Below are 115,343 nucleotides of genomic sequence, written 5' to 3'. Positions count from 1 at the left end.
CAGCTGCAATACCATTTCCACATGGAATATTTGCATTATTCAAAGCTAATTCTGCGCTTTGTAATGCAACAAATGTTCCTGTCCCTGCTTTTAATGCACAGCCTTTTTTAGCTCCATCACATGTTAAACCAAAAAGTGTGGATAAAACGTTATTTATTGCATTTTTTATTTGTTTTACATTGCCACCTTTTAAATATACAATTCCAGCAGAAACCCCTGCAGAAGCTATTGAACCTGCTCCACATATTGGCGTTAAAACTCCTGTGTAAGACTTTATATAAATTGTAATTAACATGCTTAACAAAATAGCTTTTTTTACTTTATCCATATTATATTTTTTACCTATTTTCACTATTGGCAATGTGCATGATAACCCCTGATTTCCACTTCCGGCAACAGTCATAACAGGAAGTAATTCTCCACTCATTCTTGCATCAACAGCTGCCTGAACTATATTTACAGGTTCAAAATCCAGAATATTACCGAAGTTCCCTGGTGTTTTTAATCCCTTTTCCGCTATTTCTGTATTTATCCTTATAGCTTTTTCAACTAATTCTATAACCTCTTTTTCTGGATTTTCTATATATTCTATTAAATTATCAATACTATACTTTTTTATACTTTCCAATAACGTTCCACTTTTTTCAAAAGGTTTATCAACAATAGGATCACCGTTTTCTTCAATATGAACAATATTATCATGCGTCCCTTCAATTATCACATTAATTTTATTTTTTCCTTTTAATATGCAATTCACCTTTAATCCCGTATATTTTTTATCAACATCTACCTTTATTTTTCCTAAAATTTTATGAGATTTATCTATACATTCTTGATCTACATATTTCAAAACCTCTAATCCTAGTTTGGCTTCACCACACGTAAAAGATAATGCTGCAGCGATTTCAAGCCCTATGAATGGTGTTCCAGGAATATTAACCTCTAATCCATTTTTATATGTATTTTTATCAAGAATTACTTTTATACTTTCGAGATCACCCTTTAAATATTTTTTCCCTATCGCAACTGCAAGAGCAACTGCAATTGGTTCAGTACATCCATAAGCTGGTTTTACCTGATCAAAAATAATGTCTTTCAACATTTTCATTCCCCCTATATATTTTATATAATAATTATGTTATTGTTTGTGATTCAACATTTGATATATCTATGATAGGTGCAAGTCCCACCATAATAAATCCCATTATCTTTAAAACATTAAAAGGTTCATGAAAAAAGATTGCAGATAATATAGAAGCAAAAACCAGTTCTAAAGGCATTAGTAAAGATAATGTATGAGATTGTAATCTTTTTAACGCAATAAAATTTAAGGTTAAAGGAATAAATGTTGCCAAAACAGCAAGTATAAATCCTGTTAGTAGAAATTCATTGTTCAAAGAATATATTTCATTATTTCTCATAACAAAAGCAAAATAATATATAAAAGCCCCTGTAAATGTATAAAATGCATTTTCAAATGGATTTGACTTTTCTTTTTTTATATTCTCACTAACGGAAACTATAAACAACGCATTTACAAATGAACTAAATAATATTATTGATGTACCAAATAATATACTTTGATTTTGAACAAGTTCTTTTTCTCCAAGATTTGCTATAACAACACCTACAAATGAAATAGCAACCGCAGAAGCGTTTACTATATTCAGTTTTCTTTTTGTAGTTTTTGTCTGTAATATAGAAACAAAAATTGGGTTTGTAAAATAAATTACAGTGGCATATGCTGGATTTAAATATTGTAATCCTATAAAAAAAGCATAAGCAGCTATTCCATAGTTTACAATACCAAGTATCGAAAACAATATAAATTTTTTAAATGAAATTTATATCCTGCAAAAACAAAAATCATACCCGATATTATAAAAGAAAAAAGAAATCTCAAAAACAATATTTGAGATACTGTTGCTCCTATATTAAACGAATATTTTCCCAATACTGATGTTACAGAAGAAGAAAATGCAGATAAAACTGCCAATAAATAATGCAATTTAATCACTCCAAAAAATTTTTATATTCAGTTTATTATATAATTTTTTTGTTATCTTTTCAATACATAACTATATAAAAAAGGGTGGAATCCCACCCTTAAATATTAATAAAATTCAAAATTATTTTCTCAGCAAATTCTTCAGCGGATAATGATTTCTGTTTTTTATTTGCTAAATCTTGAGTTAAATATCCCTCTTGTATAGTTTTTTCTAATGCTTTTTGTATTAATTCCGCCACCGTTCTGTATCCCATATATTCAAATAACAAAACTCCTGATAATATTAAAGACGTAGGATTGGCCATTTTTGGTTCTTTTATTCCTGGTGCCGTTCCATGCGTAGGCTCAAATAAGGCTATTTCATCACCAATATTCGCACCTGGGACAATACCTATTCCTCCAACTTGAGCCGCTGCTGCATCAGATAAATAATCACCATTTAAATTCGGAGTAACCAATATATCAAAATTAGCTGGATTTAATAACAATTGTTGAAACATATTATCCGCAATAATATCATTCACTTTAATATTATATTTTTCTAAATCATATTCTTTAGCAACTTCATAACACCAATTTCTAAAATTTCCTTCTGTATATTTCATAATATTACCTTTGTGAACTATAGTGATTTTTTTTCTCTTATTCTCAATTGCATATTCTATAGCTTTCTTCATTAATCTTTTTGTTTTAAATTCACTAATTGGTTTTATTCCTATTGATGACTTTTTTAAATTAACTCCAAATTTTTCATTAAGTATTTTTATTAATTCATTTGACTCTTTTGAATTTTCTTCCCACTCAATTCCAGCATATACATCCTCTGTATTTTCCCTAAATATTACAATATTAACATCTTCCGGACTTTTAACAGGGGCATTAATACCTTTCATATATTTTACGGGTCTTATGCATGCATATAAATCAAGTTTTTGCCTCATCGCTACATTTAAACTCCTATATCCACTTCCAACTGGTGTTTCTAAAGGACCTTTTATTCCAATTTTATATTTTTTTAAGAGTTCTAATGTTTCTTCGGGTAATAATTTTCCATATTCTTTTAATGCTTTTTTCCCTGCAAGTATCTCTTTCCATTTTATCTTTTTGTCTTCATTATAAATATGCCTAAAAGCAGCATCCCATACCTTCATTGCTGGTTTCATTATATACGGCCCAATTCCATCGCCTTCTATATACAATATTGTTTTTTCTTCCATAAATTCACCACCCTGATTATAATAATACAATATTATCTGCATGAATAAATTCTTCATAATCGTAGTCTTCTATTTTTAATATATCTTCACTTTTTTTCCCTATAATTTCTTTACTTTCTAAATAAGAATAATTAGAAATCCCTTTTCCTATTAAATTATTTTTAAAATATATATTCACCGCATCTCCCTTTAAAAATTTGCCTTCTATTTTTTCTATACCTACAGGTAATAAACTCTTTCTTTGTAATATTGCATCTTTAGCTCCTTTATTTACGTATATTCTTCCTTTGCTATGGGATAAGTATGCTATCCATGCTTTTTTATTTTTCATTCTTTTATCTGGCAAAAATATGGTTCCAGGATTCTCTCCATTTATAAACTTCTCAATGTTATTTAAATTTTTTCCATTACAAATACATGTTTTTACACCAGAATTTGCTGCTAATTTTCCCGCCTCGATCTTTGAATTGATCCCACCAGTTCCTAAAGAGCTCTTTTTTATTTTTAATATTTCTTCTTTTTCGGTATATTTTTTTATTATATTTCCATTTTTGTCGTATACTCCATCAACTGAAGTCAAAATTATTAATCCATCTGCTCCCCATCCAATTGCAAAATATGCGGACAGCATATCATTATCTCCAAATTTTATTTCTTCTACGGAAATAGTATCGTTTTCGTTTATTATTGGTATTATATTTAATTGGTTCAATCCTATTAATGTATTTTTTAAATTTAAAAATCTGTATCTATTAGAAAAATCATCTCTTGTTAATAATATCTGAGCTATTTTTTTATTATAAAAATCAAATGCCTGTTCATATATTTTCATTAACTGAACCTGTCCAACAGCACACAAAGCCTGTTTTTGAGCTAAACTTTTTATAGGATTTAAATTTAAATATTTCAATCCTGCAGCATTTGCTCCAGAAGATACTATAACTACTCTTTTATTTGATTCTATTAATTTTGATATTATTAAACTTAATTTAATTATAAAGGCTTTATTTATTTCTTTTTCCTTTACAAGAAGATTACTTCCTATTTTTATAACTATTTTTTCCATTTTAATCCCTCACGTTATAGTTTCCAAATATTAGATATTTATATGTAGTTAATTCTTTTAAACCAACAGGTCCTCTGGCATGCATTTTTTGAGTGCTTATACCCATTTCTGCTCCCATACCAAATTCTCCGCCATCTGTAAACCTTGTCGAAGCATTTATATAGACTGCAGCAGAGTCAATTTCATTTACAAATCGCATAGCATTAAAATAATTTTCTGTTAGTATAGATTCAGAATGACCTGTAGAGTATTTTTTTATATGATTTATGGCCTCATCAAGGTTCTCCACAACTTTTATTGATAGTATTAAATCAAGATATTCAGTAGCCCAATCTTCTTCAGTAGCTTTATTAACGTTTATAATATCTAATGTTTTTTCACAGCCTCTTATTTCAACATTTTTTTCTTCCAACCGAGTCTTTAATTCTGGTAATATTTTTTTAGCGATATCTTTATGAATTAATACTGTTTCAACTGTATTACATGTACCAGGTCTTTGTGTTTTAGCATTATCAATTATATTAATAGACTTTTTAATATCTGCAGATTCATCTACAAATATATGACATATACCAACACCTGTTTCTAAAACAGGAACAGTGGAATTTTTTACAACAAAATCAATTAATCCTTTTCCACCTCTTGGGATGATTAAATCAATATAATCATTTAGTTTAAGCATTTCATTAACTAATTCACGGTTTGCATCCTCAATTATTTCAATAGAAGTTTCAGGAATATTTGAATTTTTCAATCCTTCTTTTATAGCTTTTACTATAGCTTTATTTGAATTAATTGCATCAGAACCACCTCTTAATAATACGGTATTTCCTGATTTTAAGGCTAATATTGTAGCTTCTAATGTAACATTAGGCCTTGATTCATATATTATTCCAATTACACCAATAGGAACTCTCATTTTACTTATTCTCAATCCATCATCTCTTAAAAACGAATCAAAAATTTCGCCAACAGGGTCTTTAAGATTAACAATGGTTTTGCATGCTTCAATCATACCTTTTATCCTTTTTTCATTCAAAGCTAACCTATCAATTAGAGATTTTTTTATACCCTTCTTTTCTGCTATTTCAACGTCTTTTTTGTTTTCTGTTAGTATATAATCTTTATTTTTTTCTATAGATTTTGCTATTTCCATAATAGCAGTATTTTTTTCTTTAGATGATATGGTTTTCAAGACATCCGAAGCAATTCTTAATTTTTTTGCTTTTTTATGTAATTCAGACATTTTATCACCCTTTCTATAATTTTTTACTTTTCAAATATGATTCATAAATTGATTTCATAATAGCACCTTTAACCCCTTTTTGTTCTAATTCATATAATCCTTTTATTGTGACTCCCCTGGCGAAGATACACGATATTTTAGTTCAGAAAGGTCTATTTCTTCCTTCTCTAAAAATTTTATGGATCCCTCAAAAGTTTTTAAAACAATATCTTTAGCAGTTTCAGCATGTAATCCGATATTTATAGCGCCCTCAATAAAGCTTTCTAAAATAAAGGCAACAAATGCAGGACCACTACTATTTAAAATAGTAAAAGCATCAAATTTTTCTTCATCTAATTCTAAAATTTTCCCAAGAGGTTTCATCAAATCTATAACTGATTTCTTGAAATTTTTTTCAATAGTTTTGTTAAAAGATATTGCAGTAACTCCTTTCCCAATTTTTGAAATCACTGTAGGCATTATTCGAATAACATTATTTTTATGTGTTTTTTCTATGATTTCTTTTAATTCTTTTCCTGCAGCAGTGCTTATTAAATAATTTTCTTTTTCTTCAAGTTCTGATAATTCTTCAAAAACTTCATCAATATGCTGTGGCTTTACTGCGATAAATATATATTTTGAATTTTCATATACATCTTTTATTGATTTACATATTTTAATACTTTCTATTTTTTCATATTTTTTTAATTTTGATCTGGTTCTATTTATTATATTGAAAGTATAATTTTCATTATATAATGTTTCTAAAAGCATACTTCCTATATTTCCTACTCCTATAATTCCAATTTCCATATTTTCACACTCCATATCCATTATGCTTTTTTACAAATTCATCTATACCACCAATTTTTATAATGTCATTTATAAATTTCGGAAAAGGAATGAATGTATATTTTTTATTTTTAGTAATATTTTTAATAATTCCCTTTTCTGTATTTACTTCCAAAACATCACCTTCATCGATTTCATCAACTTCTTTTAATTCTATTACAGGTAACCCTATATTAATAGAATTTCTATAAAAAATTCGAGCAAATGACTTTGCTATTATACAGGAAATTCCAGCAACTTTTATTATTCGTGGCGCATGTTCTCTTGACGAACCAAGTCCAAAATTATTCCCTCCAACTATAATATCTCCGTTTTTTACCTTTTTTGCAAAATCTTCTCTGGCATCTTCTAAAACATGTTTTGCTAATTCCGGAAGATTGGAACGCAAATGAAAGTATCTGCCAGGAGCTATATGATCTGTTGAAATATTGTCACCAAATTTCCATACATTTCCCTTTAATATCATTTTAATACCTCCCTTGGATCCGTAATATAGCCAGTTAAAGCACTTGCTGCAGCAACAGCTGGTGAAGATAAATAAATTTCAGAATTAGGATTACCAGCTCGACCATGAAAATTTCTATTTTGAGTTGATAGTACTCTTTCTCCATCAGCAGGTACTCCAGCATGAACTCCTACACATGGGCCACATCCTGGTGGCAAAATTGTAGCTCCAGATTCAATAAATATATTTATTAATCCTTCTTTTAAAGCTTCTAAATAAACTTTTTTTGAAGCAGGAGCAATTATTAATCTTATATCATCAGCCTTTTTTTTGCCTTTTAATATTTTTGCGACAATTCTTAGGTCTTCTATTCTCCCATTTGTACATGTTCCGATATAAATCTGATCAATTTTTGTTCCAACAGCATCTTTTATATTTCTGTTATTATCAACTGTGTGGGGAATGCAACCTGAGGTTCTATTTTTGAAAGATCAATTTCAATTATTTTTTCATATTTTGCATCTTCATCTGCTTTTATTTCCTTATAGTCCTTTTCTCTCCCTGGGATTTTAAGTATTCTCTGGTAATTTCATCAGTAGGAAATAATCCAACTTTAGCTCCAGCTTCCACAGCCATATTTGATATTGTTAAACGCGATTCCATAGAAAGTTTATTTACACCATCTCCACTGAATTCTAATGCTTTATATGTTGCACCATCTGCGCCAATCAAACCTATAAGATATAAAATAATGTCTTTTGCATAAACACCAAAAGATAATTCTCCTTTTAATATTATTTTAAAAGTTTCTGGAACTTTTAACCATACTTTTCCTAATCCATATGCAAGTGCAATATCTGTTGAACCCATTCCAGTGGCAAAGGCGCCTAAAGCTCCTGCTGTACAGGAATGAGAATCTGCACCTACTATAACATCTCCAGGTTTTGCATATTTTTCAGCAACAATTTGATGCGAAATTCCCTCTCCAATATCATAAATTTCTGCAGAAGTTTTTTTACAAAAATTTCTAAGTTTTTTTTGAGTATTGGATAATTCCTTTCGAGGACTTGGCGAAGCATGGTCTATAAAAACTAAGGATTTTTGTTTTACATCGTTAAATTTTAAATAATTGAATTGATCTACTGTCAAAGGACCAGTTCCATCCTGTACAAAAGCTAAATCGATATCAGATACTATAATTTCTCCTGGAATTACATCTTTTTTAGCATGAGCGCTTAAAATTTTTTCTGCTATTGTCTTTCCCATTTTATTCAGCTCCTTTCACATCTTTATATTTTAAATTTTTCGGGCCATTATAAATAGCTTTAGGTCTGAATATTCTATTATTTTTACAATATTCCATTGCATGGGCAGTCCAACCCACAATTCTAGCCATAGCAAAAATCGGTGTAAAAAAATCTTTTGGAATACCGAAATAGTTATACAAAATACCAGAATAAAAATCTACGTTCGGATAAATTTTTTTCTCTTTGAATTTATTTAATACAATTTCTTCAACTTTCAAAGCAATTTCAAAATATTTAATTTTTTTATTTATAAAAATATCCTTTATCCAATTTTTTAAGATTTTTGCTCTTGGATCATATGTTTTATATATTCTATGACCAAATCCCATAATTTTCTCTTTTCTATTTATTAGATCATTTATATAAAATTCAACATTTTCTAAATTACCAATTTCTTCAAGCATATCCAAAACTTTTTCATTCGCACCACCATGCAAAGGTCCTTTTAAAGTACCAATAGCCGTGGTAATAATAGAATATATGTCCGATAGAGTTGATGCTGTAACAGTTGAAGCAAAAGTTGATGCATTCATCCCTTGTTCTGCATGTAAAATCAATGCTTTGTCAAATAAAGATGAATGCTCAGGAACACTTCCAAACATCATATATAAAAAGTTTTCTGAGTGTTTTAAAGATTCTCTTGGATGAATTAAGGGCAAATTGTTTTTTATTCTATACCAATATGCAATTATAGTTGGTATTTTAGCTGTTAAATTAATTGCATTTTCAAAAGTTGATTTATCTTTCTTTTCAAACATTCCTAATAACGAAACAACACTTCTTAAAACTTCCATCGGATGTGAAGTTTTAGGAAAAGAATTCATCATTTTTACAATTTCCTCTGGTAACTCTCTTTTTTTTGCCAACATTGTAGTTATGAAATCGAGTTCGTTTTCGTTTGGGAGAGATCCAAACCATATCAAATAAGAAGTTTCTTCAAAGGTTGAATTTTCGATTAAATCCTCTATTTTAAATCCTCTATATACCAATTCACCCTTTTCACCATCCACATAAGAAATTGAACTAATCGCTACAGCTACACCTTCTAATCCATGCTTAACATCAAATTCAATATCCATCGTTTCACCTCCTCAAAAATAAAAAAGGCCACACTTTTTAAGTGTGGCCTTTGATTACCTTAAGATAAAGTATAACTATATACCGAACTTAAGGTGCTATAAGGCCACACCTTGGGTTCGGGTTGATTATTTAATGTATTTGTGAAATTAATATATAAATTGTTTAATTTTACCATACCAATGTCCTCCTATCATAGGAATCATAGAAGTATTTTTAAGAAATTCTAACACATAAATTATAATTTGTCAAGAGTTTTTTTACAATAATCTGTTTGTTACTTTGTTGTAATTTTATATTACCATTTATAATCAATCATCCATTTTTGTTTCAATTGTTCAAATGTTCCATCTGTCTTTAAATATTCAATAACTGTATTTAACCATAAAAGTAAGTCAATATCTTCTTTTTTTACTGCTATTCCAAGATTTTCTTTTGTTAAAAGAGAACTATCCATTTTTATTAAAGGATATTTTTTTACAAGATTACCATAGTATAAATCATCAAAAATCATAGCATCCGCTTTTTTAGTAATTAATTGATAAGCTGCAGCATCAACTGTTTCAAAAGTTAAAATTTTAGCTTTTGGGAAAAATTTTCTTGCTGCTATTTCACCTGTTGATCCTAACTGAACTGCTATTTTTACTTTTTCTCCCATTTCACTAACTTTTTTTATGCTTAATCCATCAGGATATTTTTTTGAATTATACATTAATGCTTGACCGGTTTGATAATAAGGTATAGTAAAATTCACTTTTAAAGCTCTTTCAGGTGTTATAGTCATAGCTGCTAATATAATATCAAATTTATTTGTCATTAATGCAGGTATAATACCATCCCAATTAGTAATAACAAATTTAACTTTCACGCCTAACAATTCAGCTAAAATTTTAGCGAATTCAATATCGTGTCCTATTCTTTTACCGTTTTCATTAATACCGTAAAAAGGGGCGTAGGCAGGGTCTTGTCCAATTAATAAAACACCACGTTTTTGAATTTCCTCAATTTTACCACCAAAAATTACAACGGAAAAAATAACAATACTTAATACAACCAATAACTTTTTCATAATATCTACCTCCTAAATAAAATTTATTTTGTAATAAAAAAAGACCACACCAGATTATGGTGCGGCCTCTGAGTTCCCTCGAGCATGAGAACTCAAGGTGTTAGCATGAGGCCACACCTTAAATGATGATGATTTAATATTAAATTAGAAATATTAATGTTTAAACTAAATTTTGTCATAGCTATCACTCCATATTAAATTTTATTATTAAGCAATTTCATATTTTAATTCTGTTTTAAAGAAAGTATCAGGATCCATATTTTCCAAAATCTTTCCATTTTTCATAAATATAATTCTATCTCCAGCTTTTTTAGCAAAATCAACCTCATGAGTAACTACTAACATCGTTTTTCCCATTTTTGATAATTCCACCATAGTTTCTTTTACTTCATATACTAAACTTGGATCAAGAGCTGATGTAGGTTCATCAAATAATATTATTTCTGGATCCATAGCCAATGCTCTTGCTATACCTGCTCTTTGCTGTTGCCCACCAGATAATTGCGAAGGGAAATTGTATGCCTTATCTTGTAAATGGACTTTCTCTAAAACATCAAGAGCAATTTTATAAGCTTCTTCTTTTTTTATTTTTTTAGTTCTAATTAATCCTAAAGATATGTTATCAATTATTTTCAAATGTGGAAAAAGATTATGTTGTTGGAAAACAAATCCTATTTTTTGAACCAATGTTTTTCTAGTATAGTCAAGTATATTTTTTTCTTCTAAAATAATAAGCCCTTTTTGATAGTTTTCTAACCCAGCAATACATCGTAACAAAGTTGATTTTCCAGATCCGGAAGGTCCCATTATTACCAATACTTCACCTTTTGTTACACTTAGATTTACACCTTTTAAGACTTCTAAATTCCCAAAACTTTTTTCTAAATTCTTTATTTCGATCATACTATTGCAAACCTCCTTTCAAAGAATTTACCTAATAATTGCAACAACGCAGTTATTGTAAAATAGAAAACAGCTACCGTTATATATGATTCAAATGAGGCAAAAGAAGAAGTAGCTATTTGTCTTCCTACCATTGTTAATTCTTGTAAAGCAATAACGGATGCAAGAGAGCTGTCCTTAACCAAACTAATGAATTGACCCGTTAATGCAGGTAAAGTTGTTCTAAAAGCTTGAGGCAATAATATATCAATATATAAATAAAACGTACTTAGTCCTATTGTTTTCGCTGCATCAACCTGTCCTTTTGGTACAGCTTCTATACCACCTCTAATAATCTCAGAAACATATGCTCCTTCGAACAAAGACAACGATATTATCGCACCAACCATTGCACTAATTTCTATCATTGATCCTATACCATAATATACTATTAATATAATTACTAATAATGGAATATTCCTAAAAATAGTTGTATATGTGTTAGCCAATTCTTTTAGAATCTGGTATTTGGAGGTTTTCATGACTCCAAATACCATTCCAATAACTAAAGCAAAAAAAATTGAAAAAACAGATATTTTCAAGGTCATATAAAAACCTTCTAAATATAAATTCATATATTTAAAAGGGACTTTCTGCCAATTAAATGGATAAGTTTTTGACATTTCAAAATAAAAGATAAATAGTATGAGTATTAATAAAGCATAAGCTATGAATTTTTGTAGATAATTTTTATTCAATTTATTCACCCCAATCGTAGTCTACCATCCATTTTTGTTTTAATTCATCTAAAGTTCCATCAGTTTTTTTACATTCTATAAAAGTATTTAGCCATAATAATAAATCAATATTTTCTTTTTTTACTGCTATACCTAACTTTTCTTTATTTAACAATTTGCCAATAGTTTTTATTGAACTATATTTTTTAGAAATTGAACCATAATATAATTCATCAAAAATCAGAACATCGGCTTTTTTAGTTATTATTTGATAAGCAGCTGCATCAACAGTTTCAAAGGTTAATATTTGAGATTCTGGGAAAAATTTTCTTGCCGCAAATTCTCCTGTTGTTCCTAATTGAACAGCTATTTTTGCTTTTTTACCCATTTTTTGAGTTCATCTTCTGTTATTCCATTAGGATATTTTTGTGTATTATAAAAAATCGTTTGACCTGTTTCATAATATGATGTTGTAAAATTAACTTTTAATGCCCTTTCAGGCGTTATTGTCATACCAGCTAATACAAAATCAAATTTATCTGCTAATAGTGCTGGAATAATACCATCCCAATTTGTAATAACAAACTTGACTTTAACTCCAAGTACTTCCGCCATCATTTTTGCCAAATCAATTTCATATCCAATTCTTTCTCCCTTTGTATTCACACCATAAAATGGTGCATAAGCAGGATCTTGACCAACCAATAAAACACCGCGTTTCTGAATTTCCTCAATTTTTCCACCAAAAATTGCAATAGAAAAAATAACCATACTCAATACAACCAATAACTTTTTCATAATATCTACCTCCTTGAAATAATTTCTTTAATAATAAAAAAGGCCACACCAGATTATGGTGTGGCCTCTGATTTCCCTTGAGTATGACAACTCAAGGTGTCAGCCTGAGGCCACACCTTGAGTGATGTCTTAATATTATATTTGAATTAATATTATTAATATTATTTGAATAATTTTTATTCATAATATCTCCTCCTAAAATTTTCTTTATTATAACATAATTTTTCTTTTGAGTCAATAGGGCTAAATTTATTAATTTATATGTAATTAAATTGTAATTTTGCTTTTGCTGCGAAAAAATGTTATAATTACAATACAGAAAAAATTACAGGAGGGGATACAATGATTTCTAAAACCATGGAAAATGCATTAAACAAACAAATAAATGAAGAATTGTTTTCTGCTTATTTATATTTATCAATGGCTGCCTATTTTGAAGAAATTGGTTTAAAAGGCTTTTCAAATTGGATGAGAGTTCAATATGAAGAAGAAACATTTCATGCAATGAAAATCTATGACTATTTATTATCAAGAGGAGGAAAAGTTGTTCTTCAAGCTATTAAAGAACCTCAAAAGAATTGGGAATCACCATTAGATGTATTTAAAGCTACACTTAAACATGAACAACATATAACAAAATGCATAAATGATTTAATCGATATTGCAGAAAAGGAACACGATAGAGCTACATTTAATTTCTTGCAATGGTATATTGATGAACAAGTTGAAGAAGAAGCTAATGATGAAGAAATTATACGCAAACTAGAATTAATAAAAGATAATCCAAATGCTTTATTTATGTTAGATAGAGAATTGGCATCGAGAGTATTTAATAAGCCAACATTAAAGTAGTTAGTAAAAAAGCTAAGCCTTAAATGGCTTAGCTTTTTATTGTGTATATTTTTCTAAATATGGAGGAATTCCATTATTGGAAATTATATTTGAATAAATTTTACCGCTGGATCTAATATGGAATTTTATATTTTCATAGTCATATTCATATAATCCATATTTAGCAGAAAAGCCATTTTCCCATTCAAACAGATCGAATATAGTTTTATGATGAAAACCAAAAATTTTAACATGCTTTCTTAATGCATCATATATATTTGTTAATACTTTTATTAAAATGTCGATCTATATATATCATTTTCATCTGCAATGCCTGTAGATAATATTAATATAGGCTTATCATATACTTTTAGTTTTAATAAATTTCTTAGTATTTCGTCAGGATCAATGTTTTTACCTATATCATCCTTTTGAATAGGTTTTCCTTTATTAAAGTTATTATCTCCATCATAACTAATAGAAAGAAAATCAATATATTTCAATATATTATTTTTCCTATATTCTATTTCTTCATATGCTATATTTTTTGCTAGTGAAATTTTTGAATATTTGTTTTCTTTTTTTATCATTAAATAAATTTGCTTATGCAAATTATAAACATTATTTATAAAAATTTCTTTTTTCTCAATATTCCTACTATAAAAAGGAAAGCTTTTTTCTTCCAATGTTTTTTTTATAACTTTACCTGGTTCAAAAAACGTTATATAATAATCCACAATGTTACCTATATATTTTAACAATAATTCAATATATTCCAAAAAAACTTAAAATTTTCTTCTTTACTAAAACCACCTTTTTCTTCAAACCATATTGGTAATGTATAATAATTTAAAATCAATATGGGTTCTATACCTTCCTTTTTTAAATTAAGAATAAAATTTTTATAACTTTCCAACTTTTTATAATTAACAAATCCCATTTCTGGAATTATTTTGGACCATTCCAATGAAAAAGACAAAGAATTATAGCCTATTTCTTTTGAAAGTTTAAATATTTCATTAAATAAATTTTTATTAATATTATTCAAAATATTCAAACCAGTGCCATCTTTTATATGACCTTTTTCCTGCCAAATATCCCAATTGGTTTTATTATTCATTTTTTCAATTTGATAAGAAGAAAATGTACTTCCCCACATAAAACCTTTTGGAAAAGAAATATTTTTTTCCATCTATATCCCCATTTATTCATTTGTTATACCAAAAGCTTTCAGAATAACTCTCTTATTTCTCTGACCATCAAATTCAGCATAAAATATTTCTTGCCATGGACCTAAATCCAAATCACCATCCGTTATTGGCACCATTATTTGATGATGCATAATAAGATTTTTTAAATGTGCATGTCCATTTATTTCACCTGTTCTATGATGTTTATATGGATAATTTTGTGGAGCTAGCTTTTCTAACCATTCTTTTATATCTTCTATTAGTCCTGATTCATAGTCATTAATATATACAGCCGCTGTTAAATGCATAGCTGAAACCATTACATAACCATCAATAATTCTAGATTCTTTAACAAACTCTCTTATCTTTTCAGTGATATGGATTATTTCAATAGATTTTTCAGTATTAAACCATAAATACTTCGTAACACTTTTTACTTTATTCCCAATAACTTCCTTATCTAACGACATTTTCTCCCCCTAAAATTTAGGTTTTTCTCTCATCGTTTTTATACTAATTTTTTCAAAAAATCTTAAAATTTTTGTAAAAAATCTTTCTTTATTTGATAAGGGTTTTACTTTTATTGTATAAAACCCAATTCTATTTCCTGCAATTATATCAGTAAAAAGTTGATCCCTATTAACGCTATATGAGTTGGTTCAATTCCTAATTCTTTAATTCTCTTTCTTATTCTAAATGCAAAAGGTTTTAATGAATATCCCATTACTTTAACATTATATTTTGCTAATTGCTTTTTTATTCCATCAAATCTATATTCTTTACCGTTTGAGGCAATCATAATCTTGAAATCTTTTGATATTTTTTCAAATAAATTCATTATTTCTTCAGGTAATTCTTTAGAACGCCATGTTGTTAAAGTATTATCAAAATCAAATATCAATAATTGATAATGTTTATTTTTTAGCTTTTTATAGTCTATATCAAAAACAGAATCAGCAAATTCATTTGGAACAGCCAAATCCATTACTCTAAACAACCACCCTAAAGTATAAAAAAAAACAAAATAAATTAACTTAGAAATAAAAGCAGTAAATTTTTTATATGCTGAATCAATTTCATATGTATAAGGATTAACCAATATTGTATATAACCCATTCTTATTACCAACCAAAATATCAGTAAAAAATAAATCTCCAATCAATACTGTTTTACCTGGTTGAGAATCCAAATCTTCTAATACTTTTTTTAATTTTTTAGAAAAGGGTTTTTTCATTCGCCAATAAATTTTTACTTTTCCAAAGGTTTTTTCTTCAACATTTTTTATTCTTTTTTTAGGCCCATTAGAAACAACTGCTAATTTAAATCCTAAATTATGTAATTCATTAAAAAGAAACAGAGTTTTTTCATCTATCTGTTGTTTCCATGGCGCTAAAGTAAAATCATAATCGAATAGAATTGTAGTAAAACCTAACTTTTTAAGTTTTGTATAATCAACATCAAAAATTGTTGAATGATGTTCATAAGGTATAGGTATATATTTATAAAAATTCTTTTTAGACTTTTCCGTCGTTGGGTTCAACCCTTACAACCTCCAAATCTGTCATTTCTTTTAATGAATTTATTAATTTCAATGATTCGTTTAATGTATCTTTAGGGCATATTATCTTCATTAAATTATTTTCAATGACATTTCTTACATTCATTAAATTATCAACTGATTCCAATAAATACGTGACGAGATGAATATCTTCTCTTTTTACCTTTACATATACATCATACTCTAACACTTCTTGCTGCATTAAATCACCCTTTCACAAATTCTTTTTATATATCAAAACATATTTTACATTAGATTTCTTAAAAGTTTTTTACAAAAGTTCTGCAGCTTTAGTAGCTAATTCTGACCTTTCACCTTTTAATAAATAAATATGAGCAGCTAAATCAGAATCTTTAAATTTCGAAGAAACATAGGTTAAACCATTTGAAGAAAAACCTAAATATGGATTATCTATTTGAAAAGGGTCTCCTGTCAATATTATCTTAGTATTTTCTCCTACTCTTGTTATTATAGTTTTTATTTCATGAGGAGTCAAATTTTGTGCCTCATCTATTATCATATATTGTTCTGGTATTGATCTTCCTCTAATGTATGACAATACTTCTATTTCCAATATATCTTTTTTTCAAGGTATTCATTTGGTTTTTACCTTTTCCTGAAATAAAAATTCAAGATTGTCATAAATTGGTTGTAACCATGGCTTCATTTTTTCAGCAATAGAACCAGGAAGAAACCCTATATCTTTTCCAACCGGAACCACAGGTTTAGATACCAATAACTTCTTATATTTTTTTTCATCAAGAACTTTATACAAGCCAATTGCAAGAGCCAATAATGTTTTTCCTGTACCAGCACTTCCACAAGTGTAACAAGAGGAATTTCATCATTAAGCAAAGCATCAAAAGCAAATATTTGTTCTCTATTTCTTGGATTAATACCAAAAACTTCTGTAAAATATGATACATTTAATTTAACCAATGATTTTTCTTTTTTGAATATCTATAATAATTACCCTCATTTAAATCAAAATAAGTATTTGGAGATGGTTCCTCCTCAAAATCTAACAAATTATAATTTATCTTATCTTTTTCTATTAGCTTCTTATCTACTTTCATGTCTATAAATCCCGGAAAATAATTTTCATATTCTACTCTGTCGGTTAAATAATCCTGCGCTATAATTCCTACTGCCTCTGCTTTTATTCTTAAATTCAAATCTTTTGTAACCAAAAATGTAGGAATATTGCTTTCTTTTTTTAATTCTATTGCATATAATAAAATCCAATCATCCATTTTTCTCCCCAAATATTGCGGAATATGAATACCATTTTTTTCCAGCGTTGATATTTTCAAAATACCTCCATTTTCTAATTTTATTCCTTCTCTCAAACTTCCCTGTTTTCTTAAATTATCTAAAATCCTATTTACTTCACGAGCTGCAGCACCTGTTCTTTCACCTCTTGTTTTTAAATTATCTATTTCTTCAAGTACAGGAAATGGAATAATTACATTGTTATCCTGAAAATTAAACATAGCTTTTGGATCATGAATTAATACATTAGTATCAAGAACAAAATTTTTTACCATACTATCCCCTCCATTTTTTTATAAAATCACCCAAATTTTTTAGTCCAAATTTTTTTATAAATATTAAAAACAATTTAGCCGTCATTAAAGCATCTTCATAAGCTCTATGTGATCTCCCTACATAAATATTAAATTTTTTGGAAAGAGATTCTAGCGAATATGGACCTCTATCTAAAAGAACTTTTGCTATTTCCAGAGTATCTATATAATAATTTTCTACAGGTAATGTTCCACTTTCTTTAGCAGCAACATCTAAAAATAACATATCCATTTTTGCATTGTGAGAAACAAGTATTGTATTCGCAATATATTCCTTAAACTTTGGAAAAATTTCATTCATTGTAGGTGCATTTTCTATATCTTTATTGTTTAATTTATGAAACTGAGAACCTTCAACTGGAATCCTTATTTTTGGATTAATTAATGTATGAAATTCAAACTTTCTTTTTATTTTTCCATTGAATATGGGAATTGCAGCAATCTCAATAATTCTATCTCCAAAATCTGGTTTTAAACCTGTTGTTTCTAAATCAAAAGATACAAACACCTGTGTTTCAAGATTATGCATTATTAATACCTCCTATAATAAGTATAGCATAATTTTTTTTAACTTGCAATTTCAGTTTCAAAAAGTTATTAATTTGAATAACATTAGGTTAAATATTTCAAAATATAATTTTTTTTGGTATAATATATCGGTAAAAAATCCGCTCTTATAAAAGGGCCAAAATCGTCCGAGGAGGTGTGGTAATGAAAAGGATTTATGAAGTAATGTTTATCGTTTCTCCAGAGTTATCTGAAGAAGCTAGAAACAACGAAGTAGAAAAGGTAAAAAGTTGGGTTGAAGAAAAAGTTGAAGGAGAAATCCAACACTGGGAAAGATGGGGCATGAGAAAATTAGCCTACAGAACCCATCAAGGTTATACCGAAGGTGATTACACATGGGTATTTTTAAAGCAGAACCTGATAAAGTAAACGAGTTAGATGGACTTTTTAGAATTAACAGTCAAAATACTTTCAGATGGCAAGTATTTAGAAGAGAAGATTTAGAAAAAGCTGAAAAAAACAAAGAAAAAAAAGCCGCTGAAAATCAAGAAGTTGTTGTTGAAGAACCTGTAAATTCTGAAGAATGATAGGGATGAAACTATGAGTTATTCATTTAATAGAGTTATTTTAGTGGGAAGACTTACCCGCGACCCCGAGGTTAGAATGACTACTTCAGGGATAAAGTAGCTAATTTTACGTTAGCTGTAGACAGACCAAACTGGAATAATGATTATAATGGTCAAAAAACTGATTTTATTAGAATTGTTGTGTTTGGTAAAAAAGCCGAATTTGCTGAGAATTATTTGAAAAAAGGTGTTTTAATTCTCGTAGAAGGTGCTTTAAGAATAAATAGTTGGAGAGATCAAAATAATAACTATAAAGAAAGAGCAGAAGTTTCTGCATCAAGTATTCAGTTTATGGAATCAAAAGCAAGTAGAGATGCTTATATAACTGATAATTTTGAAAACAACTCTCAAATTGAAGTTGTTGAACCGAATATCGATGAAGTATCAGATGATTTAGACGATTTTTCTAATGATGATTTTCCGCAATTTTTCCCAATTGATGATGATGCGGAAGATGATACTCCACCAAATTTTTAGGAGGTGAATATTATGGCATTTAACAGAAGACCAAGAAGAGTTAAAAAATGTAAATTATGTTCAATGAAAGTTGAATATATTGATTATAAAAATACAGATTTATTAAAGGATTTCATTAATGAAAAAGGTAAAATTATTCCAAAAAGATTAAACGGTAATTGCTCCAAACATCAAAGAATGGTTAAAACAGCTATTAAAAGAGCTAGACAGATGGCTTTATTACCTTTCATAAACGATTAATCAAAAGGAGGCTTTGCCTCCTTTTTTTATATATCGATGTTTTAAAATTTATACGTTAAATTTTTAAAGTAATTATGGTATACTTAGTATATAAAATAAAAGTATTTTATGGAGGTTGAAAATATGAAAGTTATGTTATTGAAAGATGTTGCTAAAGTTGGTAAAAAAGGAGAAATTGTTAAAGTTTCTGATGGATACGGAAGAAATTATTTAATACCAAGAGGATTAGCTATTGAAGCTAAAGAAGGAGAAATCAAACATGTAAAAAAATTCAGGAAGTAAAAAATGAAGTTAAACAAAAAAGGAAAGAAAAAAATGAAAAACTTTTAAAAAAATTACAGGAAAGAATTTATAAAATAAAGATCAAATCTGGTGCAAATGGTAAATTATTTGGTTCTATCACAGCAAATGATATTGCTAAATTAATAAAAGAATCCACAAATATAGATTTTGATAAAAGATGGTTTGCAGAAAAAGTTAGTATTAAAGAAATTGGTTTATATACTTTAAAAGTCAAATTACCTGAAGGAGTCAAAGGAGAAATTAAGTTAAAAGTTGAACCTTTAGAATAATGGATGGTGAATATTTTGGAATTTATAATTCGTTCAAAAGCATTATATACAACATGGATATATTATAAACCAGATAGATTATTATTTGATATAGGGGAAGGAATTAGCGCATCTCTGGGAAATAAGATTTATAGTATAGAAAAAATTTTTATTTCACATTCTCACGTTGATCATATTGCTGGATTATGGGGATTTATTAATACTCGAAATAACGCGATGGGAGTCGTGAAAAAAATTTAGAAATATATTATCCTAAAGGCTCAAAAAATATAGAAGAGTATTTGAACTTCATTAAAGGTATGAATAAATATTTAAGATTCAAACTAATTACCCGTGGAATTGAACACGAAGATATTGTTCCATTAAAAAACAACAGATTTTTAAAAGCATTTAAAACACGCCATACTCCTGGTGAAAAATCATTGGGATTTCAAATTCTTGAAAAAAGAAAGAAATTAAAAAATATATATAGTGATTTATCTGGAGAAGAAATCAAAAACCTTATTTCAGAAATAGGCAAAGAAAATGTAATTGAAGAATATATAAAAAAAATCATTACTATCAGTGGTGATTCTTTACCAGTATCTCCTGATATTATAGAAGATTCTGATACTTTAATTCATGAATGCACTTTTATAAAAGAATCTGACAGAAAATTAAGAAATCACACTTCTTTAAATGAAATAAAAAAATTATTAAAGTCTGTACATCCTAAAAGAGTTATTTTATATCATATTTCCAGTAGATACAATAGATTAATCAACAAAGTTAAAAGGGAATTGAATGAAAATTTTAGCGATATAGATTTTCACATTGTCCATCCTGAAGAGATTTCTATTATTTAGATAAATGAGAGGGGGATATTATGCTGGAATGGCAATTTTGGATAATATTGGGGATTATCTTTATAATTCTCGAAATTATTACACCAACTTTTTTCTTTTTTGGTTTGGATTAAGTGCATTTATAACTTCAATTTTAGGAATATTCATCACTAATAAAATTATTACATCTATTGTTTTTATTATTTTATCTACTATTTTCTGGCTATTTTCAAGAAAAATTGTAAAAAAATGGTTAAAACCTGTTCAAAACAAAAATTTTCATCTTGATGAATTAATCGGAAAAGTTGGTATTGCTCTTACAGATTTTGATAAAGAAAATCCCGGAATAGTAAAAGTATTTAGTGAAGAATGGAGAGCATATTCAGAAAATGAAAAAATAAAAAAAGGGACAAAGTTGTTATTTTAAAAAGAACTTCGAATACTTTAATTGTAAAAAAACAACTTTAAGGAGGGGATATTATGTATTTATTGGGTATTATAACGCTATTTATACTTATTTTAGCTGCTACAAGTTTAAAAATTATTAGACCTTATGAAAAAGGATTAATCGAAAGATTGGGAAAATTTCATAGAGAAGCGCAACCGGGATTGCAATTTATTGTTCCTTTTTTGGATAGAATGATAAAAGTCGATATGAGAGAGCGTGTAATTGATGTTCCACCACAGGAAGTTATCACCAAAGATAATGTTATTGTTACTGTAGATGCTGTAATTTATTATGAAGTAACAGAAGCTTTTAGAGTTATATATAATGTAAGTAATTTTGAAGTTGCTGCTATAAAATTAGCTCAAACTAATTTAAGGAACGTTATTGGTGAATTGGAATTAGATCAGACTTTAACCTCAAGAGAAATGATAAATACCAGATTAAGAGAAGTATTAGATGAAGCTACTGATAAATGGGGAGTTAAAGTTACAAGAGTTGAAATTAAAAAAATTGATCCTCCAAATGATATTATGGAAGCTATGAGTAAACAAATGAAAGCTGAAAGAATGAAAAGAGCGGCTATTTTAGAAGCTGAAGGATACAAACAGGCAGCTATATTAAGAGCAGAAGGTGATAAAAGATCTGCAATTTTAAAAGCAGAAGGTCAAGCAGAATCCGTTAAAAGAGTTGCTGAAGCACAAAATATAAATATGAAGTTGAAGCAGAGGGACAGGCACACGCTATTATAAATGTATTTAATGCTATTCATGAAGGAAAACCTACTACAGATCTTTTAAGAGTAAAATACTTAGAAGCCTTAAAAGAAATGGCAAATGGGAAAGCCTCAAAACTGTTTATACCTTATGATGTTATCGGTGTTCTTGGTTCGGTAGCTACTTTATTTGAAGCAAATTCTGTGAAAAAAGATATGATGAGTGAAGAAAAAGGGAAGGAGAAATAAATCAATGTTCTATTTTTGGTATCTTATTTTTGAATGCTTTATAGCTTCTTTTCTGGCATTTTTTATTGCACAATATTATATAATTACAAATAAAAGATTTCCATATATTTTTGAATTAATGAATATCTATAATTTTATAACTATAATTTTAATAATAAAAATGTTCAGTGCTGACTATGTAAAGATTACTAATTTCCTATTATTTATCTCTTTAATATTATTTTATGTACGATCCTATCTAACTGCTAAGGATAAATTTGATAGCAGATTCAGATCCATGATTCTTTCATTTGGTTACACAAGAGAATCTTATTTTTATAAATTCTTAATGAAAAGGATTTTAGTTAGAGGTTTAGAAGGTTTTTCATTTTCAATTGCATTAATCTTACTTGTAAATAAAATTCCATTCTGGATTAGTTTAAAAAATAATTTAAATGAATTTTTTTATATTATCTTATTCTTAATTGGTGCTGGAATAGTAAAATCCACAAATTTCGGGAAAATATCAAGAGTATAAATATAAGCGACCTTAATTCTGGGTCGCTTATATTTTTTCTCTTTGAACCTTATACCACTTTTTTTCTTTTCTATTTAAATCAAAAAATGCATTTAACAGCACTATATACTCGAAAACTATCATTAATGGAGTCGTTATGAAGATATTAATTATAAGCTTATATAATTTACCTGTCTTTACTGTTGTTAACAATGCTGAACCAATACTTAATCCCCATACGATACTAAAAAAGTTTTTTAGCAAAAAGAACCCAACACGTAAATTTTTAAATAAAATAATAACTGAAATAATTGGAAAGGTCATCAGGATAAGAAGCAATAAATTAATAAAAAAAATATCAAAATTTTTATATTTCAATGCTTTCACTAATTCCTCAATTCCCCCGGTATACCATCTTTTATGCTGATAAAAAAGATCTTTAAAATTAGAAACATATTGTATTTTTGTTTTAGGCGAAACAATAAATATTTGATTAATTTTTTTTAGATTTAATTTTATAGCCATGTGTACATCATCTACTAATGTCGCATTATCTAATGGCAAAACAACTTTTAATATATTTTTTCTAATAAATACTCCGTTACCCATAAAAACTGCTTTTGAAAAAATATTAGAATATAAAATATTTCTACTAAATTCAAAGTATATTTCTTGATAATCAAAAATTATTTTTTCTTTATAATTGTATGCTTCAAAATCTATGTAGATTATGTTTATATTTGAGTTATAAAAATATTTGATATGTTCTTCTAAAAAATCTTCATCTATCAATGTATCAGCATCTAAAAATAGCACTATATCTCCTGTAATATGTTCAAATGCTTCGTTAATAGATTGAGATTTTCCTTTTTCACCTTTCTTTTTCACGATTTTAATATTAGTATATATATTTTTTAATTCTTTTAATATGTCATATGTTCTATCAGTTGAATTATCATCAATAATTATTATTTCAAAATTTTTATAACTATTTTTCTCTATACTCTCTATACTTTTCTTAATAACATTCTCTTCGTTATAAACAGGTATAATAATCGAAATTTTTAAATTTGACTTAGAAATTTTTTTTATATCTTTTTTACTTATAAAAGTTCTATAAAGGTTGAGATATTTCCCCAACAATTGAAATATCATTGAAAATACAATAGAAAAAAGTAAAATATACATTATCTCTCTCCTTATAAAAAATGGTGGGTGCTGCAGGGATCGAACCTGCGACCTCTTCCGCGTCAAGGAAGCGCTCTCCCACTGAGCTAAGCACCCACTACCTGCAATATTTTATCATAAATTCTATTTTTTGTCAATATTTAAAAGACTCTTATAAACATTAAGTATTTTGTTTACTGAAACCTCTATAGAATAATTTTCTTTCACAAAATCAATTGCATTTTTTGATAACTTTTCATATAACTTTTTATCCCTCAAAACTTTTATAATTTCATGTGCAAAATCATCTTCATTTAATTCTTCTAGCATAATTCCACCAGCATTTTCATGATTCAATAAATCATACACTCCCATTTTTCCCAACGCTACTACTGGAGTACCCGCAGCCATTGCTTCCAATACCACTAATCCCTGAGTTTCCGTATAAGATGCAAAAATAAATAAATCCGCTTGTTTATATGCATCTAAAACTTTATTCCTTGGTTGCCCACCTGTAAATATAACTTTATCATGTAGATTCATTTCAACAACTAACTCTTCCAATTTATTTCTTTCTACACCATCTCCAACAATAATTAATTTAATATTTTTCTCATCATATGAAACTTTATGAAAAACTTTTATTAAGAAATCGATATTTTTTTCAGGTCCAAGTCTTCCCACAAATAACAAAATTTTTTCTTCTGGAAGAATATCATATTCTTCTTTTATATTCCATTCTATTTTTTGTTAAATTTCTCAGTATCAATACCTGTAGGTATAACCACTACATGCTCGTCTGGAACACCATAACTTACTAAAAGCTCTTTTATATTTTGTGTTGGAGAAATCACTTTATCCAGTTTCAAACACCAATTTTTTATTATTCTTTGTGTTTGTTTTAACGTCGGCCTTATAATTAAAGGTAAGTAATTTCTATAATATTCATACATTGTATGATGAGTCCCAACATGCTTAATTTTCAATAATTTAGACATAAATTCAGCAAATATCCCATAGAAAATGGATCTTGAGAATGAATTATATCAAGACCTAAATCTCTTATTTTAAAAATATCCGTTGAAATCGGTAACGCTATCCTTTGTTCTTTTTCAAATAAAAATTTAATTGCTGGAAATTCAAAAACATTTTTCTCATTTCTCTTGTAATCTTTAGAATATTTAGGTACAAATAAATATACATTATGCCCTAATTTTTCCATTTCTTCTTTATATAACTTAACTGCTGTAGAAACCCCATTTTTTGAGGAAAATATACGTCAGAAAATATTCCTATATTCAATACAATCTCTCCTTTTCAATAATTATTATTCTATACTTTTAAAAAAGTTTTTACGACAAATCTAAGCATCACACCAAAAAAATTTGCATATAATATGTTGCAAACCTCCACCCAATGACAGATAAAAAACACCATTTTGAATTTTAAGTATCGCTGAAAATATAAGTTGATAAGAAGCCTCTATTGTTCCACTTGCTCCTGGAGTTGGTATATAATAAACCACCATGTTTAATAACATCATTACTCCAAAAACTATAAGGAAATTATCAAAAGTATTATCTAAATTAGCATATCTTGTAAACAAGAAAAAAAGCGAAAAAGCCTGTAAAGACAAAACTACAAGATTTAATAATATATCTAAAATCATTATATGAAATTTTTCATTCCAGAGAAAGGTTATACTTTCTTTCAAATTTTTGGACCATTCCAGATATTTGTTTTTTAATTTTTGAATTCTTTTAAATTTAAAAAAATCTAAAATTTTTATTACTATATCAGAATTTATAAAAACTAATAATATTAAAATTGTTATTGTCGAAGATACTATTAGTCCCATATTTATTAAAGCAGATTCTATTGTTGTTCCATATAGTGAGTGTATAACTTTTTTATAAGAAAAAAAAGCTATGATTAAATTAAGCATCATCGCTGTAATGAAACGTGAAACAACTATATTTGTAGAATGTTCTGTACTTAACCCATGTTTATTTAAATGATAAATTTGATAAGGTTGTCCTCCTGCTGCAAAAGGAGTAATTGAAGAAAAAAATAAACCCATAACATTATTATAAAATAAATTAAAAAATCGTATTTTTTTACCAAATTGTTTAATAATGATTAAATATCTTAGAGAATCAACTATATATCCCATAAAATATATAAAAAACACACTAATAATATCATAAACGTTAATTTTCTTTATTTCTCTTAAAAAACTGGTCTTGTAAAATTTTTCTATAAATAAAATAACAAGCAATCCTATAACAATTGAAGAAATAAGCCCTATTATATTATTATATTTCTTTTTCATAAATCTCACCATATATATTTTTTAATTTAATTCCAATATTTTTTAAATCTCTTTCTTCGGCTATTTTTCTGCCATTTTCTACCATTTTTTTTACATCGACTTTATTATTTATAATCAGATCAATATTTTTTATAAATCTTCTATTGTCTGAGATTTTAAACAATTTTCTTTATGAGATAACCAGTTTTTATAGACTGGTATATTTCTTATTATTAAAGGTGTTTTTGATGACAATGCTTCTAATACAACAATCCCTTCATTTTCTTCATAACTTGGAAACAAAAAAATATTTGCTTCACAAAATGCTGAAATTAGCATTTCATCAGATACAAAACCTGGAAATTTTAAATTTGATAATTTATGATTTAATATTTTTTTTATTTTTTCGGAATGATGTTTAATTTTGCACCTAACCAAACAAAGTCATATTGTGGCAATCTTTTTGCTAAATTATAAAAATCTATAATTCCTTTCCTTTCAAATGGTAATCCAACAGATAATATTAATGGTTTAGTTATATTAAAAGTTTGTCTAAACAATTTTTTTATATTTTTATCACAATTAAATTTATTTGTATCAACACCATTTGAAACCACTTTTATTTCATTATTAATCCCATAAGACAGTACTACATTTTTTGTATATTCGGAAGGTGAAATCAACATATCTGCTTTAGAATACATTCTAATTAATCTTCTTTTTATAAAAGGTGCTAAATGATTACTTAAAAGGAAACTGTTTTTAAAATCTTCATATGTTGTGTGAGTGTGAACTATAACCTTTTTGCCTTTTTTCTTTGAACTAATTAATATTTTCTCGCTTAAAACACCTATTGTATTAATATGTGCTATATCATAATAATCACCTGGATTTAAAGTATAATCAACACCAGCTAATTCCAACGCCCTCATTTGATGTTCTAATGCTTTTCCCACACCAGATTTTTTAAATAAGCTTTTCCCTTCAGAAAATAGTAATACTTTCATTTTTACCTCCTACATAAATTTTAATGTCCCATCTGCTCTTAATGTCGCTATATTTGATTTAAATAAGTAATCTATTAATTCACTATCTTTTTTATCATTCATTCTAAATAATTCTTTTATTTCCTCTATCTTCAATTGTGATTGATTCAAAATATTTTTACCATATTTTTTTATCATAAAGTTTAATTTTTCCTCAAAAGATAATGGCGAATGCCAGTATCGCTCAAAATCAAGTCTTTTTATCAAATTTTTTACAATTTTCAGCCCAAATGTCGGATTGCTAATTACTAACTCATCTAAATTACTTTTTTCTATTTTTATCACTTGCAAAGGTGTAGACGTAAAAACAGTCGCTGTTCTTCGGATTTCTTTAAAGCAAGCTATTTCTCCAACCACTTCTTCATTTGATAAAATAGCAAGTAATCTTTCACCAGATTCGTCGAATTGCGAAACTCTTACATTTCCGGTCAATATCATAAAAGCCCAATCTCCTTCTTCGCCTTCATAAAATAAAACAGTATTTGATGGTATTAAATATCCACTCTTTAAATAAGTCACAAGAGGTTTGGATAATGGAGTATTTGTTATAACACTTTCAAAAACCATGAATGAAAGGAGTTCTTTAACAAATGGATACTTTTCTTTTAATGTCTTTTCAAGATAATATTTTTTATCTGGAGAAATTAAAATCATACATAAGTACTTCCAAATTTCTATTTCAGCCTGAAAGTATATATCAAAATTGGTGTATTGAATTTTTTTAAATTCATTCAATGATTCCTTTATTTTTCCTTTATTAAATAACCATCTGGCTTTGGTATAAAGTCTAAAATGCTCATCTTCAATATGATAAAAAAGTTTTCTTCTACTTATTTTTAAATATTTTTTAGACAATTCCTCTTTTGTAAGATTTTTATCTTTTATATTTTCTTTATTATTTTTATCTTTTTTCAGCGAACCGTATATTTTCTTATTTAAAGCTATTATTTTAAGGATATATTTCTTTATCAAATGAATAATCAAATTGGAATTTGAGAGTAAAAATTTTTCTGCCAATTCATTTTCAATTAAAACAATCCTACTATTTTCTATAATTCTTATTGATTCAAAAGATTTAGTATTAGGAACTATCATTTCAGCACCAAATATTCCTTTACTTTCAATTGATGAATAATTGCAGAAATTAGAGAAAGTTTCTACTTTTCCCTCTTTTAGTAATATTAATTCTTTAATATATTCTCCCTCATTTACTAATATTCTATCAGGTGCATATAAAATTTCTCTCACAAAAATCACTTCCATTTACATATAGTCATTTAAAATAAAGCGTTCCATCTGGTCGCAACGTTGCTATTTTATTTTCAACGAGTTCTGCAAAAAAATCATTTATATCTTCTTTAATACAGAATAAATTCAAAAATTGTTTTGGAGTTAACCGTAAGCGATTTAATCTTTCAATAGAATATTTTTCATTAACAGAGAAGCTTTTGAAATCAAATCATGCTGATTTAACAAATTTTTTGAAAATCTACTCTATATATAAGTGCTTTCAATATATTTTTACCCAACAAATAGCTTTCTTCAATTAAATTTTCAAAATTTTCGGAATCAATTAAAATCATTTGTAATGGTGTTTTAGTAAAAACAGTTGCTGTCCTTTTTATGCTCTGCAAAACTGCAATTTCACCTACAATTTCTCCTTCTGTTAATATATTTAACAGAATTTCTGTATTATTTTCAATAAATCGTGAAACATAAATATTACCACTTAAAATTAAAAAAGACCAATCTCCTTCTTCACCTTCATAAAATAAAACAGTATTACCTGGAATCAAATATCCTTTTTTAAAGTATGTTATATATGTTTTTTCTAATTCATTTTCCTTTAAAATATTTTTTAGTATTTTAAAGGAAAATAAGGATTCTAAAAAATCATATTTGTATTTAATCTTTTCAAATAACTCATTAGCCTTTTTTTTATCTAAAAAAAACATACAATATATTTTCCATATATCAATTTCTGCTTTAAAAAAAGAATCTTTTATCTCATTCAAATCTATTTTATTAAGGATATCTAACGCATCTTCTATTTCTTTTTCCAATATTTTTTCCCTTGCAAAAATATAATTTTGAATAAACTTATCTTTAAAATAATTCCAATTATATCTATATATTTTTTTAAAAATTTTCTTTGTTTCCTGAGCTGTATATATTTTTTCTTCATGTGAGCGTAAAAATTTTGATGAAATTTTTTTATTCATATTAATAAGCATATTTATCCTTTTCTCAATAGCTAATTTTAATAGTTCTTTATTTTGAGCCAAATATTCATTTGCTTCATTTAAATCATCTATAATTAAAATTTCACTATTTCTTACATTTTTTAAAGATTCATTTGTCCTTATACCAAACAAAAATTCTTCTGAAAATATTCCTTTATTAATATATATTTTTCTATAATTACAAAAATGCGATTGACATAATAAATCGCCCTTTTTTAACACTATAAGTCCTATTGAATATTCATTTTCATCTTGAATACTTTTTTCTTCAGAAAATTTTAATTTCTCCATAAAATTCACACCCTATTAAATTATACTCTATTAATTTAACAAAATCAATATAAAAAAAGCGGGATGGTTCCCGCCTAATCGCTTATTAATTTGATGAAAAATTTTCTTTGTCTTGGTCCATCAAACTCACAAAAATATATTCCTTGCCATGTTCCCAATAATATATCATTATCTTTTATTATTACAGTTAAAGAAGGTCCAACCAATGTTGATTTAATATGTGAATCAGAATTTCCTTCAAGATGAGTAAAATAAGATTCTGATGGAATTAATTTATTTAAAAATTCCTTCATATCTCTTTTTACAGATGGATCTGCATTTTCGTTTATTGTAATGCCTGCCGTGGTATGTGGTACAAAAATTATGGCAATTCCATTTTTTATTTTACTTTCTTTTATAAAATTTCTTATAACATGGGTAATATCAATAAATTCATTTCTATGTGATGTCGAAATAAAAAATTCTTTCAACATATTCTTCACCTCATCTAAAAAAAATATTAGTCACTATAGTATAACCATTTTCATCTTTGCTGATATGAACCTTTACGTTTTTCCCATCTATTTTGGCTTTTTTTCTTACATATTCTCTGATTACTTTTGAAACTTCATTTGCATTAATATTAAAATTATATCTATCTACAACAGCAACATTGCTTTCTTCTTTCATGGAAAGATTTGATATGTTTTCTCTTCTATTACCAACAAGACTTTGCATCCTTTTTAATGCAACATCTCTACTAGCTTTCTTTTTACCAAAATTAAACCAACCCATTCATATCACCTGCCACCAAACATCTTTTGCAGGAATCCCATAAAACCTTTTCTTGAATCGTCCTTTAAAAGTGCAAAATCGTTTTCTATTGGATTTTCCTTTCCAGCAATCCTTTGTGCAATATTCATAAATATATTTGAAATTCTCGAATTATCTTCCAATGTTACTGGAACACCTTTATTAGTTGCAATAATTATTTCTTCACTATCTGGAACAACTCCTAACAACTCAACAGCCAACCCTGTTCTAATATCTTCAGGAGAAAGCATTTCGTTTTTATTTATCATATGAAGTTTCACTCTATTAACTATCAAGGAAATATTATCTTCATTAAACTTTTCATTCTCTAATAATCCTATAACTCTATCTGCATCACTTATAGCAGTCAATTCAGGTGTCGTTACAACAATAGCATGTTGTGCTGCTACAACTGCATTTTTAAAGCCCCTTTCAATACCGGCCGGAGAATCCACAATAACATAATCAAAATGTTTTGATAATTCATTTACTATCATTTTCATATCTTCAGGTGATATCATATCCTTATTTGCAATCTGAGATGATGCTAATAAATTTAATTTTTTAATCTGTTTATGTTTAACAACCGCTTCTATTGGTGATTTACCACCTTTTACAACATCTAAAATAGTATAAACAATCCTATTTTCAAGTCCTAAAACTAAATCCAGATTTTTTAATCCTATATCTGCATCAATTAAACATACATCATATCCCATTAAAGCCAGAGAAGCACCTATATTAGCGGAAACGGTTGTTTTTCCTACTCCCCCTTCCCCGAAGTAACAACAATAACTTTACTTTTTTTCATAATGCCCCTCCAAAACTTATATTTAAATTTCATTACATATTATACAACATTTTTTTAAAATATCAAAACTTATAATTCATACTTCACGGAATGCAGTATCTTCGCAAAGCGAAAGCTTTATTGAAACAAAAAAGGCCAACCGTTAAAGTTGGCCTTTAAAGTTATTCTTCAACTGAAATAGCTTGTGTTGGACAGGAATCTGCAGCGTCTTGTGCACAAGGTAAATCTGTTTCAGCTACTAATGTTTCAGCTTTACCTTCGTCATTAATTTTAAATACATCTGGACATAAATTTTCACATACTCCACATCCGATACATGCATCTTGATCAACGAATACTTTCACCCTAAACACCTCCATTTATTAAAATAACTATATGTATTATAACTCAAAAAGTCTCAAAGAATATTAAAAGAATTTAACAAATTACATATTTTTTACTATATCTACAATTTTATCCACTAATTCTAAACCTACTCTTCTTTGTGCTTCTTTAGTAGTTGCACCAATATGAGGTGTAGCTACAACCATAGGATGTTTTAGTAATTTCAATTGTAATTCTGAAGTTGGCGGTTCTTCTTCAAAAACATCTAACCCTGCACCCAATACTTTTCCATTTTCTAAATATTTTAATAATGCTTTTTCATCAATTACTCCACCACGAGCTGCATTTATAATAATTACATTATCTTTCATCATTTCAAACTCATTTTCAGAAATCAAATGTTTTGTTTTTTCATTTAAAGGAACATGTAAAGTAATAATATCTGAATTTTTAATTAGTTCTTCAAATGAAACTTGTTTTACATTATGTTCTTTTTGAACTTCTTCAGGAATTTCAAAAACATCGAATACTAGTACTTCCATATCAAATCCTGTCACTAATTTTCTAACCAATTTACCGATATGTCCAAATCCTACAATTCCTAAAGTTTTTCCACTTAATTCATAACCTTTTAATTTTTTCTTTTCCCACTTACCTTCCCTAAGAGTAACTGTTCCTGTAACAAGATGTCTGTATATAGATAATATATATCCAACAACAAGTTCAGCAACAGATAATGAATTTGCTCCAGGAGTGTTTATAACTTTTATATTGTGCTCTTTAGCAGCATCCAGGTCTACATTGTCTAATCCCATTCCTGCACGTGCAATCAATTTTAATTTTTTTCCACTTTCAATAATTTCCTTAGTAGCTTTTGTAGCACTTCTAATTATTAAAACATCAAAATCCTTAACCTTTTCTTTTAAAATATCTTTATCAAAGTGTTCTATTGTAATTTTAGCATCTGGTAAAGCTTTTTTCAATTTTTCTGTAGCTTCTTCAGCTAATGGATCATTAATATGTATCCACATATTAAACACCTTCTTTCATAAATACTTCTTGTGCTGCTTTTACGCCTGAACCTAATTCTACATCATAACCAAATTTCTTTAAAGCCATTTCTAAAGCACTAATACCAACTATAACATCGTATTTAGACATATAACCTAAATGAGCAATTCTTATTATTTTTCCTTTTAAGTGTGCTTGACCGCCAGCAAAGGTAACTCCTTCTTCATCTCTTAAATATTTTAAGATTTTTCCACCATCAACTCCTTCTGGAACTTTTACAGAGGTTAAAACATTTCCGGGCCTTTTTGCGAATAATTCTAATCCCATAGCCTGAACAGCTGCTCTTGTTGCATCTGCCATAATTCTATGTCTTTCCCAGACATTTTCAATTCCTTCTTCTTCAATCATTTGAACAGATTTAGCTAATTGATATACTAAATTTACTGGTGGTGTATAAGGAGAATCCGGGTATTTTTTCTTATATGCTTTTAAATCAAAATAATAATGATGGTTTTTATTTTCATCTATAACTTTCCATGCTTTTTCACTAACGCTAATTAATGCAATTCCAGGAGGCATCATAAATCCTTTTTGAACACCAGTAACAACAATATCTAAATTCCATTCATCCATTTTTAATGGTTGTGCTAACATACCACTGATAGCGTCTACAGCAATAATAGCATTTGTTTCTTTTACTATATCCGCAATTTCTTTTATTGGATGAATTGTACCAGTTGATGTTTCACTTAATGTTGTGAATACAGCTTTTGTATCTGGATTTTTTTCTAATAATTCTTTAATTGTTTCTGGTTTTACATACTCTCCCCATTCCAAATCAACTACAATAGGGTCAATTCCATAAGCTTTACAAATTTCCATCCATCTTTCCCCAAATTTTCCGGCAACAACCACAATAGCTTTATCTCCAGGATTTAACGTATTTGCAACTGCTGTCTCCATTGCACCAGTACCTGATGAAGATAGAATAAAAACGGGATTTTTTGTTTGGAAAATATATTGTGCCCCATCTAAAGCAATTTTTTGAATTTCTAAATACTGAGGTGTTCTGTGATGAATAGTATCTTTAGCTCCTTCTAAAAGTAAGTCAATTGGAACTGGTGTTGGTCCAGGTGCCAACAAATAATTTTTCCTTATCATTTTTGCCATATATAACCCTCCCTTAAAATTTAGTATTTACCAATTTTGATTATACCATACTTATTATTTTTTAAAAACCCTTCATATAACCAAAAAAAAGTGAATTTTACGAGATAATGAAATTTTCTTCATCATATTCGTGTTTTTCTAATTTTTGCAATTTAAAATATAAATAGTATAATTAAATATACAAATTTAGAAACAAAAGAGGTGATATGTGTGGATATTATAGAAAAATTAAAAAATATGGGATTTAATGCAGAATATACAGCTATTTTATGTGTCGATTGCCAAAATGGTTTTACTTTACGTTGCCCTAATGAATTACCAGTAGAAGGAACTGATGAAAAATGGATAAGTTCTGTCAATAATTTTTTGAATATAGCTAAAGAAAATAATTATTTAATAGTTGCAAGCAAAGATGATCATCCAGAAAATCATATTTCTTTTGAAACATGGCCACCACATTGTATAAAAGGAACATATGGAAATGAACTTTTTATAAATACATATGATTTTCTTGTCAAAAAAGGGACTTTAGAAAATACTGATAGCTATTCTGCTTTCTATGAAGATTTTAAAGCCAGAAGAGAGAATGGATTGGAGAATATATTAAATGAACACAAAATAAAAAAACTTGTGATATTAGGATTAGCAGGTGATGTTTGCGTATTAGAAACTATAAAAACAGCAATGGATAGAGGTTTCGATATTGTAGTAATAAATGATTATATAAAGAGTGTAAATAAAAAATCTATGGATAAAATTTTAGAATCAGAAAAATTAATGGATAAAATAAAATTTATTTAATTAATCCTTATTTATATTTAAAAATATCGTTTGAAACTTCAAAAAAATAAAAATACCACTTGACTTTTTTAAAGTTAAGTGGTATTATTTTAATATATAGATTTATATATGAGGCGGTGATATTATGAAAAAAAATAGATTAACACGTTGTCCTGTATGTGGGGAGAATTGGTAATTTCAGAATTCAAATGTCCGGAATGTGATGTTACAATTAGAGGGAATTTCCATCTGGATGACTTTGCCAGACTTTCTGATGAACAATTATATTTCTTAAAAATTTTTATAAAAAATCGTGGAAATCTTTCAGATGTACAAAAAGAAATAGGTATTTCTTATCCTACAGCTAAAGCAAGATTAGAAGGAGTTGTTAGAGCTATGGGATTTGCTGAAGAAAAGTCAAATGTAGACACATTAAAAATCTTAGAAAAAATAGAAAAAGGAGAGTTAACTCCTGAAGAAGCAAAAGAAATTTTAAGAGGAAAGAAGGGGAAAAATGAACGGGATTTTGAAACCTGAAAAAAGGGTTAAAGGTATAGTTTTAAACTTTGTAGATGTTGATATCGATATTGTACCGGGAAATGAAAACATCTTTGAATATGAAGATTTTCCAGAAAATATCGAAATAAAAAATTACGTAGAAAATGAGAGATGGTATTTAAGTGTTAAACCAAAATCTGATTCATTTTTATCAAAAATGTTTGGTTTTTCATTTAATTTTAATTCTGGTGGAAATGTAAAATTAAAAATTAATTCAGATATTTTAGAAATTTTAATAAATAATGTAAATGGTGATGTTTCTTTAAATAAAGTTGCACTTAATAATTTTTATGCTAAAAGCGTTTCCGGAGACATTGGAATATATAATTCAAAAATAAAATATTTAGAATTTTATAGTACAAGTGGTGACTTAGAAAGTGTAAATTCTCCAATTAGTACTTTAGATATAAAAACAGTTTCAGGAGATTGTGAAATTGATTACTTAACAGAAAACTTTAAAGAAGCTAAAATAAAAACAGTTTCAGGAGATATTGATATATTTGTTGTTGGAGAAAAGGAAGTTTTTATAAATAGAAACACCTCCCGTCTGGTGAAATACATACAAATCTCTCTTTAAAATTCAAAAATTCAAAAGAAAGATATATTAATTTCAAAAGTGTAAGTGGTGATTTAACTATCAAAGAACGAAAGAAAATGGAAGATAATAATGTTAGATTTGAAGAAAATAAAGAAATAAAAGTTAATAATTTATTAACTCCTGAAGAACAAAAAATAATAGAATTATATAAAGCAGGTAAAATAAACAGAAATTTTGCGATAGAATTGTTGGAAAATATAGGATATACAGATAATGATGCTAAATCTTTTTTAGATGATTATATTGGTGGAGATAATAAATGAAAAAAGTACTTATATTAATTTTTATAACAATAAATTTATTATCTTTTGCAGCAAATTATGATCTTGATATTAGGTTAATCGAAAGGGATAGGGCAATTTTAGGGTATTTAACTGTTACTCTGGAAAAAGACGAGAATCCATATTTTGCTTTATATCCAAATCTTGATAGTTATGACAACCCTTTGTAAATGCATTATTTGATTCAAAAGAAAAAAGTAAAATTGAAATTATTAAAGTAACAGATAAAGACAATAAAATATTGGATTTTTCTTATGAAGACTATCCTTCGAAAAAATTTCGAAAATATCAACGAAAAAACGGAATATTAAAGGTTAATACCACAGAAAAAGTTATAAAAATTGTATTTAAAACATATTTTTTATACAAAAATACAGCTGATAATGTTGCCTTTGATGATATTTATATCTGGAGATTTGGATGGTATCCTATTGTTATAAATGGAAATAATGATTATTTGCTTCCACATCATAAAGTATCTATAAAAGTTGAAAATAACAATAATTTTATGCCTATAATATCAGGCAAAAAAGTAAAAGATATATATTATTCTGAAGGAAAATATATTTCTATGCCTATAATTTTTATAAAAAAAGATTCATATAACAAATTAACCTTAAATTCAAAAGATTACACTATAAATATCTGGTATAGAAAAGGTCAGGATCAAAGAGCTGCAGTTATGGCAACACATGTTATCAAATCATTAGAATTACATACAAAAGACTTTGGAAAATTGAAATATTCATCTATTAATGTTATACAGGATCCATATCCAGGAATGTATGGTATGGCAGCTGATGGAATGTTTTTATTAGGTGATGGATTTTTCACAACCGCAGATTTAGTTTTACCTGGTTTATTGGAACCTTTAACTTTTTATGTTGTATCACATGAATTAGCACATATGTGGTTCGGTATTGGTGTAGGAGTTGATTTTGCAGATAATAATTTTATGAGTGAATCTTTAGCAGATTATGCTGCTCACATATCGATGTATGAAAAATATGGTGATGATAGATTATATAACATGTATTTACCCGATATTTTAACCGAAAGTTTTTCAAAAACTCTGGTTAAAAATTTTTCAGATCTTGATCAAAAAGGCATATTTAACCTTGGTTATTATAACGTAGAAAATGCCGTTATTGATGATATTGATGAAGTCCCGGCTAATTTTGGAGCTGTTATTTATTATAATAAAGGTAAAAGAGCATTGTTTTCATTGGAAGATTACCTTGGAAGAAAACATTTAACAAATATTCTTAGGGAATATTATAAAAAATATAATGAAAAAAATCCTTCAGAAGATGAATTTGTAGCTTTTTTATCAAAATATGTGAATAAAAATATATTACATGATTTATTCTTTAGTAAGAAAAATTTTGATGCTTCAATTAAGCATAAAGAAGATAAATTAATAGTGGATCTTGATAATATGAAAATACCTACAAAAGTAAGAATATTAACTGAAGAAGGAACAAAAGAATATGTAACAACCGAAAATATGGAATTTAATATTAAAGAGGTTATGAGTATTGACATTGATCCTGAAATGCATACTTTTGATGTAGAACGTCATAATAATCATTATCCATTTTTAATAAAGTCTAATTTAATTGATAATGATGTTTCAAAATATGATGCTTATGAAATTAACTTTAAAACGAATTTTAATATTATAAATAATTACTATAAAAACTCATCTTTTTTATCTTTTGAAAAATATCCTTACTATAATTTTGATTTAGGCTCTTATTATATATATTCTGATTCATTTACTATGCTCGATATGGGAATAGATTCAAATATAAATTTAAATCCTAACCCATGGGTAAATGTAAATTTAAACTATTCTAAAAGTCTTTATTCATCATCTCAGGATCTTAATAGTAGAATTGCTATTTCCATTCCAAATCAATTAGATATAGGGAGTTTTTCAAAAGTGATTGCCGCAACAACTCATTTTATTTTAAATAGTGAGTTTATAGATTTGGATAATTATTATATATCTCCTTCTATAATTTATGAAAATTTGTATAATTTAGGAATATATTTTTCTGGCAGTTATTATTTTATTAATAATAACAAATCATATATCAATGCTTATTCAGTAGATACCGCTTATTTTTTTGATAATTATTTACCATTTTTAAATTCTTTTAGTATAGAAGTGAAATATTCTGATAGTCCTATTTTTAATCCTTTATATGATAAAATCTCATTATTAAACGATACTGGTATAGATACATTACTTTCTCAATTTAACAGTGTAAAAGAGGTATATGGCATTAATCTTGAATTATTTAATTTTTCGGATAATTCTGATAAAAGAATTAATGTGTATAATCTTTTCTCAATAGGTGATACAGATTATACTTTAAATGGAATTTATAAATTAATTGATTATGATAATTTGTTTGGAATATCTTTTGATATTTCGCCAGAAATATATTTTATAACTGATGCCAATATACCTATTAATTTAGAATTTGGAGCATATTATTTACCATCAAAAGATTTATATTCAATTACTTTCTCATTATCAACAACCCTTGACACAACAATCAGAAATATTATTAAATAACAAATGCCAGCTTTGCTGGCATTTGTTATTTAATACAAAAAACTAAAAAAATTTTATTCCTAAATCTTTTGCTTCGCGAAATATAATGCCAGCTCTTGCTGGCATTATATTTTGAATTCTTCAACTTTTTGATTTAATAATATTTTTGCTATTCTTAAAGATGCTTTACCATCCCCAAATGGATTTCTTGCCTTTGCCATTTTTGAATAAAATTCATTATCAAAAGTCAATTTTTCCATATATTCTAAAACAGTTTCTTTATCTGTTCCAATTAATTTTGCTGTTCCCGCTTCTATTGCTTCAGGTCTTTCTGTGGTTTTCCTTAGAACTAATGTTGGTTTTCCTAACGCTGGGGCTTCTTCCTGTATTCCGCCAGAATCTGTCATTATAAAGAAAGATCCTGCCATCAAAGCAGTGAATTCTAAATATTCAACTGGATCTATCAAAATTGCATTTTCTAAATCTTCTAATTCTGGAAAAACAATTTCTCTTACTGCTGGGTTTAAATGAACAGGAAAGACTAAATATATATCCTTGTTTTTCAATAAAAATTCTTTTACTGCTTCCATAACGTTTTTCATTGGTTCTCCCCAATTTTCTCTTCTATGCATTGTCATTAATATATATTTTTTATTTTTATATTATATTTTTCTTGTATTTCTTCTATTTTGTCTTTATTTTTTTCTACTACCCATAATAACGCATCTATTACAGTATTTCCTGTTATGTATATTTTATCTTCTGGAATTCTCTCTTTTAACAGATTTTCTTTTGAAGTTTTTGTTGGGGGAAAATGAATTGAACTAATAACACTTGTAAGTCTTCTGTTCATTTCTTCAGGAAATGGGTTATAAATATTGTCCGTTCTTAATCCTGCTTCTATATGACCAACTGGGATTTTATAATAAAATGAAATTAATGCTCCCACAAATGTTGATGTGGTATCTCCCTGAACTAATATATAATCAAAATTTTCATTTTTAAATATTTCATCTAATTTTTCTATTAAGTTCTTTGTTAATTGTGACAATGTCTGCCTATGCGTCATAACATTTAAATCATAATCAGATTTTATTTCAAACAATTCCAATACCTGATCCAACATTTCTCTGTGTTGTGCTGTTGCTATTACTTTTGTATCAATTCCTTGTTTTATTAATTCATGATATACCGGAGCCATTTTTATTGCTTCTGGTCTTGTCCCGAATATTAATCCTACTTTCATTTTATTCCTCCTTTAATTTTTTCCAAAAACTTTTATTTCCCTTTTTTATGAGAGCTATTATTCCTTCATTTCGTAATTCATTCATTACCCTTCTTAACTTTGATTCTGAAATATATTCAAATTTATTTTTTACATCAGAAAATTTAAAATTTTCTGGAAAATAGTTATTTATTGCTTTTTTTACTTCCAGATATATATCCCCTGCCTGTTGAGAAGGTTTATATTCCTCAACTATTTCAGCTATTTTATAATGTGGAGCATCTTCTCTATGAGATTTTACAGCTTCAAAAAATTTATATGTCCATTGATTGGCCAATTTTCTATTTCCACCAAATACTATAATAAGTTCAGGATGATAGGCATATAGTTCTGCAATAGCTTTTTGCATAAAAGAACTATTATAATATTTTTCCTTTATTTTATTAGGGTTTAAAAAATCTGAGTAATTTGCTTCAATAACCAGTGCAGGATTTTTATATGCTTTTAAATTTACAAGATGTTGATGAAAATAGGCCATTCGTGAAAATTCCCTTAATATATTTTCAAATGTTTTTCTTTCTACTATAGAAAGAATTTCATCATTATCAACCAGAGCATAGTCACCTATAGGTAATCTTCTTTTATAACAGTTGATTTTGGAAATTTCCAGGGTATTTTTCGTTTGTATCAATAATTATTTGCAATGTTTCATGATAATATGTGGTTAACTTTACTCTCGGTTTATTTTGTTTTAATCCTATTTCGGTTCTCCAGGAAATTTGTTCATATTCACCGGGTTTCGTTTTATATTTCTTTTTCAAAAATAGAAAATCACATCTTTTTCTTTTTCTCTATCAAGCACCATCACCAGTCTTTTACCCAAACGTTCTAAATACAATATGGGTACCTTTTCTATTATTTTTTCTGGTGAAGGAATAATATTCTCTTTTTCTCTAATACAAAAGATATGGCCTTTTTGACCGGGCCATTTTTCTTGAACCTTTAATGAGAGCAGAATTTTATTATTTTGAATAATGGTTAATTTATATGGAAATTTTTCATTATCTCTTTTTTCAAGTATAAAAAAGCATTTTTCACTTTAATCACCAACTTTTATATTTATATCATATATGCTTTTAAAATTGAATATTATATTGTAATTTCAAATCGATAATATTCAGCCTATTCAATTTAAAATTCAATAAAATTTTTTTTGTATTTAGAATAAAAGTAGTATAATAATATTCTGTTTTATCACCATATGGTCCTTCCATGTATCCGTATTTCCTTTTAAATTAGTATCAAAGTAAGATGTATTTAAATTTATTTCTCCCTGAACCACTTTTTCAAATATTATTTTTATATCTATATTATTTTTAGATATTCAACTGATGTCAGTTGGCTTTCTATACCACTTCCATAATCATATCCATAGGGATATCATAAATTTTATTATTATCAATATATCTACCTGTAAATTTTAATAATTCTTGCCATCTATTATACATCCAGGAGTAAATTTTGTATTTTTCAGCTTTTATATTAACATATCCATCAAAAACATTATAAGCATATTGAATACCATATCCCCATGCAAATGCGGTAGGTTTATAGCTTTCTGCTCCTGCTTCAGTTAAAGGAACTACATAATCATCCATAGCAAATTCTCCATATATCTTAAAACCTGCTATAGGTACTATTTCTCCATCTACAGCAAATAACGCATTTGAATATCCTTCACCATATGTATTATGTAGTATATTCATAAAATTCAAATCTACAAGATCGGGAAACTTGCCCCGATTAAATTTAATTCATTAAAAGATATTCTAAAAAATTTAATAGGCTTTAAATCAAGTCGATGAATTAATAAAGTTTTAAAAGGATCATCGTACCCAATTCCAATGCTTCTTCTGTCAGAGTTGCTATCTATAGCCATTTTTTGAATATTTTTTTCCTCTTCAGTAAGATAAGAATTAAAGGAATAAGCACCAAAATATATTCCCATATCTCCTAATAAAAAATCAGTGGTAAAACCTCCCGTAATACCATCCACATATGGTAAAGAATCCGAAAAAAATACACCATGTTCCAGTAATGACCAATCTACCTTATATCTACCCAAAATAAACCAAAATGAATTTATTTTTTTTCCATAATACAATTCTAATTTTAAATTGTTTCCTTTAGTTATATCAATATATAATCCTGAATTATTGTTTTTGACTCCAAAAAATGGTACCAATTTATAATCATCTGAAAAAATATAAGGAAGATAAATTGAAACATTTGTTTTAAATATTTCATTAGAAGGATATGGTGAAATAGATGTTTCAAGAACTTCATTATGAAGCATTTTTTCAATAATATATATTTTATAATTTATATCATTTTCAAAGTAAAATGAAAAAGTAGTTAGAGATATTATCAACATTATAATTATAAAAATTTTTTTCATTCCAATGCTCCTTAATTTTTTATTTTCATTGAAGTTTTATTGGGAATATAATGAATAAAGAATAATTTTCAAAATTTTCTTCACTATATTTAGTGTCAATATATTTAAATTCCAAACGTCCAGATAAAAGTTTAAAATAACACTTAAACCTTTTATTTAAAATTTGATTCCCATTTGAAATACCATTTTCGTTTTCATATATTATCAAAAAATTATCTGTTGAAAGATAGAGTTGATAAGAATGAACTTTTGAATTTTCATCATATTTAAATCCAAGTGGATAATCATAAAAATATCTTGCACCTGGTTCATTTATGATTTCCAATGATCTATTATATAATCTATTATAAGGAATTTCATCTTCATATATTTCTTTTTCCACCACATAATTTTCGTACATAGCTGAAAAAAAGATATTCTTATATATTTCTAAATTAATTTCTCCTCCATAGCCATAACTATTTTTCTTTTTCAATGGATTGTATGCATCTTGAAAATATACTCTTATATTTTTTGTTTGAAATTGAATATCTATAGAAAGCAGAGCATTATTCACATCAAAAAAGCTTTTTGGAAATTTTCCACCATATAAACCTAATGTTGTAAATCCGAAGTTAAACGGAGTTTTTGTTATATCTATTCTGGTTACCCAGGCTCTTTTAAAGCCATTGTTGCATCTGTAGAAAATTGTTTTTCATACTCAGCTTTGGTCATCATTGGTTGCATTGATATAAAAATATTATTTAAAGAGATGTTATTTAAATAATATTTGAAATTCATATTTTCAAAGTACTTTGAAGCATCGGAAAGAATCAAAGAGTTTTTTAACGGGCCAAGAGAAATTTTTGTCCTACCCAGAATGAAACTCCAGTTATGATTTTTTAAACTTAAATAACTTAAAGATGGCATATCAAGAGTAGTTCTTTTGGATAGTGAAAAATCTTTATAAATATCTAATATACTTAATGAACTATATTTAAAATATGGACTATTCCCTTCTTTAAAATCTGCTATAAACCGCGCATATAATTCATTATTATGATAAAATTCAAATCCAAAATTCATCCATGAATAAAATTCATTATATAAATCACTAAAAAATATTTCATCTTTTTTTAAGGTGTAGTATCCGCCACCATTAAATAACACATTATCCTTTAATCTTTTTTCAAACCCAAATGGAAATTCAAAAATTATATTAGATTTATAATTTTTATCTTCTACATAAAACAAAGGAAATCCGGTATATTGAATACCGGAATTAATATTTTTCGATCTCTGATAATAAAAATCTATACTTCCTGGAAATACTAATTTTGCACTTCCAAAAATAGTAACAATTCCAATCAATAAAAACAAAAAAATACTTATATTTTTCATATTCATCTTTTTCCAGAAAGCCATCTTTTTCTTTTATTGAGATATAGATTTCTTATTTCAGTTAATATATTTTGATATTCTTTATCTTTAAAATTTTGATATGAATGGTCAAATGCTTTCCATTGTTCATATACGTACATCAATGTTATTTCAGCATATATTCCTTTTGAAAGATAAATTCTATTCCCCATGGTTTCGTACTTGCCAGAACAAATTGCATATGGTGAATATAACCTATATCCAAATTAACCTTTCTCTTACCATCAATGGAATATTTGGCTTCTATAGCATTTGTTATGGTTTTAGCATCAGCTAAGAAACCAGGAGAATAAAGGTTTTTAAAACTTATCATTCTAGCTTTAATTTTTACATTTTGTCCCATTTCCATGTTGTAATAATAAGTATATTTTTGAAAATCCAGTTCTTCTGAAATATAATCAACATCTCCAAAATGTTTTTTCAATTCATTTAAAACATTTTCATGATATAACCAATACTCAGTATCTCCAGCAGAAAAAAAATGAATTACATAATTAACTCTATCAACATTTTTAATTTTTCCCATTTTTAACCACCACCTCAAAAGACTTTAATTTTACTTTATATATTCTTTCAAATGTTTTTATCAAAACAGTTCCTGTATTGTTAGTTACAATAATTTTTTCATTTTGACCTAAATTAATATTCTTTTTTTCTAATGGACTTAATTTTTCATTATTAACATAAATAATGTCATTGCTTCTATTTTCTATTTCAACTGGCAATTTTTGCATTGAAGCAATAGTTATTAAATCAGATGAGTCATTAATAATTTTAATAGTAAAAAAAGCTGATATAATTATTAAAATTAAAGCAATTAACACATATATCCTATATTGACTCATTAAATCCCTCACAAAATTTATCAAATATTCTCTTTCATTTTCGATTTTACCATCAAGTTTTTTCATTTTTATTTCTTCCAATATACTACCTACCAATTTTCCTCTAATACCTAAATTTACTATATCTTTTCCATCTATCTTTAAAGTAAAATTATTAATTTTTAACAGATAGGATTTATATTTATCTTTTATTTCTTCTTTCATAAACCCAGAGATAACAATCAACAGTTCATTATCAAAATTATACAATATTTTATAAAAATCTGAATATGCTGATTGCATATTTAATTTATTCAATTGCAAAAGAGATTCTTTTAATCTTTCAAGATTATTTAAAAATTTTTTAGGTAATCCATATCTTTTAAAACTATACAATGCTGCTTGTTCTTCTTCATAAATCAAATATGAATACAGGAACAAATGAAACAATTTTACTTTATAAGTATATTTCGGAATATTTTTTATTACCCAACGATAAAATTCCAGAATTTTTTCAAATATTTTTAACTTACTCTTTTTATATTTAGAATATAAAAACAAATGATCTAAAATATGAAGTTTTCCCATCTCATCTATAGATTCTACTATATTTCTTTCGTTTAGTATTTTTTCAAATTCTTCTCTTAGTCTCATTCCTGTAACCTTTTCAATATAATTACTCTTTACAGCATCTTTTAATAATTCCAGAGTTCTATTCTCAATTTTAAAATTAAAACGTTTTTCAAACCTTATAGCTCTTAATATTCTTGTTGGATCTTCTACAAAACTTAAGTTGTAAAGTATTCTTATAATTCCATTATCCAAATCCTTTTTACATCCGAAAAAGTCAAGTAGAATTCCAAATTCTTCACTATTTAATTTGATAGCCATAGCATTAATAGAAAAATCTCTTCTATATAAGTCCTTTTTTATTGTACTCAATTCAACTTTAGGTAAATCTGCAGGTTTTTCATAATATTCAGTTCTTGCAGTAGCAACATCTATTCTAAAACCATCTTTAAAAAATAATGATCCTGTATGAAATTCACTGTGTTCTACAAATGTTGTTCTTAAATTTTTTGCCGCATATTTTGCATATTTCAATCCATCACCCTCAACCACTATATCTATATCAAAATTTTTTCTATTTAACAGCAAATCCCTGACAAAACCACCAACTACATATACCGGCATATTTAACTCATTACCGTATATCCCAAGCAATCTCAATAAATTCATGTATTTTGGAGGTATAATTTCAACCATTCTTTTTAAAATATTATACTTATGCAGTTCTTCTTCATAATCAACGATGATTTTTGGTTTAGATTTATGATAAACTTTACCTTTTATAAGATCAGACCTTGTTATAATACCAATTAGTGTATTGTTTTTATCAATTACCAGTAATCTACCAATACCATTTTCAAGCATTTTATATCTTACTTCTTCAATTGGCGTATCTGGCAAAACAGAAATAATATTTTTTGTTATTATTTCTTTTACCGGTAATTTAGATAAATTATGATTTATTGCTTTTTCTATATCTTTTCGGGTTATTATTCCTATCAATTCATTTTTTTCAATTACAGGAAATCCGTTATGTCCTGTTTGTATCATTATTCTATATACTTTTTCTATGGGTTCATTAGACAATACAGTTCTTACAGGAAAAGACATTATATCTCTAGCTTTAAGAATGGGAACATATTTTTCTTTTATTTCATTTATAATATCTTTCATCAGTTTCTCAACATTCTTTTCAGAAGTAGTAAATACAGAATTTTGACTATTTCCCTTACTATTAAATTTTTCGAATATATCATTAATATCAATTTCATTACTGTATGAAAAACTCGAAACTTTTGTTCTATCTGTTAATTCGAATATGATTATAATATCAGAGAGTTTTTCACTATGAATTTGTTGCGCATATTCTTTTAAATTATCCACTATTGTTTCGGTATATGTGAAATCTATTTTTAAATGATCTATTGTTATTGTTTTCAGATTTTTTTTTAGTTTACTTAAAATATCCATTTTATCACTCACTTTTCATCATTTTAGAACTTTTTCATTTAAATTTACATCTAAACTATAAATAGTATTTAAACTTTTATAGTTTTTTTAACTGGAGTGATTATATGATTAATATGAAAGTTAATCCTGATAGTGTTAATCCACTTCTGGGATATAGATTAGATCCAGGAGAACCAGGATTGGCTAATTCTGCTCCAGCATCGTTAAGTATTATACGTGTTTTAAGCCAGGAAACTGGAAATTTAATGGCCTTCAAAAAAGAAGCCGCTCGAAATGGCGGATATGTTGTGTATAGTAAAATTTCATTAGATATGCAAAAAAGAGGTGCTTTTTTAGCAGCTGTAGCTGGAAAAACTCAAGCCATAATTATTTATAAAAATAATAATATTGGTAATAAAGAAGATAAAAATAATTCTATAACTAATATCAAAATTGATAATAATAAAAACAAAAAAGACCAAAAAATTAAAAAATTGGAGACACTTATTAACAGGCTAAAAAACTATTTAAATTCTGAAACAGACATTGAAATTAAATCTGAAATAGAAAATAAAATTAAAATACTTGAAAATCAATTAATAATGTTAAAATTAGGAAACTATATTTCAAATCAAAATGAAGAAATACTCGGTATGGTATTTACAGCTTATTTTTGATTCTTATTTTTTTGAATATCATCAAAATGTTTCTCCAGCTCATCCAAGCTTATATTTACTTTCTTATAAACAGATTCTTCTTTTGGATGTGACGGTCTTTCTTTTACCTTTTCCATAGCTTTCAAAACTTCTGTTAACACCTCTGCTCTCATTTGAAATGTATATGTTTCAAGCTCAGAAAAAATCCTTCCTTTTTCAGTTACCACATATTTTGGATGCAAATGATTTAAAGCCAATGCTATTACGTCTGCACGGCACCTGTCGCATACACACATATCTACATTTGGCATACTAAACATTTCATTTGTTATATCTTCAACTAAATGTTCCATCACATTAAAAATATGATACTTTTCTATAATCACCTTATTCACCTTCCTTTAAATAGATGGATAGTTTTATATCACCATAATTATACTCTTTATCAATCATTAAATCACCATATTTTTTTTTCAGTATTTCTCGTTTTGAATGTTCTACAATTATTATAGTATTTTCATCATAAATTTTTTTATTTTCACTTATTTTTTTTAAGGCTTCTTCTGCTAACCCCATCTGAAATGGTGGATCCATAAATATTATATCGTATTTCTCAATTAATTTTACAACAGCTTTTCTAAAATCAGCACAAATTAACTTAATTTTATTATCAATTTTTAGGCTTTTTGCATTTCTTATTATTGTAGAACAGGCTTTTCTTGAAGTTTCAATAATTGTCGCTTTTTCTACACCAGAACTTATAAATTCAAAAGATATAATTCCTGAACCCCCAAATATCTCCAAAGAATTCATTTCCGTCACATCTACAATATTTAATAAAGCCCGTCTAACATTAGCCGGTGTATATCTTGTTCTTTTATCTGAAACTATATTTATTTTTTTCCCTTTTAAAAACCCATTTTCTATTGATAGCACTTTCATCACCTACGCTTCTAGCATTTTTAAACTTTTTCCATAACGTCTATATATTTCGTTTTTTAAACTTTTGTGATTTTTTAATTCAGGATCTTTTTTTAATATTTCAAGAACGTCTCTTCTGGCTTTTTCTATCAATTCTGGATCATTCAATATATCTATAAACTTAAAATCTGGTAGTCCATGCTGTTCTGTCCCAAAAAATTTTCCAGGTCCCCTCCATTGCAAATCAATTTCAGAAACTTCAAAACCATTAGTAGTATCAGCAAATTTTCTTAATTTTTCACGTGTTTCACTCGAAACTTTTTGACTTACTATCAAAAAACAATAAGCCTGTTTTTTACTTCTGCCTACTCTTCCTCTCAATTGATGTAATTGAGATAAACCAAATCTTTCTGCATGTTCTATAACCATTACAGTTGCATCTGGTATATCAACTCCAACTTCGATAACAGTAGTTGAAATCAAAACATTAAATTCTTTATTAACAAATTTTTCCATAATATCATTTTTTTCTCCTGAAGACATTTTACCATGTAGTAATCCAACTCCATATTTTTTAAATCTTTCTTTTAATATTTCATACATTTCAGTTGCCGCTTTTAAGTCCAGAACTTCTGACTCTTCAATTAATGGATAAACAAAAAAAACCTGATTTTCTGACGCCAGTTCTTTTTCAATAAATTTATATATTTCATTTATTTTATTTTCCTTTACTAAAACGGTTTTTACTTTCTTTCTCCCTGAAGGCATCTCAGTTATTAGTGAAACATCCAGATCACCATATAAAGTCATAGCTAACGTTCGTGGAATAGGTGTTGCTGTCATAAATAAAATATCCGGCATTTTACCTTTATTTATTAAAGATAGTCTCTGTTTTACACCAAATCTGTGTTGTTCATCTATTACCACTAATCCCAGATTTTTAAAAATAACATCATCCTGAATCATTGCATGAGTTCCTATTAAAACATCTATATTATTATTTAATAAATTCTCTTTTATTTTCTTTTTTCAGATTTTTTTGTTTCACCTAACAACATTTCTACTTTTATTCCCAATTTCTCCAAATCATTTTTTAATTTTTTATATTGTTGTTTTGCTAGAACCGATGTTGGTACCATTACTGCTCCCTGATATCCACTTTCATAATTATCAATAATAGCAAGTTCAGAAACTACTGTTTTTCCTGATCCTACATCGCCCTGAAGTAATCTATTCATTGGTATTGCCTTTTTCATATCTTCTCTAATTTCTTCAAAAACTTTTATTTGTGATTTAGTTAATTTAAATGGAAGATCGGAAATAAATTTTTTTGCTAATATTCCTTTTATATCTTTTGAAATACCTTCTTTTAATTGTATCTTTTGCTTTTGTATTAATACCGAAAACTCAAACAAAAAAATTTCTTCATATTTTAAAGTTTCTTTTGCCTTTTCCAGATGATAATAACTCTTTGGAAAATGAATTCCTTTTATTCTTTGAGGAAATTTTATAAATTGATATCGCTTCACAATATCTTCTGGCAAAAACTCTTTCACATTATGAGAATATTGAATAGTTTCCGAAAAAATAGTTCTCATACTATTTTGATATAATCCTTTTTTTAATGGATAAATTGGCAAAATACCTGTTTTTACTTCTTTTATAGAAGTTATAACCTGAAAATCTGGATTTTTCATCTGTTTTCTACCAAACTCAATTTCAATTGTTCCATAAACAGCAACATTCATACCCATTTGCAAAAACTTTTTTATATAGTCCTGATTAAACCATGTTAAAATTATAATGGAATTATTTTTATCTTCAAGAACATAAGAAAGAATCTTCAATGTTCCTACTTTTTTTCCTCAAAATTAATAATTCGTCCAACAATTAAACATTTCTGCCCATGATAACAATCTACTATCGTTTTTATTTCGCGCCTATCTTCATAATCTCTTGGAAAAAATAAAATGTATCTTCTATATTATTTATTCCAAGTTCTCTCATTATAGTTGCTCGTTTATTACCAACACCTTTTATAAACTTTATATCTGTTTTTAATGGCAAATCCTTATGCGGAACTTCTGGTTCATCTATTAAATACTGCCTTTTTAATTTTTCAATTAATTTAAATCCTTCTCTGATTCTTTTTATTTTCCTCTCATCAGGCAATGCATATATTGGTTTGTAATATGCTAAAAAGGAGCCTATTTTTTCTTTTAGGCCCTTTTCTTTTTCTATTATATTTATATTTTTTTTACATAATTCATACAATTGAGGGAAAAAATTCTTCCATGATATTTTTTTTGACAATCCGATTTTCAAATGAGATTCAAGTTCATTAAAATAATCCTCAAGATGCATTATAACGGATTTACCTCCCCATATACAGCAAGCCCAAAAACTTCAGGCCCACTATGACATGCAACAGTAGGCCATATTCTGCCTTCTATTAATTCATAATTATAATTTAATTTTTCAAATTTTCCATAAAAAGATTAAAAACTTTATCCTCATGTTCTTTATTTGAATCAAAACCATGAACTTTATATATTTTTATATTATGAGGTTTATCTTTTATAAATTCAAATGCATTATCTGCCATTACTTTAAATGCTTTATTTATTCCTCTAACCTTAACTAAAGGAGTTATTTCACCATCTTCCACTGTTAAAACAGGAATTATTTTTAATAAAGTTCCAGCCATTCCAGCTGCCTTTCCTATTCTTCCGTTTTTTACAAGATATTTTAATGTAGGCACAGAAAATTCCATAAATGTATTATTAATAATTTTCGGAACTAAGCCTTCTATTTCTTCAAATTCTCTATTTTCATCTATTAATAATTCCACAATTCTTCTTGAAACAAGTGAAGCACCTATAGATACCATCTTTGTATCTATAATCTTAACATTAATATTATTCAACATATTTCTTGCCATTTGTGCAGTATTATACAATCCTGACATTTTCGATGAAAAATGAATATCAATAATTTCATCAAAACCTTCTTCTTTTAAACTTTCATACATATTCATTAACTCTTTTAAAGAAGGTTGTGCTGTGTGAATTTCATCTGCATTTTTTACTAATCCATAAAATTTTTCATGATTCAAATCTATTCCATCTGTATATTCTTTGCCATCAACATAAACCTTCATCCCCATAAAATTTAAATTATATTTCTTTATCCAATCATCTGTTGGAGAACAACCAGAATCTATTATAATTGCTCTTTTCATTTTATTTCCTCCTCAACTATGATATTATTGCCTTCTCTTTTAAAAACTAATCCATTTAATTTTATTTCCTGTATATCTGAATGGTTGCTCATAAAGATAATAATCTTATCATAAAATCTTGTTTTCATATATACATCAAACATAGAATACTTAGATTCTATAGACTCCATATTTTTTACTTTTAAGTAAAAATAAAAAGTTATAGAGTTCAAAACTATAATAATTATTAATAAATAAATAGCTATTCTCATTTTCTTAAAAATTCATATATTCTTATAAAATTCTCTACTCTTTTTTTATATTTATAATTTGGATATTTTTTTAAATAATTTATATAGAATTCATATACTTTTTTATAATTTTCAACAACAGAATTTGATAAATTAATAGCTAATTCATTTTTATTTATCGATTTTAAATGAAAATATACATTTTCAAAAAAATCAAACGATGCATCAGGAATCCCCTGAATTTTTTTGCCATATAATAATTTGCTTTACTTTCTTTTTTGATATATCTATAATATTATCAATTGTTTTTTCATATCCAAGATATTGATTAAAATTAAACATTATTTTCATGTACTCTGTATAAACATCTTCCCATTCAGGAAATCTATTCCATCCTCCCGGTAAAATTTCTATAGTTTTGTTATACCAATGGACAAAATCTTCATAATATTTTTTCTTCAATTTATCTATTTCTTTAACAACTTTTTCGTTTGAAGTATAGTATCTTTCAATATTCAACAAATTCTGGAATATAAGAACATTTAGCTTGGCAATTAATCTATAAGCATTTTTTTCATTAAATGATGTGTAATTGCTTTCTAACTGATCTATTTCATCCTGAATAGTCTGAATATAAGCCAATGCCTGCAATAATTGTGTATTATCTTCATTTTTTAATAATTCATATAGATCCTTTATTGTATCCCTTATTTGATACCTATTAAAAGGCATTAAATCTATTGCACCATTAAATTTATCTAACATAAATGCATATTCTGGTGTTTCCATATTCATATATTTTTCAAGATTATTATAATCTAACTCCATTAACCTATATGGAGTTTTAGCTAACAATTGTGCTAAATAAAATCCTGATTTACCAAATGCTGAATTGGCTTTCAATGATTTTAAGAAATATTCCTTTGCTTTTTTATAAGAATTAAATGCTTTATTCTCATATTCAGTTTTTGCTGTTAAATATTTTTGTTTTTGATCTTCTAAATTTTTTATTTCTGCAGATATTTTTTGTAATTCAAGCGGACTTGTTACTTTATAGTTTTTATATTCTCTTATTTTTTCATCAATTTGATTTATAATTTTAGGAATTTGGTTTTTTACAACATTTTCATATGCATCTATTTTCATGTATTCGGTATTTCCAATTTTAAAAAACACTTCTGCAGCTGTTGATTGAATTTTTAAATAAGAAACAACAATTCCAATTATAATAAATACTAAAAAAATAGTTTTCAATTTCTTTCTCTCAATATTAATTTTTCTTGTTTCACCAAATTGTTCTGATAGGGCTATAGAAATAATAAATAAAGCAGACATTATATTGGGGTGTAAATGCATGGGAAATTCAGTAAATGAATGAACCGTAACAATCGTCAGACTCCAGGCAAATAAATTAAACATCAAAATTTTATCAAAATCTTTTATTTTAAATACTCTCATTAAAAAAACAAATATTAACCCAAATAATAACAATATAATAGATATAAATCCAAACAATCCTGTTTCACCAAGGATTTGCAAATAATCATTATGTGCTCTTTTAAAATTATTCCAGGCATAATAAAATTTAGCTGGATTTTCTGCCTGAATATCTGCCATATATCTAACGGCATAAACTGGATATGTTGCGATACCACCACCAATAAATCTATTTTCAATATGGTTTTTATCTTTCCATTGTTCAACAGCAGCTAACCATGATAAAGTTCTCTCATCCCATGAAGAAACAGATGAAATTGCTTCAAATCTTTTTGAAGCTACAACTTCCCCTTCTTTATTAAAAGGAGAAGGTATATTAAACATTATCAATAAAAAAGAAATTATTAAAACTATTAAAATCAAAGGAATAATAAATTTTTTTGATTTTATGTAATTTTTCTTCTCAACATCTTTATTTTTTAATATACTCAATATGAAAAAAATTGTAAATATCCCCATTCCCAGAAAGAATGAAAGATAAATTGATCGAGTTTGTGCAAATAATAAAACCCAAAACATAACAAATATACTTATAATAGAAAAAATTCTTTTATAAATATTTGATCTTTTTGATAATGCAAAATAAATACCAATAGGTATCATTTGTCCCATATAATCTGAAACAAAATTAGGATTGCCAATAGTAGTCCTTAAAGTGATTCGTTGTGAGGGATCTCCGTATTTTCCAAAAAAGAAATCATAACCATAAAATTTATTCAAAAGGCCATCAAGCCCTATAATAAAACCAGTTATCAAAAATATAAATAATGCTGTTTCAATATACTCAAATTTTTTTCCAAATCGGTTGGTCAATATATACGAGACAAAAACAATCATTAACGTATAAAAAGAAACTTCAAAAGAATATCTAAAATAATATTTATTTTGTATAATAACACTAATCAATGAAATTACTGTAGCCAATCCAAATAAAGAAAAATAGATATGATTTAAAGAATATTTAATTTCATATTTTTCTTTCTGCAGCTTATAAAAATAATAGAAAAACATAATAGTATAAAATATTGAAAATACAAGGTGTTTTTGAGTAGAATATTCATACACCCAACCAGGAACCATTAAAAAAGGCAATAACAAAAAAAAGATACCCGTTATTAGTATGTCTTTTGGGTATTTCAATAATTCTTTCATAATAGACCTCCCTCTTTTTTTCTTTCTATAATATCATACCACAAAATTTTTATTTGGCAACACACAAAATAAATAAAAATAGTATATAATATTATTAAATATATTTAAAACAGAATATGGAGGGATAAGAATGGAAAAGCATACACATCATATGAAACATAAAAAATCATTAAACGTATTAAAAACCGCACGAGGCCAGGTGGAAGCTGTTATAAAAATGATTGAAGATAATAGATATTGTATAGATATATCAAAGCAGATTTTGGCTTCAATTTCATTACTTAAAAAAGCAAACTCACAAATACTAAAAGAACATCTCGAAACCTGTGTTAGGTCAGCTGCTTATTCTAAAGAACCTGATGAAATAGAAACTAAAATTAAAGAATTAGAAGAAGTAATTGAATATATAAATAAAACATTATAATTATTATTTTTAAAAAGAATTAGGTTTGTTATTGTTTTTATTAAGTTAAATTTTTTGTATATTATTTTAATTTTATATTCTGAAATAAATGAAAGTAATCTTAAATTTCATTATAATCCGACCTTTTTTAACAGAATTCGTATATAATATAAACGAAAAATATCACTTGTTTCAGGAGGAGGAATGTCGTGATAATACCGTTAAGTAGTTTAAAGATTGGAATGAATGGAATAATTATCAGATTAGAATTTGAAGAATCTATTAAGGAAAGATTTATCGCAATGGGAATAATACCTGGGAAAAAAATTACTTATGTTCACGAATCTCCATTTGGTGATCCAATGGTTTTTAAAATAGAGGATAATAAAATTATGATAAGAAAAAATGAAGCAGAAAAAATTTTTGTTGATGTTACAGAAGAAATTCTTTCTTTAGAAGAAAGCACACCTGGTGTTTACAAAATTTTTTTAATCAAAGGTGGTTTATTTTTTAGAAAAGAATTAGAAAATTTGAATATAGTAAATGGCTCTATAATAAATGTAATAAACAATCATTTTGGAAAAGTTTCTTTAAAAGTAAACAATAAAACGATAACCTTCGGGAAAGGAAGATCAAAAAAGATCCTTGTAAAAAAATTAAATAAATAGTGGTGATGTTATGATAGACCATATTTTAAGCTATCTTGAAAATAGGAAAGAATCTCTCTCTACGGATGATATAAAGAGAAAATTTAACCTAACTGATCAAGAGTGGAATATTGTGTTTCCATTTTTGATTTCCAAAGGCATAAAGATCAACAGTTTTGATTCATTAAACTTAAAATGTAGTGATTGTCCTATAAAAAATTACTGTAATAAAAAAAGATGTGGAGGGTGATTTATGACTTTTGAAATTGCCATAATTGGAAATCCTAATGTTGGTAAAACGTCTATATTTAATATAATAACAGGAAGTAGGCAATATATAGCTAACTGGCCAGGTGTTACTGTAGAAAAAAAAGTTGGATCTTTTAAATATAAAGGACACCACTTCAAGTTAGTAGATTTACCTGGTATATATACACTATCTGCTCAAAGTGATGATGAAAAGGTAGCTAGAGACTACTTAATAAATGAGTCGCCTGATGCAGTTGTAGTTGTTGCTGATTCTTTAAATTTAGAAAGATCAATGTACCTTTTAATGCAAATCTTAGAAATGAATTTGCCTGCTGTTTTAGCAATTAACTCTATTGATGAGGCACAATCAAAAGGAAAAATAATAAATCCATCTTTTATATCAAAAACATTAAATATTCCTGTTGTCTTAACTTCTGCTAAAAAATTAATAGGTATTGACATTTTATTAGAATCCATACATAAAGTAGCAGAAAAGAAAAGTATACCTGTAAGAAATTTTATATATACTGAGTCAATAAATTCTTTTATAGAACATTTTTCTAATAAGCTTGAAGAATATGATTTTTTAAAATCTTATGATAAAAGATGGTTAGCTCTTTATTATTTGGAATTTGGAAGTAAAAATTTTCACTATCCAGAAACATTAATTGAAGATATTAATTCACAATTTGATATTAATAAATTAAAATCAGAGTTTATGAATTGGAAATTTTCTTTCATTTCTTCAATTATTAAAAGCTCTGTAATAGAAAAAGGCAGAAGTTGGGCTATGAGAGATATCTTAGATCATGTTATGACTCACAAAGTGTTAGGATTGTTAATTTATGTCGTAGCCCTATACTTTGTGTTTTCATTAACTTTTAATATAGCAAGCCCTTTATCTGATCTTATAGATATAGGATTTAATTATTTAGGAAATTTTTTCAATGGGAAAATCCCCATTCCATGGTTAAACTCATTAATTGTTGATGGAATTATAGGTGGAGTGGGTGGAGTTTTAATTTTTATACCCCAATTATTTGTTTTATTCTTTTTCATGGGATTTTTAGAAGAATCTGGCTATTTACCTCGTGCTGCTTTTTTGGTTGATAAACTGGTGAGAAAGTTTGGTCTCAGTGGAAGATCTTTTATGTCCATAATTCTGGGATTTGGATGTAGTGTTCCTGCAATTATGTCAACAAAGACAATTGCAAATAAAAAAGAAAGAATGGCTTTAATACTCAGTATTCCTTTCGCATCATGTTCAGCGCGTTTGCCTGTTTATATTATTTTAATTAGTGCTTTTTTCGATAAAAATGCTGCAACAATTTTATTATTTGTCTATATTTCAAGTATATTATTGGTATTGTTATCAGCAAAAATTTTGCAAATATTTTTTATAAAAGGAGAAGAAGTTCCATTTACTATTGAATTACCTCGTTTTAGAATGCCAACATTTAGAAATTTAGCTTTATATTCCTGGAACAGAGGAAAACATTTCCTTGAAAAAGCAGGAGGAATTATCTTAATAGCAACTATATTCATATGGTTATTATCATATTTCCCAAACAACAATGATATTTCACATTCCTATGCAGCATATATTGGTAAATTTTTTGAACCTATAACTCTTCACCTTGGTTGGAATTGGCAAACAAACATATCATTAATTTTTGGTGCAGTGGCAAAAGAAGTAGTTGCTTCTTCTTATATGACTATTTTAAATGTCGGTCAGGAAGGTATAACATATGCATTGCAAGATATATTAACTCAAAGATCTGCTTTAGCTCTAATATTTTTTGTTTTAGCTTATATTCCATGTTTTGCAACTCTAAGTGTTATAAGGCAAGAAACAAATAGCTGGAAATGGTTATTTTTTGAATTATTTTATACATTGACCATTGCTTATCTAATAGCTAATTTTGTTTACTTGATAGGAGGAATTTTCCTATGAAAAATAAAAAAATAATATTAATATTAATAGGTAGTTTATCATTACTAATGGCATTTCTAAATATAAAATATGACAGTTTCATTTTTATTTCTTATATAACTGTTTCTCTTATAGCTTTTATCGGTTTATGGGAAGATATAAAAAATATATGGTATCATAAATCAGCACATATTATTGTAGGAGGTATTGTTTCATTATTAATAGGAGCATATGAACTTTTAAAATATCTTTTTGGGTGGCTGGCTGTTTATACCAGTGAAGGGAATATCCCAGAATTTAAAATATTTATATATCTTTTCTCTTTGTTAATGTTGATAATTCTTATTCAAGAAATAAATTATCTGAAAAAAACAGGAGAAAACAAATAGGGTTGTTCAGAAGAACAACCCTATTTTGAATATATTATTTTGAGGAAAATTATTACTTATAATCAAATAATTTCATTGATATTATAGAATTATTATTTAATAAGAAAATAACATCTCCTGTATTATCCACCAATACATAAGATATGTCATTTCCTAAATTAAACTCTGAAACTTTATTTAAATTAGTGCTATTCCATATTTCAACCTTTCCTTTCTTTCCTGATACGATAAAATATTTCTTTAACAATGAAGGTGAAATATTATAAACACCTTCAAATGATTGAAATGAAGTTAAAATATTTCCATCTTCAATATTTAAGATTGAAATTTTACCATTGAGTTGAGAAGCTATTAAATATTTATCATTTTTTAATAATAAAATATCTGTAACAGAACCATCGAATTTTACATTCCAGATATTTTTTCCGTTAAATTTGTCAATTTTAGATACTGTACCATCCTTCATAGAAACATAAATTGCTCTATCATTCACACTAACTTTTGTTATTTCCTTTTTTAGATCGGCCAATTCTTTACTTTCAACTCCAGTTACTGTGTATAATTTTCCATTTTCAAGTGCAACATATAAAACCTTATTCTTTGCAATCAAATAAGTTATTTTACTTTTAAAATCAAACATGTAATCCACTTTTTTAGTAATTAAATTATAAACATTTAAAATACCTTTTTCATCTCCAGAATACAATAATTGACTTTCATCATCAAATGCCAATGAAGTAACTTTGGTATCATGATTATAACTTCCAAATCCTTCATTTGAACCAACAGAAACTATTATGACCATTTTATCATTTCCATATGCCATTAAATTATAATTGCTTAAAGCTAATGATTTATTAACAACATTCGTTTTTAATTCCCAATTTTTTAATGGAGTTGCAACTATGCTCTCATTTTCCTTACTTGAATTAATCAATATTATATCAATTTTTCCATTATTATATGGATTAAATGAAATTTTTCTATTTTCCTTCTTGTAATCTCCGTATATAACTTCGTCTTTCGATACAACAAGCATTATTTTATCAGTAGGTATTTTTGCAAAAGTTAAAATGGAATCTTTCGAAATTTTATGCTCTCCAAATATGCTGGTTACATTTAAATTATTTTCATCACTACCTGTAATATCTCCAAAGAATTTCATGCCGTTTTTCAAAATAAAATATGTATATTTTTCCTGAGGGTTTTCCATACCTCCTGAAAAACCGAAAATAGAAGAATTTAATAAACTTAAAGTACCGTATCCCAGATCAAAGAAATAATAATCATTTACTTTTTTTAAGAAATTCACATATTTAAATTCATATCCATTATATAATTTCAATACATATGGTTCTTTAAATTCATATTTTGGATAAGATATACTTTTTATAACATTTAAATTTAAAACTCCCTGACCCAATATCGGTATATTTAAAAACAATTGATTTTCTTTAGCTTCAAAGATATTTCCTTTAATTTCAGTATAATTATCTCCTAAAGTTATATCAAAATTTTGAGGTTGTTCTTTTCTAAACCACTGAATATCTGGAACTTCAGGATGCAAAAAATTTACAAATTTTAATTTTGAAACATCATTCAAAATAAATTCACCAATATTCATCTGAATATTTGCAGTTGTAGAAGAATATGATGTTAATTTTCCGGAAAAAATTTTATCATCTACTATAACTCCATAATCTGCTGTAGTTTTTTCATCAAAAGAAATATACATTATATTTTCTTTTTGAACAGTTAATATTTGATTAAACACCTTCACTTTAACATTATCATCCTTAATTTCAATAACCTCTACTTTAACAGTATTTCCATCTATGGATTTCATTAAAGCAGCAAATGTAGAGGAAAACAAAAAGAACATTAATAAAAGAAAAAGAAAAAATTTTTTCATAACCTTCCTCCTTTCAATTACCTTCACTATATTAATTTAATTATATAATATCCAAAAACTATAGAAAATATCTGCATAATTAGGGCATTCTCAAGATAATTTAATTTTACTGAAAAAGCCGTTGTTTTTATTTTTGTAACAAAAAAAGCTGCAGTCAGTGCAGAAATTGAAATCCCTAAATCAAGTAGAGTAAAATGTAATGGCATATAATTTAAAAGAGGTATTGCTGGTATAATCAAAAGTAAATAATAATATTTTTTTGATATTTTCAATGCAGATATTATTTTTATTGAATAAAACGCTGTTGTAAAAGCAGAAATATATAATAGTATTTTTAATCCACCATGAATACCTATTCCTTCTTTTATGAAAAATGTTTGAACTGGAAATATTCCAGATAAACCAAAAACACTAAATATTGCTAATATTTTATTTATATCATAATCTTTTACCGTTTTCAATGAATTCAAATCTCTATAATGAGTCTTTTCATATATTCGACCAATATTATAAAAAGCTAAAGATTTGTACAACATGTGTAATGTAAAAAACAAAATGAAGAGTTCTTTTTTTTCTGCAATAATAATCATCAAAAGTCCCATTTGAGAAATTGAAGAATATGCTAATATTTTTTTTAAGTCATTCTCAAAAAAACCTATAATAGCTCCAATGATTAAAGAAGTAAATCCATAAATCAATAAAATTTTTTTAACTTCATTATAAAATCCATCATATAATGAAAAAGAATATAATACATACATACCAATAGGTGTAATATATCCAGATAATACTGCTGAAATTTCCGAGGAAGATTCTGAATAAGCGGTTGGCAACCAGGTAGCTAAAAAAATCATCCCACCTTTAACCAATAATCCTGTGACAATAAAAGAAACAGCTAACGGATTAGGCTCTTTTGAAAAAGCTATGTGCAAATTCAAACTTCCAGTTTCGGCATAAATAAGCCCAACCCCCAATAAATAAAAATTTAATCCAATATAACTTAAAAACATGTATTTCAAACTTGCCCAAATTCTTCTTTCTTTTCTTCCCATACCAATAAGTAAAAATGAAGAAATAGATATTAATTCTAAATGTACATATGTATTAAAAAAATCTTCTGATGTTAAAATACCTATTAATGTACCATTTATTATTAACCATAATGATGTAAAAATATTATTATGCCGTCGCGCAGCACGCCAATAAATTATAAACATCATTATGTTAAAGAAAAAAGCCACTACATACATTTCTTTTGGAAAATAAATTTCTATACCTTTCAATCTATCCCAACCACCAGGAAATATTCTTTCCTCATGTCCCAAAAATAATAGATATGTATTTAAAGACATAATAATCATATATGCTGCAAATCCTATTTTTCTATGATAGTTTTTTAAAATATAAGCCAGAATTCCTAATGAAACTGGTATCAATATTAATAATATAGCCATTATTTTTCTAACTCCTCTTCAATTATATCTACATTGTGAGTTTTAAATTTTTCCGCTAATATCATAATATACACCAATGATAAGGAAATTGTGGCAAACCCTATTACAATAACAGTTAATAAAAAAGAATGTATTAAAGGATCTGCATTGTTAGCAAGAGTATTGGAAATAATTATTGGTATATTTTCATCATATCCTAATATAACAAAAAATAATAATATTCCTGATTGAAATATACTTAAAAAAAATAGTTTCATTATTAAATCTTTCTTCATTATTAAACCCAATAAACCTAAAAAATAATAATATAAGAGTATATAAAATATAAATTCATTAAAGTAACCCCTGTGCTTTATAAACTGATAAAGTATTGTCCATGAACCTCCAAAAACTTCAAATGCAATAAAGGAATTTAGCATCACAGCACTTCCACCACTAAAAATTGTCCCCGGTTTAAACTTTGGAAAAAAATTGATAAAATACTCTCCAAAAAAATCTTTCCTATTATAGCATATATAATAATAAATAATGGTATCAGCACTTTTACTTCTTCTATTCTTGATTTTTCAAAAATTTCTTCTATTTCTTCGTATCTTTTTATTAAAGATAATGAAAGAACACCGGTACCAAGAATAATACCAGAATTGAAGCCACCTCCTGGATATAAATGTCCTGTTAATGTATTATAAAAACCGAATAAAAGTGTTATTGGAAACATAACTGGCGCAAAAACTTTTAAAACAATTGAAGGTTTTGAAAATTTATATTTGGATGGTTTAAAAAATTTCATAAAATAAGAAATACCTATTATAGTTACTGTAAAAACCAATATTTCAAAAAAAGTATCATAAAACCTATAATCCAAAACAATAGCTGATACTAAATTCAAAGAACCATTATCCTGTAAAACTGTTATATTATAATTTGGATTTTTTACGATTTTTTCTGGTATTTCTGTATATAATAAAAATAAAAGTGTTGATAAGGATATTAATGATAAAATTAATTTTTTCATCCAATATTCCTCCGAACTATAAACTCATATTCCTTTGAATCAATAAATGTTTTTAGAAATCTATTAAATTCTTCTTTTAATGCCTTATTATTTTTTGAAAAAATAATTCTATAACCACTATCAGAAAATTCTTCTGCAGTAATATCAGATTTTTTTCTAAAATAATGTTTTAATCTTAAATAATCAATAATTTTAGATTCTTCTGATTTATTTAAAATAATACTTTCATACTTTTCAGGAATGTTGCCACTATATTTAAATAATTTAGTAGGCAAATAACTCTTGGAATACAAAAAGTTGCAATTTTTTTCATCATATATTATTAATCCACCTACAATAATATCAATCTCATTACTATTGAGATAATATGATATATTTTCCTTTTCAATTGGAATAAACTCTATTTCAAAAAATGAATTTTCAGAAAAATTATCCATTAATTCTTTCTCAAATCCTGTCAATTTTTCACCTTGTTTTTCAAACAAATATGGGTCTCTATGAATCCAACTTTTATTTTTGAGCGTGTTTTTATCGCAATAATATAAACAAATATAATAAATGCTGATCCTATAGTCATCTGGACAGCAGCAACATCAGGAGCATTAAAAATAAAAAAAATTCCTGATAGAATTGTTCCGAAAGCAGCATAAATTAAAATAGCATTAATATATTTTTTCACAAAAAACATTATTAATGCCAATATAACCAAAGAAGTTAGTAAAAAAAACTCAATCATTATCTCTCACCTTTACTTTATTATGTGCTGCGCTATGAGCAATAGCATGAGATAAAACAGGCCCAATTAACAACACCAATATACTAATTATTATAAATCTAAATATTTCATTTTGTGCTTTTAAAGCAAGCCCTATTAATACCGTAAATGTACCTACAGTGTCTGAAATACTTCCAAATTGAATTCTAGTATATAAGTCTTTCTGGGTTAGCATTCCAATGCTGCCAAGAAAAATTAATATTCCTCCTGTAATTATCAAAATATTACTAAACATTATTTTCTACCTCTTTCAAGAAAACGAGAAATAATAACTATTCCCACAAATTTAATACAAGAAAAATAATTATTATATCAATCATTACAAAAAAACCCTTTGTTATCGCATATATCAAAGATATTATAGATATTTTCGATGACATTGAAGCAAATGCCAAAACACGGTCCCATGCTGTAGGACCGAGAATTAATTTGATAACCATTAAAAATAAAGATAATAATATTAATATATCTAATATTAAATAAATCAAAATAACTCACCCTTCCAGACATCATCAGAAGAATGTGCTGCATCAGGAGTTTCAGCAAATTTATGAATAATAAGATGTTTATTTTCTTCTAATATGAACATCGTTCCTGGAGTTAACGTTATACAATTAGCAATAGCTGCTTTTTCTGCATCTGTTTTATTTTCAACATTAATAGGAACTAATCCACAATAGCTTTTTTTAAATAAGAATTTTAATGATCTAAAAGTCATTTTATACATAACAAGTATTCTACCTATTGCAGAAATAAATAATTCAACAAAACCATAAATCTCAGATTTTAAAAAAAATTCTGAGATTTTTACTACTAAATAGGTAATAACTATTCCTAGCAAAATGGAAGAATCGTTTAGCGCTCCAACAAACCCTAACCAGAGAAACATTATAAATAAATATATCATTTATAACTCTCCATTAAACTCATTATTGTTTCCACAACCTCTTTTTCTAATTTTTCAAGGTTATCTGTTTCTTTGCTAAAGCCTGCTGCCCTTGGATGACCACCACCACCAAAATGAACAGCTACTTTTGAAACGTCAAACCAATCTTTTGATCTCATACTTACATGATATACATTTGGTTCTGCCTCAGAAAAAGTAATCGCGACCTCTACCCCTTAATTGCCCTTAATTCTCCTACAAATGATGGAGAATCTTTCGGCAATATTCCGTATTTATCCAACATATCAATGGTTATATGCGAATAAGCTATAGTATTATTATTTTCTAATTTCATTTCGTTAAGGAAATCTTTATACAATTTTAAATGTTCAAGTGGTTTATTTTCCAATATCATATTGCTTATTAAACCAATTTTACCTCCTTTAGAAACAAGCCATGCAACATCTTCAAAAACCGCTGCATCTGTATTTGAATATCTGAAAAAACCTGTGTCTGTTGCTATCCCCAATAAATTTGCTGTTGCCAAATCAGAATCATATTCTATTTCTAACATTCGATTTAATCTTAACACCATTTGTGCGGTTGCACCAAATCTATCAACCCAATTTACATTACCAAAATAAGTATTCGTTGCATGATGATCAATTACGACACTTCGAGCATATTTAAAATGTTCATAAACTCTTCCAATTCTATCAGGAGATGATGCATCAACTGATATTATTAATTCTGCTGGAAACTTATTAACACAATCATACGATTTTATCTTTTCTTTTACAAACGGAAATTCTTCCAGATATCCAGGAATATTATCATCAATTACCGCTCTAACATTCTTCCCAATTTTTTCCAACCCCATTGTCAGGGATAAAACCGAACTAATATCATCACCATCTGGCATAATATGTCCAACAACAATAATATTTTCCACCTTATTTATTTCTCCAATTATAGCTTCAATTGTTCTAATCATACTATCACCTCAAAATGTTTTTATAGCTATTTTAACTACTTTAGCAAATTTATGCTTTATTCTTTCTGCAACTTCCATAACCTCTTTATGATTTAACGGTTGTGGTAATATTCCAGCAGCCATATTAGTTACAGCAGAAAAAGCAACTGACTTAATGCCACAATGATTAGCAGCAATTATTTCAGGCATAGTCGACATTCCAACTAAATCACCTTCCAACTTTTCCAGCATTTTAATTTCTGCTGGTGTTTCATACGAAGGTCCAAGCATCCAGCAATATATTCCCTCTTCTATTTTTATTTTCTTTTCTTCAGCTTTTTCTTCTATTCTCTTTAACCATTTTTTATCTATAGGTGATGCCATGGCAGGAAATCTTGGACCTAATTCGTCCATATTTGGACCAATTAATGGATTTTTCATTGCAAAATTAATAAAATCTACATTTGCTACAATATTTCCTGGATTCAATGTTCTATTTACTCCACCTGCTGCATTTGTAAGAATTAAACCTTCTACTCCTAATTCTTTAAATACGTAAATGGGAAAAATCAATTTTCTTAGTTCATGACCTTCATATGCATGAAATCTTCCTTTCAAAGCAACTACTGGTTTTCCCTCTAACATACCTATAACCATTTTTCCAGCATGCCCCACTACTGTAGATTTGGGAAAATATGGTATATCTTTGTAATCAATAATTATTGGATCTGCAATTTCATCTGCAATGTATCCAAGTCCAGATCCTAAAATAAGGCCTAATAATGGTTTAATATCTGTCTTTGAATTAATATATTCCGCTGCTTCTTTAATTTTACTATACATTTTTACTCCTCCCTTATACATCTCTTTATTTAGATTTTATCACAAAATCTCCTTAAATTTACTATTTTAAAATTTTTCTGGTATAATTTTATATACAAGAAAAACTTTTCAAGGAGGTGAAAATATGATAAAAGAGAAGAAAATAATAGAATTCGCTAACGCTTTGGATTCCAAAAAACCAACACCGGGTGGAGGAGCATTAGCTGCAATTTGTGGTTCCCTTGCTGCTTCATTAGGTGGAATGGTTTCCAGATATTCTATAAACAAAAAAGGATTAGAAGATTATGAAAAAATTATAGAAGAGGCATTGGAAAATTTTCTCGTCTGTAAAGAAAGATTGTTAGAATTAGCTGATGAAGATGTTAATGCTTATAATAAATTTAGAGAAGCTTCAAAATCAAAAAATAGCGTCAAAATCGAAGAAACTATAAAAAATAGTATAGAAACAGCATATAGGATTGCAAAATGCGGATATGAAATTTTAAATAATGCTTATATTATTGCTAAATATGGAAATCAAAATTTATTATCCGATGCAATTATTACAGGATATTATGCATGGGCTACTATGCAATCTGGATTAACTCTTGTAAAAGACAATTTAAATTATTTGAAAGATGATGCGTATAAAAGAACATTTCTGGAAGATATTAAAGAATTTATCGTAGAAACTGATAATTTGATAAGCAAAATTAGAAATTTAAGTGATGAAAAAATCATAATTACAGGAGGATATTTAATGTTTGATAATAAACCGATAAAATATGAATTATTGCATAAAGACAAAAATTCAAATGCAAGAAGAGGGAGAATATATACACCTAGAGGAATAATAGAAACACCAGTTTTTATGCCCGTTGGTACAAATGGCACAGTAAAAGCTTTAAAAAATTCTGATTTGAAGAATATCGAAGCTGAAATTATTTTAGGTAATGCATTTCACTTATTTTTAAGACCTGGACTGGATGTTTTAAGAAATGTTGGTGGATTACATAATTTTATGAATTGGGATAAGCCGATATTAACAGATAGCGGAGGCTTTCAGGTATTTTCTTTGAAAGATAGAAAAATTTCTGATGAAGGTGTGCTCTTTAGATCACCTTTAGATGGTTCCAAAATAATGATGACTCCAGAAAAATCTATGGAAATACAAATGACCATAGGTTCTAATATAGCTATGGCTTTTGACGAATGTGTTGAAGCTGGAGCAGAAAGAAAGTATGTTGAGGAATCTGTAGAAAGAACATTTGAATGGGCAAAACGTTCATTTAATGCTCATACAAAAAAGGATCAGGCCTTATTTGGAATAGTTCAAGGAGGATTTCATGAGGATTTAAGAAACAGAAGTTTGAAACAAATAACTTCTATAGATTTTGATGGATTTGCATTAGGAGGTTTATCAGTTGGAGAGCATTATTCAGAAACAGAAAGGATATTAAAACATTCTGGACCAAAACTTCCAGAGGATAAACCTAGATATATAATGGGAATAGGAACGCCGTTAATAATTTTAATGTCGGTAGAAAATGGAATGGATATGTTTGATTGTGTTCTTCCAACCAGAATGGGAAGACATGGAACAGCAATGACATGGGAAGGTAAAGTGAATTTAAAAGCAGGAAAATGGAAATATTCTACTGAACCAATAGATAATAAATGTGATTGTTATGCCTGTCAAAACCATACCAGAGGTTATATCCATCATTTATTAAGAAAAGATGAAATACTTGGAAAAATCCTTTTGAGTATTCATAATTTAAGATTTTTAATTAATTTTGTAAAAGAGGTAAGAAAAGCCATTGAAGAAGATAGATTTATGCAATTTAAAGAAGAGTTTCTTTCAAATCCTAATAATGTATATTAAACAATCAAAAGCCCAAATACCGGGCTTTTGATTGTTTATTTATTAATAGATAATCTTTTCCCAATTTGTTTCATCTTCAAATAATATTTTCCATATTTCTCCTTTAACAAATTTTAAACCTGGTTCGTTATAAACATCAATATATACATTATAATATTCAAAGGGTTTATTTTTATATTTTTTTCATTATATTTCAAAACACTTCTCCTATTTATTCTAATAGGATTACCTGAAATATCTAAACCCCAATACCTTAATTCAAATTCTTTAATAATTTTGCTGGATACATTTTTTAATATAAAATGGATAATCTTTTTATTTTCATATTTTTTCACATTTCCACCAATAACCCTTAATGGTTCTTCTTCGTCATCATATACAATCAATGTAGCTTCGTTACTTTCTCCCAGTATTTCTCTATCAATATTTTTAGCAACTAAATTAAGTTTATACAAATATCCCTTTTTTTCTCCAGAGATTAAAACACTTCTGTATTCTGTTATAAATTCCATTTCATACGGAATTTCTTCGTTTTTGAAATTTAAATAATACAATATTGAGCCGTCGTATGAAATGTCAAAAATCCATTCAATTTTTTTGTTATTATAATATGAACTAAAATCTTTAAATATTATTTCTTGTGAGAATACATTTATAAAGAAAAACATCGTTAAAAATAATATAATATTTTTTTTCATCTTATCACCTCCATTTTAATTATACTCTTTTTTATCGGAAATAAAAAGGGAGCCTAAGCTCCCTTTCAGACTGTCGACAAAATAAAATAAGAAAGATAATATGAGCGAATCCTAAACATTTCGCGGAGCGAAAGGGGTAATGTTGTTTTTTATAATAAAATATCCATCCTAACCCTTCGCGAAGCGAAGAGTTTAAGAATTTTCACCGGATGAGCGAATATTATTTGATTATTTTATTTTGTACTTTGTCTACAAACTAAAAGGGAGCCTAAGCTCCCTTTTTTAAACCTATATATGTAATTATTGTATTAATTAACAGAACAAAAAAAGATATAAAAAACACAGTATTATATGAGTATTTTGATGCAATAAATCCAGCTAATCCAGGAGTAAATATCTTTGAAAAAAGATTGAATCCGTTGAAAAATCCTTCGTATCTACCAAAATTTTTTGGTGCAAATTCCTGTTTTAACGGTTCTTTTGAAGAAAACCAGAACACAAAACCTATAGCCAGGACTACATGTGAAAAATAAAAAGTAATCCAGTTATTAAATAATAACAATATATAGAAAAAAGACATTATGAACATACCCACTATTAAAGAATTTTCATTTGAAATCTTTATTTTCTTTTTCCAGAGCATAGAACTCAACACTGTCGAAGAAAATATTATTTCATATATAATCATTACTTTAGCGTCACCATTCAATGTTTCTTTTACAAAATAAGATATTATTAAGTAACTTCCAAATCCAAAGTTGGCAAAAAACATTATTTGATTTATCATTACAGTAATAAATTTTCTTAAATTCGGTTTATGTACTTTGATGTGTTCTTCATGTAAATCACTTCCACTATTAACAAAAGGCAATAATTTTAATATTACAAATGCATATATCAAATTAAAAATAGATACTGAAATAAAGATATTTCTATAAAATGCAATCGTGGTACTATTATAATCTATAAAAAATATCATTGGCAAAAATAATAATATTTTTATTCCTTCTGAAATCAATATTAAATAAGAATAAAATTTATTTCTTTGAGAGGGTGGAACAATTGCTCTTTCGTACATACTTATCAATGGAGCAAATACGTCAAAGCTTCCAATCAATATTTGAGCTATTAAATAAAGATAAGAGTTAAAAGCTAATGCTAAAATTAAATTTCCTATAGAAAATAATATTCTTCCAATTGCTAATCCAATATTAGGAGATTTTTTTTCAAAATAATGCCCAATAATTATTGTCAACAATGCCTGAATTCCATAAACTGTAGAAAACACCATACCTGCTTCTAAAACATTTAACCCTAATTTATTTGCAAACATTGGAGAAATTAATATTGTTATAAATGAATATGCTAAAATAGCATTATTAAAAAAGTAGAGCTTTAATTCTTTTTGCATATTATCACCCCATTGCATAATTATTTAGCTTTACGAATTATTATATATGAAAAAATATAAAAAATCAATAAAATTTAATTGTATTTTTTATTTTTTATGATATAATTTTATTGATAAACAATTAACTAAATTTACAGAAAATATAAAGGAGGGATTCTATGGAGAATAATGTAATATTATGGACTGGAGTAGGTTTGGGATTGGTAGCTTTAGTATTAGGCGGAATATTATTATACAATACCTTAACTTATCCATTTAAACCACTTGATATTGATGGCGTAAAAATTGCAGAAATACCTAAAGAAGCAGTTATAGAATTTAAAAAAGCCGGAAAAGGGGCAGAATTAAAACAGTTAAAAAAAGAAGGATTTTTATTATATTTTGATGGTATAGCAGAAGGTGCCCTGGAATGGGATCAATTATGTATACTCAGGCAGAACAAGATGCAAGAGAACAATTAGCAAGATATTTAAATTCTGTAGTTACAGATTTCCAACAAAGGGCACAAGGAGTTTTGCAAAGCTCATCAACTGGAACTGATAACGATAAAGTGGTTTCAGTAGCAAATAATGTATTTAAAAATGTAAGCACAAATTTTGCAAAAACTATTCAAACTGGTGCAGAGGTTGTGGCAAAATATTATGTAATGAAGGCTGGTAGAATTGAATATCATTCAGTGCTAATCTATAATCCAAAAACTGCATTTTCCTTATTGCAACAACAATCATATTTGATAGAACAATTAGGAGAACAGGGAAAAGAATTTTATGAAAATTTAAATAAAGTTTTAAAAGAAGCATTTAAAAATACTCCTTCAAAATAATATTAAAAATTTTAACACCCTTTTAAAGGGTGTTTTTTTTAGTATAGATAAAAAAATTTTTAATATTTTTCTTTAATCATAGATATTTATACTCTATAACCTATTTTCCTGTTTTTTTGTAATTTTTATTTTGTATTTTTTTTGTTATAATAAAAATGTAATCGATTACAAAAAAGAGGTGTTTGATAATGAAAATAAAGGATATAGCGGAGTTAGCTGGAGTTTCTGTTGCTACAGTTTCCAGAGTTATTAATAATTCTTCTAAAGTAAAGGAAGAAACTAAAAATAAAGTTTTAGAAATAATTAAAAAATATGGATATGAACCCGATTTTAGTGCAAAATCTTTAAGAAAAAGGTCTTCAAATTTATTTGGTTTAGTTATGAGAAGAAATCATATTACTGAAAACGATTCATATACGCATCCTTTTTTAAACGGAATTTTAGAATATTTTTTTCATAATGATTTAAAACTTATTTTAGATTCACATGAAAAGAAAAATTGTATTGTTCATTATGAAAAATTAATAAAAAGTAATTTAGTAAATGGTTTTTTTATAACAGATCTTGAAGACAATGATGAAAGAATTGAATTTTTAAACTCTATTAATTTTCCTTATATAGTAATAGGTAGAAACAACAAAAATAATTTTATATATGTTGATCCAGATAATGAATTAGGAGGATATTTAGGTATTAAGCATTTGAACGAAATTGGATGTAAAAACATATTGTTTATTAGTGGAAGTTTAGGACCTGCTGTTACCTATCAGCGTTTAAACGGTGTTTTAAATGCAAAAAAAGATTTTAATATTAATTTAGATATAGTTTATGGTGATTTTAGTAGAAAATCTGGATATGATGTGATTAAAAAAATCAATTTAACAGATTATGATGGTATCTTCTGTAGTTCAGATTTAATGGCTTATGGTGTATATGATTATATGAATGAAAAAAACTATTATTTACCATTGATAGGTTTCGATGATCTACCTTCATCTAAAATATTAAAAATTTCATCAATAAATCAAAATATCTATCAAATTGGTTATAATGCCGCAAAAATGCTGCATTATTTATCTTCAGGTAGAGAAGTAAAAAATGTAATAATACCAGTTGATATTTCTATAAGAGAAAGTACATTAAAGTTTAAAAAATAGATTTTATGTATCTAAATATGTAATCGATTTCATTACTTTAAAAGGAGGGTGTTTTATGAAAAGAGCATGGTTGTTTTTATTAACTATGATTATTGTTTCTTCTTTGTTTGCTGTAACAACTATAAAGATTTCTGGATGGCCCGGAAATCCGGATGAAGAAGCAGCTATTAAGGCGGGGTTGAAGAATTTAATTCTACTCATAGTAATATTAAAGTAGTATGGGAACCTATTCCAGGAAATTATCTCGAAACACTAAAAACGCGATTATCTGCAGGAACAGCGCCAGACATTTTCTATGTTGATGTATATTTTTTCCAGGAATTTGCTTCAAAGAATGTCTTGCTACCATTAGATTTATATATAAAAAGGGATAACTTTGATCTTGATGCTTATTTCCCATCTTTGATAAATGCTTTTAAATATAATAACAGAGTATATGGTATTGCAAAAGATTTTTCAACATTAGCATTATATTATAATAAGGAAATATTCGATAAATATGGTGTCCCATACCCTACCAATAATGATACATGGTTTGATTTATTGGATAAAGCATTACAATTGAAACGAAAAGGATTTGAAACACCTATGGTATTAGCAGCAGATTTCAATAGAGTAATACCTTTTATTTTAGGAGCTGGGGTAGATTAGTTGATGAGAATTTAAATACTGCTTTAGATGAACCTGCATCTAAATTTGGGCTTAAATTTTATATAGATTTAGTAACTAAATATGGTGTTGCTGTTGAACCTCAAACTGTAGGTGCCGGATGGATTGGTGAGGCTTTAGGAAAAGAAAAGGTTGCAATTGGTATGTCAGGTCCATGGTCTTTAGGATTTTTGAAGGGATCTTATCCTGATGTATATAAGAAGATGGGAATTGTGGAAATGCCTTCATTAATTAAAAAGTCTACTATGGTTTATACTGTTTCATGGTCTATTAATAAAGAATCCAGAAACAAATCAGCTGCATGGGAAGTATTAAAATTTTTAGTAACAAGAGGTCAGGAAATTTTTGTTGAAAAAGCTGGTGTTTTAGCCTCAAGAAAAGATCTGGCATTAAAAGACACAGATCCTATGAAAACGCCTTTTTATAAAGGTGCTGAATATGCTCAACCATGGAGTGTTCCAACACCAACTGGTATTTTTTCTATAGCTAATGATCAGATTAATTCAAGATTGAAAGATTTATTTTATAATAAAATTACATTAGAAACTGCATTGAAACAAATAAAAGAAAATTATCCTCAATGGATCAGCGGAAAATAATTTGAAGGGGGATTTTCCCCCTTCAAATTTAAAAAGGTGGCGATTTTTTATGCATTTGAAGTGGAAAACAAAAGAAATTTTAATAGGCTATTTGTTTGCATCACCTATTATTTTGACTATAATAGTTTTTACTATATATCCGATACTTGCGGCATTTTATTATAGTTTTACTGATTATAATCCTTTAAATGCGAGAAATTTAGAAGTTACTTTTAATCCTCAGGAATCACTGGAATTTCATCTTGGTTTTTTCAAAATGAAGTTAAATCAATTGATGAAATAAAAAACTATTTTGATCTTATGACTTTTATTAAATCTGATGTTGGTATAAACCTGGATACAAAAAAGAAAATATAATAAAAAACTATTTCGATATAAATAAGTTATTAAAAGATTTCATAGATGGGAAGTTAAATAAAGAAATGAAAATTTCCGATTTTATGTCTATTTATCTTAAAAAGGAAGTTCATCATTTAAACGATATATCCCAAATTTTCTTGGTTTGGAAAATTTTAAAAAAATGTTTAAAGATCAATATTTTAGAATATCATTATTTAATGCTTTTTTTTATTCTATTATTGTTGTTCCAGTCCAAACATTTTTAGCAATAGTTTTAGCTGTTGCCGCTAATTCAAAAATAAAAGGGATAAAATTTTTTAAAGCTACATTTTTTATTCCAGCAATTACATCATCGGCCGCAATCTCAATGATTTTTTGGATGATATACTCAAGACCGGGAATTTTAAATAGATTTTTATCAATATTTGGATTTCAACCAATTGCCTGGTTAGAAAATCCTAACACTGCATTACCAGCAATTATGGTTATGAATATATGGACAACAGCCGGATATTTTATGGTCACATTTTTAGCAGGATTACAGGATATACCAACATCTATATATGAAGCAGCAAGAATTGATGGCGCTTCGCCTTCAAAAATTTTCTGGAAAATCACAGTTCCAATGCTTAGACCACAAATATTATTTGTAATGATAATGGGACTATTGGTTGTATGCAGGTTTTTGATCAAATATATTTTTTAATAAAAAATATGAGAAATATTACTATTTCTTATTACATATACAAAAATGCATTTGAATACGGAAATATGGGGTACGCATCTGCTTTAGCATTGGTATTATTTGCTATTATTTTATTTATAACTATTTTACAAAGAAAGTTTATTCGTGAAGAATATTGAGGTGAATTTTATGAATAAAAAGCTTAATTTAGCAAAAACTATTTCATATATAATTTTAATATTTTATGCATTAATATCATTATTTCCTTTCTTTTGGGCATTTTTAGTTTCAATAACCCATTAAACGGTATAAATCCAGATACAGGTGAAAAATTTGGTATAGATATAATGCAATGGCCACCAAATATAAATCTATTTAAAATTCCACCAAAAGTTTTTGGCGTTAATGCTACCTTAAAAAATTATATAAAAATATTTGAAGTAGTTCCATTATATGGAAGATGGATATTAAATACCCTATTTTACGCAGGAGCACTAACTATGGGTCATTTGATTTTAGATACATTAGGGGATATGCATTTGCAAGGTTGCATTTTCCATTAAAAAATTTCTGGTTTTCTCTTTTTTTAGCAACGATGATGATTCCTTTTCAGGTTATTATGATACCTCAATATAATTTAATGGTAAAGTTTGGTTTTGTTAATACCTATACTGGTTTAATTTTGCCAAAATTGACAGGGGTATTTGGCCTTTTTTTAATGAGACAATTTTTTCTGAATTTTCCTAAAGAACTTGAAGAGGCAGCGAGAATTGATGGGGCAGGTATAATCAGAACATTTTTTACCATTGTAGCTCCAAATGCAAAACCAGCTATGACTGCATTAGCTATATATACTTTTTTAGGAGCCTGGAATGACTTTATGTGGCCATTAATAATTACTTCTGATAAAACTATGTATACTTTAACTATGGGATTAAACTTTTTCAAAACTTCATATTATACATTCTGGCAATATATGATGGCAGCATCAATTATTATGACAATTCCTATGATAATAATCTTCTTATCTTTTCAAAATCAGTTTATTGAATCCGGAAAAGCTTCTGCAATTAAAGGTTAGGAGGAATAAATATGTTAAAAGCCGTAATATTTGACATGGATGGTGTAATTACCGATACAGTTCCTTTACATTATAAAGCATGGAAAAAAATGTTTGAAAAACATGGATACTATTTTGATTTTAATATATATAAAGAGAAAGTTGATGGAAAACCCAGAATTCAGGGCATTTCTGCAGTAGCTGTAAATGCAAACAGAAAAATGTTAGAAAAAATGGCTGAAGAAAAACAAAATTATTTTTTGGAGCTTGTTGAAAAAACCCCTCCAAAAATTTTTGAAGATACTATAAATTTAATAGAAATATTAAGGAATAATAAGATAAAAATAGCTGTAGCCTCATCCAGTAAAAACACAAAAAAAATACTTGAAACGCTAAATATATATAATCTTTTTGATACGGTAGTTACTGGTTATGATTTTACTAATGGAAAACCAAATCCTGAAATTTTCCTGCTTGCTGCAAGGAATTTGAATGTATCTCCTGAAAATTGTGTTGTTATTGAAGATGCAATAGAAGGTGTAAATGCTGGTTTAAATGCTAATATGGTTACTGTAGGTTTAGCAAGGCATAACAATATAAATGAATTAAAACATGCAACAATTGTCGTTACAAACTTATACCAAATAAATATAAAAAAATTAGAAAAATTATTGCAGGAGGTAAAATGATGAAATTATCAGAAGAAAAATGGTTAATTAAAAAAAATAATTTTGAAGTTTCTCCTGTAAATGAAACTATTTTCACGTTATCAAACGGTTATTTAGGAGTAAGAGGAACTTTCGAAGATTTATTTTTTAATGAAACACCAGGAACATACGTTGCAGGTATTTTTGACAAATCAGAATCTCAGGTAAAAGAATTAGTTAATTTACCATATTTTTGGGGATTGAAAATATATTTAAAATATGAATATTTAAATCCATTTGAGTGTGAAATATTGGATTACAAAAGAATATTAGATATGAAACAGGGTTTATTATATAAAGAGATGAGATTAAAGGATAAAAAAAATAGAATTACAAAAATAGAAGGATATAGATTTTTAAGTCATGATAATAGAAATTTAGCTTTAATGAAGTATAAAATAGTTCCAGAAAATTATAAAGATAGAATAACTTTAGAATATTTTATTGATGGAAAAACAACAAATTCTACTTTCCATCCAAAAGAAAGGGTAAAACATTATTTCTTATCCAATCATGTTGTATCTGATGATTACCTTTATTTAGAAGCTTGTACAAGAGATAAAAATTATAAAGTAGGAATATTATCTTCAGTTGAAGCTGAAAACTATCATTCTAAAGTTTCCAGAAATTATATAGATTTTATTGCACAATCAATTGATATAGATCCAGTTCCACAAAATGAATATACAATAAACATTTATACCAGTATTTTAGATTCAAGAAGATATGATAATCTTCATGAAAACAATTTAAAAGAAATAAGAAAAGCAAAGAATATAGGTATAGAAAAGCTTTTGGAAAATCATAAAAAAAAGCTGGAAAAACGTTGGAATGTGGCAGATATTAAAATATATGGAGATGAAAAAGCAGATAAAGCATTAAGATTTAATATATTTTCATTATTATCACTTGCAAATCCAGATGATGAAATGGTAAGTATTGGTGCTAAAGGATTACACGGAGAAGGATATAAAGGGCATGTTTTTTGGGATACAGAAATTTTTATGTTACCATTTTATATTTATGAATACCCAGAAGCTGCTCGTTCTTTTTTAATGTATAGATATTATACATTAGATAAAGCTAGAGAAAACGCCAAAAAAAATGGATATCAGGGAGCTCAATATCCATGGGAGTCTGCAGATACAGGTGAAGAAGAAACTCCAAAATGGGGAGAAGATTATTACGGTAATAAGGTTAGGATTTGGACAGGAGATATGGAATATCATATTACAGCGGATATTGCCTTTTCAATTAGAGAATATTTAAGAGCTACTGATGATTGGGAATTTTTTTTAAATTACGGAGCTGAAATATTTTTTGAAACTGCAAGATTTTGGGTTTCTCGGGCAGAATATAATAAAGATAAAGATAGATATGAAATTAATAAAGTTATTGGACCGGATGAGTTTCATGAACATGTAAAAAACAATTTTTATACCAATTACTTAGCTCGATGGAATATAAAAGAAGCTTTAAAATATATAAATATAATAAAAGAAAAATTTCCAGAAAGCTATAATAAAATATCAAGAAAAATAAATTTAGTTGAAAGTGAATTAAAGAAATGGAAAGAAGTATCAAATAAAATATTTATTCCATGGAATAAAACTACTCATTTAATAGAACAATTTGAAGGATATTTTAAACTTGAAGATAAAATTATTACGAAATATAATGAAAAAAATATGCCAGAATGGCCAGAAAACGTTGATTTAACAAAATTAAATAAATATCAACTAATAAAACAGGCTGATGTTTTAATGCTGATGCATTTATTGTCTGAAGAATTTGATTATGAAACCAAAAAGATAAATTTTGAATATTATGAAAAAAGAACAATGCATAAATCTTCATTGAGCCCCAGTATATATGCAATAATGGGATTAACTATTGGGAATCATTCTAAAGCTTATGAACATTTTTTAAGAACAGCTCTTGTTGATTTAGAGGACAATCAGGGAAATACTGCTTTAGGATTGCATGCAGCAAGTGCTGGTGGAACCTGGCAAGCTGCTATATATGGGTTTGGTGGAATGAATATCGATAAAGATGAAAAATTAAATTTTAAACCATGGTTACCACCTCACTGGAAAAGTATGGAATTCAATATATATTATAAGAAGAAATTATTTAACGTAAAGATTACTCAAAATCATATAAAGATAAATGATTTATCCTCCCTTAACGATAAATAAACTGTGCCACAACCTCTTCGGAGGTTGTTTTTTTTTAAATATTATGTTATAATATCAAAAAAGTAAATACTCTCCGGGCAGGGTGAAATTCCCGACCGGCGGTTAAAGCCCGCGAGCCTTATTAAATTTTAAGGTTGATCCGGTGGAATTCCGGAGCCGACAGTTAAAGTCTGGATGGGAGGAGAGAAAATAATAGCTTATAATATAGCGATTTTTGTTATATTTAAAGCTAGAATAATGATAAATAATTGCCCTGGAGAGATCCAGGGCTTTATTATTTTTAGGAGGTTATATTATGGATAAATTTAAAATTATAAAAACTTTTAATTCGAACAAACCTATAATCATCTGGGATGGAAAAAAAGAGGTAGAAGCGGATTTTATTTTTCCTGCAGAAATGTCAAATGATAAAATTGTGAATTTTTTTATTTCTGAAGGAAAAGGACTTTTATGTCTTGCAACACAAGAAGATTATTTAATAAAAAAAGGGTTTTTTAAATTACCTTCTAATAATTCCGACAAATTAAACACAAATTATTTTATAACTATCGATCATAAAAGTACTAATACTGGTATATCAGCAAGAGATCGTGCTGAAACAATAAAAAATTTTTCAAGTGAACAAGATATAAGTTATTTCAAATATCCTGGGCATATTCAATTATTAGGGAGTATTGGAATTAATAATCGAAAAGGACATACTGAATCCTCTGTTGAATTAATGAAATTATTGGGATTTAAACCATTTGCTATGCTAATAGAAATATTAGATCAAAATGGTAACTCACATAATTTCGAATATATAAAAAATCTATCCAGAAAATATTCTATACCTTTAATAAACGTAGAAGATATATATACAGAAGTTATAAATGAGAAGCTATATATTTCACCTATAACAGAAGCCAAACTTCCAACAAAATTTGGAAAATTTAAAATAATAGGTTTTGAAAACAAATTTGATGGTAAAGAGCATTTCGCAATTTATAAAGGTGATTTAAAGAAAGAACCATTATTTGTAAGAATTCATTCTGAATGTGTAACAGGAGATGTATTAACTTCAAGAAAATGTGATTGTGGAAGCCAATTACATCGTGCAATGCAGAAAATCAATAAATTAGGAAATGGATTAATAATTTATTTGAGACAGGAAGGAAGAGATATCGGGATTACAAATAAAATTAAGGCTTATGAATTGCAGGATAAAGGATTTGATACGGTAGAAGCTAATTTAAAAATTGGTATGCCAATAGATAATAGAGATTATGCAATTGCGGCGCAAATTTTAAAATCATTAAATATAAAAAGAATAATTTTAATGACAAATAATCCGGATAAAGTTAATCAATTAAGAAAATACGGTATTGAAGTTATAAAAGAAGAAAAACATTTTGGTGAAATTACCGAAGAGAATAAGTTTTATTTACAAATAAAAAAACTGAAAATGAATCATAAAATTACTTTAGAGGAGGAATCTATATGAGCTTTGTTGAAGGTAATTTTGAAGGTAAAAATTTGAAATTTGGTATTGTTGTATCAAGATTTAATTCTTTTTTTCAGAAAAATTATTAGAAGGAGCTATAGATGCGTTAAAAAGACATAATGTTGATGAAAAAGATATTGAAATTTTTAAGGTACCTGGGGCATTTGAGATTCCATTTGTCATAAAAAAATTAATTAAGAGAGATTATGATGCAATAATAGCTTTAGGAGTTGTTATTAGAGGAGAAACATATCATTTTGAAGTTGTTGCTAATGAAGTTTCAAAGGGAATTGCTCAAATTAATCTTGAATCAGATATTCCTGTAACCTTTGGAGTAGTTACATCTGATACCTTAGAACAAAGCATTGATCGTTCTGGTGCAAAGGTAGGTAATAAAGGTTTCGAGGCAGCAATGGCAGCATTAGAAATGGCAAATTTAAATAAACAATTAAGGATCTGATATTATGAATCACGAGTATTTTATGAAACTCGCTATAAAGGAAGCTAAAAAGGGTATTGGGAAAGTAAATCCTAATCCATTAGTAGGAGCAATTATAGTAAAAAATGGAAAAGTAGTTTCAAAAGGACATCATGAGTATTATGGTGGAAGGCATGCAGAAATTGTAGCAATAGAAAATGCTAAAAGAAAGAATATCGATATAAAAGGTGCAACAATGTATGTAACCCTGGAACCGTGCTCACATTATGGTAAAACACCACCATGTGCTAATAGAATAGTTAAAGAAGGATTCAAAAAAGTATATATTGGAATTTTAGATCCAAATCCATTGGTAAATGGTAAAGGTAAAAAAATATTAGAAGATGCCGGTATAATAGTTAAACATGGAATATTAGAAGCGGAAATAAAAGAATTAAACGAAGTGTTCATTACATATATAACTCAAAAAAGACCTTTTATTGCTTTGAAATTTGCTATGACTTTAGATGGTTTTATAGCAACCAATAACTTTGATTCTAAATGGATTTCGAATTCAAAAGCACGAGAATTTGTTCATAAACTCAGAAATTATTATTCTGCTATTTTAATAGGAGCGAATACATTAATAACAGATAACCCGCAATTAACTTGTAGAATAAAAAAAGGAAGAAATCCTATTAGAGTAATACTTGATAAAGATGGAGTTTTTGAAGGGAAAGCGCTAAAAATATTTGAAGAAGATGGAAAAAATATGATATTTACAGAAAAGAAGATTAAAAATATACCCCAAAATGTTGAGATAATAAACACATCAGATATTTTTGAAATAATAAATATATTATATAACAAAGGCATAGATAGTATTCTTGTTGAAGGTGGTGCAAATATTTTGTCTTTGTTTTTAAAAAATAATTTTGTAGACAAATTGCATATTTTTTATTCACCTAAGATTATTGGGAATGGTTTATCCCCTTTTAACACCTTAGAAATTTTGGAAATTAAAAATGCTATTAAATTTTGTCCTATAAAAAATAAAAAAATAGGTGATAATATTTATTGGGAGCTGAAAACATGTTTACAGGAATAATTCAAAAGATGTCAAAAATGATACTTAAAAATAATAATATAATTATTGATAATGTTTTTGAAAATGTAGATCTGGGTGAGAGTATAGCAATCAATGGAGTATGTTTAACTGTAGAAAAAATAGAAAATAATAAGTTATTTTTTTCAATGGGAGAAGAAACTTTAAGTAAAACAAATTTAAAATATTATAATTATAAAATCGTCAATCTTGAAAGGGCATTACGTGTTTCTGATTTTCTTGGGGGTCATATAGTATCTGGTCATGTTGATGGTGTAATAAAATTTCTAAATATCAGAAAATCTCATAATACTTACTGGATGAAATTTAAATTTCCAGATGAAAAATGGGCTATTATCGAGAAAGGTTCTATTTCACTAAATGGGATAAGTTTAACTATTGCAAAAAAAGATTTAGATTCCTTTGAAATACAGGTGATTGATCATACATATAAAAATACTAATCTAAAATATTTAAAAATGAATGATCTGGTTAATTATGAAATAGATGTTATAGCAAAATATCTCAAGAATATAATAAATCAAGGTCCTAAATAGGACCTTGATTTATTGATTATTCAGTTATCCATTTATAAACTTCATCTTTTGATATTGTAGCTAAAGCAATATAATTATCAGCAGCTCCATAATAAATATAATATTGATCTTTATATTCAATCATAGCATCAGAAAATACTACCATTGGAACTCCGCCAAATTTTTCCCAGGGTTCTTCAGGTTCCAGTATTGGTTTTTCACTTCTTTTTAAAACTTTTGAAGGATCATTTAGATCTAATAGCATAAAACCAAGTCTATATGTAAATCTGGGGCCATTTTGAACACCGTGATAAAGTAATAACCAACCATATTCCGTTTTTAATGGTGGTCCAGCAATACCTATTTTTACATCATCCCAATAACCTTCTCGTGGTTTAGCAATACTTACATAATCTCCCCAATGAATTAAATCATCAGAAAAAGCTAACCATATATCTGGCTCTAATCTATGAAACATTACATATTTTCCATTTATTTTTTCTGGTAGTATAGCAGCATCTTTATTTGGAGATTCAGGCAAAACTATTCCATGTCGTTCCCATGTAAAGAATTTTGTTGTAGAAGCTAACGCAACACTTATATTTGTTGGTGAATATGCTGTATAACACATATAATATTTTCCATTAATATATGTTAGCCTTGGATCTTCAACTCCATACATTTCTGTTATATCTTCTGGTTCAAAAATAGGATTTTCCATTCTATTAAAATGGATACCATCGGTGCTTACAGCATATCCAATTCTTGATACCATGTCTTCTCCTTGTGCTCTATATAACATATGGAACAATTCTCCATCATATACCACTGCAGGATTAAACACAAATCTTGATTCCCACAAATGATTTGGATTTGGTGAAAATAGAGGATTTAAAGGATGTCTTTTTAATTTTAATTCCAACTTAAACACCTCACTTTAATGTTATTGAAATACCTTGTAAGAAATACTTTCTAAAGATTAAAAACAAGATAACCATAGGAATGGTTTGTATAACAGACCCAGCTAATATTGGTCCAATATATGCACCATATTCATGATTAAAACTCGCTAATAAAACCGATAAAGGCATTTTATTATAATCTTTCATGACAATAAGTGGCCACATGAAATTATCCCATATTCCTATAAAAGTAAATAAAGAAACTATTGAAATAGCAGATTTATTTAATGGTATCATTATTTTAAAAATTATCCATAAATCCGTCGCTCCATCCATTTTAGCTGCTTCAATATAATCATTTGGTGTTCCCTTATAACTTTGCGTAATCATAAAAATACCCACCCACTCATAATGCTGGGTAATATTAATGCAGAATATGTATTTAATAGTCCCAAATTCCTTATTAATATATATAATGGAATAGTAAACATAAATCCAGGAAAAACCATTTGAAATATTAAAAAATTAAAAATTTTATTTCTCCCTTTGAATCGAAGTTTGGCTAAAGCATATGATATTATAGATGAAGTTAAAACAACAGATCCGGTTACAGTTATAGAAATAAATAAGCTATTGAAAAATGCTCTAATAAATGGTCTTTGCATTTTTTCAGCGCTTTCAAGAATAAACTTAAAATGTTCTAATGTGAAATGTGTCGGCCAAAATCTTGTATATATTTCATTAGATGGCTTTAAAGAAGCCATAAATAACCATATATATGGATATAACCATAAAAGAGCTAGACTAAACATTATTATATGAAAAATAATACTACTTAGTTTTTTCATACTATCTCCACTTCTCTTTCCAATAATTTTCTGGTTATCCATATAATCCCAAAGCTGAATAGTGCTGTAAATACAGACATCGTTGCTGCATAAGTTGGATCTAATTTTTGAAATGCAGATGTATACATAACCATCATTGGCATTAATGTACTTCTCATTGGACCTCCACCGGTAATCATATATGGTTCTGTAAATATTCCAAAAGACAGTGAAATTGCAAACACAAGAACCATAATTATAGACGGATTTAATAGTGGCAATGTTATTTTAAAAAATTTCACATATTTATTAGCACCATCTAATTCAGCTGCTTCATATATACTCTTGGGAATATTTATTATACCAGCATATAAAATTAAACCATAATATCCTATAAATTTCCATACAACAATTAATGAAATAGAAAACATTGCTAATTGAGGACTTGTAAACCACGGAATAGTAGTGTTGAACAAAGCATAAGTTAATTGATTTAACGGACCATTTTCTGCAAACAATTTGGAAAACATTATAGAATATGCTACACCAGACGAAACATTTGCAACTAAAAAAGACAATGCTACAAAAGTTTTTCCATATTTTAATTTACTTAAGGCTAATGCGAATAATAGCGAAAATATCAAAACTATAGGAATATAATACATTAAAAAATTTAATACATTAAAAAAAGATTTCCAAAATATTGGATCATATAATACTCTTAAAAAATTTCGAAATCCTGCAAATTGAGGTTTCCCAACATATCTCCACCTGGAAAATGCTAAAATTACCAGCCATATAAATGGATACTCCAAAATATAGCTGCATAAACCAAATATGTGGAGGATATAAGAAGCCCTTTTCGGGCTTCTCTCTTTCTCATTTTTGTAACCATACAATCACCATATTATTCTATTAATCTTTTTTACAGAATTTTTAACTGCTGTTTCTGCATCCGCTTTACCATACATAAGTGGCTCTATCAAACTTACCGTCATTTCATCCTGAACGTCAACTGTTTTTGATATCAATGCTGGAGGTACAGCATATCCAACATATTTTGCATATTGTGCTGCTAATGGATTTTTATCAAAAAATTCTTTAAATAAATTATTTGTAAGAAGGTCTGACCTTGCTGGAGGCATTTTTGTCATTTCTAACCATAATTTATCGTTTTCAGGATTAGAAAATACCCATTTTACAAAATCCCATGCTTCTTTTTGAACTTTTGAGCTTTTGAATATAACTAATCCTTTAGTATCTGCAAATGTATATATTGGTTTATTTTCAGGATAATTATCTGGAACTACCGGAGGAGTAATTTCTATATTTTTAAAACTTCTGGAAATTGTTTTTCCGCATAAGGTATTTCCCAAGGTCCTTTCAAACTACCTAATATTACTCCATTATATAATGGTGCATTCCCTAAATCGACAGCTGTCCATTTGTTTTTAAACATTGTTTCAAAAAATTTTGCAACTTTAATTCCAGCATCATTATTATATATAGCTCTATACTTTTTCAAATCAATATAAGGTTTTCCCTCACTTGCAGCATAATAATATGTAATATAATCAAACCATCTATCCCACCAATTTCTTCCAGCAACAACTCTCATTGTATATTTTTTATTTGGTATAACGAATTGTTTTGAAAGTTCATAAATTTCCGAATATGTTCTTGGCGGTTTTTCCCACCCGTACTTTTCTAGAATATCCTTTCTCCACCACATTAATATTGGATTTGAATAAATTGGTAAAACATATGTTTTTCCCATAAAATTCCAGCCTTTAATAATACTTTCCATCTTTCTTGATGCAATTAAATCATTAAATCCAGGTAATTTATTTAATTCAACTAATTGATCTAACTCAATTAACTGTGCAGCAAAACCAGAAAAGATATTTGTACAAATATCCGGTGTTCTCCCTGAAGCTATTGCACTTAATATTGCTTCTTCAGAGCTTCCTGCTGCAGGTATTGTCGTCCATTCAATATCAATATCTGGATTCAATTTTTCGTATTCCGCTACTAATTTTTTCCAGTATGCTTCTTGATTAGGATTTGGAGCTGTCCAAAAAACTATTTTTGTTTTTGCAAAAACAGAAATTATCAATAAAAAAACAAATGCCAATATAAAAAATTTTTTCATTTTTCTATACCCCTTTGTGGTTTTTCTCTCAATAAATTCAGTAAACAAAGAAGTTACATATGGATGTAAATTTTTACCATTACTTAATTCAATTACTCTTTCAATCGCTACATTCCCCATCTCATATTTAAATACTTTAATTGTCGAAAGGGCTGGTTGTGTTGAAGATGCAAATACAATATCATCAAATCCTATTATTTGTACATCTTTAGGAACATTTATTTTTTTCTTCTTTAAAATATTTAAAACCATTATTGCAATAGGATCATTCGATGCAAAAATAACTTCTGGTTTTTTATCCAAAACTAAATCTATTATATAATTTATAGACTCCTGATTTTCTGCTACTTCATACGTCATTGGTAACAAATTATTATTTTTCATCGCTAATTCGTATCCTTCAAATCTCCTTCTGAAACCGTAAAATTCTAAAGAACCATGAATATGAATTATTCTTTTATAATTTCTTTTAATCATTTTATTAATAACATAATATGCTCCATCAAATCCATTAGAAATCACAGCATTTATTTTTTCTCCAACAATATAGTTATCTACTAAAACTGTAGGTATTTCACAATTTAAAAACTCTTTTGGAATTGGATCAGAACCTATTATTAAAATTCCATCACATTTTTTCCTTTTATTCTTAAAATCTTCAAAAGTCATCAGAGTTGTTTCTGCTTTATTTTCTTTTGCTCCATCATATATACCTTTTAGAACTGTTGAGTAAAAATCCATCTCACCAAACTCATTCTTTTTTTCTCTAAAATATGTTTTATTCTTTCACTAATTAAAACACCAATCTTAAAACCATATTTTACCTTTGCGAGATGTTTTGCCTGACTTGAAGGTTTATAATTTAATTCTTCAACTGCTTTTAAAACCTTCATTTTTGTTTTTTCGGAAAATTTCCCTTTATTATTTAATACCCTCGATACTGTTGCTATTGATGTACCTGCCAATCTTGCAACATCCTCAATGTTTGCCATATTATCACCTCTAGAGTAAGCGCTTAACCTAATTAATAATAGCATATATACATAAAATATAAAAATTCAAAAAGAAGAGTTATCTTTAAAAGACTCCATTTATTGAACTTTATTTGAAAATAACTGTTATTTTCTAACATTTTGTTTATATTATTAAAAACAATTAATTTAATATTCATTTTATAAAAATAAAAGAAATTTACTAGTAATGATGATTTTTTAATCTTTTTTGGTCATAATTACTCATAAATGTCTTTCAAATGGTTTGGAACAAAAACTATTATAGTATATAATGATATAGAGTAAGCGCTTAACCTAAATTTACAAAAGGGAGGAAAATACTATGAGAAAAGTTTTTTTAATTGTTTTATTAATGTCGTTATCTATTTTTGTTTTAGCTGGAGAAAAAGTTATTGAGGTCAAAACAGACCAAATGACGTGGTTAGATGTACCCTATTCAATTTCTTTTTCAAAAATTCTTGATATTATTGGTGATGATTTTGAAGCTAATTGGTATTCCATTAGAGTTGTAGATGAAAATGGGAATTATTTACCATATCAAATAGATGATATGGATAATAATAAAAGAATATCTTCTCAAGATGTTTTATTATTTACCTTTAAAAAAGATGCAAAAATAATCATTTCTGATGATTCTAATATGGATTTAATGACATTCAAACCTTATTTTTCAATAGAAAAAGATAATGACGAATATCTAGTTACATCTAAAGATTTTGACATCAAGGTAAATAAATACGGATTAGCAAATTTTGTTAGATATAAAGATATTAAAGGAACAATATACAACGAATTGGGAACTGCAAGAATAGCAGGTTGGTCTGGAAGTACATTTTATGTAGATGGAAAATTAGGCAAACATGTAGAAATGACATCATCAGGTTTAGAAATAGAAAAAGTACGTGTGTTAAATGCTGGCCTGTTGCTGTTACTGTAATTGCTGATTTATATTCAAAATTATTACCTGGTTTAAATCAACATATAGTTACTCATATTTTTAAAACAGGCGATGTATTAGTAGAAAACACATTTTCATTTACTAATTATGTTGATATAATGAAATTACAGGTTATGGCAACTGCACCTATTACAAGTATCGATGATAACGCTTTACATATCTTACCTATGTTTAGAAGAATGGTATGGGCTGAACAATTAAATAGTTCACCTTTAGATTACTGGACACAAAGAAATGCTGTAAAATATGTTAACGGAAAACCATATATAGAATTTTCTGCAATAGATTCTATGAAACCTTTATGGTGGGGAGCTACTTATGCATTTGTTTCTGAAGAAAATTGGAGAGCAAATTTTTCTCCTAAATTTGGAATTGGAGCAGCTGAAATTCTTCCTGAAAAGCCTATACTGTACTCTGATTTGAAAGATTTTGTATTCCATGATTTTTGGTTCTATGAAAGCAGAGAATTTAGAGATGGTATTTTTAGATGGTTACCTGGAGAAATGGATAATTACGAAGCTACAAAAGGTATTTTTCCGCCCTATTCAGAAGAAAATGTTGGGAAATATTGGATGGCAAAGTTTAAAGCAGGCGATGTAGTAAAATATAATAGATATTATTCAATTTTCCAATCAAGAGATACTAATGAAGCAATAGATTTCTTGGAAAAAAGAACAGCTGAAATTCAAGGAATTCATATTGTAGAAGAATAATTAAAGATAAATATAAGGGCGCATTTCAATATGTGCCCTTTTTTTGGAGGGATTATATGAAAAAAAATTCAATTTTAGTATTTATAATTTCTTTAGCAATCTATATGTTTCCTATTGATATAAACTTTAATCATCTCGAATTTTTAAGAGACAATTTTAAAATAGGAAATAAAAAAGTAATAGGATATTGGATTTATGCTGATAAATATGGAGATAAATTTATACATAAAAGCGCTCCAGGGAAGGAGTTACTTGTGTTGACGATGTATCAAGAGTTGCTATTTTGTATACAGAATTATATAAACATGAAAAAAAGGAATTTTATTATATTCGCGCTAAAGAAGCTTTGAATTTTGTTATGAATATGCAAGATACAGATGGTGATTTTTATAATTTTATTTTTGAAAATGGAGAAATTAACAAATATGGTATTACCAGCAGAAAGTCTGGAAGTTGGTGGGCAGCAAGAGCCTTTTGGGCAATAAGCAATGCTATAAATATTTTTCCGGATAAGGAATTAAACGAAAAACTGATTAAATCCGCTAAAAAAGCAAAAACTGTATTAATCAAAAATTTAGATTCTAATTATTTGTTAAACAAAGGGACAGATGTTACATCAATTTTTTTATTAGGATTAATCAAATATTATGAGTATTCAAAAAATAAAAGAGATTTAGATTATATAAATTTGTTATCTAAAGCAATCATAAAATTTCAAATTAATAAAGGACCTTTTGCTGGTGTATTTAACGAAGGAAATAAAGAACAATTTTTATGGCATTCATGGGTTCTCGCCAAGGTGAGGCATTAATTGAAGCATATAAAATTACTAAAAATAAAAATTACTTAAAAGCTGTAGAAAAATATGTGAAGTTTTATGATCTATTATTATCTATAGGTCCCGTTTATGAAATTAAAGATTATATAAAAAGATATCCATATTTATCTTATGGTTTAGAAACAATAATATCAACATTATCTAAATTATATGAAATAACTCAAAAAGATATTTATGCAATAAAAGCATATTTATTTGGGTCTTTTTTGCTGGAAATAATCAGTTGAATTTTCCAATGTTAGGAAAAAATGGTGAAGGATACGATGGAATGCATTCAGTCTATGTAAATCAAAATGCCGGGCTGAGTCTACAATTTCAGCATTATTATCAATAGTTAGATTAAATAATTTACCTTTAAAATATCAAAAATTTTATTACTCAAAAACTATAGGCGGAAATAAAGCTCAATTATTAGAAGCCGAAAAAATGGATTCAGGAATTTATTATTTTGAATTAGATAATACCGGAAATATTAGAATAAAAACAAATGAAAAAATAGCTTTAAAATCCAGAATAGATTTTTCAGGAGATTATTATATATATTTAATGGGTAAAATTCCGCATTCAAAAATAAAAGTGTATTCTGGAAGAAACAAACTAACGACAAATGAAATATTTATACCCATAAAATTGGAAAAAGGAAAATTGACAATATCAATTACCCCAGAAAATAACGAAACTTTATATCTTGACCAAATATTGCTAATCCCACAAAAATATTCATATATTGTAAGATATAAAAACGATTATTTTTTAATAAAAGAAGATGGAATAAGTAGCATTAAATATGAAGAAAAAATCCTGAAACAAAGAATATAGTTGATATTAAACCACAAATGGAAATATTAAATAGTTATAAAATTTTAGATTTAATTCCATATTTTAATAATGATGGAATTACTACATTTTCTAAAAGAAAAGAAGGAAATTTTGATAATCCTGATGGTGTATTTGGTGCAAAATATCCTGCAGAAGAAATAGAAAAGTATCTAACCAAAGGAATTTTAGAATATAATGGTATTCCATTTAAGGTTAATATTGAAGGTAATGATAATCTGATATGTTCAGGTCAAAAAATTGAATTTAATAATATTATAGGGGAAAAATTATATATTTTAGGTTCATCAGAACATGGAAGTTATAAAGAAAAGTTTATTATTGAATATACAGATGGAACAATTGATGAAAATGAATGGTCCTATTCAGATTGGTGTCAAAATCCTATTTTTGGAGAAGAGGTTGTTTTAAATACAGTGTATCGATATAATGGTATGGGAATTAAAGAAAATCTTAATCCAAAAATATATTTAAATACCTTTAAATTAAAGAATAAATCTATTAAATATATTTACCTACCTAAAAAGCCTACAATGCATATTTTTTCTATTAGTATAAAATAAAATAATCAAATAATATTCGCTCATCCGGTGAAAATTCTTAAACTCTTCGCTTCGCGAAGGGTTAGGATGGATATTTTATTATAAAAAACAACATTACCCCTTTCGCTCCGCGAAATGTTTAGGATTCGCTCATATTATTTTTTCTTATTTTATTTTGTCAACAGTCTGAAATTAAGGGCATAGAGTTCTATGCCCTTAATTTAAATTTAAAATATAAACAATTAGAACTGCGGCAAAAATTACGATTATCGAATTTAAATTCATAAATGACAAAATAAGAGCTACAAAAAAACCTATTGTTCCCGTGATAAAACTACCTGTAGAATAAAAAATATCCGGAATAATTAACATTCCTAAAATGGTATATGGAATATACTTAAAAAATCTTTTTAAAAACCTATTTGAATTAATTTTATCTGAAATAATAAAGGGTAAAACTCTTGGTATAAAAGTAACTATTCCCATGAGTATTATGGTTAAAATATATTTATTCATTTTAAATCATCCTCATTTTTTTCAAAAAAAGCAAAAATAAAAGATACAAGAATCGAAACAATTATAATACTAAAATATTTTGGTATAAATTGTTTTAAAACTAAATATATAACTATTGATACTAAAACACTTAGACTCGTATAGATAGATTTTTTTAGATTAGGGATTAGTATGCTTAAAAACATTGCATATAACGCAATTCCCATACTATTTTTTAATGCAGTATTAAAATTTGAAGAAAATAATAATCCAATAAATGTTCCGGAAATCCATCCTAAATATGAAATCAAAATAATCCAAGAAGATAATCAAAAGGTATTTTTTTTTCATTATTAAAGTAGGATACAGAAAATGTCTCATCAGTAACACCAAAAGCTAACATATACATTTTTTTATTTTTTTCGATTTTTGTTGATATTGAAGATGACATTAAAATATGCCTTAAATTTAAGAAAAATGTTGTAATCACAACTTCAAGAATAGTTGCGTTTTTTATCATCTCAATTGCAACAAATTGACTTGCTCCAGCAAACACTATAATCGACATCATCCAACCCACATATGATGGGTAATCATTTGTTTTAACCAGAACACCAAAAGCAATTGCAATTGTAATATATCCTATAGATATTGGTATACCATCTTTTAAACCCTATAAAATTCCTTCATCCTTATCCTCCATATTCAACAAGAATATCTTCTTAACCATAAAACAACCTATTATACTTCTTTAAATTTAATATTACCAAAAAAAATAAAAATCTATAAATTACAATTTTTTTATCTAATCAAACTTAATCATCAACAATTTATCTTAATAACTTCAAATAATGATTTACTAAAATTTTTAATTATTATTAAAAACAATTATATATAAAATATACCTTCATATAATACCTGAATTATTTGAAAAAAATCTAATATAGAATTAGAATATTTTAAAGTGTAAACTAAATATTGATATAGAAATATATATCGAAAATAGTAAAAACACATATTGGTTAAGTAAATTTTTTACTATTATTATGAATATTAATTATATGATTTTTTTCACTTGTTAATAAAAAGTATTGACTTTAGAGTCATTTTATGGTATTATATAATTTGATTAACCTGTATGAAATATTTTTCATACTAATTGTCACATAACAATATCAAAAGTAATATATATTATAATGAAGAAATATTTTTTATAAAATTTTAACATGAGAGGAGTGAGATTATGGCGAGACAAAAGTGGGGTTCAAGATGGGCTTTTGTTTTAGCAGCTATAGGTTCAGCTGCAGGTTTGGGTAATGCCTGGCGTTTCCCTTATATGGCATATCAAAACGGTGGAGGAGCTTTTTACATTCCTTATTTTGTAGCATTATTTATTGCTGGTATTCCTATCTTGATGGCAGAATTTGCCATTGGACAGGGATTTCAAGCCAGTGCTCCTAAAGCATTGGGAAAAATTTCTAAAAACGCTGAATTTATTGGTTGGTGGGCTGTTATTACAGGTTCTATCATTACTTTTTATTACAATGTAATAATGGCATGGATTTTCAATTATTTATATCATTCTTTAGGCGTAGCATGGAAAGATAATCCAAAAGGATTTTTCTTTGGAGACTTTTTAAAATTAACAGATGGTCCTGGGCAATTAGGAGGATTAAGATGGCCTATAGTTATTGGATTATTAATTTCCTGGTTGTGGATATATATGATTTTAAGAAAAGGAACTGAATCAGTTGGAAAGACTGTTATGTGGACAGTCCCATTACCTGTAATTTTATTGTTGTTATTGGGTATTAGAGGTATTACATTACCTGGAGCTGCAACAGGTTTGAATTATTTATTCCAACCAAATTTTGCTAAATTAGCTGATGCAAGGGTTTGGGCTAACGCATTTGGTCAAATTTTCTTTTCGTTAAGTGTTGCTTTTGGTATTATGATTGCATATGGAAGTTATAATAACAAAAAGAATGATGTTGCTAATAATGCAATAATTACAGCATTAGGAAACTCGGCTACTTCTTTCTTAGCAGGTATTGCTGTATTCTCAGTATTAGGTTACATGGCACAGCAAATGAATGTCCAGGTAAACGAAGTTGTTAGTGGTGGTGTGGGATTAGCATTTGTTGTTTATCCACAGGCAATATCATTAATTCCAGGTGGTCCTATTGTTCAATCCATTATTGGATTAGCATTCTTTATTATGTTATTGACACTTGGTATAGATTCTGCTTTCTCATTGGTAGAAGCAATTGAAGCTGCTGCTGGTGACAAATTTAAAGTTAATAAAAAATCATTTTTAATTGGATTCTCCATTTTAGGTTTCATTTTGGATTATTATTCGCTACACAGGGCGGTTTATATTGGTTAGATATTATAGACCATTTCATGGGTACTTATGCTTTATTAGTAGTAGGTATTCTTGAATCAATTGTAATTGGATGGATATTTGGTGCTGATAAATTGAGAAAATATATAAACTCAGTATCAGAAATAAAAATTGGTGGATGGTTTGATATTTCTCTAAAATTTGTTATTCCTATTGTATTAACTATAATTTTAGGCCTTAATATATTTGACGAAATCAAAAATCCATATGGTGGATATCCAGGATGGGCATTAACAACAGGATTTATTGTGTTTATATTAGTACCTATTTTAGCAATTATATTTGCTAAAATACCATCTAAAGATGAGAAGTATAGCATTCAAGAAACAGAAATTACTTTAGAGGAAGAATAAGGGGCGAAACTATGACAGGAAGTGCTATATTCTTTATGATTTTCGCTGGCGTTGTATTATTTGGAGGTTTAGGATGGTCCCTTAATATTGCAGCTAAATCTAATAAAAATAATATTATTAGAATAAATTGAGTGCAGCGTAAAAACGCTGCACTTTTTTATTATAAAAAAGTAAAAAAATTGATATTCTATTATATTATACCATGAGATAAGAAATTTGAAAGCTTTAATAAAAAAGCTTTTTTGTCTTTTATCGTATTTTCAAATAAAAATTCTATTCCTGTATAATGTGAAATCCCCATTAAAAACATCGCCGCCATTTCTTTATTATTATTTCTTAAATTATTTAAATTTTTATATATCCTTTTTTAAAATCTTCATAGTATTTTTTACCTCATCATTAACGACAAATTCAGCTTCTCTTATTATTTCATAATAATTTCTATTTTTAGAAAAAAATTCTAAAAACAAATATATACCAACAATTTCTTTTTCCAACCTATTTAAGTTTTCAGGAATATTATTTGAAATAAAAAATCTCGTTTTGTGTCCTATTTGCCTTACAATTTCTCTTAAAAATTCTTCTTTACTTGAAAAATAAATATAAAACGTTCCAACAGCAAGATTCACATAATTTGTTATTTCAAAAATTTTTACTTTATGAAAACCTTTCTTACTAAACAATTCTATGCCAGCATCTATTAAAATTTGCTTTGTTGTTTTTTCCAATTTATCACAATCTTTAATATTCAAATTGAATATATCTTCTCTTATTTCGTCTTTAAAAACACCATTAAAAATTAGATCATAAAAAACTTTTTCTTCAAGATTTGTCCAACCATATGACGACATTATCCCTAAAAATCTCAAACTACCTATTATATATATATAATCTGTCTCATCAATTTTTCTTTCTAATATTTTTTCTAATATATCAACATATATATTTCTTAATTTATTCTCATATTGTGGAAATCTATATTGTCCTTCTCTAAAAATTGTTACAAGAGGCTTATACTTTATAGCTGATTCAAAAACAATACTGAAAAATGATTTTAGTTTTTCTTCTACAGTATTACCATAAAATTGATAAAACTCTTCTTCGAATATATTTAATAGATCTTTTAATAAAAATTCAAAAAGTTCCTGCTTATTTTTAAAATAATTATAAAACACTCCATTTGATAGCCCGGCATTTCTACAAATCTCTGCTACGGATACGGTATCGTACCATCGTTTAGAAAACATTTCTATTGCAGATTCAATAAGTTTTTCTTTTATATTCCTCTTTTTTTTCATATAACCATCTCCATTTATTTACAAAATTCTTTAAACACCTCTTTAAACAATTCTGGATCTTCAACTATAATTGAATGACCAACATGATTAAATACTTTAATTTCACCGTTTAAATACTTTATTGTATCTTTTGCCATATCTCCTGTAATTAGCATATCCTTTTTTCCTACAATAAATAATACATTATTTTTATAATTTTTAGCTAAATTTATATAATTTATTCTTTCTAATGCTCTTGCATTTCCTGTAAAACACTCTTCTTTCATTAGTAATGCTTCATTTGTCAATTCATCAAGAAACGTATTATCTTTATTTTCAGACATAATACCTGACAAAGCTTGTTTTAACAACGTTCTATTATTTTTATACATTTCTAATATAGGATAATATTCTTCAGGTGTTTTTAAACCAGTTATCGGAGCAGAATCTATTAATATTAATTTTTCTGATTTCTCTGGATACCTAAAACTAAACGATTGAGCTACAGCTCCTCCTAATGAATGTCCAACAATAATAGCCTTTTTAATGTTTAATTTATCCATAAACATTTTTACATAATCTGCATATAAATCTATGTCACATCTCTCTATTTTATCACTTCTACCAAAATTTGGCAAGTCCAATGCATAACAATGATATCCATCAACATCAATTACTTTTTTATACCATAATGATGAAGCAAAATTACCATGAATCATTATAACAGGTTTTTCGGAACCTCTTTCATAATAATATAATTTCTTATGATTAATATTAACATATTTACCTTCCATTTTCTTTCTCCTCCATAATAACTTCATTAAACTAACATAAGGTATTTCCAAATATTTATAATATAACATTATTAAACCATACATAATCCCTCTTGGAAAAAATAAAACAAATATAATCAATAATGCACCAAAAATTAAAGACATTGGTACTGGTGTTCTAGAAAATATAAAAGGTAATCCTGTAATTATGCCAGCACCTATTAATCCACCATGTATTGTTGACATCCCTCCTATAATTATCATTGCTAACAAATTCAACGATGTAGCTAAACCAAAATCTGATGGGGATATATATCCTAATGTATGGGCATATAAAGAACCTGCAATTCCACCGAAAATAGCACTAATAACAAATGCATGCAATTTTATATATGATATATTAATCCCATATGCTTTAGATGCAATTTCACTCTCTCTAACCATTTTATATTTAATTCCTATAGGTGACTTTACTATAATTGAGGAAAAATAACTCAAAGATATATAAAAAACTAGATTAAGAATATACATGCCAAAATCATTTTTTATAAGCGGTGGAATATTTCTTATACCTATATGACCACCAAAAATACTTATTGCACCTATTAATTGCTCAATTGCAATCCCAAATGCCATTGTAGCAATAGCTAAGTAAAAACCTTTTAATCTCAATGCTGGAAGACCTATTATTAATCCTAAACCTCCCGAAATAAAAATACCAATTATTAAATTCAATAAAAAAGGAAAATTATAATTCACAGTTAAAAAAGCAGTTGTATAAGCCCAACGGCCATAAAAGCGCCATGTCCAATAGATATTTGTCCTGCATACCCGAAATAAAATTTAGTCCTAATGCTGATATTGAAAATATCAAAACACTTGATAATATTAATAATATAAAAGGTTTTGATATAAATAAGATTCCTAATAATATTCCAAACAATAATATATAGAATGGCTGTTTCATATTTATACTCTCCTTCAAAACCTTTTGAAAATATTCCCGAAGGCTTTACCACCAGCATTATTATAATTAAAACTAAAATAATTGATAATTGAAAGTCTGGAGATATATACATTCCAACAAGTTTTTCTAATACTCCCAAAACCAATCCACCAAAAATTGCACCAAATAAATTCGAAAATCCGCCAATACACCTGCTGTAAAACCATATAATTGCATATTAACCATCATATTTGGATGAATATACTCTTTTGGAGCTATTAACACTCCAACTAATGCAGACAACATAATACCTATTCCCACACAATTGAATCAATTTTATCTATGCTTATTCCAACTACACTAGCACCAATTTCATCTTGAGATCTTGCCCTTATTGCAATACCTAATTTGGTAAATTTCAAAAATAATGCTAATATAATAGCAACAGAAAATGAAATTATCGACACCCAAAATCATTAATTGGCATAACTAGAATGTTATCTCCTAGATGTAGGATAATAGGTACACCAGTAAAAATTTCCGGAAAACTTTGATAATTTGTTCCCAAATTAAAACACTTAATCCTCAAATATCATTAATAATCCCAGAGTAACAATTAACATCCCACCATGAGATATATGCTTTACAGGTTTTAATATTTTATCTATTAAAATCCTAATAAAAACCCAAAATTAATGCTGATAATATTGAAATAAAAAGATTATTCGTAATAGAATAAACAGTAAAAGCAAAAAATGTTGCAATCATACCAGCATGTCCATGTGAAAAATTCATTACACCTACACTTTTGAATATTAAAGCTATACCAAAAGCCATTAAACCATACAAAGCTCCCTGTGGAATTCCTAAGATTATACTTTGTAATATTAACATTTTATCACCTACCAAGATAAGCTTTCTTTATTTTTTCATCATTTAGTAATTCACTAGCATTTCCCGAATGAACAATCTTTCCTGTTTCTAAAATATATGCTCTATCACTAATCTTCAATGCTTTTATTGCATTTTGTTCTACTAATAATATTGATATTCCTTCATTTTTTAGTTTAACTAAAACATCAAATATTTCATTTACAATTATTGGAGCTAATCCAATGAAGGCTCATCTAACATTAATATTTCAGGATCTCCCATCAAAGACCTTCCTACTGCTAACATTTGTTGTTCTCCACCTGATAAATAACCTGCAATTTGTTTTCTTCTATCTTTTAAAATTGGAAAAAGATTATACACTTTTTCCAAATTATTTTTTCATCTCCACGAATAAAACTACCCATTTTTAGATTTTCCTCCACATTCAATCCTGGAAATATTCTTCTATTTTCGGGACATAATATCAATCCTCTTTTTACCAACTTTTGTGTATTTTCCTTTGAAATGTCATTTTCTTTAAAATATAATTTTCTTTTTTCTTTAACCAATTTTAAAATACCATATAACGTAGATGTTTTCCCTGCTCCATTTGCTCCTAATATTGATACTATTTCACCTTTGTTAATATCAAAAGATATGTTTTTCACAGCATTTACATGCCCATAATTTACTATTAAATTTTTTATTTTAAGCATTTTCTTTCTCTCCCAAATATACTTTTATTACTTTTTCATCATCCGATATTTCTTCAGGAGTTCCTTCAGATATTTTTTTCCAAAACTCATAACAGTTATTTTATCTGATATTTTCATAACTAAATTCATATCATGTTCAACCAATAATATCGTTATTCCTCTTTTTTTATTTAATAATTTAAAGATATCTTCTATTTCTTTTGTTTCTGAGGAATTTAATCCAGCTGCTGGTTCATCAAACAATATTATTTCTGGTTCAGATACAATAGCTCTTGCAATTTCAATCCTTTTTAATAAACCATATGATAATTGTGAAGGATATGAAGACAATCTGTTTTTTATTCCTAATAATTCAGCTACATATAATATTTTTTCTTTTATTTTTTTCTCAAATTTTTTTGATTTACCATTTAATATTTCCGGTATATCCCTTTAAAATTATGCACTATGCCAGAATATATATTCTCATAAACATTTAGAAAATTAAATAATTGTAAATTCTGAAATGTTCTACTTATTCCATAATATATTATTTCTTCTGTTTTCAGATTTAATAAATTAGCATCCTTAAATTTAACAACACCTTCTACAGGTTTTACAACACCTGTTATTACATTAAATAATGTTGTTTTCCCAGCACCATTTGGCCCAATAAGTGAATGTATTTTTCCTTTCTCTATTATCATATTAAATTTATTTACAGCAGTTAACCCTCCAAATTTAACTGTAATCCCTTTTATTTCTAGCATTATCTCACCTCAAAAATATGTTTTAATAAAGCGGGGAATACCCCGCTTTATATTATTTGTCATAATAAATCCAATTTGTCATTTGAGTCCATACACCTTTTCTTACTCTTAATACATACATCGATTGTTTTCCTAATCTACACGTATTATCATTTGGATCATACGGTTTATAAGTAATTTCATGTGCAAGCATACCAGACCATTTATTCATACCTTCTAATACTTCAATTAATTTTTCTCTTGTTAAATCTTTACCAGCTCTATTTAAACCTTCAACAAAAACTTCTGCAGCTATCATACCCGCTATAGCATAAGCATTTGGCATTTGTTTAAAATACTTTTGGTAAATTTGAAAGGGTTTCAAATTAGGATTAGAAAAATCAACATTTACCCAGGCCATTGCTTCAACACCTTCTGCAGCATCTTTAGCTAAATATATATATGATGTATCAGAATTTGCATAAGTAAGAACATATTTTTGTTTTTGTAAACCGTATTGTTTAGCTTGTTTTACAAAATTAACTGATTGAGGAATAAATAACATTACTGCTATTGCATCTGGTTTCTTTGCAATTAATTTAGTAATTTCGGTTGAAAAATCATTTGCGGTTGGATTTATTGCTATGGTCTCAACTGGCTTCATATTATATTTTTCTTTTAATGTTTCTAATGCTGAGTTTAAAAATTCCTTTCCAGCATCATCATTTCTATATATAACAGCTATTTTTTTAGCCCTTTTTGTTTTAACTAAATAATTCATCACTATATTCCCTCTAATGTATAATTGGGTTGAACCGGGAATATATATTTTTTTGGAGGTATTGCTAATAATGATGAACCACTTGCCTGATAAACATATGGTACCTTCATCTTGTTCACATAATCTATAACAGCCAGATTACCTGGCGTTCCTAATCCTCCAACTAAAGCAAAAACCTTATCGTTTTCAATCAATCTCTTTACTTCAACTGTTGTTTTTGCAGGATTAAATTGATCATCCGCAACAATTAGATTAATATTTCTACCATAAATTCCTCCATTATCATTAACATAATTAAAATAAGCTTTCATTCCATTAGCGACACTTTGACCAATCACTGCTACAGGTCCTGACATAGCTTGAAATGTACCTATTTTGATTTCTGTATCAGTTATTCCAACCTCGGCAAAAATAAAAGTCATAAGAAAAATTACACTCAAAAAAAACAAAAATACCTTTTTCATTCCAATACCCCCTTATAAATATCCTAATTTCTTCGCTTCTTCTTTTAACCTTCCTCTAAAATCTGGATGAGATATACTTATTAAAGCTTTCGCTCTTTCTCTAAAACTTCTTCCTCTTAAATGCGCCACACCATATTCTGTAACTATATAATCTAAATCCTGTCTTGGAACAGTTACATATGAACCCTGGGCAACATTGGTATAATTGTAGAGATGGTTCCATTTTTTGCAGTACTCCTCAGAGCTATAATCCCTTTTCCATTTTTACTCATTATTGCTCCTCTATGAGTATCTAGTTGTCCCCAGTACCTGAATATTGCCTATTTCCTAATGATTCAGAACACACCTGACCGCTTAAATCAACTGTAATAGCAGTATTAATACTTATCATATTATCATTTTTAGAAATAATATAAGGATCATTTACATATCTTCCTCTCATAATCCAAACTCCAGGATTATTGTTAAGCCATTTATACATCCTTTTAGTCCCAAGTGCGAAAGTACATACAAATTTACCTTTCCACAATGTTTTTTTCATATTAGTTATTGCACCACATTCAAATAAATCAATCATAGATTCTGTAAACATTTCTGTATGTATACCCAAATCTTTTTTATGATCTAATAATTTTGCTACAGCATTTGGAATACCTCCAATTCCTATTTGTAATGTTGATCCATCTTCTACTAAATTTGAAATGTATTCAGCAATGATTTTTTCTGTTTCAGTTGGTTCAACAACTGGTAATTCTGGAATCTCCCATGCATTTTCTACAATAAAATCTGCTTGAGAAATATGAACTTGTGTTTCACCATGTGTCCATATAAATTTTTCATTAACTTCCAAAACAACTATATCGGCATTTTCTAATACATCTAATTCGTAAACATTAGATATGCCTAAGTTAAAATACCCTGTTCTTTGATGCATTGGAGTTACTGTTCCCAAAAAATTATAGTATTATCTTCTTCTTTTTCTGCCATTAACTTATCTGTTCCTGCCATATGCAAATTATTAGGAATAAAATCTACTATTTTTATTCCTAATTTTTGAGCTCTTCTCGTTGGTGGACTTAAAAACCAGGAATGATTGTTATAGGCATTTTCATATTCTTTATTCATAAAAAAATCATATTCTTTCATATTTAAACAAGTAACTACCTTCAACCTTTCAAAATGGTTTTTATATTTATGCAAATTCTCTAGTAATCCCTGTGCTTCTGCTGAAGCCAAACCCGTAATGATAGTAGCCTTTTTAGGAAGTTTTAATACTACTTCTTCTATATTTCTTAACTTGTCCTTATATAATGTTCTCCACATAATATCACCCCTTATACTCTCCCACTTTACAGTTGCAGCTGCCCAAACAAATCCTAACCCTGCACCAACCATTACAATAATATCTCCTTCTTTTATTTTTCCGGATTTCAGTCCTAATTCTATTGATAAAACCTGATCATTCTGACCAATATGCCCATATTCTTCTAAATAAGTTGTTTGTTTCTCATTTAATCCCAATTCTTCTAAGACCGCCAAATGTGCGGATCTTTTAAAATGTAAAATTGCTAAATAATCAATATCTTTTCGAGTTAAATTTGACTTTTCCAATGATCTGTCAATAACATAATAAAAATTTGGCATTGTCCTTTCTTTCAACTTTTTTTTAAATATTTCAATATTTCTAACAACAAAATGCATTTGTTTTACATCTTTTTCCTGCATCGGCCATTTTTTTGTTCCTCCAACTGCTATTACACAATCCTCTGCAAATGAACCATCTCCTTTAAATGCTGTTCCCAGAATAACATTTTTATTATAATCTTTCCTTAATATCATTGCAGCACCCCAGCACCAATATCAAACATAAAAGATGTCTCTTTCACTGAATAATCGATTAAATCTCCATTTCTATATCCACTAACCAAGAGAATCGTGTTTAAATCTTCATTTGCAATCATCATTGAACGTGCTACTTCCATACCACTCATCATCGAACCACACATAGCTTCCATATCAAAAGACCACGCATTTTTCGCACCTATTTCATCAGCTACCTTTAATCCCGCTAACCAGCAGGGATAATCTTTGTGTTGGGCGCCATTCCATATAACTAAATCAATTTCTTCAGCTTTTATATCAGCCTTTTTTAATGCTTTTTTAGCAGCTTGAATCCCCATATAACTTGTAGTATCGTTAGGTCCAGGTATTGGCTTTTTTATTATTCCAAATTTTTCTTTTATTACATCAGCTGGAATTCCACTTCTTTCAGAAATTTCTTCAGCGGTAATGAAAGTATTAGGTATGTATGTTCCTATTCCTATTATTCCTATATTCACAATTCCACCTCTTCAAAGAAATATTTTTAATTAGCCTCCCGTATCTCATTTTTCTTAGTTTTTTGAAAATAAACACCTCACATATTTTTAATAACTATTGCAGTACCCATACCGCCGCCTATACATAATGAAGCTAATCCATATTCTAAGTTTCTCTTTTTCATTTCATATAATAATGTTACTGTTATTCTATTTCCTGATGCCCCTATTGGATGTCCTAATGCTATTGCTCCTCCATTTACATTTGTTCTTTCCATCATCCATTCTTCTTTTATTCCATATTTTTCTTTTAGTTCTTTTAATACTGCTATTGATTGTGCTGCAAATGCTTCGTTAAGTTCGAATAATTCCATTTGTTCTAATTTTATTCCTTTCTTTTCTACTAGGTTTGTTATTGCTGCTGCTGGCCCTATTCCCATTATACTTGGATCTACTCCACCCTGTTCATAGGCTATTATTTCTGCTAATGGTGTTAATCCATATTTTTTCACTGCACTTTCTGATGCTAGTATTATTGCACTTGCTCCGTCATTTATTCCTGATGAATTCCCTGCTGTTACTGTTCCATCTTTTTTGAATGCTGGTCTGAGTTTTGCTAATGTTTCTTTTGTTGTTCCAAATCTTGGATATTCGTCTGTGTTAAATATTATTGTTTCTTTTCTTGTTTTTACTTCTACTGGTACTATTTCATCTTTGAATTTTCCTTCTTTTATTGCTTTTTCTGCTCTTTGCTGACTTATTGCTGCAAATTCGTCCTGTTCTTCTCTTGTTAATCCATATATTTCTACTAGATTTTCCGCTGTTATTCCCATGTGATATTGATTGAATACATCTGTTAATCCATCATATACCATGTGGTCTATCATTTCTATGTTTCCAAATTTTAGCCCAAATCTTGCTTTTGCAGGCAATAGCATTGGAGCCTGTGACATGCTTTCCATTCCTGCTGTTACTACTATTTCTGAATTTCCTAATTTTATTTCATTTGCACCTAACATTATTGCTTTCATTCCACTTCCACATACCATATGTACTGTGTATGCTGGTTTTTCTACTGGTATTCCTGCATATATTGCTGCCTGTCTTGCTGGTCCCATTCCCTGTCCTGCCATTAATACGTTTCCTACTACTGTTTGATCTACTTGTTCTGGGGATATTCCTGCTTGTTCTAATGCTCCTTTTATTGCTATTGCTCCTAATTCTGCTGCTTTTTTATCTTTTAATGTTCCTCCAAAACTTCCTATCGCTGTTCTTTTCGCTCCTACTATATATACTTTTTCCATTTTCTTTTCCCCTTTTGTTTCTTCTTTTTTTATTTTAATTTTTATAATACTAATCCTCCATCTACTCCTATTACCTGCCCTGTTATAAAACTACTTTCGTCACTTGCTAAGAATAATGCTGTGTTTGCTATTTCTTCTGGTTCTCCCATTCTTTGTAATACTGTTTTGCTTTTTACTAATTCTATTACTTTTTCTGGTAAGTTTTCTGTCATTGGTGTTTTTATAAATCCTGGAGCTATTGCGTTTACTCTTACCTGAGCTCCTTTTCTTGCAAATTCTTTTGCCCATGTTTTTGTCATTGCTATTACTCCACCTTTTGTTGCTGCATAATTTGTTTGTCCTATATTTCCATATACTCCCACTACTGATGATATGTTTATTATTGAGCCTTTTCCTGCTTTCATCATTTCTGGTCCAAATTGTTGTGTCATGTTAAATACTCCTTTTAAATTTACGTCTATTACCATATCCCAATCTTCTTCTGTCATTTTTTGTATTAATGCATCTCTTGTTATCCCTGCATTGTTTACTAATACATCTACTTTTCCTTCTTCTTCCATTACTTTATTTTTAAATTCTGCTATTGCTTTTCTATCTGTTACACTTAGCTTATATCCTTTTACATTTTCATATTTTTCTTCTAATTCTTTTAATGCTTCTTCATTTAAATCACATGCATATACTTTTTTGGCTCCTTCTTTTGCAAATTTTTCTACCATTGCTCTTCCTAATCCTCTTGCTCCTCCTGTTACTATACATACTTTTCCTTCCATTCTCATTATTCTTTTCCTCCTAACTATTATATATGAATCATTTCTCATAATTTATGAATCATTTCTCATTTTAACTCTTTTTACATTTATATAAAAATATAGTTACATCGAAACATAGATGATTATATTTAATTATAAGTAATTAAATATAATTATTTGTTTTTTTGCAACTGTATTTTTTTATTATTTTTGATTTTGTGTTATAATTAAAGAAATTAATTGAGGAGTGATTCATATGTTTTTAAGGATTTGGGAATATATTATGAAATTCATGGTGAAGGTTATCCTTTAGTTTTAATGAATGGAATTATGATGAATACTGCAAGCTGGAAAGAACATATTAATATATTAAAAAAGTACTTTAAAGTTATAGTTTATGACATGAGGGATCAGGGAAGATCAATAAAAATGAAAAAAAATTATAATATCGACATTCATGCAGATGACTTATACAAATTTTTAAATTATTTAAATTTAGACAAAGTAAATTTATTAGGACTTTCTTATGGAGGACAAGTTGCTGAAATTTTTGCTATTAAATATCCTGAAAAAATAAATAAATTAATATTATCTAATACTACTTACAAAGTGGATAAATTTTTAGTATCTATAGGGAAAAGCTGGAATGTGGCTGCCAGACTATATGATGGAGAAAAATTCTTTGATTTGGCTTTACCATTTATATATTCTAAAGATTTCTATAACAATAATTTCGACTGGCTTCAAAATAGAAAAAAATTATTCAAAAAATTACTTACAAAAGACTGGTTTGACGCTTTTATTAGATTATCATCTTCAAATTTAACTTTTGACGTTACTAATGAATTATCAAAAATAAAAAAGAAACTTTATTAATTGTTGCAGATGAAGATATTATTACACCTATTCAAGACATGGAATATATATCTGCTAAAATAGAAAATTCTGAACTAATTGTTATAAAACATGCAGGTCATGCAGTTTTTTTAGAAAAAATAAATATATATTGTAATATTGTCAAAGGATTTTTATTATAGAGACCAAATAGTTCATTAAAATATGATAGTTATTAATAACGGTATTATCATTGAAAGTAATACACCCTGCCCAAAACTAATAAGTATTTTATCTTTATCTACACTTTTAGAAACCACCCTAACAGAGTATCCATAGAGGGAGCTCCTGCTATTCCAATTGCACCATGTTGTGAAATTTTAGCATATATAGGAATTAATAATATCCCCAAAACTTCTCTAAATACATTTGACAAAAACGCTACTGCACCAAGAAATGGTGAATACATTGAACTTATCATTACCCAGAAAGTGAATACCATCCCATCCTGCAGCAGCTCCATTGCTTCTTTAAAATTCAATTGTGTAAAAAAGGAAACTAATCCACCAAAGAAAAGGCTTCCTATTATTACTAAAATAAATTGTACAAAAATTATTTTTAAACTACTTTTTAACTTTGAAAGTACTCTTTCTTCAGAACCAATATCTACGCCAACTGAAAAAACAAGAATCATAAGCAATATTGTAATTAAATTATCTGGAAGATTAATATTATGAAAAAAATAACCGCTTAAAATCCCAGGATAACCGAAGAAATTAGTAATATCATTTTTTCTCGCTCCTATTTAAAAATAATTTTTCATATATCGTTGGTAATAACGCGCTTCCAATAATTGAAAAAAGTGCTATTATAAAAGATAAATATCCTATTTCAGAAAGTTGATTTATAAGATTTTCATCTGATCCAAGCTCAAATCCATGAAAAATAAAAGCAAAACAGTAATTATAGTGACCATATTAAGCTTTTTTAAAAATTTTAGCTTCATTTTTACCCCAAAAAGAAAACCAATTATAAATGAAAACAAAATTAAATATAACATTCTCTCACCTTACAAAATAAAAAAATTTAGTACTATCGGAAGCATCAAAAGAATTTTATCACACTATTTTTACAGTGTCAAATAAATATAAAACTCTGAAATTCAAATAAAAAATATTATAAGCTTTGCTAATTATAAATGTTTTTATGATATAATATATTATGTTCAAAAAACCTTACTTCATAAATATTTTTGGTAATATCTGTTGATCAATAATAATAAATATATGCATATTGGGGTGTTAAAATGAAAAAATTTGTATTTCACAATCCAACAAAAATAATTTTTGGTGAAAATACTGTAAGTAAAATAGGTGAAGAAATTAAAAAATCAGGTCTTAAAAAAGTTTTATTGCATTATGGTGGAGGTTCAATAAAAAAGAATGGTGTATATGAACAAGTTACAAATTCTCTAAAAGAAAACAATATTGATTTTATTGAAGTATCAGGAGTTAAACCAAACCCAATATTATCAAAAGTACACGAAGGTATTAAAGTTGCACGGGAAAATAATGTTGATGGAATTCTTGCTGTTGGTGGAGGTAGCGTAATAGATTCAGCAAAAGCTATAGCTGGAGGATTTTATTATGATGGAGATATTTGGGATGCATATTCTGGAAAGTATGTTATAAAAAAGGCTTTACCATTATTTACTGTTTTAACATTATCTGCTACAGGCTCTGAAATGAATGGAAATTCAGTTATAACAAAGGAAGAAACAAAGCAAAAATGGGCAACTCATTCAAAACATATTTATCCTAAAGTTTCCATAATAGATCCTACAGTTCAATTCTCCTTACCTCCACAACAAACAGTAAATGGTGCCGTTGATGCAATTAGCCATGTTATGGAATACTATTTTGATGGAACAACTGACACTGAAATACAAGATCAAATTGCAGAAGGAATTATCAGAACTGTTATAAAAAGCACAGAAATTTTATTGAAAAAACCAGAAGATTATCACGCAAGAGCAAATCTTGCATGGAGTGCTACATTAGCATTAAATGGTTTACTAAATGCAGGATCATCAGGAGGAGATTGGTCAAGTCATACATTAGAACATTCTGTTTCTGCATTATTTGATATTGCACATGGGCTGGATTAGCTATTATATTCCCAGCCTGGATGGAATATGTCTATAATGACTATATAGAAAAATTTGATAGATTTGCAAAAGAAGTCTTCAATATAGATACAGGAAATCCTGGAACTGATGCAAGGTTGGGAATTGAAGCTTTAAAGGAATGGTATAAAAAAATCGGACAACCTATAAGTTTAACCGAAATAGGTGCAAAAGAAGAGTATATTGAGAAATTAGTTAAAAATGCTGTTCAAATGGCACCGATGGGAACATTAAAAAAATTAGAAGAAAAAGATATTAGAGAAATTTATAAAATTGCATTATAATATAATTTTGTTAGGAATATTTTTATTGAAGCTAAATTATACGTTATTCAATATAGAAAAATTCAAAATATAAAAAATGGTTGAATGAAAATCATTCAACCATTTTTATTATGTTTAAATTTGTATCAGTAAAACCTTTTGTTTATATATATATAATATTTGCTTATTTATTTAAAGGATACATCGAATCCATATAAATTTGTCTAACTATTTCTTTAGTTGCTTTTACAGGTGCTAAACTTAATAATAAATCTAATGATGGAGTATTAAATGCTAATTCAACTAACTTATCAATATCGCTTTCTTTAAATCCTTCATCAGTAAGTTTTTGTGTAACTCCTACATTGAATAACCACTTTTCGATGCTTTTTGATATATATTCTGCTTCTCCGGGAACACCTTTCAAATCTGGTACGATTGGACTATAAATTTCCGCGAGAATTTCTGCTTGTGCAGGATATATAGCTTTTACAACTGCTGGAAGAAGCATAGCTAAACCTAATCCATGTGGCAACTCAGCTTTAATTCCACTTAATGGGATTTTTATGATATAAATCAATTATTAATTTAACTTCCCCTGAACCTTTATCAAGCATTTTAGCTATTTCATTTATACTCATACCTTTATTATAATATTCAATAATTTTTTCTTTCAATATTTGCTCAGGAGATTTTGTAGCCTTATTATCCTCATTATTTTGATGCAACATAGTATCTTTTAATGTTTTTGTAAATTATAATATTCATTAATATCGGTTTTTCTTCTTTTTTATTATTTATTGGAATTTCAACCTTTTCTGAATCTACACTTTCAAAATGTGCTCTATTTTGTTTGGCCCTTTCAAATGTTTTTATTCTTTTTAATTCATCATTCTTTTTTCTAAATCTGTCAACATTGAAAATGATTTCATATACGCTTCGTCCGCATCCTTTATTAATTGATCAAGAATTTCTATTTTATTATCCAGAGCTCTTAATCTTGAGGAGGTTATTTTTTGAAATCTTGCTAATAATGTGTTAGATTGATCTTCTATTGAAGAATCAATCGATATAGTAAAATTATTGAATTTTCTCCAAAGGGATATTAATAAAGATAAATTAATTAAGGATACAATAGATAAAAGTATCAACCATATGAAAATAATGAATATTACCATTTTTATTTCCTTTCTAATATTACATCTGGAAACTGGATTTCACCAGTATTTTTCCATAACAAATATTTTTTGTAATTTCTGTAGGATTTGGTATAACTTTAATAAATTCCCAATTTTCTGGTTTATAAATATATAATGTAGCATTTTCCAAATTTATTTTTTGGTCATTTAGTGAAAACTCATATTGATTGTCTCCAATTTTCTGAATAAATCCTTTTATTTCTGATTTTTCCATTACATTTATTTTATACCCATCACTTACTGTTACTGTAGATTGAACACTTATTAATTCAAATTTTCTACCAGTTTTTTTAGTTAGATTTGCAATAAAATCCTCATACACTTTCCTTTTTTCTGTATCTGGCTTTTTATAACTAGATAATAAAGTATTATATGATTTTTCATCCCTAGCTTGAACAACAACCTCTGAAAGCATGACTATATTCCCATTATCTTTAATGTAATAATAATTATCATTACCAATTATATCAAAATTCACACGTGCGTTTTTCGCCATAAAGATGTTTATAATACTAATACCTGCTATAAATATTAACGCAATTATGATAAAATTGGTTGAACTTTTCTTTTGTGGTTTTTCTGACATTAAATTTACCTCCTTAAATTTTTATATTTTCTTTTTATATAATACCACAAAATGTGGTAAAATTAAAGGAGTATATGGAAAAAGGAGGAGATTGCATGAGGATATTAAGCGGAATGCGTGCAACCGGAAAATTACATTTAGGACATGTTTTAGTTTTAGAAGATTGGAAAAAACTTCAAGATGATGGCAATGAAACATTTTTCTTTGTTGCCGATTGGCACGCTTTAACTACTCATAAAGAAGAAAGTCATATTATATATCAATCTACGCTTGATATAGTGAGAGGTTATTTAGCTGCAGGGATAGATCCTGAAAAATCTGTTATTTTTGTACAATCAGCTATTAAAGAACATGCTGAGCTATACTTGCTATTCAACATGTTGGTTTCCGTAAGCAGATTAGAAAGGATACCTACATACAAAGAATTAAAAGAAAATCTTGCAAATAGGGATTTATCAACTGCTGGTTTCTTAACTTATCCTGTTTTACAAACTGCAGACATACTTATATATAAAGCCACTGGTGTACCTGTTGGTGAAGACCAATTATATCATATAGAATTAAGTAGAGAAATTGCAAGACGATTCAATAATTTGTATAAAGAAGTATTTCCAGAGCCCAATCCAATTATAACAAGAATCCCAAAACTTCCGGAACAGATGGAAGGAAAATGTCAAAGAGCTATGGGAATATTATAATGATAGATGAAACATCAGAAAGTTTAAAGAAAAAAGTAATGCCTATGATGACCGACCCTGCAAGAATGAGAAGAACAGACCCAGGAAATCCAGAAAAATGTCCGGTATGGATTATCATAAAGCATTTACGCATAATCAAGATGAATTAGATTGGGTTGTAAAAGGATGTAAAACAGCTGATATTGGTTGTGTTCAATGTAAAAAAGTTTTATTAAAAAACATGGAAGAAAGATTAAAACCAATATGGGAAAAATATGAAAAAATTTCAGATAATGATGTTTTAAACGTTATACACGAAGGAAATAGAAAAGCCTCTGAAGTTGCTAAAAAAACCTTAGAAGAAGTTAGGGAGGCTATGAATCTTAGGTGGTGAAAATTTATGTTTTCAGAATTAACTATTGAATTAGATATATTTTCTGGTCCTTTTGAAGTTTTGGTTGATTTAATAAAAGAAAGAAAAATTCCAGTAAGATTATTATCCGTTTCAAAAATAGCTGATATTTTTATTGATTATATAGAAAAAAATTATGACAATCTGGATGATATTGGTGAATTTTTGAGGATTGCCTCATATCTTACTTTATTGAAATCAAAAGAGTTATTACCACGTTCTGAAGAAGATAAAGATTTTACAAGACAAAGAAACACGCTATATAATATAATTGAAGACTATGAAAAAATCAAAAAAACAATGGAAAGAATCCAAAAAGATTTTGGAAAAAATAATGCAAAAAAAGCAATAAAAGTCAAAGCTGCAAGATTTGACAAGAAAAAGATTCACAATCAACTAGAATTATATATGAATGATTATCTTCAGATACAGCAAAAATTAGAAATATTAAGAGAAAACTTTACTGTGGAAGATGCTGTAGAAGAATTAAAAGAAAAAGAAAGATTCACTTTAAAAGAGTTATACATTTTTTCAAACCAGGAAAGACTTAAATTTATCGTTTATTTTCTTGCATCTTTAGTTCTGGTAAGAAATGGACTACATTATGTAAATGATAATTATGAATTTATAAAAAACAGGGAAGAGGTGTCAATAAGTGCAGAATAAGCATCTCATGCCTATTATTGAAGCAATGTTATTTTCAAAAACAACTGGTTTTAGTTCTAAAGAAATAGCGGAAAAACTTAATGAAACAGAAGAAAAGGTTAATTCTGTTTTAATTGATATATGGGAACATTATAATTCTGAAGTCCATGGAATAGAACTGGAAAATTTTGAAGGGAAATATAGATTTACTATAAAAAATGAAATTAAATCTATTTTAAACCCAAAGCCAAGAAGTTTTTCACTTACAGAATCACAATTTGAAATACTGGCAATTTTGTTGTTAAACGGCCCTTCATCTACAACAGAAATAGAAAAATCTCGAGGAAAATCTTCCTATCATCAAATAAAGAAATTAATAGAAATGGGATTAGTTATAAAAAAGAAAAAGGAAAATACTAAAAATCGTTATTTATATGATTTATCAGAAATGTTCTTTGAGTTACTACCAGAAAAAACAATAAATGAATTAAGAGGTGCTAAAATTGATAAAGCTTCAAACGTTTCTTCAAAAAATAGGTGAAGGTTCAAGAAGAGAAATAGGAAATTTAATTATTTCAGGAAAAGTTAAAGTAAATGGTGAAATTATCAGAGAACCATGGTTTAAAGTTGTGGAAGAAGATATCATTGAAATTTATGGCAAAAAGATACATGTAAAGGACAAAATCAAAGAAACAGAAAATTATGTTTATTATTTAATACATAAACCTATTGGTTATTTATCTGCTCTAAAAGATGATAGAGGAAGAAAAACAATAACTGATTTAATAAAGGGAAAAATTAAAGAAAAAGTTTTTCATGTTGGTAGATTGGATTATAATACTTCTGGTTTAATGTTGCTCACCAATGATGGTGAATTGGCAAATTTATTACTTCACCCAAAAAGAAAAATTTATAAAACCTATAAAGTTTTAATTAATAGACATATTAAAGAAAATGATCTAAAACAATTAGAAGAAGGAATTATAATCGAAGGAGGATATAAAACACAACCTGCTTCTATAGAAAAAGTTCAAAAAAAGGAAAATATTCTGAAGTTACTCTAAGTATTCATGAAGGTAAAAAAAGACAGGTCAGACTCATGTTTAAGGCATTAGGATTTAATGTTATAAAATTAAAGAGGATAAAATTTGGTCCCTGGACTATAGATGAAGTAAGAAATCCAGGAGATATTAAAAAAATCGATTCAAAAGAAGTTCAAAAATTTAAGAGTTATTTAAAAAGTGGAAGTTAATACTTCCACTTTTTTATTCCCTTGACAGATGAAATTTTTGTGTTATAATTAAATAAAAGCAATAAACTTAAAAAATCTCTTTTTTTTACACATATTCGGGGTGATGACATGGGAACAATGCCTAATGAAGAAATGATAAAAATTGTAAATGCTGAACATTATGATCCTTTTTCAATTTTAGGAATTCACAAATTAAATGATAAAGAAATTGTAATCAGAACTTTTCATCCATTTGCAAAAAATATTGAGATAATAAATCTCAACACTAAAACTAAAAGAAAATATAAAATGGAAAAAATTCATCCTGATGGTTTATTTGAAAGAGTATTAAAAAGAAAAACTTTTTTCAAATATGAGTTATTATATACTGATGACAAAGGAAATACATGGAAATCCAGAGATCCATATAGTTTTTTACCTGTATTAACAGATTATGATCTATATCTTTTTAATGAAGGGAATAATCATAAAATATACGAAAAATTAGGTGCTCATCCTATGGAAATAGATGATACTAAAGGAACTTATTTTGCTGTATGGGCTCCAAATGCTAAGAGAGTAAGCGTTGTTGGTAATTTTAACAATTGGGATGGCAGAGTTCATCAAATGAGAGTTCTTGGTTCATCTGGTGTTTGGGAAATTTTTATTCCTCTTGTTCAGGAAGGAGATATTTATAAATTTGAGATAAAAACAAAAAATAATGAGATATTATTAAAAGCCGATCCTTATGCTTTTTACACAGAATTAAGACCTAAAAATGCCTCCATTGTTTATAATTTTCATAAAAAACATGTATGGAAAGATCAAAAATGGATGGAGAAAAGGAGAAAAACTAATTGGTTTGAAAAACCTATTTCTATATATGAAATTCATCTTGGTTCGTGGGAAAAAGGAAACAATTCAGAATTTCTGAATTATAGAGAATTAGCTCAAAAAATTGCTAAATATGTTAAAGAACATAACTATACACACATTGAAATATTACCAATATTAGAACACCCTCTTGATGAATCATGGGGTTACCAAGTAACTGGATATTTTTCACCAACCAGCAGATATGGAAAACCCGAAGATTTTATGTATTTTGTAGACTATATGCATCAAAATAATATAGGAGTTATTCTGGATTGGGTACCAGGACATTTTCCAAAAGATGCACATGGTTTGGGGAAATTTGATGGAACCGCTTTATATGAACATATGGACCCAAGATTGGGAGAACATCCAGACTGGGGACCTATATTTTTAATTATGGTAGAAATGAAGTAAAAAATTTCTTGATTTCAAATGCTTTATACTGGTTAGATAAATTTCATATAGATGGGTTGAGAGTAGATGCTGTAGCTTCAATGTTATATTTAGATTTTAGCAGAAAAGATGGTGAATGGGTTCCAAATGTTTTTGGTGGAAGGGAAAATCTGGAAGCTATTGAATTTTTAAAATATTTTAACACCGTTACCCATCAATATTTTCCTGGAATTTTAACAATTGCTGAAGAATCCACTGCCTGGCCAGGCGTTTCAAAGCCTGTGGATTTTGGAGGACTTGGATTTTCAATGAAATGGAATATGGGATGGATGAATGATTCTTTACGTTATATTTCTAAAGATCCATTATATAGAAAGCACCATCAAAATGATTTGACTTTTTCCATGGTTTATGCTTTTGCAGAAAATTATATTCTTGTTTTATCACATGATGAAGTTGTTCACGGAAAGGGCTCGATGATAAATAAAATGCCTGGTGACTACTGGCAAAAATTCGCTAATTTAAGATTATTTTATTCTTATATGTATGCTCACCCAGGTAAAAAATTATTATTTATGGGAAATGATATAGCTCAATTTAACGAATGGAACTGTAAAAAATCTATAGATTGGAATTTATTAGATTTTGATTCCCATAGAAAAATGCTTCAATTAATTACCGATTTAAATAAGTTATATAACGAAAATCCCGCTTTATATGAACTCGATCATAGTCCAGATGGTTTTGAATGGATAGATTATAATGATGCAGAAAATAGTGTTATTTCGTTTATAAGGAAAGGGAAAAATGCTGATGAGTTGATTGTTGGAGTATTTAATTTTACTCCTGTTGTTAGATACAATTATAGAATAGGTGTTCCCAGAGAAGGATTTTATAAAGAAATATTAAATACTGATTCTGAAATTTATTGGGGAAGTAATATTGGAAACATGGGCGGATTATATGCAGAAAAAATCCCATTTCATGGTAAATCATACTCATTAAATTTAACATTACCGCCATTAGCTGGAATGTATTTTAAATGGCAAAAAGAAAAATAAGCGCAGATATCTGCGCTTATTTTACTAATAATATCATTATATCATTTACGTTAGTACCAGTTGGTCCAAGTTTTAACAACGCTTTAGCCTCTTCCAATCCGTTATATGTATCATTGTTTTCTAAAAATATGTGCGGATCAAGATTTTTTCCTCTTAAAACAGTTATCGTGTTCCCATTAACAATACCACCTGCT

General features: G+C 27.4%; 131 protein-coding genes, 1 tRNA gene, 27 pseudogenes and 1 riboswitch (2 of these 160 running past the window's edge). Of the genes and pseudogenes, 59 read left to right on the top strand and 100 right to left on the bottom strand.

Annotated features, from left to right (window positions below; translation table 11 throughout):
- The 14 genes and pseudogenes from DJ007_RS10575 to DJ007_RS19325 form a co-directional block, all read right to left on the bottom strand.
- A protein-coding gene (locus DJ007_RS10575; RefSeq protein ID WP_129409515.1) for an L-cysteine desulfidase family protein crosses the window boundary here: on the bottom strand, positions 1-1,102 show its 5' portion. It extends 95 nt beyond the left edge of the window; 1,102 of the gene's 1,197 nt are visible here — the first part of the coding sequence; its start codon is at positions 1,100-1,102; its stop codon lies beyond the left edge, outside the window.
- Positions 1,103-1,133: 31 nt separating this feature from the next.
- On the bottom strand, positions 1,134-1,823 hold the full coding sequence (locus DJ007_RS10570; protein WP_206076318.1) for a DMT family transporter: 690 nt from the start codon (positions 1,821-1,823) through the stop codon (positions 1,134-1,136).
- A 283-nt stretch (positions 1,824-2,106) separates the two neighbouring features.
- Positions 2,107-3,225 carry an NADP-dependent isocitrate dehydrogenase gene (locus tag DJ007_RS10565; RefSeq protein ID WP_129409514.1) on the bottom strand — a complete coding sequence of 373 codons (1,119 nt, stop codon included), beginning with the start codon at positions 3,223-3,225 and terminating at the stop codon, positions 2,107-2,109.
- Between the two features lie 16 nt (positions 3,226-3,241).
- Positions 3,242-4,291, bottom strand: coding sequence for a glutamate 5-kinase (gene proB, locus DJ007_RS10560; RefSeq protein WP_129409513.1), 1,050 nt, complete (start codon positions 4,289-4,291; stop codon positions 3,242-3,244).
- Between the two features lies 1 nt (position 4,292).
- On the bottom strand, positions 4,293-5,537 hold the full coding sequence (locus tag DJ007_RS10555) for a glutamate-5-semialdehyde dehydrogenase (protein ID WP_129409512.1): 1,245 nt from the start codon (positions 5,535-5,537) through the stop codon (positions 4,293-4,295).
- Between the two features lie 13 nt (positions 5,538-5,550).
- A pseudogene (gene proC / locus DJ007_RS10545) lies at positions 5,551-6,329 on the bottom strand (pyrroline-5-carboxylate reductase).
- Positions 6,330-6,333: 4 nt separating this feature from the next.
- Positions 6,334-6,831: a 3-isopropylmalate dehydratase small subunit gene (locus DJ007_RS10540; RefSeq protein WP_165974124.1), complete on the bottom strand. Its 498-nt coding sequence runs from the start codon at positions 6,829-6,831 to the stop codon at positions 6,334-6,336.
- Positions 6,831-8,079 (bottom strand): annotated as a pseudogene (locus DJ007_RS20380) (3-isopropylmalate dehydratase large subunit). The gene DJ007_RS10540 and the pseudogene DJ007_RS20380 overlap by 1 nt, the downstream one beginning before the upstream one ends.
- A 1-nt stretch (position 8,080) precedes the next feature.
- Complete coding sequence (locus DJ007_RS10530) at positions 8,081-9,199, bottom strand: citrate/2-methylcitrate synthase (protein WP_129409509.1); 1,119 nt, start codon at positions 9,197-9,199, stop codon at positions 8,081-8,083.
- Between the two features lie 296 nt (positions 9,200-9,495).
- Entirely contained in the window at positions 9,496-10,266 is a 771-nt protein-coding gene (locus tag DJ007_RS10525; protein WP_129409508.1) for a transporter substrate-binding domain-containing protein, read from the bottom strand.
- Between the two features lie 207 nt (positions 10,267-10,473).
- Positions 10,474-11,169 carry an amino acid ABC transporter ATP-binding protein gene (locus DJ007_RS10520; RefSeq protein ID WP_129409507.1) on the bottom strand — a complete coding sequence of 232 codons (696 nt, stop codon included), beginning with the start codon at positions 11,167-11,169 and terminating at the stop codon, positions 10,474-10,476.
- Positions 11,166-11,906, bottom strand: coding sequence for an amino acid ABC transporter permease (locus tag DJ007_RS10515; RefSeq protein ID WP_240739503.1), 741 nt, complete (start codon positions 11,904-11,906; stop codon positions 11,166-11,168). The genes DJ007_RS10520 and DJ007_RS10515 overlap by 4 nt, the downstream gene beginning before the upstream one ends.
- A 1-nt stretch (position 11,907) precedes the next feature.
- Positions 11,908-12,273 carry a type 2 periplasmic-binding domain-containing protein gene (locus DJ007_RS19330; protein ID WP_206076317.1) on the bottom strand — a complete coding sequence of 122 codons (366 nt, stop codon included), beginning with the start codon at positions 12,271-12,273 and terminating at the stop codon, positions 11,908-11,910.
- The gene (locus DJ007_RS19325) at positions 12,252-12,683 is read right to left on the bottom strand and encodes a transporter substrate-binding domain-containing protein (protein WP_206076316.1); all 432 of its coding nucleotides are present in this window, start codon (positions 12,681-12,683) and stop codon (positions 12,252-12,254) included. The genes DJ007_RS19330 and DJ007_RS19325 overlap by 22 nt, the downstream gene beginning before the upstream one ends.
- 342 nt (positions 12,684-13,025) lie before the next feature.
- Between DJ007_RS19325 and DJ007_RS10505 the strand changes: the two genes are divergently transcribed.
- Positions 13,026-13,535, top strand: a complete 510-nt coding sequence (locus tag DJ007_RS10505) for a ferritin (protein WP_129409506.1) — start codon at positions 13,026-13,028, stop codon at positions 13,533-13,535.
- A 36-nt stretch (positions 13,536-13,571) separates the two neighbouring features.
- Here the strand turns inward: DJ007_RS10505 and DJ007_RS20375 are convergent, their stop codons facing one another.
- The 9 genes and pseudogenes from DJ007_RS20375 to DJ007_RS10465 form a co-directional block, all read right to left on the bottom strand.
- Positions 13,572-13,760: a family 1 glycosylhydrolase gene (locus DJ007_RS20375; RefSeq protein ID WP_497006735.1), complete on the bottom strand. Its 189-nt coding sequence runs from the start codon at positions 13,758-13,760 to the stop codon at positions 13,572-13,574.
- Between the two features lie 47 nt (positions 13,761-13,807).
- Positions 13,808-14,293 carry a hypothetical protein gene (locus tag DJ007_RS10495; protein ID WP_129409505.1) on the bottom strand — a complete coding sequence of 162 codons (486 nt, stop codon included), beginning with the start codon at positions 14,291-14,293 and terminating at the stop codon, positions 13,808-13,810.
- A complete protein-coding gene (locus tag DJ007_RS10490; protein WP_129409504.1) occupies positions 14,269-14,706 on the bottom strand; it encodes a family 1 glycosylhydrolase in 438 nt (145 codons plus the stop codon). The genes DJ007_RS10495 and DJ007_RS10490 overlap by 25 nt, the downstream gene beginning before the upstream one ends.
- 12 nt (positions 14,707-14,718) lie before the next feature.
- Entirely contained in the window at positions 14,719-15,174 is a 456-nt protein-coding gene (locus tag DJ007_RS10485) for a secondary thiamine-phosphate synthase enzyme YjbQ (RefSeq protein ID WP_129409503.1), read from the bottom strand.
- Between the two features lie 143 nt (positions 15,175-15,317).
- Entirely contained in the window at positions 15,318-16,244 is a 927-nt protein-coding gene (locus DJ007_RS10480; protein WP_240739502.1) for a YqeG family HAD IIIA-type phosphatase, read from the bottom strand.
- Positions 16,219-16,464 carry a DUF4911 domain-containing protein gene (locus DJ007_RS10475; protein ID WP_129409502.1) on the bottom strand — a complete coding sequence of 82 codons (246 nt, stop codon included), beginning with the start codon at positions 16,462-16,464 and terminating at the stop codon, positions 16,219-16,221. The genes DJ007_RS10480 and DJ007_RS10475 overlap by 26 nt, the downstream gene beginning before the upstream one ends.
- Positions 16,465-16,533: 69 nt before the next feature.
- Positions 16,534-17,037: pseudogene (locus DJ007_RS20850) on the bottom strand (PhoH family protein).
- A gap of 151 nt (positions 17,038-17,188) precedes the next feature.
- On the bottom strand, positions 17,189-17,809 hold the full coding sequence (locus tag DJ007_RS20845; RefSeq protein ID WP_165974119.1) for a PIN domain-containing protein: 621 nt from the start codon (positions 17,807-17,809) through the stop codon (positions 17,189-17,191).
- Between the two features lies 1 nt (position 17,810).
- Positions 17,811-18,377 (bottom strand): 3'-5' exonuclease, encoded by a 567-nt coding sequence (locus tag DJ007_RS10465; RefSeq protein ID WP_129409501.1) that lies wholly within the window; start codon positions 18,375-18,377, stop codon positions 17,811-17,813.
- 182 nt (positions 18,378-18,559) lie between these two features.
- Here DJ007_RS10465 and DJ007_RS17980 point away from each other — a divergent pair, with 182 nt between their 5' ends.
- The 10 genes and pseudogenes from DJ007_RS17980 to DJ007_RS10425 all read left to right on the top strand — a co-directional run bounded on the left by DJ007_RS17980 (position 18,560) and on the right by DJ007_RS10425 (position 23,020).
- Positions 18,560-18,784 carry a 30S ribosomal protein S6 gene (locus tag DJ007_RS17980; RefSeq protein WP_240739501.1) on the top strand — a complete coding sequence of 75 codons (225 nt, stop codon included), beginning with the start codon at positions 18,560-18,562 and terminating at the stop codon, positions 18,782-18,784.
- Entirely contained in the window at positions 18,751-18,942 is a 192-nt protein-coding gene (locus DJ007_RS17975; RefSeq protein ID WP_240739500.1) for a hypothetical protein, read from the top strand. Before DJ007_RS17980 ends, DJ007_RS17975 begins: the two co-directional genes overlap by 34 nt.
- Positions 18,943-19,095: 153 nt before the next feature.
- Positions 19,096-19,458: pseudogene (locus DJ007_RS10455) on the top strand (single-stranded DNA-binding protein); the annotation flags it as partial.
- A 12-nt stretch (positions 19,459-19,470) separates the two neighbouring features.
- Positions 19,471-19,698 carry a 30S ribosomal protein S18 gene (rpsR, locus tag DJ007_RS10450; protein WP_047265092.1) on the top strand — a complete coding sequence of 76 codons (228 nt, stop codon included), beginning with the start codon at positions 19,471-19,473 and terminating at the stop codon, positions 19,696-19,698.
- Between the two features lie 123 nt (positions 19,699-19,821).
- Positions 19,822-20,270, top strand: a pseudogene (gene rplI / locus DJ007_RS17965) (50S ribosomal protein L9).
- Between the two features lie 3 nt (positions 20,271-20,273).
- The gene (locus DJ007_RS17960) at positions 20,274-20,510 is read left to right on the top strand and encodes an MBL fold metallo-hydrolase (RefSeq protein ID WP_240739497.1); all 237 of its coding nucleotides are present in this window, start codon (positions 20,274-20,276) and stop codon (positions 20,508-20,510) included.
- A gap of 59 nt (positions 20,511-20,569) precedes the next feature.
- Positions 20,570-21,115, top strand: coding sequence for an MBL fold metallo-hydrolase (locus DJ007_RS10440; protein WP_240739496.1), 546 nt, complete (start codon positions 20,570-20,572; stop codon positions 21,113-21,115).
- 28 nt (positions 21,116-21,143) lie between these two features.
- Complete coding sequence (locus DJ007_RS10435; protein WP_165974118.1) at positions 21,144-21,521, top strand: NfeD family protein; 378 nt, start codon at positions 21,144-21,146, stop codon at positions 21,519-21,521.
- Positions 21,522-21,574: 53 nt separating this feature from the next.
- Positions 21,575-22,503, top strand: a pseudogene (locus tag DJ007_RS10430) (SPFH domain-containing protein).
- Positions 22,504-22,507: 4 nt separating this feature from the next.
- Positions 22,508-23,020, top strand: coding sequence for a hypothetical protein (locus DJ007_RS10425; RefSeq protein WP_129409499.1), 513 nt, complete (start codon positions 22,508-22,510; stop codon positions 23,018-23,020).
- 27 nt (positions 23,021-23,047) lie between these two features.
- Here the strand turns inward: DJ007_RS10425 and DJ007_RS10420 are convergent, their stop codons facing one another.
- The 16 genes and pseudogenes from DJ007_RS10420 to DJ007_RS10360 form a co-directional block, all read right to left on the bottom strand.
- Complete coding sequence (locus DJ007_RS10420) at positions 23,048-24,187, bottom strand: glycosyltransferase family 2 protein (protein ID WP_129409498.1); 1,140 nt, start codon at positions 24,185-24,187, stop codon at positions 23,048-23,050.
- Between the two features lie 21 nt (positions 24,188-24,208).
- A tRNA-Val gene (locus DJ007_RS10415) sits at positions 24,209-24,283 on the bottom strand.
- A gap of 27 nt (positions 24,284-24,310) precedes the next feature.
- Positions 24,311-24,898: a glycosyltransferase gene (locus tag DJ007_RS17955; protein WP_276318754.1), complete on the bottom strand. Its 588-nt coding sequence runs from the start codon at positions 24,896-24,898 to the stop codon at positions 24,311-24,313.
- An 8-nt stretch (positions 24,899-24,906) separates the two neighbouring features.
- Positions 24,907-25,164 (bottom strand): glycosyltransferase, encoded by a 258-nt coding sequence (locus DJ007_RS19315; protein WP_276318740.1) that lies wholly within the window; start codon positions 25,162-25,164, stop codon positions 24,907-24,909.
- Positions 25,149-25,388 (bottom strand): glycosyltransferase, encoded by a 240-nt coding sequence (locus DJ007_RS19310; RefSeq protein WP_276318739.1) that lies wholly within the window; start codon positions 25,386-25,388, stop codon positions 25,149-25,151. Before DJ007_RS19310 ends, DJ007_RS19315 begins: the two co-directional genes overlap by 16 nt.
- 141 nt (positions 25,389-25,529) lie before the next feature.
- A complete protein-coding gene (locus tag DJ007_RS10405; RefSeq protein WP_165974117.1) occupies positions 25,530-26,498 on the bottom strand; it encodes a lysylphosphatidylglycerol synthase transmembrane domain-containing protein in 969 nt (322 codons plus the stop codon).
- A gap of 129 nt (positions 26,499-26,627) precedes the next feature.
- Complete coding sequence (locus DJ007_RS16160; protein WP_206076315.1) at positions 26,628-26,915, bottom strand: glycosyltransferase; 288 nt, start codon at positions 26,913-26,915, stop codon at positions 26,628-26,630.
- A complete protein-coding gene (locus DJ007_RS16155; RefSeq protein WP_206076314.1) occupies positions 26,876-27,484 on the bottom strand; it encodes a glycosyltransferase family 4 protein in 609 nt (202 codons plus the stop codon). Before DJ007_RS16155 ends, DJ007_RS16160 begins: the two co-directional genes overlap by 40 nt.
- Before the next feature lie 9 nt (positions 27,485-27,493).
- On the bottom strand, positions 27,494-28,771 hold the full coding sequence (locus DJ007_RS10395; RefSeq protein ID WP_165974116.1) for a cyclic nucleotide-binding domain-containing protein: 1,278 nt from the start codon (positions 28,769-28,771) through the stop codon (positions 27,494-27,496).
- A 221-nt stretch (positions 28,772-28,992) separates the two neighbouring features.
- On the bottom strand, positions 28,993-30,057 hold the full coding sequence (locus DJ007_RS10390) for a cyclic nucleotide-binding domain-containing protein (protein WP_129409495.1): 1,065 nt from the start codon (positions 30,055-30,057) through the stop codon (positions 28,993-28,995).
- Between the two features lie 74 nt (positions 30,058-30,131).
- On the bottom strand, positions 30,132-30,530 hold the full coding sequence (locus tag DJ007_RS10385) for a secondary thiamine-phosphate synthase enzyme YjbQ (RefSeq protein ID WP_129409494.1): 399 nt from the start codon (positions 30,528-30,530) through the stop codon (positions 30,132-30,134).
- A gap of 10 nt (positions 30,531-30,540) precedes the next feature.
- The gene (locus DJ007_RS10380) at positions 30,541-30,831 is read right to left on the bottom strand and encodes a DUF1374 domain-containing protein (RefSeq protein WP_129409493.1); all 291 of its coding nucleotides are present in this window, start codon (positions 30,829-30,831) and stop codon (positions 30,541-30,543) included.
- 5 nt (positions 30,832-30,836) lie between these two features.
- Positions 30,837-31,660: pseudogene (gene minD / locus DJ007_RS10375) on the bottom strand (septum site-determining protein MinD).
- A gap of 161 nt (positions 31,661-31,821) precedes the next feature.
- The gene (locus DJ007_RS10370) at positions 31,822-32,004 is read right to left on the bottom strand and encodes a ferredoxin (protein ID WP_129409492.1); all 183 of its coding nucleotides are present in this window, start codon (positions 32,002-32,004) and stop codon (positions 31,822-31,824) included.
- Between the two features lie 81 nt (positions 32,005-32,085).
- Entirely contained in the window at positions 32,086-33,015 is a 930-nt protein-coding gene (locus DJ007_RS10365; RefSeq protein ID WP_129409491.1) for a D-2-hydroxyacid dehydrogenase, read from the bottom strand.
- A 1-nt stretch (position 33,016) separates the two neighbouring features.
- Entirely contained in the window at positions 33,017-34,165 is a 1,149-nt protein-coding gene (locus DJ007_RS10360) for a pyridoxal-phosphate-dependent aminotransferase family protein (protein ID WP_129409490.1), read from the bottom strand.
- Positions 34,166-34,375: 210 nt separating this feature from the next.
- On the opposite strand from DJ007_RS10360, the gene DJ007_RS10355 reads away from it, so the two are divergent.
- From DJ007_RS10355 to DJ007_RS10330, 6 genes are all read left to right on the top strand, one after another.
- Positions 34,376-34,966: an isochorismatase family protein gene (locus tag DJ007_RS10355; RefSeq protein WP_240739494.1), complete on the top strand. Its 591-nt coding sequence runs from the start codon at positions 34,376-34,378 to the stop codon at positions 34,964-34,966.
- Positions 34,967-35,122: 156 nt separating this feature from the next.
- Positions 35,123-35,482: a DUF2089 domain-containing protein gene (locus DJ007_RS10350; protein ID WP_240739493.1), complete on the top strand. Its 360-nt coding sequence runs from the start codon at positions 35,123-35,125 to the stop codon at positions 35,480-35,482.
- Positions 35,460-36,080: a DUF4097 family beta strand repeat-containing protein gene (locus DJ007_RS10345; RefSeq protein ID WP_129409489.1), complete on the top strand. Its 621-nt coding sequence runs from the start codon at positions 35,460-35,462 to the stop codon at positions 36,078-36,080. The genes DJ007_RS10350 and DJ007_RS10345 overlap by 23 nt, the downstream gene beginning before the upstream one ends.
- A 77-nt stretch (positions 36,081-36,157) precedes the next feature.
- Complete coding sequence (locus tag DJ007_RS10340) at positions 36,158-36,364, top strand: hypothetical protein (protein WP_129409488.1); 207 nt, start codon at positions 36,158-36,160, stop codon at positions 36,362-36,364.
- Positions 36,361-36,552 (top strand): hypothetical protein, encoded by a 192-nt coding sequence (locus DJ007_RS10335; RefSeq protein ID WP_129409487.1) that lies wholly within the window; start codon positions 36,361-36,363, stop codon positions 36,550-36,552. The genes DJ007_RS10340 and DJ007_RS10335 overlap by 4 nt, the downstream gene beginning before the upstream one ends.
- A gap of 71 nt (positions 36,553-36,623) precedes the next feature.
- Positions 36,624-38,969 (top strand): M1 family aminopeptidase, encoded by a 2,346-nt coding sequence (locus DJ007_RS10330; RefSeq protein WP_129409486.1) that lies wholly within the window; start codon positions 36,624-36,626, stop codon positions 38,967-38,969.
- A gap of 104 nt (positions 38,970-39,073) precedes the next feature.
- Here DJ007_RS10330 and wecB read toward each other — a convergent pair.
- From wecB to DJ007_RS10290, 8 genes and pseudogenes are all read right to left on the bottom strand, one after another.
- A pseudogene (gene wecB, locus DJ007_RS20840) lies at positions 39,074-40,194 on the bottom strand (non-hydrolyzing UDP-N-acetylglucosamine 2-epimerase).
- Between the two features lies 1 nt (position 40,195).
- Positions 40,196-40,864, bottom strand: coding sequence for an ERCC4 domain-containing protein (locus DJ007_RS10320; protein WP_129409485.1), 669 nt, complete (start codon positions 40,862-40,864; stop codon positions 40,196-40,198).
- Positions 40,865-41,579: 715 nt separating this feature from the next.
- A complete protein-coding gene (locus DJ007_RS10315; protein ID WP_129409484.1) occupies positions 41,580-41,939 on the bottom strand; it encodes a hypothetical protein in 360 nt (119 codons plus the stop codon).
- Positions 41,940-41,950: 11 nt separating this feature from the next.
- Positions 41,951-42,631, bottom strand: coding sequence for a hypothetical protein (locus DJ007_RS10310; RefSeq protein WP_129409483.1), 681 nt, complete (start codon positions 42,629-42,631; stop codon positions 41,951-41,953).
- A gap of 25 nt (positions 42,632-42,656) precedes the next feature.
- Positions 42,657-43,187 (bottom strand): hypothetical protein, encoded by a 531-nt coding sequence (locus DJ007_RS10305; RefSeq protein ID WP_129409482.1) that lies wholly within the window; start codon positions 43,185-43,187, stop codon positions 42,657-42,659.
- A gap of 89 nt (positions 43,188-43,276) precedes the next feature.
- On the bottom strand, positions 43,277-44,035 hold the full coding sequence (locus DJ007_RS10300) for a hypothetical protein (protein ID WP_206076313.1): 759 nt from the start codon (positions 44,033-44,035) through the stop codon (positions 43,277-43,279).
- A pseudogene (locus DJ007_RS10295) lies at positions 44,014-44,576 on the bottom strand (DUF4416 family protein). Before DJ007_RS10295 ends, DJ007_RS10300 begins: the two are co-directional and overlap by 22 nt.
- On the bottom strand, positions 44,563-46,914 hold the full coding sequence (locus DJ007_RS10290; protein ID WP_129409480.1) for a CBS domain-containing protein: 2,352 nt from the start codon (positions 46,912-46,914) through the stop codon (positions 44,563-44,565). The pseudogene DJ007_RS10295 and the gene DJ007_RS10290 overlap by 14 nt, the downstream one beginning before the upstream one ends.
- A gap of 104 nt (positions 46,915-47,018) precedes the next feature.
- Between DJ007_RS10290 and DJ007_RS10285 the strand changes: the two genes are divergently transcribed.
- On the top strand, positions 47,019-47,570 hold the full coding sequence (locus DJ007_RS10285; RefSeq protein WP_129409479.1) for a hypothetical protein: 552 nt from the start codon (positions 47,019-47,021) through the stop codon (positions 47,568-47,570).
- Here DJ007_RS10285 and DJ007_RS10280 read toward each other — a convergent pair.
- The 8 genes and pseudogenes from DJ007_RS10280 to DJ007_RS10260 all read right to left on the bottom strand — a co-directional run bounded on the left by DJ007_RS10280 (position 47,561) and on the right by DJ007_RS10260 (position 54,590).
- Positions 47,561-47,935 carry a late competence development ComFB family protein gene (locus tag DJ007_RS10280; protein ID WP_129409478.1) on the bottom strand — a complete coding sequence of 125 codons (375 nt, stop codon included), beginning with the start codon at positions 47,933-47,935 and terminating at the stop codon, positions 47,561-47,563. The two genes, DJ007_RS10285 and DJ007_RS10280, sit on opposite strands and share 10 nt — an antisense overlap.
- A gap of 1 nt (position 47,936) precedes the next feature.
- Entirely contained in the window at positions 47,937-48,491 is a 555-nt protein-coding gene (rsmD, locus tag DJ007_RS10275) for a 16S rRNA (guanine(966)-N(2))-methyltransferase RsmD (RefSeq protein ID WP_129409477.1), read from the bottom strand.
- Between the two features lie 3 nt (positions 48,492-48,494).
- Positions 48,495-49,436 carry an ATP-dependent DNA helicase RecG gene (locus DJ007_RS17945; protein WP_240739492.1) on the bottom strand — a complete coding sequence of 314 codons (942 nt, stop codon included), beginning with the start codon at positions 49,434-49,436 and terminating at the stop codon, positions 48,495-48,497.
- A gap of 50 nt (positions 49,437-49,486) precedes the next feature.
- On the bottom strand, positions 49,487-49,726 hold the full coding sequence (locus tag DJ007_RS17940) for a DEAD/DEAH box helicase (protein ID WP_240739521.1): 240 nt from the start codon (positions 49,724-49,726) through the stop codon (positions 49,487-49,489).
- Between the two features lie 372 nt (positions 49,727-50,098).
- Positions 50,099-50,834, bottom strand: a pseudogene (locus tag DJ007_RS17935) (OB-fold nucleic acid binding domain-containing protein); the annotation flags it as partial.
- A gap of 106 nt (positions 50,835-50,940) precedes the next feature.
- Positions 50,941-51,711: a DegV family protein gene (locus tag DJ007_RS10265; protein ID WP_129409476.1), complete on the bottom strand. Its 771-nt coding sequence runs from the start codon at positions 51,709-51,711 to the stop codon at positions 50,941-50,943.
- Positions 51,708-51,962 (bottom strand): hypothetical protein, encoded by a 255-nt coding sequence (locus DJ007_RS14800; RefSeq protein WP_206076312.1) that lies wholly within the window; start codon positions 51,960-51,962, stop codon positions 51,708-51,710. The genes DJ007_RS10265 and DJ007_RS14800 overlap by 4 nt, the downstream gene beginning before the upstream one ends.
- A 204-nt stretch (positions 51,963-52,166) precedes the next feature.
- On the bottom strand, positions 52,167-54,590 hold the full coding sequence (locus tag DJ007_RS10260) for an O-antigen ligase family protein (protein ID WP_129409475.1): 2,424 nt from the start codon (positions 54,588-54,590) through the stop codon (positions 52,167-52,169).
- Between the two features lie 130 nt (positions 54,591-54,720).
- Between DJ007_RS10260 and DJ007_RS10255 the strand changes: the two genes are divergently transcribed.
- The 5 genes from DJ007_RS10255 (at position 54,721) to DJ007_RS10235 (ending at position 58,211) form a co-directional block, all read left to right on the top strand.
- The gene (locus tag DJ007_RS10255; protein WP_240739491.1) at positions 54,721-55,014 is read left to right on the top strand and encodes a metal-sensing transcriptional repressor; all 294 of its coding nucleotides are present in this window, start codon (positions 54,721-54,723) and stop codon (positions 55,012-55,014) included.
- A gap of 188 nt (positions 55,015-55,202) precedes the next feature.
- Positions 55,203-55,661 carry a FeoA family protein gene (locus tag DJ007_RS10250; protein WP_129409474.1) on the top strand — a complete coding sequence of 153 codons (459 nt, stop codon included), beginning with the start codon at positions 55,203-55,205 and terminating at the stop codon, positions 55,659-55,661.
- Between the two features lie 10 nt (positions 55,662-55,671).
- Entirely contained in the window at positions 55,672-55,890 is a 219-nt protein-coding gene (locus DJ007_RS16150; protein ID WP_129409473.1) for a hypothetical protein, read from the top strand.
- Between the two features lie 3 nt (positions 55,891-55,893).
- A complete protein-coding gene (feoB, locus tag DJ007_RS10240) occupies positions 55,894-57,843 on the top strand; it encodes a ferrous iron transport protein B (RefSeq protein WP_129409472.1) in 1,950 nt (649 codons plus the stop codon).
- Positions 57,840-58,211, top strand: a complete 372-nt coding sequence (locus tag DJ007_RS10235; protein WP_129409471.1) for a hypothetical protein — start codon at positions 57,840-57,842, stop codon at positions 58,209-58,211. Before feoB ends, DJ007_RS10235 begins: the two co-directional genes overlap by 4 nt.
- Before the next feature lie 52 nt (positions 58,212-58,263).
- On the opposite strand, the gene DJ007_RS10230 is transcribed toward DJ007_RS10235, so the two are convergent.
- The 12 genes from DJ007_RS10230 to DJ007_RS10180 are packed head-to-tail and all read right to left on the bottom strand — an operon-like array spanning position 58,264 to position 66,069.
- Positions 58,264-60,123 carry a WD40 domain-containing protein gene (locus tag DJ007_RS10230; RefSeq protein ID WP_129409470.1) on the bottom strand — a complete coding sequence of 620 codons (1,860 nt, stop codon included), beginning with the start codon at positions 60,121-60,123 and terminating at the stop codon, positions 58,264-58,266.
- Between the two features lie 26 nt (positions 60,124-60,149).
- Positions 60,150-61,577 carry a complex I subunit 5 family protein gene (locus DJ007_RS10225; RefSeq protein ID WP_129409469.1) on the bottom strand — a complete coding sequence of 476 codons (1,428 nt, stop codon included), beginning with the start codon at positions 61,575-61,577 and terminating at the stop codon, positions 60,150-60,152.
- A complete protein-coding gene (locus DJ007_RS10220; protein ID WP_129409536.1) occupies positions 61,577-61,996 on the bottom strand; it encodes a sodium:proton antiporter in 420 nt (139 codons plus the stop codon). Before DJ007_RS10220 ends, DJ007_RS10225 begins: the two co-directional genes overlap by 1 nt.
- On the bottom strand, positions 61,996-62,592 hold the full coding sequence (locus DJ007_RS10215; RefSeq protein ID WP_129409468.1) for an MnhB domain-containing protein: 597 nt from the start codon (positions 62,590-62,592) through the stop codon (positions 61,996-61,998). The genes DJ007_RS10220 and DJ007_RS10215 overlap by 1 nt, the downstream gene beginning before the upstream one ends.
- Complete coding sequence (locus DJ007_RS10210; protein WP_165974114.1) at positions 62,589-63,077, bottom strand: substrate-binding periplasmic protein; 489 nt, start codon at positions 63,075-63,077, stop codon at positions 62,589-62,591. The genes DJ007_RS10215 and DJ007_RS10210 overlap by 4 nt, the downstream gene beginning before the upstream one ends.
- Positions 63,050-63,328 (bottom strand): Na(+)/H(+) antiporter subunit B, encoded by a 279-nt coding sequence (locus tag DJ007_RS10205; protein WP_129409466.1) that lies wholly within the window; start codon positions 63,326-63,328, stop codon positions 63,050-63,052. Before DJ007_RS10205 ends, DJ007_RS10210 begins: the two co-directional genes overlap by 28 nt.
- On the bottom strand, positions 63,321-63,602 hold the full coding sequence (locus tag DJ007_RS10200) for a monovalent cation/H(+) antiporter subunit G (protein WP_129409465.1): 282 nt from the start codon (positions 63,600-63,602) through the stop codon (positions 63,321-63,323). The genes DJ007_RS10205 and DJ007_RS10200 overlap by 8 nt, the downstream gene beginning before the upstream one ends.
- A 37-nt stretch (positions 63,603-63,639) precedes the next feature.
- Entirely contained in the window at positions 63,640-63,855 is a 216-nt protein-coding gene (locus DJ007_RS10195; RefSeq protein ID WP_129409464.1) for a monovalent cation/H+ antiporter complex subunit F, read from the bottom strand.
- Positions 63,852-64,274: a Na+/H+ antiporter subunit E gene (locus DJ007_RS10190; protein WP_129409463.1), complete on the bottom strand. Its 423-nt coding sequence runs from the start codon at positions 64,272-64,274 to the stop codon at positions 63,852-63,854. Before DJ007_RS10190 ends, DJ007_RS10195 begins: the two co-directional genes overlap by 4 nt.
- Positions 64,271-64,432 carry a DHH family phosphoesterase gene (locus DJ007_RS17930; RefSeq protein WP_240739490.1) on the bottom strand — a complete coding sequence of 54 codons (162 nt, stop codon included), beginning with the start codon at positions 64,430-64,432 and terminating at the stop codon, positions 64,271-64,273. Before DJ007_RS17930 ends, DJ007_RS10190 begins: the two co-directional genes overlap by 4 nt.
- 50 nt (positions 64,433-64,482) lie before the next feature.
- Positions 64,483-65,247: a DHH family phosphoesterase gene (locus DJ007_RS10185; RefSeq protein WP_240739489.1), complete on the bottom strand. Its 765-nt coding sequence runs from the start codon at positions 65,245-65,247 to the stop codon at positions 64,483-64,485.
- A gap of 9 nt (positions 65,248-65,256) precedes the next feature.
- Entirely contained in the window at positions 65,257-66,069 is an 813-nt protein-coding gene (locus tag DJ007_RS10180) for a purine-nucleoside phosphorylase (protein WP_129409462.1), read from the bottom strand.
- A gap of 124 nt (positions 66,070-66,193) precedes the next feature.
- Between DJ007_RS10180 and DJ007_RS20365 the strand changes: the two are divergent.
- Together DJ007_RS20365 and tgt are read left to right on the top strand one after the other, a co-directional pair.
- Positions 66,194-66,712, top strand: a pseudogene (locus DJ007_RS20365) (cyclodeaminase/cyclohydrolase family protein); the annotation flags it as partial.
- Between the two features lie 96 nt (positions 66,713-66,808).
- Entirely contained in the window at positions 66,809-67,933 is a 1,125-nt protein-coding gene (gene tgt, locus DJ007_RS20360; RefSeq protein WP_368359752.1) for a tRNA guanosine(34) transglycosylase Tgt, read from the top strand.
- 113 nt (positions 67,934-68,046) lie between these two features.
- Here the strand turns inward: tgt and DJ007_RS10170 are convergent, their stop codons facing one another.
- Entirely contained in the window at positions 68,047-68,631 is a 585-nt protein-coding gene (locus DJ007_RS10170) for a hypothetical protein (protein WP_129409460.1), read from the bottom strand.
- A 268-nt stretch (positions 68,632-68,899) separates the two neighbouring features.
- A complete protein-coding gene (locus tag DJ007_RS10165; protein WP_165974113.1) occupies positions 68,900-70,042 on the bottom strand; it encodes an MFS transporter in 1,143 nt (380 codons plus the stop codon).
- A 158-nt stretch (positions 70,043-70,200) separates the two neighbouring features.
- Here DJ007_RS10165 and DJ007_RS10160 point away from each other — a divergent pair, with 158 nt between their 5' ends.
- The 17 genes and pseudogenes from DJ007_RS10160 to DJ007_RS10105 all read left to right on the top strand — a co-directional run bounded on the left by DJ007_RS10160 (position 70,201) and on the right by DJ007_RS10105 (position 81,842).
- On the top strand, positions 70,201-70,503 hold the full coding sequence (locus DJ007_RS10160; RefSeq protein WP_129409458.1) for a hypothetical protein: 303 nt from the start codon (positions 70,201-70,203) through the stop codon (positions 70,501-70,503).
- Entirely contained in the window at positions 70,452-70,865 is a 414-nt protein-coding gene (locus tag DJ007_RS10155) for a hypothetical protein (protein ID WP_129409457.1), read from the top strand. The genes DJ007_RS10160 and DJ007_RS10155 overlap by 52 nt, the downstream gene beginning before the upstream one ends.
- A 188-nt stretch (positions 70,866-71,053) precedes the next feature.
- A complete protein-coding gene (locus tag DJ007_RS10150) occupies positions 71,054-72,022 on the top strand; it encodes a LacI family DNA-binding transcriptional regulator (protein WP_129409456.1) in 969 nt (322 codons plus the stop codon).
- Positions 72,023-72,077: 55 nt separating this feature from the next.
- Positions 72,078-72,239 (top strand): hypothetical protein, encoded by a 162-nt coding sequence (locus DJ007_RS16145; protein WP_206076311.1) that lies wholly within the window; start codon positions 72,078-72,080, stop codon positions 72,237-72,239.
- The gene (locus DJ007_RS19295) at positions 72,230-72,673 is read left to right on the top strand and encodes an ABC transporter substrate-binding protein (RefSeq protein ID WP_206076327.1); all 444 of its coding nucleotides are present in this window, start codon (positions 72,230-72,232) and stop codon (positions 72,671-72,673) included. Before DJ007_RS16145 ends, DJ007_RS19295 begins: the two co-directional genes overlap by 10 nt.
- A gap of 50 nt (positions 72,674-72,723) precedes the next feature.
- Positions 72,724-73,290: pseudogene (locus DJ007_RS19290) on the top strand (type 2 periplasmic-binding domain-containing protein); the annotation flags it as partial.
- A gap of 49 nt (positions 73,291-73,339) precedes the next feature.
- Positions 73,340-73,573, top strand: coding sequence for a sugar ABC transporter permease (locus tag DJ007_RS16130; RefSeq protein ID WP_206076310.1), 234 nt, complete (start codon positions 73,340-73,342; stop codon positions 73,571-73,573).
- A gap of 237 nt (positions 73,574-73,810) precedes the next feature.
- A complete protein-coding gene (locus DJ007_RS16125; RefSeq protein ID WP_206076309.1) occupies positions 73,811-74,335 on the top strand; it encodes a carbohydrate ABC transporter permease in 525 nt (174 codons plus the stop codon).
- A gap of 8 nt (positions 74,336-74,343) precedes the next feature.
- Positions 74,344-74,493, top strand: coding sequence for a sugar ABC transporter permease (locus DJ007_RS16120; protein ID WP_206076308.1), 150 nt, complete (start codon positions 74,344-74,346; stop codon positions 74,491-74,493).
- 93 nt (positions 74,494-74,586) lie between these two features.
- The gene (locus DJ007_RS16115; protein WP_206076307.1) at positions 74,587-74,877 is read left to right on the top strand and encodes a hypothetical protein; all 291 of its coding nucleotides are present in this window, start codon (positions 74,587-74,589) and stop codon (positions 74,875-74,877) included.
- Complete coding sequence (locus tag DJ007_RS16110) at positions 74,862-75,395, top strand: carbohydrate ABC transporter permease (RefSeq protein ID WP_206076306.1); 534 nt, start codon at positions 74,862-74,864, stop codon at positions 75,393-75,395. The genes DJ007_RS16115 and DJ007_RS16110 overlap by 16 nt, the downstream gene beginning before the upstream one ends.
- An 11-nt stretch (positions 75,396-75,406) precedes the next feature.
- A complete protein-coding gene (locus tag DJ007_RS10130) occupies positions 75,407-76,063 on the top strand; it encodes an HAD family hydrolase (RefSeq protein WP_206076305.1) in 657 nt (218 codons plus the stop codon).
- Entirely contained in the window at positions 76,060-78,279 is a 2,220-nt protein-coding gene (locus DJ007_RS10125) for a glycoside hydrolase family 65 protein (RefSeq protein WP_129409454.1), read from the top strand. Before DJ007_RS10130 ends, DJ007_RS10125 begins: the two co-directional genes overlap by 4 nt.
- A 65-nt stretch (positions 78,280-78,344) precedes the next feature.
- Positions 78,345-78,469: riboswitch (FMN riboswitch) on the top strand.
- A gap of 105 nt (positions 78,470-78,574) precedes the next feature.
- The gene (locus DJ007_RS10120) at positions 78,575-79,762 is read left to right on the top strand and encodes a bifunctional 3,4-dihydroxy-2-butanone-4-phosphate synthase/GTP cyclohydrolase II (protein ID WP_129409453.1); all 1,188 of its coding nucleotides are present in this window, start codon (positions 78,575-78,577) and stop codon (positions 79,760-79,762) included.
- Positions 79,759-80,222 (top strand): annotated as a pseudogene (gene ribH, locus DJ007_RS20355) (6,7-dimethyl-8-ribityllumazine synthase). Before DJ007_RS10120 ends, ribH begins: the two are co-directional and overlap by 4 nt.
- A gap of 4 nt (positions 80,223-80,226) precedes the next feature.
- Positions 80,227-81,288, top strand: a complete 1,062-nt coding sequence (gene ribD, locus DJ007_RS10110; protein WP_129409452.1) for a bifunctional diaminohydroxyphosphoribosylaminopyrimidine deaminase/5-amino-6-(5-phosphoribosylamino)uracil reductase RibD — start codon at positions 80,227-80,229, stop codon at positions 81,286-81,288.
- Positions 81,273-81,842, top strand: a complete 570-nt coding sequence (locus DJ007_RS10105; RefSeq protein WP_129409451.1) for a riboflavin synthase — start codon at positions 81,273-81,275, stop codon at positions 81,840-81,842. Before ribD ends, DJ007_RS10105 begins: the two co-directional genes overlap by 16 nt.
- A gap of 16 nt (positions 81,843-81,858) precedes the next feature.
- Here the strand turns inward: DJ007_RS10105 and DJ007_RS10100 are convergent, their stop codons facing one another.
- The 6 genes and pseudogenes from DJ007_RS10100 to DJ007_RS10075 form a co-directional block, all read right to left on the bottom strand.
- A complete protein-coding gene (locus DJ007_RS10100) occupies positions 81,859-82,743 on the bottom strand; it encodes a glycoside hydrolase family 130 protein (protein ID WP_129409450.1) in 885 nt (294 codons plus the stop codon).
- A 10-nt stretch (positions 82,744-82,753) separates the two neighbouring features.
- Positions 82,754-83,571 (bottom strand): annotated as a pseudogene (locus DJ007_RS20350) (carbohydrate ABC transporter permease).
- A pseudogene (locus DJ007_RS10090) lies at positions 83,568-84,445 on the bottom strand (carbohydrate ABC transporter permease). The pseudogenes DJ007_RS20350 and DJ007_RS10090 overlap by 4 nt, the downstream one beginning before the upstream one ends.
- Positions 84,446-84,449: 4 nt before the next feature.
- Positions 84,450-85,702, bottom strand: a pseudogene (locus DJ007_RS20345) (ABC transporter substrate-binding protein).
- 27 nt (positions 85,703-85,729) lie between these two features.
- A pseudogene (locus DJ007_RS20340) lies at positions 85,730-86,179 on the bottom strand (substrate-binding domain-containing protein); the annotation flags it as partial.
- Positions 86,180-86,418: 239 nt separating this feature from the next.
- On the bottom strand, positions 86,419-86,694 hold the full coding sequence (locus DJ007_RS10075) for a LacI family DNA-binding transcriptional regulator (protein WP_129409449.1): 276 nt from the start codon (positions 86,692-86,694) through the stop codon (positions 86,419-86,421).
- 837 nt (positions 86,695-87,531) lie between these two features.
- On the opposite strand from DJ007_RS10075, the gene DJ007_RS10065 reads away from it, so the two are divergent.
- The 6 genes from DJ007_RS10065 (at position 87,532) to DJ007_RS10040 (ending at position 90,624) form a co-directional block, all read left to right on the top strand.
- Entirely contained in the window at positions 87,532-88,386 is an 855-nt protein-coding gene (locus DJ007_RS10065; RefSeq protein WP_165974112.1) for a hypothetical protein, read from the top strand.
- A 56-nt stretch (positions 88,387-88,442) separates the two neighbouring features.
- Entirely contained in the window at positions 88,443-88,736 is a 294-nt protein-coding gene (locus DJ007_RS10060; protein WP_129409446.1) for a hypothetical protein, read from the top strand.
- Between the two features lie 8 nt (positions 88,737-88,744).
- Positions 88,745-89,197, top strand: a complete 453-nt coding sequence (locus tag DJ007_RS10055; protein WP_129409445.1) for a hypothetical protein — start codon at positions 88,745-88,747, stop codon at positions 89,195-89,197.
- On the top strand, positions 89,170-89,451 hold the full coding sequence (locus DJ007_RS10050; RefSeq protein ID WP_129409444.1) for a glycoside hydrolase family protein: 282 nt from the start codon (positions 89,170-89,172) through the stop codon (positions 89,449-89,451). The genes DJ007_RS10055 and DJ007_RS10050 overlap by 28 nt, the downstream gene beginning before the upstream one ends.
- A gap of 199 nt (positions 89,452-89,650) precedes the next feature.
- The gene (locus tag DJ007_RS10045) at positions 89,651-90,043 is read left to right on the top strand and encodes a hypothetical protein (RefSeq protein ID WP_129409443.1); all 393 of its coding nucleotides are present in this window, start codon (positions 89,651-89,653) and stop codon (positions 90,041-90,043) included.
- Between the two features lie 17 nt (positions 90,044-90,060).
- A complete protein-coding gene (locus DJ007_RS10040) occupies positions 90,061-90,624 on the top strand; it encodes a beta-sandwich domain-containing protein (RefSeq protein ID WP_129409442.1) in 564 nt (187 codons plus the stop codon).
- A gap of 195 nt (positions 90,625-90,819) precedes the next feature.
- On the opposite strand, the gene DJ007_RS10035 is transcribed toward DJ007_RS10040, so the two are convergent.
- From DJ007_RS10035 to DJ007_RS10025, 3 genes are read right to left on the bottom strand one after another with little or no spacing between them, the layout of a single operon-like run.
- Entirely contained in the window at positions 90,820-91,119 is a 300-nt protein-coding gene (locus DJ007_RS10035; RefSeq protein WP_129409441.1) for an AzlD domain-containing protein, read from the bottom strand.
- The gene (locus DJ007_RS10030; RefSeq protein ID WP_129409440.1) at positions 91,116-91,409 is read right to left on the bottom strand and encodes an ABC transporter permease family protein; all 294 of its coding nucleotides are present in this window, start codon (positions 91,407-91,409) and stop codon (positions 91,116-91,118) included. The genes DJ007_RS10035 and DJ007_RS10030 overlap by 4 nt, the downstream gene beginning before the upstream one ends.
- The gene (locus DJ007_RS10025; RefSeq protein WP_276318752.1) at positions 91,406-91,744 is read right to left on the bottom strand and encodes an AzlC family ABC transporter permease; all 339 of its coding nucleotides are present in this window, start codon (positions 91,742-91,744) and stop codon (positions 91,406-91,408) included. Before DJ007_RS10025 ends, DJ007_RS10030 begins: the two co-directional genes overlap by 4 nt.
- Before the next feature lie 597 nt (positions 91,745-92,341).
- Between DJ007_RS10025 and DJ007_RS10020 the strand changes: the two are divergent.
- Both DJ007_RS10020 and DJ007_RS10015 read left to right on the top strand, forming a co-directional pair.
- Positions 92,342-93,855 (top strand): annotated as a pseudogene (locus DJ007_RS10020) (sodium-dependent transporter).
- 11 nt (positions 93,856-93,866) lie between these two features.
- The gene (locus DJ007_RS10015; RefSeq protein WP_129409438.1) at positions 93,867-93,986 is read left to right on the top strand and encodes a MetS family NSS transporter small subunit; all 120 of its coding nucleotides are present in this window, start codon (positions 93,867-93,869) and stop codon (positions 93,984-93,986) included.
- Positions 93,987-94,045: 59 nt separating this feature from the next.
- Here the strand turns inward: DJ007_RS10015 and DJ007_RS19280 are convergent, their stop codons facing one another.
- The 16 genes and pseudogenes from DJ007_RS19280 to fabG form a co-directional block, all read right to left on the bottom strand.
- Positions 94,046-94,174 carry a hypothetical protein gene (locus DJ007_RS19280; protein WP_276318736.1) on the bottom strand — a complete coding sequence of 43 codons (129 nt, stop codon included), beginning with the start codon at positions 94,172-94,174 and terminating at the stop codon, positions 94,046-94,048.
- A 34-nt stretch (positions 94,175-94,208) separates the two neighbouring features.
- Positions 94,209-95,153, bottom strand: coding sequence for a TetR/AcrR family transcriptional regulator (locus DJ007_RS10010; RefSeq protein ID WP_129409437.1), 945 nt, complete (start codon positions 95,151-95,153; stop codon positions 94,209-94,211).
- A 14-nt stretch (positions 95,154-95,167) separates the two neighbouring features.
- Positions 95,168-96,640 (bottom strand): alpha/beta fold hydrolase, encoded by a 1,473-nt coding sequence (locus DJ007_RS10005; RefSeq protein WP_240739486.1) that lies wholly within the window; start codon positions 96,638-96,640, stop codon positions 95,168-95,170.
- Positions 96,641-96,666: 26 nt separating this feature from the next.
- The gene (locus DJ007_RS16085) at positions 96,667-97,011 is read right to left on the bottom strand and encodes a hypothetical protein (protein ID WP_206076299.1); all 345 of its coding nucleotides are present in this window, start codon (positions 97,009-97,011) and stop codon (positions 96,667-96,669) included.
- Positions 96,999-97,172 (bottom strand): hypothetical protein, encoded by a 174-nt coding sequence (locus DJ007_RS14795; RefSeq protein WP_165974111.1) that lies wholly within the window; start codon positions 97,170-97,172, stop codon positions 96,999-97,001. The genes DJ007_RS16085 and DJ007_RS14795 overlap by 13 nt, the downstream gene beginning before the upstream one ends.
- Complete coding sequence (locus tag DJ007_RS10000) at positions 97,163-97,318, bottom strand: ABC transporter permease subunit (RefSeq protein WP_129409435.1); 156 nt, start codon at positions 97,316-97,318, stop codon at positions 97,163-97,165. The genes DJ007_RS14795 and DJ007_RS10000 overlap by 10 nt, the downstream gene beginning before the upstream one ends.
- Before the next feature lie 208 nt (positions 97,319-97,526).
- Positions 97,527-97,745 (bottom strand): ABC transporter permease subunit, encoded by a 219-nt coding sequence (locus DJ007_RS09995; protein ID WP_129409434.1) that lies wholly within the window; start codon positions 97,743-97,745, stop codon positions 97,527-97,529.
- Between the two features lie 4 nt (positions 97,746-97,749).
- Positions 97,750-98,440 (bottom strand): annotated as a pseudogene (locus DJ007_RS20335) (ABC transporter ATP-binding protein).
- Positions 98,433-98,489, bottom strand: a complete 57-nt coding sequence (locus DJ007_RS20330; protein ID WP_368359749.1) for a hypothetical protein — start codon at positions 98,487-98,489, stop codon at positions 98,433-98,435. The pseudogene DJ007_RS20335 and the gene DJ007_RS20330 overlap by 8 nt, the downstream one beginning before the upstream one ends.
- Positions 98,468-98,770, bottom strand: coding sequence for an ATP-binding cassette domain-containing protein (locus tag DJ007_RS19270; protein WP_206076298.1), 303 nt, complete (start codon positions 98,768-98,770; stop codon positions 98,468-98,470). Before DJ007_RS19270 ends, DJ007_RS20330 begins: the two co-directional genes overlap by 22 nt.
- A gap of 80 nt (positions 98,771-98,850) precedes the next feature.
- The gene (locus DJ007_RS19265) at positions 98,851-99,189 is read right to left on the bottom strand and encodes an ATP-binding cassette domain-containing protein (RefSeq protein WP_206076297.1); all 339 of its coding nucleotides are present in this window, start codon (positions 99,187-99,189) and stop codon (positions 98,851-98,853) included.
- 52 nt (positions 99,190-99,241) lie between these two features.
- Positions 99,242-100,305: pseudogene (locus DJ007_RS16070) on the bottom strand (ABC transporter substrate-binding protein).
- A 120-nt stretch (positions 100,306-100,425) separates the two neighbouring features.
- A pseudogene (locus tag DJ007_RS20835) lies at positions 100,426-101,739 on the bottom strand (acetyl-CoA hydrolase/transferase family protein).
- Between the two features lie 18 nt (positions 101,740-101,757).
- Positions 101,758-102,752 (bottom strand): annotated as a pseudogene (locus DJ007_RS20830) (3-oxoacyl-ACP synthase); the annotation flags it as partial.
- Positions 102,753-102,829: 77 nt separating this feature from the next.
- Positions 102,830-104,035 carry an acetyl-CoA C-acetyltransferase gene (locus DJ007_RS09965; protein WP_129409433.1) on the bottom strand — a complete coding sequence of 402 codons (1,206 nt, stop codon included), beginning with the start codon at positions 104,033-104,035 and terminating at the stop codon, positions 102,830-102,832.
- A 41-nt stretch (positions 104,036-104,076) separates the two neighbouring features.
- Positions 104,077-104,814, bottom strand: a complete 738-nt coding sequence (gene fabG / locus DJ007_RS09960) for a 3-oxoacyl-[acyl-carrier-protein] reductase (protein ID WP_129409287.1) — start codon at positions 104,812-104,814, stop codon at positions 104,077-104,079.
- A gap of 243 nt (positions 104,815-105,057) precedes the next feature.
- Between fabG and DJ007_RS09955 the strand changes: the two genes are divergently transcribed.
- Both DJ007_RS09955 and DJ007_RS19260 read left to right on the top strand, forming a co-directional pair.
- Positions 105,058-105,663, top strand: coding sequence for an alpha/beta fold hydrolase (locus DJ007_RS09955; protein WP_206076292.1), 606 nt, complete (start codon positions 105,058-105,060; stop codon positions 105,661-105,663).
- A gap of 38 nt (positions 105,664-105,701) precedes the next feature.
- On the top strand, positions 105,702-105,824 hold the full coding sequence (locus tag DJ007_RS19260) for an alpha/beta fold hydrolase (protein ID WP_276318734.1): 123 nt from the start codon (positions 105,702-105,704) through the stop codon (positions 105,822-105,824).
- Between the two features lie 98 nt (positions 105,825-105,922).
- Here DJ007_RS19260 and DJ007_RS09950 read toward each other — a convergent pair whose 3' ends face one another.
- A complete protein-coding gene (locus tag DJ007_RS09950; protein ID WP_240739483.1) occupies positions 105,923-106,321 on the bottom strand; it encodes a LysO family transporter in 399 nt (132 codons plus the stop codon).
- A gap of 606 nt (positions 106,322-106,927) precedes the next feature.
- Between DJ007_RS09950 and DJ007_RS09945 the strand changes: the two are divergent.
- Positions 106,928-108,090 (top strand): annotated as a pseudogene (locus DJ007_RS09945) (iron-containing alcohol dehydrogenase).
- A 163-nt stretch (positions 108,091-108,253) separates the two neighbouring features.
- Here the strand turns inward: DJ007_RS09945 and DJ007_RS09940 are convergent.
- The 4 genes and pseudogenes from DJ007_RS09940 to DJ007_RS09925 form a co-directional block, all read right to left on the bottom strand.
- A pseudogene (locus tag DJ007_RS09940) lies at positions 108,254-108,631 on the bottom strand (iron-containing alcohol dehydrogenase); the annotation flags it as partial.
- A complete protein-coding gene (locus tag DJ007_RS09935; RefSeq protein WP_129409432.1) occupies positions 108,612-108,800 on the bottom strand; it encodes a DUF6115 domain-containing protein in 189 nt (62 codons plus the stop codon). The gene DJ007_RS09935 and the pseudogene DJ007_RS09940, both read right to left, overlap by 20 nt.
- 150 nt (positions 108,801-108,950) lie before the next feature.
- Positions 108,951-109,220, bottom strand: coding sequence for a hypothetical protein (locus tag DJ007_RS09930; RefSeq protein ID WP_206076289.1), 270 nt, complete (start codon positions 109,218-109,220; stop codon positions 108,951-108,953).
- A 46-nt stretch (positions 109,221-109,266) separates the two neighbouring features.
- Positions 109,267-109,854 (bottom strand): DUF4897 domain-containing protein, encoded by a 588-nt coding sequence (locus DJ007_RS09925; RefSeq protein ID WP_129409430.1) that lies wholly within the window; start codon positions 109,852-109,854, stop codon positions 109,267-109,269.
- A 95-nt stretch (positions 109,855-109,949) separates the two neighbouring features.
- On the opposite strand from DJ007_RS09925, the pseudogene trpS reads away from it, so the two are divergent.
- The 6 genes and pseudogenes from trpS (at position 109,950) to glgB (ending at position 115,149) form a co-directional block, all read left to right on the top strand.
- A pseudogene (gene trpS, locus DJ007_RS20320) lies at positions 109,950-110,925 on the top strand (tryptophan--tRNA ligase).
- 6 nt (positions 110,926-110,931) lie between these two features.
- Positions 110,932-111,609 carry a segregation and condensation protein A gene (locus DJ007_RS09915; protein WP_129409429.1) on the top strand — a complete coding sequence of 226 codons (678 nt, stop codon included), beginning with the start codon at positions 110,932-110,934 and terminating at the stop codon, positions 111,607-111,609.
- A 7-nt stretch (positions 111,610-111,616) separates the two neighbouring features.
- Positions 111,617-112,129: an SMC-Scp complex subunit ScpB gene (scpB, locus tag DJ007_RS09910; RefSeq protein ID WP_165974110.1), complete on the top strand. Its 513-nt coding sequence runs from the start codon at positions 111,617-111,619 to the stop codon at positions 112,127-112,129.
- A complete protein-coding gene (locus DJ007_RS09905) occupies positions 112,092-112,652 on the top strand; it encodes a pseudouridine synthase (RefSeq protein WP_165974109.1) in 561 nt (186 codons plus the stop codon). The genes scpB and DJ007_RS09905 overlap by 38 nt, the downstream gene beginning before the upstream one ends.
- 35 nt (positions 112,653-112,687) lie before the next feature.
- Positions 112,688-112,840, top strand: coding sequence for a pseudouridine synthase family protein (locus tag DJ007_RS14790; protein ID WP_165974108.1), 153 nt, complete (start codon positions 112,688-112,690; stop codon positions 112,838-112,840).
- A 108-nt stretch (positions 112,841-112,948) separates the two neighbouring features.
- Positions 112,949-115,149 (top strand): annotated as a pseudogene (gene glgB / locus DJ007_RS20315) (1,4-alpha-glucan branching protein GlgB).
- A gap of 16 nt (positions 115,150-115,165) precedes the next feature.
- Here the strand turns inward: glgB and DJ007_RS20310 are convergent.
- Positions 115,166-115,343, bottom strand: a pseudogene (locus tag DJ007_RS20310) (glycerate kinase type-2 family protein) (it continues 1,066 nt past the right edge of the window).

It is taken from the genome of Marinitoga lauensis, assembly GCF_004135675.1.
GTDB classification, from domain to species: domain Bacteria; phylum Thermotogota; class Thermotogae; order Petrotogales; family Petrotogaceae; genus Marinitoga; species Marinitoga lauensis.
The sequence above is the reverse complement of the archived record's forward strand: the minus strand, read 5'-3'. Positions and strand labels throughout refer to the sequence as shown.

Coding starts and splice junctions, on each gene's coding strand:
- DJ007_RS16150 (WP_129409473.1), top strand. CDS start 55,672: ATGATAGACCATATTTTAAGCTATCTTGAAAATAGGAAAGAATCTCTC.
- DJ007_RS10365 (WP_129409491.1), bottom strand. CDS start 33,015: ATGTGGATACATATTAATGATCCATTAGCTGAAGAAGCTACAGAAAAA.
- DJ007_RS10185 (WP_240739489.1), bottom strand. CDS start 65,247: ATGATTAGAACAATTGAAGCTATAATTGGAGAAATAAATAAGGTGGAA.
- DJ007_RS17980 (WP_240739501.1), top strand. CDS start 18,560: ATGAAAAGGATTTATGAAGTAATGTTTATCGTTTCTCCAGAGTTATCT.
- DJ007_RS09965 (WP_129409433.1), bottom strand. CDS start 104,035: ATGGAAAAAGTATATATAGTAGGAGCGAAAAGAACAGCGATAGGAAGT.
- scpB (WP_165974110.1), top strand. CDS start 111,617: ATGCCTATTATTGAAGCAATGTTATTTTCAAAAACAACTGGTTTTAGT.
- DJ007_RS09995 (WP_129409434.1), bottom strand. CDS start 97,745: ATGTTAATATTACAAAGTATAATCTTAGGAATTCCACAGGGAGCTTTG.
- DJ007_RS10125 (WP_129409454.1), top strand. CDS start 76,060: ATGATGAAATTATCAGAAGAAAAATGGTTAATTAAAAAAAATAATTTT.
- DJ007_RS14800 (WP_206076312.1), bottom strand. CDS start 51,962: ATGAGAATAGCTATTTATTTATTAATAATTATTATAGTTTTGAACTCT.
- DJ007_RS10105 (WP_129409451.1), top strand. CDS start 81,273: ATGTTTACAGGAATAATTCAAAAGATGTCAAAAATGATACTTAAAAAT.
- DJ007_RS09935 (WP_129409432.1), bottom strand. CDS start 108,800: ATGTTGCATCAAAATAATGAGGATAATAAGGCTACAAAATCTCCTGAG.
- feoB (WP_129409472.1), top strand. CDS start 55,894: ATGACTTTTGAAATTGCCATAATTGGAAATCCTAATGTTGGTAAAACG.
- DJ007_RS16125 (WP_206076309.1), top strand. CDS start 73,811: ATGTTTAAAGATCAATATTTTAGAATATCATTATTTAATGCTTTTTTT.
- DJ007_RS10335 (WP_129409487.1), top strand. CDS start 36,361: ATGAAAAAAGTACTTATATTAATTTTTATAACAATAAATTTATTATCT.
- DJ007_RS19330 (WP_206076317.1), bottom strand. CDS start 12,273: ATGGGTAAAAAAGCAAAAATAGCTGTTCAATTAGGAACAACAGGAGAA.
- DJ007_RS10475 (WP_129409502.1), bottom strand. CDS start 16,464: ATGCAGCAAGAAGTGTTAGAGTATGATGTATATGTAAAGGTAAAAAGA.
- DJ007_RS10180 (WP_129409462.1), bottom strand. CDS start 66,069: ATGTATAGTAAAATTAAAGAAGCAGCGGAATATATTAATTCAAAGACA.
- DJ007_RS10435 (WP_165974118.1), top strand. CDS start 21,144: ATGGCAATTTTGGATAATATTGGGGATTATCTTTATAATTCTCGAAAT.
- DJ007_RS10485 (WP_129409503.1), bottom strand. CDS start 15,174: ATGTCGTTAGATAAGGAAGTTATTGGGAATAAAGTAAAAAGTGTTACG.
- DJ007_RS10160 (WP_129409458.1), top strand. CDS start 70,201: ATGGAGAATAATGTAATATTATGGACTGGAGTAGGTTTGGGATTGGTA.
- DJ007_RS19325 (WP_206076316.1), bottom strand. CDS start 12,683: ATGAAAAAGTTATTGGTTGTATTGAGTATGGTTATTTTTTCTATTGCA.
- DJ007_RS19260 (WP_276318734.1), top strand. CDS start 105,702: ATGGAATATATATCTGCTAAAATAGAAAATTCTGAACTAATTGTTATA.
- DJ007_RS10425 (WP_129409499.1), top strand. CDS start 22,508: ATGTTCTATTTTTGGTATCTTATTTTTGAATGCTTTATAGCTTCTTTT.
- DJ007_RS10035 (WP_129409441.1), bottom strand. CDS start 91,119: ATGAATAAATATATTTTAACCATAATACTCATGGGAATAGTTACTTTT.
- DJ007_RS10190 (WP_129409463.1), bottom strand. CDS start 64,274: ATGATATATTTATTTATAATGTTTCTCTGGTTAGGGTTTGTTGGAGCG.
- DJ007_RS10075 (WP_129409449.1), bottom strand. CDS start 86,694: ATGGCAAACATTGAGGATGTTGCAAGATTGGCAGGTACATCAATAGCA.
- DJ007_RS10255 (WP_240739491.1), top strand. CDS start 54,721: ATGGAAAAGCATACACATCATATGAAACATAAAAAATCATTAAACGTA.
- DJ007_RS17945 (WP_240739492.1), bottom strand. CDS start 49,436: ATGATTCAGGATGATGTTATTTTTAAAAATCTGGGATTAGTGGTAATA.
- DJ007_RS10060 (WP_129409446.1), top strand. CDS start 88,443: ATGAAAAAAAATTCAATTTTAGTATTTATAATTTCTTTAGCAATCTAT.
- DJ007_RS10165 (WP_165974113.1), bottom strand. CDS start 70,042: ATGCAAAAAGAATTAAAGCTCTACTTTTTTAATAATGCTATTTTAGCA.
- DJ007_RS14790 (WP_165974108.1), top strand. CDS start 112,688: ATGTTTAAGGCATTAGGATTTAATGTTATAAAATTAAAGAGGATAAAA.
- DJ007_RS10345 (WP_129409489.1), top strand. CDS start 35,460: ATGAACGGGATTTTGAAACCTGAAAAAAGGGTTAAAGGTATAGTTTTA.
- DJ007_RS10130 (WP_206076305.1), top strand. CDS start 75,407: ATGTTAAAAGCCGTAATATTTGACATGGATGGTGTAATTACCGATACA.
- ribD (WP_129409452.1), top strand. CDS start 80,227: ATGAATCACGAGTATTTTATGAAACTCGCTATAAAGGAAGCTAAAAAG.
- DJ007_RS10285 (WP_129409479.1), top strand. CDS start 47,019: ATGATTAATATGAAAGTTAATCCTGATAGTGTTAATCCACTTCTGGGA.
- DJ007_RS16155 (WP_206076314.1), bottom strand. CDS start 27,484: ATGAAAGTATTACTATTTTCTGAAGGGAAAAGCTTATTTAAAAAATCT.
- DJ007_RS10465 (WP_129409501.1), bottom strand. CDS start 18,377: ATGCATAATCTTGAAACACAGGTGTTTGTATCTTTTGATTTAGAAACA.
- DJ007_RS17960 (WP_240739497.1), top strand. CDS start 20,274: ATGGTGAATATTTTGGAATTTATAATTCGTTCAAAAGCATTATATACA.
- rsmD (WP_129409477.1), bottom strand. CDS start 48,491: ATGAAAGTGCTATCAATAGAAAATGGGTTTTTAAAAGGGAAAAAAATA.
- DJ007_RS16145 (WP_206076311.1), top strand. CDS start 72,078: ATGAAAAGAGCATGGTTGTTTTTATTAACTATGATTATTGTTTCTTCT.
- DJ007_RS10205 (WP_129409466.1), bottom strand. CDS start 63,328: ATGATTGAGTTTTTTTTACTAACTTCTTTGGTTATATTGGCATTAATA.
- DJ007_RS10405 (WP_165974117.1), bottom strand. CDS start 26,498: ATGAAAAAGAAATATAATAATATAATAGGGCTTATTTCTTCAATTGTT.
- DJ007_RS10390 (WP_129409495.1), bottom strand. CDS start 30,057: ATGGAGAAATTAAAATTTTCTGAAGAAAAAAGTATTCAAGATGAAAAT.
- DJ007_RS10315 (WP_129409484.1), bottom strand. CDS start 41,939: ATGAATATACTACATAATACATATGGTGAAGGATATTCAAATGCGTTA.
- DJ007_RS19265 (WP_206076297.1), bottom strand. CDS start 99,189: ATGCTAGAAATAAAAGGGATTACAGTTAAATTTGGAGGGTTAACTGCT.
- DJ007_RS10385 (WP_129409494.1), bottom strand. CDS start 30,530: ATGTTGAAAGAATTTTTTATTTCGACATCACATAGAAATGAATTTATT.
- DJ007_RS10530 (WP_129409509.1), bottom strand. CDS start 9,199: ATGGATATTGAATTTGATGTTAAGCATGGATTAGAAGGTGTAGCTGTA.
- DJ007_RS10235 (WP_129409471.1), top strand. CDS start 57,840: ATGAAAAATAAAAAAATAATATTAATATTAATAGGTAGTTTATCATTA.
- DJ007_RS17930 (WP_240739490.1), bottom strand. CDS start 64,432: ATGAGATCAAAAGATTGGTTTGACGTTTCAAAAGTAGCTGTTCATTTT.
- DJ007_RS10290 (WP_129409480.1), bottom strand. CDS start 46,914: ATGGATATTTTAAGTAAACTAAAAAAAAATCTGAAAACAATAACAATA.
- DJ007_RS17940 (WP_240739521.1), bottom strand. CDS start 49,726: ATGAAAAAGGCAATACCAATGAATAGATTACTTCAGGGCGATGTAGGA.
- DJ007_RS10490 (WP_129409504.1), bottom strand. CDS start 14,706: ATGGAAAAAAATATTTCTTTTCCAAAAGGTTTTATGTGGGGAAGTACA.
- DJ007_RS10040 (WP_129409442.1), top strand. CDS start 90,061: ATGGAAATATTAAATAGTTATAAAATTTTAGATTTAATTCCATATTTT.
- DJ007_RS10310 (WP_129409483.1), bottom strand. CDS start 42,631: ATGAAAAAAATTTTTATAATTATAATGTTGATAATATCTCTAACTACT.
- DJ007_RS16120 (WP_206076308.1), top strand. CDS start 74,344: ATGAGAAATATTACTATTTCTTATTACATATACAAAAATGCATTTGAA.
- DJ007_RS10230 (WP_129409470.1), bottom strand. CDS start 60,123: ATGAAAAAATTTTTTCTTTTTCTTTTATTAATGTTCTTTTTGTTTTCC.
- rpsR (WP_047265092.1), top strand. CDS start 19,471: ATGGCATTTAACAGAAGACCAAGAAGAGTTAAAAAATGTAAATTATGT.
- DJ007_RS17975 (WP_240739500.1), top strand. CDS start 18,751: ATGGGTATTTTTAAAGCAGAACCTGATAAAGTAAACGAGTTAGATGGA.
- DJ007_RS16130 (WP_206076310.1), top strand. CDS start 73,340: ATGCATTTGAAGTGGAAAACAAAAGAAATTTTAATAGGCTATTTGTTT.
- DJ007_RS10055 (WP_129409445.1), top strand. CDS start 88,745: ATGAATATGCAAGATACAGATGGTGATTTTTATAATTTTATTTTTGAA.
- DJ007_RS10350 (WP_240739493.1), top strand. CDS start 35,123: ATGTGGGGAGAATTGGTAATTTCAGAATTCAAATGTCCGGAATGTGAT.
- DJ007_RS10505 (WP_129409506.1), top strand. CDS start 13,026: ATGATTTCTAAAACCATGGAAAATGCATTAAACAAACAAATAAATGAA.
- DJ007_RS10200 (WP_129409465.1), bottom strand. CDS start 63,602: ATGTTTAGTAATATTTTGATAATTACAGGAGGAATATTAATTTTTCTT.
- DJ007_RS10220 (WP_129409536.1), bottom strand. CDS start 61,996: ATGCTAAATTCCTTTATTGCATTTGAAGTTTTTGGAGGTTCATGGACA.
- proB (WP_129409513.1), bottom strand. CDS start 4,291: ATGGAAAAAATAGTTATAAAAATAGGAAGTAATCTTCTTGTAAAGGAA.
- fabG (WP_129409287.1), bottom strand. CDS start 104,814: ATGAGAATGGAAGGAAAAGTATGTATAGTAACAGGAGGAGCAAGAGGA.
- DJ007_RS10300 (WP_206076313.1), bottom strand. CDS start 44,035: ATGGCTTTCTGGAAAAAGATGAATATGAAAAATATAAGTATTTTTTTG.
- DJ007_RS10225 (WP_129409469.1), bottom strand. CDS start 61,577: ATGGCTATATTATTAATATTGATACCAGTTTCATTAGGAATTCTGGCT.
- DJ007_RS10340 (WP_129409488.1), top strand. CDS start 36,158: ATGGAAGATAATAATGTTAGATTTGAAGAAAATAAAGAAATAAAAGTT.
- DJ007_RS19315 (WP_276318740.1), bottom strand. CDS start 25,164: ATGTCTAAATTATTGAAAATTAAGCATGTTGGGACTCATCATACAATG.
- DJ007_RS09925 (WP_129409430.1), bottom strand. CDS start 109,854: ATGTCAGAAAAACCACAAAAGAAAAGTTCAACCAATTTTATCATAATT.
- DJ007_RS10150 (WP_129409456.1), top strand. CDS start 71,054: ATGAAAATAAAGGATATAGCGGAGTTAGCTGGAGTTTCTGTTGCTACA.
- tgt (WP_368359752.1), top strand. CDS start 66,809: ATGTTTGATAATAAACCGATAAAATATGAATTATTGCATAAAGACAAA.
- DJ007_RS10420 (WP_129409498.1), bottom strand. CDS start 24,187: ATGTATATTTTACTTTTTTCTATTGTATTTTCAATGATATTTCAATTG.
- DJ007_RS10050 (WP_129409444.1), top strand. CDS start 89,170: ATGGGTTCTCGCCAAGGTGAGGCATTAATTGAAGCATATAAAATTACT.
- DJ007_RS10260 (WP_129409475.1), bottom strand. CDS start 54,590: ATGAAAGAATTATTGAAATACCCAAAAGACATACTAATAACGGGTATC.
- DJ007_RS10520 (WP_129409507.1), bottom strand. CDS start 11,169: ATGATCGAAATAAAGAATTTAGAAAAAAGTTTTGGGAATTTAGAAGTC.
- DJ007_RS10170 (WP_129409460.1), bottom strand. CDS start 68,631: ATGAAAAAAAATATTATATTATTTTTAACGATGTTTTTCTTTATAAAT.
- DJ007_RS10015 (WP_129409438.1), top strand. CDS start 93,867: ATGACAGGAAGTGCTATATTCTTTATGATTTTCGCTGGCGTTGTATTA.
- DJ007_RS10555 (WP_129409512.1), bottom strand. CDS start 5,537: ATGTCTGAATTACATAAAAAAGCAAAAAAATTAAGAATTGCTTCGGAT.
- DJ007_RS10215 (WP_129409468.1), bottom strand. CDS start 62,592: ATGAAAAAATTAATTTTATCATTAATATCCTTATCAACACTTTTATTT.
- DJ007_RS19310 (WP_276318739.1), bottom strand. CDS start 25,388: ATGGAAAAATTAGGGCATAATGTATATTTATTTGTACCTAAATATTCT.
- DJ007_RS10565 (WP_129409514.1), bottom strand. CDS start 3,225: ATGGAAGAAAAAACAATATTGTATATAGAAGGCGATGGAATTGGGCCG.
- DJ007_RS10045 (WP_129409443.1), top strand. CDS start 89,651: ATGGATTCAGGAATTTATTATTTTGAATTAGATAATACCGGAAATATT.
- DJ007_RS10155 (WP_129409457.1), top strand. CDS start 70,452: ATGGGATCAATTATGTATACTCAGGCAGAACAAGATGCAAGAGAACAA.
- DJ007_RS10120 (WP_129409453.1), top strand. CDS start 78,575: ATGGATAAATTTAAAATTATAAAAACTTTTAATTCGAACAAACCTATA.
- DJ007_RS10380 (WP_129409493.1), bottom strand. CDS start 30,831: ATGGGTTGGTTTAATTTTGGTAAAAAGAAAGCTAGTAGAGATGTTGCA.
- DJ007_RS19280 (WP_276318736.1), bottom strand. CDS start 94,174: ATGGCGGCGATGTTTTTAATGGGGATTTCACATTATACAGGAATAGAA.
- DJ007_RS10010 (WP_129409437.1), bottom strand. CDS start 95,153: ATGAAAAAAAAGAGGAATATAAAAGAAAAACTTATTGAATCTGCAATA.
- DJ007_RS10440 (WP_240739496.1), top strand. CDS start 20,570: ATGAATAAATATTTAAGATTCAAACTAATTACCCGTGGAATTGAACAC.
- DJ007_RS10265 (WP_129409476.1), bottom strand. CDS start 51,711: ATGAAAAGAGCAATTATAATAGATTCTGGTTGTTCTCCAACAGATGAT.
- DJ007_RS09915 (WP_129409429.1), top strand. CDS start 110,932: ATGTTTTCAGAATTAACTATTGAATTAGATATATTTTCTGGTCCTTTT.
- DJ007_RS10360 (WP_129409490.1), bottom strand. CDS start 34,165: ATGGCAAAAATGATAAGGAAAAATTATTTGTTGGCACCTGGACCAACA.
- DJ007_RS10525 (WP_129409508.1), bottom strand. CDS start 10,266: ATGAAAAAGTTATTGGTTGTATTAAGTATTGTTATTTTTTCCGTTGTA.
- DJ007_RS20845 (WP_165974119.1), bottom strand. CDS start 17,809: ATGGTAAAAAATTTTGTTCTTGATACTAATGTATTAATTCATGATCCA.